This is a genomic window from Fannyhessea sp., from assembly GCF_986145555.1.
In genome coordinates, this window is the sequence record NZ_CFRCNA010000003.1 from 1 (window position 1) to 85,769 (window position 85,769).

Annotated in this window: 78 protein-coding genes and 3 tRNA genes; 10 read left to right on the top strand and 71 right to left on the bottom strand. The window is 42.7% G+C overall.

The window, feature by feature from the left end:
* The 40 genes from AC5GD6_RS00985 to AC5GD6_RS01180 form a co-directional block, all read right to left on the bottom strand.
* Positions 1–1,678 (bottom strand): VgrG-related protein (locus AC5GD6_RS00985; protein WP_491846051.1); only part of this gene is annotated, 1,678 nt, incomplete at its 3' end.
* Positions 1,679–1,860: 182 nt separating this feature from the next.
* Positions 1,861–2,514 carry a DivIVA domain-containing protein gene (locus tag AC5GD6_RS00990; protein ID WP_464361143.1) on the bottom strand — a complete coding sequence of 218 codons (654 nt, stop codon included), beginning with the start codon at positions 2,512–2,514 and terminating at the stop codon, positions 1,861–1,863.
* Between the two features lie 102 nt (positions 2,515–2,616).
* The gene (locus tag AC5GD6_RS00995; RefSeq protein ID WP_464361144.1) at positions 2,617–2,889 is read right to left on the bottom strand and encodes a YggT family protein; all 273 of its coding nucleotides are present in this window, start codon (positions 2,887–2,889) and stop codon (positions 2,617–2,619) included.
* Positions 2,889–3,815 carry a pyrroline-5-carboxylate reductase gene (gene proC / locus AC5GD6_RS01000; protein WP_303871400.1) on the bottom strand — a complete coding sequence of 309 codons (927 nt, stop codon included), beginning with the start codon at positions 3,813–3,815 and terminating at the stop codon, positions 2,889–2,891. Before proC ends, AC5GD6_RS00995 begins: the two co-directional genes overlap by 1 nt.
* Positions 3,816–3,835: 20 nt before the next feature.
* Positions 3,836–4,546: a cell division protein SepF gene (locus tag AC5GD6_RS01005; RefSeq protein WP_491846052.1), complete on the bottom strand. Its 711-nt coding sequence runs from the start codon at positions 4,544–4,546 to the stop codon at positions 3,836–3,838.
* Positions 4,547–4,608: 62 nt separating this feature from the next.
* A complete protein-coding gene (locus AC5GD6_RS01010) occupies positions 4,609–5,388 on the bottom strand; it encodes a YggS family pyridoxal phosphate-dependent enzyme (protein WP_303871398.1) in 780 nt (259 codons plus the stop codon).
* A gap of 18 nt (positions 5,389–5,406) precedes the next feature.
* The gene (locus tag AC5GD6_RS01015; RefSeq protein ID WP_276770051.1) at positions 5,407–6,216 is read right to left on the bottom strand and encodes a purine nucleoside phosphorylase YfiH/LACC1 family protein; all 810 of its coding nucleotides are present in this window, start codon (positions 6,214–6,216) and stop codon (positions 5,407–5,409) included.
* Between the two features lie 15 nt (positions 6,217–6,231).
* Positions 6,232–7,365, bottom strand: a complete 1,134-nt coding sequence (gene ftsZ, locus AC5GD6_RS01020; RefSeq protein ID WP_303871393.1) for a cell division protein FtsZ — start codon at positions 7,363–7,365, stop codon at positions 6,232–6,234.
* Positions 7,366–7,648: 283 nt separating this feature from the next.
* A complete protein-coding gene (locus tag AC5GD6_RS01025) occupies positions 7,649–8,815 on the bottom strand; it encodes a cell division protein FtsQ/DivIB (protein ID WP_303871391.1) in 1,167 nt (388 codons plus the stop codon).
* Between the two features lie 9 nt (positions 8,816–8,824).
* Positions 8,825–10,237 (bottom strand): UDP-N-acetylmuramate--L-alanine ligase, encoded by a 1,413-nt coding sequence (gene murC / locus AC5GD6_RS01030; RefSeq protein ID WP_491846053.1) that lies wholly within the window; start codon positions 10,235–10,237, stop codon positions 8,825–8,827.
* A 125-nt stretch (positions 10,238–10,362) separates the two neighbouring features.
* Complete coding sequence (gene murG / locus AC5GD6_RS01035) at positions 10,363–11,484, bottom strand: undecaprenyldiphospho-muramoylpentapeptide beta-N-acetylglucosaminyltransferase (protein WP_303871388.1); 1,122 nt, start codon at positions 11,482–11,484, stop codon at positions 10,363–10,365.
* The gene (locus AC5GD6_RS01040) at positions 11,474–13,045 is read right to left on the bottom strand and encodes an FtsW/RodA/SpoVE family cell cycle protein (RefSeq protein ID WP_303871385.1); all 1,572 of its coding nucleotides are present in this window, start codon (positions 13,043–13,045) and stop codon (positions 11,474–11,476) included. Before AC5GD6_RS01040 ends, murG begins: the two co-directional genes overlap by 11 nt.
* A gap of 1 nt (position 13,046) precedes the next feature.
* The gene (murD, locus tag AC5GD6_RS01045) at positions 13,047–14,528 is read right to left on the bottom strand and encodes a UDP-N-acetylmuramoyl-L-alanine--D-glutamate ligase (RefSeq protein ID WP_491846054.1); all 1,482 of its coding nucleotides are present in this window, start codon (positions 14,526–14,528) and stop codon (positions 13,047–13,049) included.
* 21 nt (positions 14,529–14,549) lie between these two features.
* Entirely contained in the window at positions 14,550–15,581 is a 1,032-nt protein-coding gene (mraY, locus tag AC5GD6_RS01050; protein ID WP_276770056.1) for a phospho-N-acetylmuramoyl-pentapeptide-transferase, read from the bottom strand.
* The gene (locus AC5GD6_RS01055) at positions 15,575–17,023 is read right to left on the bottom strand and encodes a UDP-N-acetylmuramoyl-tripeptide--D-alanyl-D-alanine ligase (protein ID WP_491846055.1); all 1,449 of its coding nucleotides are present in this window, start codon (positions 17,021–17,023) and stop codon (positions 15,575–15,577) included. Before AC5GD6_RS01055 ends, mraY begins: the two co-directional genes overlap by 7 nt.
* 147 nt (positions 17,024–17,170) lie before the next feature.
* Complete coding sequence (locus AC5GD6_RS01060; protein WP_061102902.1) at positions 17,171–18,922, bottom strand: peptidoglycan D,D-transpeptidase FtsI family protein; 1,752 nt, start codon at positions 18,920–18,922, stop codon at positions 17,171–17,173.
* Positions 18,923–19,054: 132 nt separating this feature from the next.
* Positions 19,055–19,504 carry a cell division protein FtsL gene (locus AC5GD6_RS01065; protein ID WP_311444399.1) on the bottom strand — a complete coding sequence of 150 codons (450 nt, stop codon included), beginning with the start codon at positions 19,502–19,504 and terminating at the stop codon, positions 19,055–19,057.
* 155 nt (positions 19,505–19,659) lie between these two features.
* Positions 19,660–20,619 (bottom strand): 16S rRNA (cytosine(1402)-N(4))-methyltransferase RsmH, encoded by a 960-nt coding sequence (gene rsmH / locus AC5GD6_RS01070; RefSeq protein ID WP_491846078.1) that lies wholly within the window; start codon positions 20,617–20,619, stop codon positions 19,660–19,662.
* Positions 20,620–20,639: 20 nt separating this feature from the next.
* Positions 20,640–21,071 carry a division/cell wall cluster transcriptional repressor MraZ gene (locus tag AC5GD6_RS01075; RefSeq protein WP_061102899.1) on the bottom strand — a complete coding sequence of 144 codons (432 nt, stop codon included), beginning with the start codon at positions 21,069–21,071 and terminating at the stop codon, positions 20,640–20,642.
* 306 nt (positions 21,072–21,377) lie between these two features.
* A complete protein-coding gene (locus tag AC5GD6_RS01080; protein ID WP_416432116.1) occupies positions 21,378–22,337 on the bottom strand; it encodes a tyrosine recombinase in 960 nt (319 codons plus the stop codon).
* Positions 22,338–22,481: 144 nt separating this feature from the next.
* A complete protein-coding gene (pyrG, locus tag AC5GD6_RS01085) occupies positions 22,482–24,137 on the bottom strand; it encodes a CTP synthase (protein ID WP_276770062.1) in 1,656 nt (551 codons plus the stop codon).
* Positions 24,138–24,342: 205 nt separating this feature from the next.
* Positions 24,343–24,828: an N-acetyltransferase gene (locus AC5GD6_RS01090; RefSeq protein WP_276770063.1), complete on the bottom strand. Its 486-nt coding sequence runs from the start codon at positions 24,826–24,828 to the stop codon at positions 24,343–24,345.
* Positions 24,829–24,949: 121 nt separating this feature from the next.
* The gene (gene recN / locus AC5GD6_RS01095; RefSeq protein ID WP_491846056.1) at positions 24,950–26,587 is read right to left on the bottom strand and encodes a DNA repair protein RecN; all 1,638 of its coding nucleotides are present in this window, start codon (positions 26,585–26,587) and stop codon (positions 24,950–24,952) included.
* Positions 26,580–27,437: an NAD(+)/NADH kinase gene (locus tag AC5GD6_RS01100; protein ID WP_491846057.1), complete on the bottom strand. Its 858-nt coding sequence runs from the start codon at positions 27,435–27,437 to the stop codon at positions 26,580–26,582. The genes recN and AC5GD6_RS01100 overlap by 8 nt, the downstream gene beginning before the upstream one ends.
* A gap of 53 nt (positions 27,438–27,490) precedes the next feature.
* Positions 27,491–28,345, bottom strand: a complete 855-nt coding sequence (locus AC5GD6_RS01105) for a TlyA family RNA methyltransferase (protein WP_061102896.1) — start codon at positions 28,343–28,345, stop codon at positions 27,491–27,493.
* A gap of 18 nt (positions 28,346–28,363) precedes the next feature.
* Positions 28,364–28,744 carry an exodeoxyribonuclease VII small subunit gene (locus tag AC5GD6_RS01110; protein ID WP_491846058.1) on the bottom strand — a complete coding sequence of 127 codons (381 nt, stop codon included), beginning with the start codon at positions 28,742–28,744 and terminating at the stop codon, positions 28,364–28,366.
* Positions 28,745–28,753: 9 nt separating this feature from the next.
* Positions 28,754–29,464, bottom strand: a complete 711-nt coding sequence (gene nusB / locus AC5GD6_RS01115) for a transcription antitermination factor NusB (protein WP_311444407.1) — start codon at positions 29,462–29,464, stop codon at positions 28,754–28,756.
* 8 nt (positions 29,465–29,472) lie between these two features.
* On the bottom strand, positions 29,473–29,835 hold the full coding sequence (locus tag AC5GD6_RS01120) for an Asp23/Gls24 family envelope stress response protein (protein ID WP_061102893.1): 363 nt from the start codon (positions 29,833–29,835) through the stop codon (positions 29,473–29,475).
* Between the two features lie 252 nt (positions 29,836–30,087).
* Complete coding sequence (gene efp, locus AC5GD6_RS01125) at positions 30,088–30,651, bottom strand: elongation factor P (RefSeq protein ID WP_048596925.1); 564 nt, start codon at positions 30,649–30,651, stop codon at positions 30,088–30,090.
* 262 nt (positions 30,652–30,913) lie between these two features.
* Complete coding sequence (locus AC5GD6_RS01130; RefSeq protein ID WP_061102892.1) at positions 30,914–31,306, bottom strand: DUF956 family protein; 393 nt, start codon at positions 31,304–31,306, stop codon at positions 30,914–30,916.
* Between the two features lie 90 nt (positions 31,307–31,396).
* Entirely contained in the window at positions 31,397–32,314 is a 918-nt protein-coding gene (locus AC5GD6_RS01135) for a PTS system mannose/fructose/sorbose family transporter subunit IID (RefSeq protein ID WP_048596926.1), read from the bottom strand.
* Between the two features lie 19 nt (positions 32,315–32,333).
* Entirely contained in the window at positions 32,334–33,149 is an 816-nt protein-coding gene (locus AC5GD6_RS01140; protein WP_416432123.1) for a PTS mannose/fructose/sorbose transporter subunit IIC, read from the bottom strand.
* 11 nt (positions 33,150–33,160) lie between these two features.
* Positions 33,161–34,135 carry a PTS sugar transporter subunit IIB gene (locus AC5GD6_RS01145; protein WP_416432124.1) on the bottom strand — a complete coding sequence of 325 codons (975 nt, stop codon included), beginning with the start codon at positions 34,133–34,135 and terminating at the stop codon, positions 33,161–33,163.
* 380 nt (positions 34,136–34,515) lie between these two features.
* A complete protein-coding gene (locus AC5GD6_RS01150) occupies positions 34,516–35,184 on the bottom strand; it encodes a fructose-6-phosphate aldolase (protein WP_061102889.1) in 669 nt (222 codons plus the stop codon).
* Positions 35,185–35,199: 15 nt separating this feature from the next.
* Entirely contained in the window at positions 35,200–37,656 is a 2,457-nt protein-coding gene (locus AC5GD6_RS01155; RefSeq protein WP_464362297.1) for a glycyl radical protein, read from the bottom strand.
* 269 nt (positions 37,657–37,925) lie between these two features.
* Positions 37,926–39,233 carry a PTS sugar transporter subunit IIC gene (locus tag AC5GD6_RS01160; protein ID WP_010241004.1) on the bottom strand — a complete coding sequence of 436 codons (1,308 nt, stop codon included), beginning with the start codon at positions 39,231–39,233 and terminating at the stop codon, positions 37,926–37,928.
* A 32-nt stretch (positions 39,234–39,265) separates the two neighbouring features.
* Positions 39,266–39,574 (bottom strand): PTS sugar transporter subunit IIB, encoded by a 309-nt coding sequence (locus tag AC5GD6_RS01165; RefSeq protein WP_303871338.1) that lies wholly within the window; start codon positions 39,572–39,574, stop codon positions 39,266–39,268.
* Positions 39,575–39,632: 58 nt separating this feature from the next.
* A complete protein-coding gene (locus tag AC5GD6_RS01170; RefSeq protein WP_006302593.1) occupies positions 39,633–39,959 on the bottom strand; it encodes a PTS lactose/cellobiose transporter subunit IIA in 327 nt (108 codons plus the stop codon).
* Between the two features lie 308 nt (positions 39,960–40,267).
* A complete protein-coding gene (locus AC5GD6_RS01175) occupies positions 40,268–41,248 on the bottom strand; it encodes a sugar-binding transcriptional regulator (RefSeq protein ID WP_276776901.1) in 981 nt (326 codons plus the stop codon).
* A gap of 11 nt (positions 41,249–41,259) precedes the next feature.
* Positions 41,260–42,006 (bottom strand): DeoR/GlpR family DNA-binding transcription regulator, encoded by a 747-nt coding sequence (locus AC5GD6_RS01180; RefSeq protein WP_303871335.1) that lies wholly within the window; start codon positions 42,004–42,006, stop codon positions 41,260–41,262.
* Between the two features lie 128 nt (positions 42,007–42,134).
* Between AC5GD6_RS01180 and AC5GD6_RS01185 the strand changes: the two genes are divergently transcribed.
* On the top strand, positions 42,135–42,908 hold the full coding sequence (locus tag AC5GD6_RS01185) for a glycyl-radical enzyme activating protein (protein WP_048596934.1): 774 nt from the start codon (positions 42,135–42,137) through the stop codon (positions 42,906–42,908).
* Positions 42,909–43,109: 201 nt separating this feature from the next.
* On the opposite strand, the gene AC5GD6_RS01190 is transcribed toward AC5GD6_RS01185, so the two are convergent.
* From AC5GD6_RS01190 to AC5GD6_RS01210, 5 genes are all read right to left on the bottom strand, one after another.
* Positions 43,110–44,243, bottom strand: coding sequence for a M24 family metallopeptidase (locus tag AC5GD6_RS01190; protein ID WP_491846059.1), 1,134 nt, complete (start codon positions 44,241–44,243; stop codon positions 43,110–43,112).
* Positions 44,244–44,635: 392 nt separating this feature from the next.
* Complete coding sequence (locus AC5GD6_RS01195; RefSeq protein ID WP_006302583.1) at positions 44,636–45,439, bottom strand: PTS system mannose/fructose/sorbose family transporter subunit IID; 804 nt, start codon at positions 45,437–45,439, stop codon at positions 44,636–44,638.
* Positions 45,432–46,220, bottom strand: coding sequence for a PTS mannose/fructose/sorbose/N-acetylgalactosamine transporter subunit IIC (locus AC5GD6_RS01200; RefSeq protein ID WP_311431074.1), 789 nt, complete (start codon positions 46,218–46,220; stop codon positions 45,432–45,434). The genes AC5GD6_RS01195 and AC5GD6_RS01200 overlap by 8 nt, the downstream gene beginning before the upstream one ends.
* Positions 46,221–46,231: 11 nt before the next feature.
* Entirely contained in the window at positions 46,232–46,711 is a 480-nt protein-coding gene (locus AC5GD6_RS01205) for a PTS sugar transporter subunit IIB (protein ID WP_473225553.1), read from the bottom strand.
* A 58-nt stretch (positions 46,712–46,769) separates the two neighbouring features.
* The gene (locus AC5GD6_RS01210) at positions 46,770–47,810 is read right to left on the bottom strand and encodes an SIS domain-containing protein (RefSeq protein ID WP_491846060.1); all 1,041 of its coding nucleotides are present in this window, start codon (positions 47,808–47,810) and stop codon (positions 46,770–46,772) included.
* A 163-nt stretch (positions 47,811–47,973) separates the two neighbouring features.
* Here AC5GD6_RS01210 and AC5GD6_RS01215 point away from each other — a divergent pair, with 163 nt between their 5' ends.
* Complete coding sequence (locus tag AC5GD6_RS01215; protein ID WP_473225551.1) at positions 47,974–48,699, top strand: GntR family transcriptional regulator; 726 nt, start codon at positions 47,974–47,976, stop codon at positions 48,697–48,699.
* 368 nt (positions 48,700–49,067) lie between these two features.
* On the opposite strand, the gene AC5GD6_RS01220 is transcribed toward AC5GD6_RS01215, so the two are convergent.
* The 13 genes from AC5GD6_RS01220 to gdhA form a co-directional block, all read right to left on the bottom strand.
* Positions 49,068–50,957, bottom strand: coding sequence for an InlB B-repeat-containing protein (locus tag AC5GD6_RS01220; protein ID WP_491846061.1), 1,890 nt, complete (start codon positions 50,955–50,957; stop codon positions 49,068–49,070).
* 84 nt (positions 50,958–51,041) lie between these two features.
* On the bottom strand, positions 51,042–52,256 hold the full coding sequence (locus AC5GD6_RS01225) for a 3-dehydroquinate synthase (RefSeq protein ID WP_491846062.1): 1,215 nt from the start codon (positions 52,254–52,256) through the stop codon (positions 51,042–51,044).
* A gap of 4 nt (positions 52,257–52,260) precedes the next feature.
* Positions 52,261–52,761: a YqeG family HAD IIIA-type phosphatase gene (locus tag AC5GD6_RS01230; protein WP_491846063.1), complete on the bottom strand. Its 501-nt coding sequence runs from the start codon at positions 52,759–52,761 to the stop codon at positions 52,261–52,263.
* A complete protein-coding gene (mltG, locus tag AC5GD6_RS01235) occupies positions 52,762–54,042 on the bottom strand; it encodes an endolytic transglycosylase MltG (protein ID WP_491846064.1) in 1,281 nt (426 codons plus the stop codon).
* Positions 54,033–54,458, bottom strand: a complete 426-nt coding sequence (gene ruvX / locus AC5GD6_RS01240) for a Holliday junction resolvase RuvX (protein ID WP_311431082.1) — start codon at positions 54,456–54,458, stop codon at positions 54,033–54,035. Before ruvX ends, mltG begins: the two co-directional genes overlap by 10 nt.
* A gap of 5 nt (positions 54,459–54,463) precedes the next feature.
* Positions 54,464–57,112: an alanine--tRNA ligase gene (alaS, locus tag AC5GD6_RS01245; RefSeq protein WP_491846065.1), complete on the bottom strand. Its 2,649-nt coding sequence runs from the start codon at positions 57,110–57,112 to the stop codon at positions 54,464–54,466.
* 220 nt (positions 57,113–57,332) lie between these two features.
* Entirely contained in the window at positions 57,333–58,193 is an 861-nt protein-coding gene (locus AC5GD6_RS01250; protein WP_491846066.1) for a SigB/SigF/SigG family RNA polymerase sigma factor, read from the bottom strand.
* Entirely contained in the window at positions 58,183–58,560 is a 378-nt protein-coding gene (locus AC5GD6_RS01255; RefSeq protein WP_303871315.1) for a hypothetical protein, read from the bottom strand. Before AC5GD6_RS01255 ends, AC5GD6_RS01250 begins: the two co-directional genes overlap by 11 nt.
* Positions 58,561–58,662: 102 nt before the next feature.
* The gene (locus AC5GD6_RS01260; RefSeq protein ID WP_303871313.1) at positions 58,663–59,391 is read right to left on the bottom strand and encodes a hypothetical protein; all 729 of its coding nucleotides are present in this window, start codon (positions 59,389–59,391) and stop codon (positions 58,663–58,665) included.
* A 68-nt stretch (positions 59,392–59,459) separates the two neighbouring features.
* A complete protein-coding gene (locus AC5GD6_RS01265; RefSeq protein ID WP_491846067.1) occupies positions 59,460–60,890 on the bottom strand; it encodes a replication-associated recombination protein A in 1,431 nt (476 codons plus the stop codon).
* 29 nt (positions 60,891–60,919) lie between these two features.
* Positions 60,920–62,158, bottom strand: a complete 1,239-nt coding sequence (locus AC5GD6_RS01270; RefSeq protein WP_491846068.1) for a deoxyguanosinetriphosphate triphosphohydrolase family protein — start codon at positions 62,156–62,158, stop codon at positions 60,920–60,922.
* Positions 62,118–64,115 (bottom strand): GNAT family N-acetyltransferase, encoded by a 1,998-nt coding sequence (locus tag AC5GD6_RS01275; protein WP_491846069.1) that lies wholly within the window; start codon positions 64,113–64,115, stop codon positions 62,118–62,120. The genes AC5GD6_RS01270 and AC5GD6_RS01275 overlap by 41 nt, the downstream gene beginning before the upstream one ends.
* A 91-nt stretch (positions 64,116–64,206) precedes the next feature.
* Positions 64,207–65,538: an NADP-specific glutamate dehydrogenase gene (gene gdhA, locus AC5GD6_RS01280; RefSeq protein WP_311444520.1), complete on the bottom strand. Its 1,332-nt coding sequence runs from the start codon at positions 65,536–65,538 to the stop codon at positions 64,207–64,209.
* 233 nt (positions 65,539–65,771) lie between these two features.
* On the opposite strand from gdhA, the gene AC5GD6_RS01285 reads away from it, so the two are divergent.
* From AC5GD6_RS01285 to add, 4 genes are all read left to right on the top strand, one after another.
* A tRNA-Pro gene (locus tag AC5GD6_RS01285) sits at positions 65,772–65,848 on the top strand.
* A 7-nt stretch (positions 65,849–65,855) separates the two neighbouring features.
* A tRNA-Gly gene (locus AC5GD6_RS01290) sits at positions 65,856–65,931 on the top strand.
* A gap of 285 nt (positions 65,932–66,216) precedes the next feature.
* Positions 66,217–67,176 (top strand): diacylglycerol/lipid kinase family protein, encoded by a 960-nt coding sequence (locus AC5GD6_RS01295; RefSeq protein ID WP_276770418.1) that lies wholly within the window; start codon positions 66,217–66,219, stop codon positions 67,174–67,176.
* 142 nt (positions 67,177–67,318) lie between these two features.
* Positions 67,319–68,350 (top strand): adenosine deaminase, encoded by a 1,032-nt coding sequence (gene add / locus AC5GD6_RS01300; RefSeq protein ID WP_491846070.1) that lies wholly within the window; start codon positions 67,319–67,321, stop codon positions 68,348–68,350.
* Positions 68,351–68,500: 150 nt separating this feature from the next.
* Here add and ptsP read toward each other — a convergent pair whose 3' ends face one another.
* The 6 genes from ptsP to AC5GD6_RS01330 all read right to left on the bottom strand — a co-directional run bounded on the left by ptsP (position 68,501) and on the right by AC5GD6_RS01330 (position 74,880).
* Complete coding sequence (gene ptsP, locus AC5GD6_RS01305; protein ID WP_061102871.1) at positions 68,501–70,204, bottom strand: phosphoenolpyruvate--protein phosphotransferase; 1,704 nt, start codon at positions 70,202–70,204, stop codon at positions 68,501–68,503.
* A 73-nt stretch (positions 70,205–70,277) separates the two neighbouring features.
* The gene (gene pfkB / locus AC5GD6_RS01310) at positions 70,278–71,201 is read right to left on the bottom strand and encodes a 1-phosphofructokinase (protein WP_006302559.1); all 924 of its coding nucleotides are present in this window, start codon (positions 71,199–71,201) and stop codon (positions 70,278–70,280) included.
* A 128-nt stretch (positions 71,202–71,329) separates the two neighbouring features.
* A tRNA-Arg gene (locus tag AC5GD6_RS01315) sits at positions 71,330–71,406 on the bottom strand.
* 60 nt (positions 71,407–71,466) lie between these two features.
* The gene (locus AC5GD6_RS01320; RefSeq protein ID WP_491846071.1) at positions 71,467–72,456 is read right to left on the bottom strand and encodes a type I phosphomannose isomerase catalytic subunit; all 990 of its coding nucleotides are present in this window, start codon (positions 72,454–72,456) and stop codon (positions 71,467–71,469) included.
* 252 nt (positions 72,457–72,708) lie between these two features.
* Positions 72,709–73,164 carry a fructose PTS transporter subunit IIA gene (locus AC5GD6_RS01325; protein ID WP_276770427.1) on the bottom strand — a complete coding sequence of 152 codons (456 nt, stop codon included), beginning with the start codon at positions 73,162–73,164 and terminating at the stop codon, positions 72,709–72,711.
* Between the two features lie 195 nt (positions 73,165–73,359).
* Positions 73,360–74,880 (bottom strand): PTS fructose transporter subunit IIC, encoded by a 1,521-nt coding sequence (locus tag AC5GD6_RS01330; RefSeq protein WP_491846072.1) that lies wholly within the window; start codon positions 74,878–74,880, stop codon positions 73,360–73,362.
* Positions 74,881–75,232: 352 nt separating this feature from the next.
* Between AC5GD6_RS01330 and AC5GD6_RS01335 the strand changes: the two genes are divergently transcribed.
* The 3 genes from AC5GD6_RS01335 (at position 75,233) to mscL (ending at position 77,895) form a co-directional block, all read left to right on the top strand.
* Positions 75,233–76,876: a carboxypeptidase M32 gene (locus AC5GD6_RS01335; protein WP_491846073.1), complete on the top strand. Its 1,644-nt coding sequence runs from the start codon at positions 75,233–75,235 to the stop codon at positions 76,874–76,876.
* 39 nt (positions 76,877–76,915) lie between these two features.
* Positions 76,916–77,374: a D-aminoacyl-tRNA deacylase gene (gene dtd / locus AC5GD6_RS01340; RefSeq protein WP_006302554.1), complete on the top strand. Its 459-nt coding sequence runs from the start codon at positions 76,916–76,918 to the stop codon at positions 77,372–77,374.
* A gap of 74 nt (positions 77,375–77,448) precedes the next feature.
* Positions 77,449–77,895 carry a large conductance mechanosensitive channel protein MscL gene (gene mscL, locus AC5GD6_RS01345; RefSeq protein WP_006302553.1) on the top strand — a complete coding sequence of 149 codons (447 nt, stop codon included), beginning with the start codon at positions 77,449–77,451 and terminating at the stop codon, positions 77,893–77,895.
* A 16-nt stretch (positions 77,896–77,911) separates the two neighbouring features.
* Here the strand turns inward: mscL and AC5GD6_RS01350 are convergent, their stop codons facing one another.
* Positions 77,912–78,202 carry a hypothetical protein gene (locus tag AC5GD6_RS01350; RefSeq protein WP_061102866.1) on the bottom strand — a complete coding sequence of 97 codons (291 nt, stop codon included), beginning with the start codon at positions 78,200–78,202 and terminating at the stop codon, positions 77,912–77,914.
* Positions 78,203–78,507: 305 nt separating this feature from the next.
* Here AC5GD6_RS01350 and AC5GD6_RS01355 point away from each other — a divergent pair, with 305 nt between their 5' ends.
* On the top strand, positions 78,508–79,326 hold the full coding sequence (locus AC5GD6_RS01355) for a PASTA domain-containing protein (protein WP_416432147.1): 819 nt from the start codon (positions 78,508–78,510) through the stop codon (positions 79,324–79,326).
* 111 nt (positions 79,327–79,437) lie between these two features.
* On the opposite strand, the gene AC5GD6_RS01360 is transcribed toward AC5GD6_RS01355, so the two are convergent.
* From AC5GD6_RS01360 to AC5GD6_RS01385, 6 genes are all read right to left on the bottom strand, one after another.
* Complete coding sequence (locus AC5GD6_RS01360) at positions 79,438–80,217, bottom strand: DNA/RNA non-specific endonuclease (protein ID WP_416454022.1); 780 nt, start codon at positions 80,215–80,217, stop codon at positions 79,438–79,440.
* A 263-nt stretch (positions 80,218–80,480) separates the two neighbouring features.
* On the bottom strand, positions 80,481–80,726 hold the full coding sequence (locus AC5GD6_RS01365) for an acyl carrier protein (protein WP_006302549.1): 246 nt from the start codon (positions 80,724–80,726) through the stop codon (positions 80,481–80,483).
* Between the two features lie 24 nt (positions 80,727–80,750).
* A complete protein-coding gene (locus tag AC5GD6_RS01370) occupies positions 80,751–82,082 on the bottom strand; it encodes a diaminopimelate decarboxylase family protein (RefSeq protein ID WP_491846074.1) in 1,332 nt (443 codons plus the stop codon).
* A gap of 9 nt (positions 82,083–82,091) precedes the next feature.
* A complete protein-coding gene (locus AC5GD6_RS01375) occupies positions 82,092–83,669 on the bottom strand; it encodes an amino acid adenylation domain-containing protein (protein WP_491846075.1) in 1,578 nt (525 codons plus the stop codon).
* Positions 83,666–84,925, bottom strand: coding sequence for a hypothetical protein (locus tag AC5GD6_RS01380; RefSeq protein WP_491846076.1), 1,260 nt, complete (start codon positions 84,923–84,925; stop codon positions 83,666–83,668). Before AC5GD6_RS01380 ends, AC5GD6_RS01375 begins: the two co-directional genes overlap by 4 nt.
* A partial coding sequence (locus tag AC5GD6_RS01385; RefSeq protein ID WP_491846077.1) for an MBOAT family O-acyltransferase occupies positions 84,912–85,769 on the bottom strand: 858 nt, incomplete at its 5' end. The genes AC5GD6_RS01385 and AC5GD6_RS01380, both read right to left, overlap by 14 nt.

Genomic DNA, 85,769 nt, shown 5'->3' on the forward strand with positions numbered 1-85,769 from the left:
CATCTAACCAGTAGTCTTTACCTTCGACGCTAACTTTACCTAACGTCATCTTAAAATTGGAATCAAAATAAAAGCACGAACCCGATGAATCCTTATACCAGCCTTTTATCAGACGGCCCAAACCATCAGTACGCATGCGTGTGCCATCTTGATTATCTATCCATGAATTGTATTGCAGACCATAACCAAAATCTATCCAATAATGATATCCACGCACAACACAATCGCCGAAAATAGCATAACCAGTTGATGGGTCCGCGTACCATCGTTTGCCATTTACCGTGTTAAACCAACCCTTCACAGTTCTGCCCGTAGAATCTACATAATAGTATCCATGTGAATCTTGATGCCAAGATCCATTGCTAAGTCCTAGATAATGAGCTTTTTCGTCGGTGTATCGGTTAATCCAACCCTGCCAATATATCTGCTGAGAAGGGTAAATATTTTTTACATTATCTATAACAGCATCACAAATTGCAGCAATCAGCTGCTCGTCATTCATTGAGCCATCGATATTGGCGAGCTTGAAGAACTTATTACAACCCCAATAATTACCTGCACGTAAGCTGTAAATTCCTCCACCTTTTCCAAAAAGGTTAGCCATACCCCAAACTAAGCTCTTAAAGCTATCCGAGCGTTCGTCTGGATTAACACCAAAATATGAAAGGCTTCTTTTTACACCATCAGGGGCTGCATAATAGTTGTAATAGGCATAATAGTCTTGCAAACGAGAAAATACATCTGGTGATGCGGCATATGCACTATGCCATGCTTGATTAAGATCATTTCCAAACTGTGTAAATGTTGAAGTATTTTTATCAAAAACATCGGGCGTTGAAAAATTCCAGTTGTATTTTTCACCTACGGTAGCAAGCATTTTAAACGTTTGAGGATCGTAATTGTATACTTGCTTCATAAACGTTGCGAGACCATAACGACGATCAAACTGATACGCACCAAGCGCATTATACGAATCGCCCGCTCCAAAGCCGTGATCGTAATTGTGACCGCTTTCCCACTTTTGAAAATAAGTCATTTCAGAAGAAAACAATTTATACTGCAGGTTAAAACGCACATCGTAAGGAGCTTGGGCACTACGATCGGCAAAAAGCATCTGATTTTGAGCACGTACATCTTGAGCAAGTTTTGAATCTTGAGTAGATTTTGAATCTTTAGTAGGCTTTGAATCTTTAGAATCTTTAGACCCTACGTTTTGTATAGAGCTTTGACGATCACTGCTTTGCTTTACACTCTTGGTATCTACCTGGACTGCATTGACATCGGACGACGCAAAATGCTTGCCAGAAGGCTTGGAAACAGACTTACCATCTGTAGATACTGGACTTGAAGGCATATGCGCCAACGTGTGTTCAAAACTATCCGCAGAATCTTTTGTAGAAGTATTAAGATGTTTTTGAGCACGGACTTCGGCGGACGCCACAAACGGAAGCTCTTGAGTTATAGAAGGGTGACGCAGATTTGTTTGACTCTGCATGTGCACGCCTTGCTGGCGCGCGGGATTATGGGCAGGCAAAGCATACGCAGTATTGACACCTACAGAAGCGGTAGTTAAACACAGACCTAGGGTAATAACACTACACGTAATCCGCAAAGGAGAGAAAGATTGCATAACAGATTTACGAGAGTTTTGTTCATTTGAAATAAGTTTATTCAACATACGTCCTAACGTTACCCACAATTCAACTACCGAATACGCAAACCTTTTATATAAGAGACTACGCCTGCGTTGCAAAGCATGAGGTTGCACTCAATATTATTAAGCATAGTTATACATAAGAGTAAAGCAAAATGACTTCGCTTTACTCTTATAACATAACATATATAACGGACATAAGATTTCTAATCCAAGTCGGCAAAGTCTCCTGAGAGCGCAACTGGGGATTTAGAAGCATCTTGGTTTAAGGACGAAGCCGCTTGCGCGCTTTTATCCAGTGCATTTAAAGCGTCTTCAGTAGTGGCATCTTTCTGTGGAAACACAGAATCAGCATCGTCGATAAAGTGCTGCAACATCTTCTTATACGCACCGCGGAAGCTTTCGCGAGATTGTTTAAGTCGATCAATCTCATCAAGTTCAGTTTGCTTTTCTGCCAATGCCTGACGAATAACTTCGCGCGCTTTTTGATCGGCTTCGTTGCGAATAGCGTCTGCATTGGCACGAGCCTCTGCCAAAAGTTTGTCGGCGCTTTGTTGAGCAACAATAAGAACTTGTGAAATTTGTTTTTCCGAAGCAGACAGAGTAGGTGACTCTGGAGCAACAGGTGCCTCTACGTGGGTAGATTGCTGTTGCTTAAGGCTTGCAAGTTGTGCTTGGCTTGCAGCAAGCTGCTGCTCGGTGTTAGTAAGACGACCTTTAAGATCGGCAATTTTCTTAAGCATTGCGTCTACTTCAACAGAAAGCTGATCTAGGAAGTTATCAACCTCGTCAGTATTGTAGCCGTGTTTTTTGTCTTCCGAGAATGTCATGTGTTCTATATCAGCTGGAGTAATGGCCATCTTTGTTCCCTTTCGACTAAGCTGATGATGTTCAAAGATAAAATCATCATATCAGGTATTATGCTATATATCTACGCTTTTTAGTATAACCTAACTATAAATTTACAGAATTAAATCTTTAATAATTTGTAAAACTAAAAGTGCAACAACAGGCGAAAAATCTATACCACCAAGTGGAGGCATAAATTTACGAAAGAGGCTTAAGTACGGCTCAGTAATTTTATGTAAAACTTCGCTTATATCCGAAACAAGCGAATTTTGACCGCCTGAAATATTTGGAACCCACGATAAAAGCGCCGAAACAATAATAAGCCACGAATATACTTCTATAAGTTGCGTAAGTATATATGCAATTTTTAAAGACAAAGTTGGCATTAGTGCTCCTTGAGCTGGTATGTTTTCTTCATTGCAGCATCAACTCCACACGAAACAGCATCCATAAGGCCGCCCTCCATAAAGCGCAGTCCTTGAGCCGTGGTACCTGCTGGCGATGTAACGCGTTCCATAAATTGACGAGGATGAACATGCTCGTCTAACAGTTGACGTGCGGTACCCTGCATCGTGTAAAGCGCTAAATCGCGACACACATGAGCTGGAATACCCCACTCAACACCGCTACGAACAACAGCGTCTATCATAAGTGCAAAAAATGCCGGTCCACATCCCGAAATAACGCCTGCGACGTCGAGTTGTTGCTCGTTCATAAGGTAAGCACAACCAAATGCAGAAAACATGTTGTGCACCAAAGCTGCATCTTCGTGCGTAGCCGAATCGTCAGGACATACCGCGCACGCTCCGCTTAAAGACTTAACGCAAATATTAGGCATAACGCGTACCAAACGGGCTTGCGGCAAAAGCTTTGAGAGCGTGTCAAGCGATACGCCAGCAGCAATGCTCACCACAAGTTTTTGAGCAAGCGCGGACGCAAGCGGGCTTATAACCTGCGTTAATACTTGAGGCTTTATTGCTACAATAACGCAATCATAAGAAGACTTGAGCATATCAGCCGCGTTTGTATAAACGTGCGCACCTCGTTGTTTCAATACATTAAGCGCAGACGCATTTATATCGGCAATTGCTAAATTTTGGGGTTGTATAACTTGACTGTCAAGCAGCGCAGAAGCTATAGAAGAACCCATAGCACCCGCACCAATAAGCGCAACAGAGCAAGGACAAGGTCGTACGACTTTTTGATTGTCAGACGAAGCCACACACTGCCCGTGTTCAGCTTTTACTGTTGCTGCACTGGTATGAACTTTGTTATCAGAGCAGTTACAAGCATGAATATTTTGATCTATCAATGAATATACCCACTATTCTTTTATCGCGCCATCGTGCTTTGTGAAATCAACTTAAGAATCTCATCTTTTGAAATTTCCACACCTTGAGGAAGCACCACAAACACACGATCTGATACTTCGTCAACACGGCCTGAAATACCGCAGGTGAGTCCTAAACAAAAATCGAGAATACGCTTAGCGGTTTCGATATTGGTGTTCTTAAATACCAAAACAACTGGTTGATTCGTGCGAACACGACGTACAACCATTTGAACATCGTCATACGAGGCAGGCTTTAAAATATAAGGAGGAAGCTGTCCTGAGGTTTGGGCACGAGGAATTGAACGAAGACCTAAATCACCAGGTGTTTTCCCACCTGTTGTATTACCAAGCACCGAATGAGCCGTTTGAGCATAGGTGTGTGTTTGGGGAATCTGCGTTGTTTGATCAGCAGGATAATACCTATCTTGTCCTGTATACGCAGAAGTATTGCTAGCATAGCTTTCCTGAGCAGGACGCATTCTTTGACCGTTATAATAATCGGTACGTGGAGCTTGCGAAAGCGGTCTGCCCGAACGGGTAAAAACGTTTACGCTTTCGGCCTCCGGACGACGCGTGTTACCCAACACGCCCGATGAATTTTCACGACGAGCAGCCTCCGCCTCATCGTCGTAATAATCATCCATGTTACCCATGTCACGACCACCACGGATAGTTCTTATTCTATCTTTTAATTCGTCAAATAAACTCATGGTATATCCACCTTTCTCCACTAAGGGAGCATACCTTTGCTATACATACAAGGCTACATAATCTATGCAGTAACCTTGTAGTTTGTATCAAACACGATCCTACCTAATCTAATAAGTGTTGAACCTTCTTCAAGCGCAATTTCAAAATCATCGCTCATGCCACATGAAAGCGTAGAAAGCTCAAGCCCTGTTTGCGCTCTCAATGCTTCGCGCAGCTCATAGAGCCCAGAAAATGAACGACGAGCAGTATCGGGGTCATTGCGAGGAGCCATATTCATTAAGCCCTCAATATGAATGTGCTCCATGCTCATAAGCTCATCAAGACATTCGTATAAGGCTTTGCTGGAAAAGCCCGATTTAGAAAGCTCACCCACCACATTGATCTCAAGCAAGCAAGAAACACGTAAGCCCTTTGTACCTGCATGTTTATTAAGCGCGCGCGCAAGCTCTAATGATGAAACCGATTGTATGCGACAACAATTATCTAAAACCATATTGATCTTGTTAAGTTGCAAATTGCCAATCATATCAAAACGCAGCGTGCCTTGTTGGATAGCTGATGTAAGTGCAGATACTTTATCGCGAAGCGCTTGAGGCCTATTTTCACCAAAAAGCGTATAGCCAGCGCGCGATGCTGCTAAAATTTCAGGCACATCAACCGTTTTTGAAACAGCACAAAGCTGTATGTCATCTAAACTACGGCCAGATTTTTGCACAGCATTTGTTATGCGTTCGCTCAAATATGCTTTTCGCTCACGCAAAAAATCGGTATACGCATCTTCTGCCAAAACGTCTTGTGCACGGCTGTGAGTTGTTTGTTGTTCACAATTATCATGCGTCATGATTGAAACTTGCCTCGTTCACTTGGGTTGTTCTAAATAGGCGCACGCTGCATGTCTGCCGCATTTTCCATGCTCTTTACGATACGAGAAAAAACGATCAACATGAGAATAGGTGGAAACACCAGCATTACATATATGCTCAGGCGCAACACCATCTTCTAAAAGCGTAGCTCTTATAGCTGCATACATATTAAGATTGCGCGTACCAGTTTTAACCTGATCACCAAACTCGGTTACAAAATCTGCAATGAGCTCTGAAGATACTTCGTAATCTGCAGCTGCAATATGTGGGCCAACATACACCAAAACGTCTTGAGGCCCGCAATGCGCCTGTTCGCAGAGTTTATGAAGAACAACGCGCGCAATGCGTGCACGCGTACCGCGCCAACCTGAATGGGCAACAGCAAAAGCAGTACGCGCAACAAAAATTAAAGGAACGCAATCAGCAAAAGCCAGCATAACAGCAACGTCTGGAACGCTACAGATAATTGCATCGCAACCCTGCGCAATATCACGTCTAATACGCGCACTTTCTTGTTCGCTCCACGAACGCACACATACAACAGACGTACCGTGCACTTGATGAGGAACCAAAAGACGCGAACACATCTGCTCAGCACCCATGGCTTTAAGAACACGAAGACGATTTTCGCTGACATGAGCCATATCGTCGCCCGTTCTACTGCCTAAATTCAGCGACTCATACCAACCCTTAGAGCATCCACCTGTTCTTTCGGTAAAAGCAAGGTGGACACCATAAGGGTGGTTTTGATCCTCAAGCAGCGTAACGCCTTGGGAAGTATGACGTACCAGCTGAGCTAATGCCATAAACGCTTCCCCTTTTTATAAACGGGAGTGTTTTAAGAATTCGGGAATGTCAAATTCTTTGTCGTTATTAGAAGCGTTGCGTGACGACGCAGGAGCCGGCGCAGACGTACGAGTAGAAGCAGCAGGCTTTTGACGTGAAGAGGCCTGCGTACGAGAACCCATGGTAAGCGTAGGCATAGTTTGAGCCGAGTTAACATCTTTAAAACCAGTTGCAATAACGGTAACACGAACTTGGTCGCCCAAAGATTCATCAACAACGGTACCAAAGATAATGTTTGCTTCGGGATCAACCGCGTTAGCTACAAAATCGGCAGCATCGTTAATCTCTTGAATGCCCAAGTCTTTATTACCTGCAATTGAAAGCAAAACGCGTGTTGCGCCGTCGATAGAACTTTCAAGCAAACGAGAAGAAATTGCCTCTTCCGCAGCGTCAACAGCACGATTATCGCCTGACGCCAAGCCAACACCCATAGTTGCTGTACCAGCACCGCGCATGGTGGTGCAAACGTCGGCAAAGTCGAGGTTAATAAGTCCAGGTACGGTAATAAGATCGGTGATACCTTGCGTACCTTGGCATAAAACGTCATCTGCCATACGGAACGCGTCAATAAATGAGGTCTTTTTCTCGGAAACGTCTAACAAACGATCGTTAGGAATTACAATAAGTGCGTCAACGTTATCTGAAAGTGCTTGAATACCATCGACAGCGCGATTTGCACGAGGACGACCCTCAAAGGTAAAGGGCTTGGTTACAACACCAACGGTTAGAGCACCAATATCATTTTTTGCAATATCAGCAACAACAGGAGCTGCGCCTGTACCAGTTCCGCCGCCTTCGCCTGCGGTAATAAATACCATATCGGCACCTGCTAATGCCTGTTTAATTTCATCGTGAGAGTCCTCAGCAGCCTCGGCTCCTACTTCGGGGTTTGCGCCTGCACCAAGGCCACGCGTAATATCTTGGCCAATGTGAACTTTGATGTCGGCATCAGAAATTGCCAAAGCCTGTGCATCGGTATTAACGGCTACAAACTCTACTCCACGAATGCCTTCTTCGATCATACGGTTAACTGCATTTGTACCGCCACCGCCAACGCCTACAACCTTAATAACAGCAAGGTAGTTACTTGAAATATCAGTGTCTTGCATGGTTCCTCCTTGTTATTGCCATGAGTTAAACATAGACAAGTTAGTGCGTGACATAACGTATGCTGCATACTAAAGTCTAAACCTCTGGTTAACATACAGTGTTTATATCAAGCGCGTTATAATTGCACACTTAAAATCGCTTTGTCAACATATATGTGCGTTAAGTGAATTCCGCAGGTACATGCATGATAAATAAAATTTGTTACTCACCTATGTTTACTTGAGAGTTGAGGGTTTGAGATACCATTTGTACATATTGTCTACAACTCGCCCTCACGCACATTTACGAATTAACGCCTCTACCCTGTTTTACGCTATCAGATTGCACCATGCGATAAGATGGCTTTGACGGAACACGAACATTTATGTAAGTAAGCTTCCCCTCATATTTATCTAAGATTTCACGAATAATGCGCTCTTTAGTTGGTATCTGTGTTGCACTTCCAACCGATACTTCAACGCCTGTGGTAAGCGTTAAGGTAATACTATCAGGCGTGGGAGCACTATACCCAACCACCATCTGAGAAAACTCGGATGAAAATTGTCTACGGTACGATTGAATCATGGCAATAGTTTCATCGGTTGCAGCTGCACCTGGTTGCGGATTTACACTTGTAGGTAAATCACAGAATGCAACAGCACCCATTTCGTGCGCTTTAGTAAGGGTTTTTTCTTTAACTGAAACATTGTCATCACTTTTAGCAAGCGATATTGGCTCAATCCAAACATTATCATTACCAAGCGTCCACACTACATTACTTGAACCAATTAAAACATAGGCATCTATTACTTTTTCATCAACGCTGATATCCAACGAGTTAGGAAACTTTCGCGTAAAATGGACTTGCGATACCCAAGGATTTTTCTTTATCCTATCCGATATTTTCTTTTCATCAAGATTGAAAAGCGTTGTGTTATCTTCTATTTGTGCCAGTTGAGCTATATCTTGTGCAGTAACATGATCAGAATCATGCGCCACAACTGAAGTTATCGTACATACAGGTAGATGCAAAAGTATGACATAACCTATACACACAAAGAACGCAACAATACCTGTAGTGGCTACCAAACGAATAACGTTTTGGATGCTTAGAGCACGAAACCACATTAACAAGTTGAAAGAGTTGGACATTGATGAGGAGTTCCGTCCCTGCGTGCGTGCGCCTGCAGAGGTTTTTGTACGTGCCGAAGGTGTAGAGCTTAAAAAAGCGGGAACGGATGAACCGTCTTTTGTGGGTGTTTGTAAACTTCCTGTTGTACGTTTCGCGCGTTTAAAAAGCCCAGCTGTAAGACGTGCAAAAAAGGATTCACGAGATACTCTGCGTGTGCTTGGAAAAGCAGCACCTCTTGCACGCGAAGACACGGCGCCAACAGCACGCCCAGACGGACGAGCGCCTGCCCGCGGCTTCTTTGCACGTGGCGTTGGTTTTCTTTGCACCTTATCAGACACGTATCTCAACTACTTTCCGCATGTGTCTTGTTCTTGTTTTGCTTGTAGGAATGCCGGTCCTATCATCGTAACGTCACCAGCACCTTGGGTAATGATTAAATCATGAGGACGTGCAATAGAAAGTAAATGAGCAACAACATCTTTCTTTTGAGATACAAATGTTACATCACAATGCTTTGTTGAAGCCTGAATTTTTTCAGCGAGCATCATCCCATTCACACCAGGAATAGGCGTTTCACCTGCCGAGAAAACCTCTGTCACAATCAAAACATCTGCATCATCAAACGCATGAGCAAATTCGTCTTGTAGGTTTTGTGTACGGCTGTAACGATGCGGCTGAAACACACAGACAATACGATTAAATTCAAGATTTTTAGCAGCTGCAAGTGTTGCTTTGATTTCGGTTGGATGATGACCATAATCATCAACCACACATATATCATCAATATCACCTACATGCGTAAAACGACGATGAGCACCCTTAAAATTACTTAATGCGTGTGCGGCATCTTGTAAATTAACACCTAAAACATCTGCTACCGCCATGGTTGCCGTAGCATTTAAGACATTATGTTTTCCAGGATTAGCAGGTAAACTAATGGATAGGCACGAGCCATCAGGGGTGCACACAACAAAATTATTACGGATTTTATGGCTTTGAACAGTTTGTTTACATACGTAATCACATGTTTCATCAAAACCGTATGTAACAACATGACGATTTGTTGAGCGAGCCAACTCTACACAATGGGGATTTTCACCACATACCACAATGGTACCAGCATCGCCTACCAAATCCATGAATTCGCAGAATGTATGTTCGAGGTTATCCATAGTTTTATAGTGATCTAAGTGATCAGCTTCAATATTGGTAATAACAACTACATCAGGGTTAAGGTATAAAAACGAACCGTCTGATTCATCTGCCTCGCATACAAAATAGCCACCGTTACCATTTTTACCATTGGTCTTGTACTCTTCAACAATGCCGCCAATTAAAAATGAAGGGTCTTTACCTACATGATCAAGCATGGTTGCAACCATTGATGAGGTAGTTGTTTTACCATGAGTGCCTGCAACAGCAACAGTTATTGCATGATGAGATAAATACGAGAGCATTTTTGCACGAGGCCACACGGCAATGTTGAGCTCACGCGCACGCACAACTTCTGGATTTGTAGGAGGAATAGCCGATGAAATAACTACAACATCTGGCGCAACCTCATCTACGGTTTGTGCATGATGACCAATATGCACATCAATTCCTGCATCTTGCAAACCACGAACATACGACGACATTTTAAGATCTGAACCGCTTACAAAACACCCCCGTTCGTGCAAAACAAGCGCTATTCCGCTCATGCCTGCACCGCCAATGCCTACAAAGTGTGCACGTTTAATTGATGAACCTGGTGTTATCATACGTTTTCTTCCTTTATTACTTCATATGTTCACGTAAGTTTTGTCGTATAGCAAAGCCATACTAACAAGATAAGACTTTTATATATGATATATCATCTATAGACAATTCAAAGACTGCCTTAAAGTTACATAACCGCTGCATGCTCCACTTGATCAGCAAGGGCACACGCAGCTTTATCCTGAGCTAGGCCTCTGGCAGCAGCCGTTAGTGACTCGCGTAATTCGGCGCTTTCGAGCAAAGAATTAAGACGCTCGGTAAAGTAGGTACTTTCCAAATCTTTATCACAAATCATAAAAGCAGCTCCTGCATCAACCAAACCGCGAGCATTGGTTGTTTGATGATCGGCAGTTGCCAAAGGATACGGAACCAAAATTGAAGGCTTAGCTAACGCAGCAAGCTCGGCAATAGAAGACGCGCCTGCACGAGAAACAACAACATCACAAGCAGCAAGAACTTCGCCCATATCGTTAATATAATCAAGCACATGCCAGCGTTTTTTTTCGTCCTCACTTAAGTTGAGCGCGGCACAAGTTTGCTGATAGTCGGCTTTTCCTGTAGCTTGAATAATATAAAGCTTGTCATGGGACAAAAGTTCGGTTTTGCGCGCCACAATTTGTTCATTGAGATGTTTTGCGCCAAGCGATCCACCAAAAACCACCAAAAGCAGTGCGTCATCGGGAATATGATAGGTTTGACGTGCAGCTTTACGGTCAGCTTGCAAGACACTTAAACGAACAGGATTTCCCGTTACTACAAGTTGCGTATCTGCACCAACTTTTCCCTTGAACGCTTCAAGAGCAGCGGGAAATGAAACGCAGACACTTTTTGCAGAGCGCGCAGAGAGCTTATTAGCAAGGCCAGCAATGCTGTTTTGCTCGTGAATAATTAACGGAACTGCATGTTTTTTGCACCACGAAACAAGTGCAAGCTCTACATATGCACCAAACCCGACACAAACATCAGGCGTATCATGCTTAAAATACGTAGCCAACACATGCTCTGCTCGATAAATATGCCAAAGCGCGCTTGCAAGCGTCCAGGGCTGACGTCGATTAAATCCATTTACGCGAATAGGAATAAAATCAAAACCAGCAGCTGGAACTAAGGTAGCCTCAAGTCGTGTAGGTTGCCCAACAAATACAACGCGGTGTCCGCGCATGCGTAGCTCTTCGGCAAGAGCAAGAGCAGGATTGATATGTCCTGCAGTACCGCCCGCGGCAAGAGCAACATATAATTTATCTGCCACGTCTATCACTCCTTCGTGATGAATCATTTCTTAGGCGTTCACGCGCGCTTGGTGCAACACTAATGCGCCTGAACCCCCGAGCATTAGTAGTTATATGCATATGTTCGTCGTGCGTATTTTTGTGACCAAATTTTTGTCGGTAAGGTAATTGTTGCGCACGTTGTTGTTCTCCTGAAGCATCTTGCGCCCCTGCAACCAAGAAATTGGGAGCAAGGCTAAGATCAGCACGAGCGCGATCGTGAGCAGTGGTTGGAAGATGCGACGCTCTTGAAACAGAAAGTACGAGCCCTACCAGCATAAAACTAGAAATAATGGATGAACCACCATAAGAAACAAACGGAATTGGCTTACCAGAAAGCGGGAATAAGCCTAGGACGCCTGTAATATTAAGAAGCGTTTGTATAGCAAACAAAAATGTGCAGGCAATAACAATAAGTTGTCCATGTAAGTCGGGTGCATGCTCGGCAATTTTCAGACCAGCATACATAATAAGTCCAAAACAACACAAAACAACAAGCGCACCTACAAGGCCTAATTCCTCACCGATAACAGAAAAAATGAAGTCGTTATATGCCATGGGCAAATAGCCGTATTTTTGTTTTCCCATACCAACGCCTACACCAAACAGGCCACCGTGCGCAAAGGCATAAAAGCCTTGAATAAGTTGGTATCCAAATTTATCAGGACTTTTCCACGGATCGAGCATACCCAAAAGACGCAGCCTAGAGTATTCATCCTTAAGGGATAAACCAATAAAAGCCAAAAGACCACCAATTATAAGCATAAGACACGAACGTCCCGAAATACCTGCATATAATGCAGTGATAATAAATGTACAGCACAAAACAAGTGTGGTGCCTTTGTCGGGCTGAACAAGGATAAAAAGCATAGGAATACCTATACATGCAACTAATTGTTTAACGTAGAAGTGAACATTATATTTTTTGTAAGCATAATCAACAGTAAGTCGTGCAAAAATCAGAATGAGAACAAATTTTGCAAATTCGGAGGGCTGTAACGTAAAACCAGCAATTGAAATCCATCGCGATGCACCACCCGAACCGTGACCGATAGCGGGAATAAAAATCATCAAAAGCAAACCGAAGACAATACAAGAAATTGCCGGCAAAAATTGAAACAGCAAAAGGTGATAGTCTACACGCGAAATTATCCATGCAAGCAGAATTGCAATTGCCAAAAAAATCAACTGACGCAGCAGATAAAACGCAGGATTATTGCCCTGGACACTATTAGTGAGTGCAACAATAGAAGAAGCGGAAAACACCATGAGAATACCCACAGCCGTTAAAATAGTAACCGCAGTTACAAATAAAATACGCGGCTGCATAAACCGTGCAGGAACACTTCTGAGTTTATCGACAAAGCTCAAGTGGGCATTACGTGCTTGACCTTTCGCTGATGTAACGTTGGCTTGCGTGCTGTGATCAACACGCGCACGCAGGGTTTGTGGGCGCTGTTGAGACTGAAATCGGTCTGCTGCTGCACCTCTTTTAGTGTATGCACGTTTGCGACGCTGAGCGGATTCGTTTTGTCTTTGCACCTTAACTCAATTTCTCGTCATCAGATGTCGCACGCAGTTCGTGGACAAGGTTTTTGAAATAGGTACCACGCTCCTCCATATTGTGAAATTCATCAAATGAAGAACACGCAGGAGAAAGCAAAACCGTTGTGTGCGGCTTGGCATGCGTAACAGCACAGTCAAATGCGTCTCGTAGATGAGGAACGCACGTCACAAATGATAACGGAGCCGAAGCCACAGCGTTATAACACTTGTCACATGCACCTGCATCATCTGAAGCTTGCGCATTTTGTACCGAAACAAGCTCATGATAGATACGCTGCCCTGCTTCTCCAAAGCATATGGCACCCCTACATTTTCGCACAACTTGATGAACAAGTGAGCTTAAATCGGTTTGTTTATCGTGACCACCTAATAAAACGATGGTTGATCCACTTGGAAATGCAGTAAGAGCCTTTTCAACCGAATCGGTATTGGTGGCTTTGGAATCGTTTACAAATGAAACACCATGTATCGTTGCCACATATTCAAGACGATGTTCAAGTGTAGTAAACGTTTGTAAAACCTGACGTATTGCATCAACTGATACACCAATAAATAAGGCAAGCGCAGAGGCTGCAAGCATATTTTGTATATTATGCATACCTTTAAGAGCCGCTTCTGACGCTTTAATAAGAGGCGTGGTAGTGCCATTTAAGCGAACGTAAAGCATCGAATCACTACAGTATGCCGCCTGCAAAGTTTTAGGGTCTTGTGAGGTATCTACACATACAGGACTCAGTCCTCGCTCAACAAGACGACTGTAAATAGCTTTACAATACAGATCATCACGAGAGATTATAGCTAAATCGTCTGTGGTAAGATTTGCAAATATGCGCTCTTTAGCTGCAGCATATGCCTGCATCGATCCATGCCATTCAATGTGATCAGGCGTAATATTAAGTAAAATTGCTGCATGTGGATGAAGCAGTTTTGTTTCGGCAAGCTGAAAGCTTGATAATTCTGCTACAAACCACGTATCAGCTAGATGATGATCCACTTCGCCCAAACACGCGCGGCCAATATTACCAACCGCACAAGCTTGCTTATGGTCTGCGCGAATCATATGTTCAATAAGGGTTGTGGTGGTAGTTTTACCATTTGTTCCAGTAATTGCTACCCACTTTTGTGGGCGGCAACGCCACGCGAACTCAGGCTCACCAATAACCTCACGACAATGCTTGCACGCTGAACTATATAAAGGAGAATAGGGCGGAATCCCCGGTGATGCAATACAAATATCATAGTCTTCTGTTAGATGATCAGACTCAATAATAGTGAGGCCTTGCTGGGCAAGCAGAGCAAGATCTGGAGATACAGACGACTTAGGGTTACCTGTATACAACGTAAGTTTTGAAACACGGTCAAAATGTGCGCATAAATATCTTGCAACCACCAAGCCAGTTTTCCCTGCGCCAAGAATACATACAGAGCCCAATGGCTCAGTTTGTTTGGCATCTAACATGGTTTTTATCCCCTTTGAGTATTAACGAAGCTGAAAATACAGTGCAAATCCTAGCGCGGCAAATGCAGATGAAACGATCCAAAAACGTATAACAACCTTAGTTTCTCCCCAACCTTTTTTTTCAAAATGGTGATGGAGCGGCGCCATAAGGAAGACGCGTTTTTTGAAAAAATGGAAACTGATAACCTGAATAATAACCGAAATTGCTTCAATAACAAACAGACCACCCATTATAAGAGAAATAACTTCGGTTTTGGTAAGAACTGCCAAAGCTGCAAATGCGCCGCCCAATGCAAGCGAGCCCGTATCGCCCATAAAAATGGAAGCGGGATAACAGTTATGCCATAAAAATCCAATGCAAGCACCTGCAATTGACGCAGAAAAAATGGCCAGATCAATCTCGTTATATAAAAACGCGACCATAGCCATACAAAGCATAACCACAAGAGAGCATCCACCTGCCAGTCCGTCAAGGCCATCGGTTAAGTTTGTGGCATTTGACATACCAGCCATAAGTAAAAAGACAAATATCAGATAAAGCCACGGAACACTTACAAGCATACCTTGAATAGTAAACACCGTAGAAAGCACACCCAAATCAAGTGAAAAGTGGCCTGGGAATGAAATAGTAGGTGAAACACCACACAAATTAACTGCGGCAAGACAAAATACAATACAAATTAACACAAGACCGAGCATTTTTTGTGACGCTGTAAGACCAAGTGAGCGTTTATGAGAAACAGACTCAATATCGTCCAAAAAACCTAAAAGACCCGTAGCAAACATTGCAAGCATGGCAAGAGAGGCACGCATTGACCAACCGGAAAGTAAAACCGATGTTATGAGAATGGCGCATAACATTACGACACCGCCCATCGTGGGAGTGCCCTGCTTAATTAAATGACGCTTTGGACCATCAGCCCTGATTTGCTGCCCAAAACCTTCCATACGCATAAGACGTATGAACAAAGGCATGAGACCCGCCGCAATACATGCAGCAATTCCTACTGCCAAAAAAACTTGATAGGTAGGATACATAGGATTTCCTAGCATGAAGCGCTCATCCCCTTTACAAACTTGTCTAACTGCGCACTCCTTGAAGCTTTTACTAAAATAACATCGTCTGAAGTTAAGAGTGGTTTAACTTGTTTAAGTGCCTCGTCGACATCATGAACATACATTATACGATCAGAAGGATACCCCATAGTAGAGGCCGCTTCCATCATTTCTTGTGCGTGTTCACTTCCAACAAATACCACCATATCTAGGTTACATGCCGCAACATAAGCTCCAATATAGCCGTGTAGTCGATGTGCATGAGCTCCTAACTCACCCACTTCTCCTAACATAGCAATACGTCTACCTGTACATTTGCATTGTTGAAGCACTTGTAGAGCCTGAGCTATGCTTGCAGGAGCTGCATTATAACTGTCGTCAATAATAAGAGGTAAATGAGGTTTTTTGATCTCTTCCATACGCATATGAACTTGCTTCATATGAGCAAGCGCACCGCATGCTTTATCGTAAGATACACCCAATATTTCACAAACGCGAAGTGCAAAACAAGCGTCAATTACACACGCTTTTCCTGCCTCAGATAGGCTCACTTTTCGCATAAGCCCATCTGAGCAAACAACATGCGCACATGCCTTACCAAGCTCGTTAAGATCTATCTTTGTCACGTGAATAGACGAGGACGATTTCTCGCCTACACAAGAAACTAAAACATCTGCTGGTTGTGCGTATGCCTCGGTAATAAAGGTTGTAAAATCGTCTGAATCATGCAAAATAAGCTCTGGTTTAAGCTTACGCGATTGCTGAGAACACATAGGAGCGATAATCTCGGCCTTTGCTTGCGCAATTGCTTTACGTGAACCCAAAAGACCTAGATGACTGGTACCTATATTAGTAATAACAGCAATGGTGGGCTTTGCAACTAAAGCCATACGCGAAATTTCGCCTTCATGATTCATGCCCATTTCGGCAACAATTACCTCGGCGTCAGAAGGAGTATTAAGGATAGTGAGCGGAAGTCCAATCAAGTTATTATGATTAGCCTTAGTTCCATAGGTGCGAAATGTTGTTGAGAGCGTGGCTATAAGCATATCTTTTGTGGTGGTTTTCCCACACGAGCCCGTAACACCCACAACTGTCCACGAAGGATTTTTCTCTCGCCAAAAAGAGGCGAGCTGCAGCAAAAATTCTTGTGCGTCATCATGAGCCGCGCGCAAAAGTAAACAGTTATGTTCATGAGCTACCTGTATAAGATCTTGTGATGCTTCGCATGTGAGCACAACACAAGAAGCACCTGCACCAATTGCAGAATCAGCATATAAATTGCCGTCTGTTCTCTCGCCACGAAAAGCAACAAACATGCCTTGAGACACTACATTTCTAGAATCGATCGTAGTGCTACTTATACTTGTAATATCCGCGTGATTACATACATACGCACGCGTAGCTTGTACAATTTCTTCTGTCGTACACGTTAGCATAGTACCTTCTTTAAATGAGACGCACATGAATATGCTTAGTGTTCACCTGCATTTTTACTCTCTACGTTAGTTAATGCAAACATTCCAATGTGCTTACGTAAACCATTTAGTTGTAAGTAAACCCTCTTATATACTAATCAAGTGTTGCTACTTTTGTTCCGAAATATTCAAATCGGTGAGTGCTTCCCTCATAATTTCAGAAAACAGGTATGCCGAAGAAGTGGCAGCCAAATGAGGCGTACCATCTAATCCCACATATAACAGAATCTTTGCAGATTTAGCTGGCGCAAATCCGATAAGAGAACTCGTATAGCTGCCTCGTATGTAACCACCAGTAGGCGATGCTTGTTCACCTGTACCTGTTTTACCCGCAACACTATACCCTGGTACTTGAGCCTTTTTTGCCGTACCTTCGCTCACAACCGTTTGTAGATAATCAATCATAAGATCCGATGTTTCTTTTTTAATAGATGTACCTTTTGCTGGCCAATTTGCTTCCTCACCGGCTGTGCTCATCAAAAAGTGAGGCGTATACAACGTGCCTCCATTTGCAACAGATCCTACCGCTTGAGCCATCTGCACCTGTGGAAATGCAAGCGCCTGACCAAATGCCATAGTTCCAAGCGATGCGCCATCGTACTCTACACGCTTCTTTACAAGTCCGCCCACTTCGCCAGGATAATCTATACCAGTTTTTTGACCAATCAAAAAGTTATCTAATCCAGCAGCAAAGGTATCAGCTCCTATATAATGTTGAGCCACATAAGACGATCCAACATTAGAAGAGCGCCGTAAAATTTCACGAATATCCATATCGGCTGCTACTCGGCGATTATCTTCATCGGTAATGGTATCGGCACCCGATTTTATGGTTGCCGGAATATCAAATACTTGCTGAGGAGATATTTTTTGAGCGTCTAAGCCAATAGACATAGTAAGGATCTTAAAAATGGAACCAGGCTCATAGGTAGATGAAACTGGTTTTAGATTAAGCGAGCCTTCGGCAATATCTTCGGCGTTGGTAGGATTAAATAAAGGAGTAGAACACATAGCTAATATTTCGCCATTTTGAGGATCAGTTGCAATCACAGAACCTGATTTTGCGTGATAATCTTTGACTCCTTGCGCTATGATGTCTTCGGCTTTTTTCTGGATATTAATATCTATTGAAATAACAATATCGTTACCGTGTTGAGCAGGTACTACATGAGGATGGTCCCCTGCAATAGGTGTTCCTTGAACACCTGCTTCAAAAATCATCTCACCATCAGTTCCTTTAAGTTTGTCATTATAATAAAGCTCAAGACCAGACAACCCGTCGCCATCATTACCAACCAAACCTAAAATCTGTCCACCAACATTACCGTAAGGGTATTCTCGTTTAATATCTGGAAGTAAAAAGACACCCCCAATTTTTGCATCAGCAAGGCGTGTTTTAATAGTTTTGGCATCTTCATTACTTATTCTTTTTACCACATAAGAAAAGGTTGTGTTGCCATTAAGCGAGTCAATGTAATCGTCAGCAGAGCCGCCCAAAACATCGGCAATAATGTGCGCAGCTCCGCTTGGATCTTTAACTTGTTGAGGATTACAATAAAGTGTTTTACATTCGCGGCTAATGGCAAGCACATTACCGTTACGATCATAAATGGTACCGCGACGCGCAAAAAGTTTTACCACATTTGTGCGCTGTGTCTGTGCCATATGAGTTAATTTTTGAGCGTCAACTACTTGCAACCAAACAAGACGAGCAACAACACAACAGGTGAAAAAAGCAAAAATTGCAATCAGCTTAAAGGTTGTTCTTGAAAAATAAGCGTAACTATAGGTAGAAGTAGACGCAGAAGAGCGTCTTTCGTCATACGATGCACCTCGTACAAAATCGCGTCCGGATCTCATAACATACCTTACATACTAGAAATTAGCCATACTAATCTTATCTATATATTCCAACAAAGAAATACACATAAGAGCAAATTCTATGATACAAGATTGTCTGCAAACACACATAATTCATGGCGAATATTTTGACTATTGTTGAGAACTCTCACTTGCATCTGAAGAGGGTTCGGCAATGTTTATGGTATCTACTTTCTCGGGTAACACCATACCGTAGCTTTGCGTTGCAATTCTTCCAATACGATTGGAATTAGCCAAAATAGAATGCTCCACTTTGAGTTCACTGTTATGCATTTGCGCTTGTTCAATAGTTGAGGTAAGCACTTTATTATGTTGAAGTGTAGCAACAGAGGCGCTCAAAAGGGCAACGCGTACAAAGCCAATTGCCACAAGAAGCATCACAATACTTAATACAACTTTTATGTTAAAGAGGAATTGCAGACTTACGCCACGACGAACGGAAGCGTCAAGACCCCCACCTTCTACAACTCCAAATGACGGACGGAGCCTAGGCGCCACACGAGCTTGTCGCTCGGGGCTTAAAGCCTCATAATCAAGTGCGACATTGTCTCGGTACCCCATGAAAACCCCTTCTAAATTGTGCTGCACGTAGTGCGTGAGTAGTTCGTTTTTTGTTTGTAGTTCGTTTACTGCTTCGTTTTAAGTTCCTGCAGCACATACCGTAAAGGTCATCTGCATATGCGCATACGTTTTCGCGTGCGCGTGCAATCACCTACTTACAGATATGTTGTGCGACGTGCCGCGCGCAAAAGCGCACTGCGAGCACGAGGATTGCACTCAACCTCAGAAGGTGTTGCAACAAGCGGTTTTTTCGTAAGAATATCTAATACCGGCTTACGTCCACATACACACACGGGAAAATCGACAGGACACACACAACCTTGTGCGTATTCGCTCAAAATGTGTTTTACCAACTTATCTTCAAGCGAATGATAAGCAATAATGCAAATTCTTCCGCCTGGATTAAGCCAGCGAATTGCCTGCTTAAGTCCTGTTTCTAGCACGTCAAGCTCATGGTTTACTTCAATACGAAGCGCCTGAAACGTTTTACGTGCTGGATGTTTTCCATGACGTCGTGCCGCGGCAGGAATCGCGCGCTTGATAACCTCAACCAATTCTAAGGTTGTTTGAATGGGTGAAAGTTTGCGCTGCTCTACAATGACGCGAGCAATACGCGCGGCAAACCTTTCATCACCATAGCTTCGTAAAATCCGAGTGAGGTCGGCTTCGTTATAGGTTTGTATGACCTCTGCTGCAGTTAAAGTGTTATTCCTCGGATCCATACGCATATCAAGCGGAGCATCTTCGTGATACGAAAAGCCCCTTTCGGCTACGTCGAGTTGTGGTGACGAAACGCCAAGATCGAACAAAAAAGCATCAACGCCTATTACCTGCGCTTGCACTAATAAGTTATCGAGCTGAGAAAAATTTCCCTTCAAAAACTTATACGTTACGCAAGGCGCAAGACGATCCATGCGCTCGGACGCAGCTTTAAGAGCCGCGTCGTCTTGGTCTATACCAAGTGATAAACCATCAGGTGCAACGTGTTGTGCCAAAGCTACCGTGTGACCAGCACCGCCAAGAGTGCAATCACAGACAACATCGCCAGGTTTAAGCGATAACGTCTGTTCTACCTCGGTGAGCATCACGGGAACATGCCGATATTCAGATGTCAAACTGCTCATATCCTTACAACCTAGTCTTCAAACATCAAGCTCTCAAGATTGTCATCAAATGCTTTTGTCTGATCCTCAAATTTGGAAGCGTTCCAAATTTCAAAATGATCATCAACACCTACGATGGCAACCTCGCGCTCGATATTGCATGCACTAAGACGGCTTGCATCAAGCTTACCCAATGCAAGACGACCTGCACCGTCTAATTCGACCGTGAGTGTACGCGATAAAAGACCTGCACGTAGAGCGACGTCTTTTCTGTTACGAGGATTGATTCCTCCGGGGAAAAAACTCTCTATCCACGCGCGATGGCTTTCAGGAGTAAAACCGTAAATGCAATCGTTAAGAGGAACAAGACAAACAGTCTCGCCTAGTTGTTTTCTAAAAGCAGAAGGAAGCATAATGCGTGACTTGGCATCAAGCGTATGTTTGTAGGTACCAGTCAAATACATTTGATCCTCCTTTCAACCTTTAGAGATAACTCTCCCGCGGATTACGCTTTCAACTATACGCACTTCCTTAACACTTCGCAACACTTTGTTACATTTTTTGACACACAATTTGATTTTTATGACAAAAACCGATTAAGCCCATCTAAAAGGTGAAGCATTTTTGGATATATAGGGGGTACACATGTTTGTGCACACAATCATTTGCAGATTATGAGAAATCTTGTACTATTTACTATGAATTTTATATGTGTTTTTTATGAACCCACAGCTCAGAGGTGTAAACGCTGAGGCATGAGAGTTTTTTGACTATTTTATCCGCGCGCGCGGATGAGCCGCCATATATTCACTACGAATATGCGTTAAATCAATATGTGTATAGAGCTGCGTTGTAGAAATAGATGCATGTCCCAAGAGTTCTTGTACAATACGCAAATTCATGCCACCTTCGAGCATATGCGTGGCATAACTGTGGCGTAAGGTATGAGGATGTAAACCCTTAATGCCAACGTAACTACCATAGCGCTCTACCAGTGCAAACACCGCCTGACGAGAAATACGGGTACCACGCACACTTAAAAAAACTGCGTCTGTTGTTTTAGTGCCGCATGCCAAAAGAGCACGCCACTTGGCGCAATAATTTTTATAGCTTTCAAGCGCCGTTCCTAAGCATGGAACCAAGCGCTCTTTGGAGCCCTTTCCAAACACGCGCACCAGCTCATCTGAAACCAAAACATCGCCTTGATTAAGACCGCACAGTTCCGAAACGCGAAGACCACAGCCATAAAGCATTTCTAATATTGCTTTATCGCGATAAAAACATGCTTGTGGTTTCAGCGAAAGTGCTTTTCGAGCTGTAAGTTTTGGGGCTGGCAAAAGAGTCGGCTTAAACGGATCGTCTAACAGATGGATAATTTGATCTTGAGTGAGCACATCGGGCAAATGAAACGATTTTTTGGGAAGTTTTAAATTGGTGGTTGGATGATTTTCGCAAATTTGCTCAACAACCATAAATTTATGAAAACCTTTAATTGATGAAACAGCACGTTGAACCGTAGAAGAGGACATTCCTTCATGGAAAAGATGCGCAATATACGCTTCTATGATTTCGCGCGTAACATATGCTGGCTCCTTAATGCCATGAGATCGAAGAAAAGCAAGATACAACGTTAAATCGTGATTATACGAATGTAGTGTATGCACCGAATAGCCGCGCTCAATAAGCACGTAGTTAAGATATTCTTCTTTAATGGTGTCAAAAGTATCCATAGGTATCAGCTCACACACAAAAGCACGGCAATAAAAAGGTATGGCACAAAGCACAAGGCACGAGGAACAAAGCACAAAACATAAAAACGAAAACATGTGCGCGGTGCAAAAAAGCTCAAGTGCAGATGCACTTGAGCTTTTCGTTTAATTCATGTCGCGAGGAGCTACCACACTTGTACGCTCAACACCTTCGTGACGAGCAATAGAGGCGCGAACAAACTCTCTAAACAACGGCGCAGGATTAGTTGGACGGCTCTTAAACTCTGGATGTGCCTGACTCGCAACAAACCATGGGTGAAGATTTTCGGGCAATTCAACCATTTCTACCAAACGGTCATCAGGCGAAAGACCAGCAATAATAAGGCCAGCATCTACCAGTTGCTTACGATATGCGTTGTTGACTTCATAGCGATGACGGTGACGCTCGTATACAAGCTCTTGACCGTATGCCTCACGTGCCAAAGGACCTAATACCTTGCAAGGATAGGTACCTAAACGCATAGTACCACCCTTATCGGTAACTTCTTCTTGTGATGCCATAAGGTCGATAACAGGATGTGAGGTTTGAGGATTAAATTCAGACGAATTTGCATCTTCAAGATGGCAAACGTGGCGAGCGAACTCAGAAACAGCAACTTGTAATCCTAAACAAACTCCCAAATACGGAATCTTACGTTCGCGTGCAAGTTGAGCAGAAAGAATCTTTCCTTCTACACCACGGCGTCCAAATCCACCAGGAACCAAAATACCATCTGCATCTTCAAAAACTTCGTCGAGATTAGAAGCATCAAGCTCTTCTCCATCGATAAGCGTGATATTAACATGGCGACCAAAATACACGCCCGAATGGTGCAATGCCTCGATAACCGAAAGATATGCATCGGGGAGTTGCGTGTATTTTCCAACTACCTTAATTTCGGTTGTATCTTTATGGGCATTTGCCTTTTCCATGGCACGGGTAAAGTCGTTCCACGCTTCCATATGGCTTTCGCGAACTTCAAGACCTAATTTTTCGCATACTTTTTCGTCAAAGTGTTGTTTTGCTAAATGCATAGGAACTTGATAAATAGACGGACAATCGGAATTTTCAAAAACGCAATCCTCGTCAACGTCACAAAAATGCGCAATCTTAGCACGAATAGCAGCGTTTATCTCGTGATCTCCACGACATACAATTAAATCGGGTTGTACACCCATGGAGCGAAGCTCTTTAACCGAGTGTTGAGTAGGCTTAGTTTTAACCTCGTGAGCAGCGGAAATATAAGGAACCAAACTTACATGAATAACAAGTGTTTGACCTGGTCCTTTTTCTTTTCTAAATTGGCGAATAGCTTCAACAAAAGACTGCCCTTCTATATCACCTATTGTTCCTCCAAGCTCAGTGATAACAACATCAGCCTGAGTTTGCTCTTCGATGCGCTTAAAACGTTCTTTAATCTCGTTAGTAACGTGAGGAATAACCTGAACCGTTCCTCCCAAAAAGTCACCAGCGCGTTCGCGTGATATAAGTGACTGATAAATAACGCCAGTTGTAAAATTGGAATTAGCGGTAAGGTTTTCATCAATGAAACGCTCATAATGCCCGAGGTCAAGGTCAGTTTCTTTGCCGTCTTCGGTAACAAAAACTTCACCGTGCTGAAATGGGCTCATAGTTCCAGGGTCTACATTTAAATACGGATCTGCTTTTTGCATCATCACTTTATAACCGCGTGACTTCAAAAGTCTTCCCAAGGAAGCAGCAGTAATGCCTTTTCCTAATGATGAAACCACACCACCGGTTACAAATATATGCTTTGTCATAATGATTTTTGCCTTCCCGTATCCTGAAATTTACGAATATTATTTCCTACGGGACTTCATATTACAACACACGTAGCATGTAATACACGACATATTTCGTTATACACCGAAGGACTACATTTACTAAGCTATATCTATAGATAGTTTACACCTTTTAACTAGTATGACTTAAAAAGAATAATCATTCATAATACGTACATATGTTCTAGTTTACGCAACGCTGATATGCCAGACGAGCAGAGCCATCGGCCACGTACACGGTCCCACAATGTATAAAGCCATGTTTGGCAATTAAATGCTGCATAACAAGATTTTGCGCATGTGTATCAATGCGCAAGTTGTGATAGCGTTGCTCGCAATACTCAACAATTGCATCAAAAACACCATGCACGCGACCATCACTTGCTACACGATGAATAGTAAGATAGGGATCGCTGTTAAGCCATTGCCCGTCGATATGCGCATATACAGATTCGGGTTCCTTTTGAATAGAAAATGCGCCACAAATCATCCCACCTTCTTGCACCACGTGCGCATGATCGAGCTTCATATCAGCCAAAATGAGATCACGTGTTGGATACCTGCGCGCCCATTGCGAAGGATTGCCGTGAGCAATCATAAAATCCTGAGCAGCAGCATACACGCGCATAATTTCATCAAGCATCATAGGGGTTGATTTTATAATTTCCATATCTTCACCTCTTATTCAAGTCATACGATGTATAGAAGAGCACTACCATACAAAAAAACAATACGGTGGGTTTACACATACCAAACACTTTAAAGCTTTGATCTTTGCCAGCAAAAACGTTTTAATCTTTGTCGTTAGAAGCGTCTTTAATCATTTGACGTGCGTGTTCACACGAAATATCAGACACATCACCAGAAAGCATGCGTGCAATTTCCAGGACACGCGCCTCGTCTTTTACTTCAGTTATGAGCGTTTGTGGGCAATCTGTTCCTTCTTTTGATACCACATAATGCTTATCGGCATACACCGCGAGCTGAGCTAAGTGAGTAACCACAATAATTTGATGAACACGCGAAAGCTTTTTAATAAGTCGCGCTAAAGATTGCGCGGTACTTCCTCCAACACCTGCGTCAACCTCGTCAAATACTAAGGTTGATGTATGTTCGCTCTCTTGCAAAACAACTTTACAAGCAAGCATAACACGAGAAATCTCTCCGCCCGAGGCAATTTTTTTAAGGGGGTGCGCCGTCAAGGATTTTCCGCTTTGATACAAAAATTCAACAGAAGTAGCGCTTATATCATTCCAGAATTTTTCGTCAAGCAACTTAACACGTACCGTAATTTTTGACGAAGCCATAGCAAGTGTAGCAAGTATGTCATTCATGCGTTGCGCAAGCTGAGGCGCACTTGTCTTTTGCGCATTAAAAAGCTCTTGGGCTGCGAGAACAAGACGCTCATGAGCAGATTGCACCTTACGTTTAAGTTCGCGAATGTGCTCATCTCCCCTATCGTGGGCAGCAAGGTAGGCGCGTGCATCGTCAACTTTTTGAAAAACATCTTCCATACGCGGGCCATACGAGCGCATAATCTGCTGAAAATTGCGCAGACGCTGTTGCATATCATCAAGGACTTCGGGGTTACACTCAACGCCATCAAGATGATGACGAATTTCGTCCGCGACATCTTCCATCTCTGCAACGCAGGCGGCAAGCCTATCTGCAAGTGGTGCAAGCGTTTCGTCGTACGCACATGCGCTCGTAAGAGCGTCTTGAGCCGTTGAAGCACTGTCGCGCGCTTTGTCTTCATCGATAAGCTCGCTTCGAGCCGTGTAGAGCGCTTCCATAAGATCTTGAGCATGTTCTGCGCGTGCACAATCTTGTTGAAGCTGCTCATATTCACCACGCTGCGGATTAAGCTCGGCTACGCGTGCAAGCATAAATTGCAGCGCGTCAAGTTTTTCTTGTATCTCGCTGGTTTGATTGGTTAACTCGGCTAATTGGTTTGCAAGCATACTATATTGAATATACGCCTCGCGATAGTGCTGTTGCGCAGGCAAAATGTTAGAACTTGCCCATTCGTTGAGGATTTGGGCTTGATAGTGAGATTGTAAGAGCTTTTGATGTTCGTGCTGATTGCATATATCAATTGATGGCGCAACGCTCTTAGCTAATCCTGCAAGAGAAACCATATGGTCATTCAGGGTAATTCGACTTCTGCCCGATGTGTCAAGCGTACGAACAATAACGATGTCATCATCGGCATTGTCGTCAAAAATTAAACGCGCTTCTACACGTAAATCGGTGCTTCCTTCGCGAATTGAAGCAAAATTTGCACGCTCGCCTGTTATGAGCTTAACTGCGGACAAAAGTGCCGTTTTACCTGCTCCTGTTTCTCCGGTAAGGACGGTAAGACCACAAGCTGGACGAAGACGTACATCTTTAATTAATGCAAGATTTTGAATATGGAGTTCATCAATCATGGGATGCCTGTCCGTAAAAAACACGAGAAACCGATTGATAAAAACTTGAAGGCGATGCTTCGAGCAATAAAATATCACCTTGACCACGTGTTATTTTTGCAGAAAGTGGAGTCATCTGCGCCCCTAAGGGCTGGCCGTCTGCAAAAAAGAGACGCTCCACGTTGCGCTCGGTTGAAATGGAAATTTCTACAACATCAGAAGATGCGGTAAGAAATGCACGAGCTAGAATAGTATGAGGCGCAACAGGAACACACAGCATGCCTGTAAACGTAGGCGTTACGATAGGACCTCCAGCGGCAAGCGCATAGCCGGTAGATCCCGTTGCAGTTGCCACCACAAAGCCATCTCCACGAAGCGTATCAATATGATGACCTGATACGTCAACATTAAAAACGATCATGTCGCCTTTACTACCATGACTCAGCGAACAATCGTTAAGCGCAAAATTATGCAGCTCAATTTCTTGTCCACGCTCATCCAAAAATAGCGAGGTAATTTGCAGCGTTGCACGTCGCGAAACATGAAGCTCGCCTGCAAGCGCACGCTGAACCATTGTTTGCAGCTCATCTGGACCTGCACTGGTTAAAAAACCTAAATGTCCATATGAAAGACCTAAAATAGGAATTTCACGATAACCCGTAATTTGTGCTGCGCGCAAAAGCGTGCCGTCGCCGCCTAACGATATAACTAAATCGGTATCATCAACATTAAGAGGAATAACATTGGTTTTCTTCTTATCGGGCGCCCACACAACTTCAATAGATTGTTTTTCAAGAAATTCTGTAAGACGAGAAGCATCTAAAACAGCTTCTTGGCGTGAATAATTAGGGACAATTGCCACCTTAACCATCGCGCGCCCTCCTCCCTGATAACGTGATTTATACTGTATAGCCTGTTGCTATTTTACTCTAACCATGTCGATAATGGATATAGACGCGCAGAAACTTCTGCAGAATCAACAACAGATGAAACATCTAAAGAAGAGGATGCGTCAATTAATGACACACCAGAAGAAGGTGAAGATTGACGTGCGTCTTTACCAGCGGCAAGTAAAAATTCGCGGTTACCTTTATGGCCATAAATAGGACTTGGACATAAAGCTAAAGGAACAAGACCCACCGATGTGCATGCATGCAAAGCACGCCCAATGGCCTTTATATGCAGGCGCTTAGAGCGAACAATGCCACCTGATCCAACTTCTGCTTTATCAACCTCAAATTGTGGCTTAACAAGCGTAACAAAGAGCGAGCGCGGCTTCATAAGCGCATTCACAGCAGCGATAATCGTTTGTATGGAAGTAAACGAAACATCACTTACTACCACATCAAAGAGATGATCAGGTGTTTGAAGCGAAGGAGCACATATATTGGTTTTTTCGATGAGTTCGACCTTGGGATTATTACGCAATTCCCAGCTAAATTGAGCATAGCCTACATCAACTGCAGTAACGCAAGCAGCGCCGTTCTGTAACAGACAGTCGGTAAATCCACCCGTTGAAGCGCCTACATCCAAACATTTTTTGCCTCGAACATCTATACCAAACGCTTCCAAAGCACGAACAAGCTTAAAACCGCCTCGGCTTACGAATGGAATATGACTTTTAACGTGGAGATATATGCCAGCTGGCACTTGTTTTCCTGGATGAGTAAGGCGTTCGTGTTCTGATGAAACTTCCCCTGCTAAAACAGCAGCATATGCTTCCTTTTTCGTTGCAAAAAAACCCTGCTGAACAAGCTCTGTGTCAAGACGCTGCTTCATATACTGCTCTTTTTGAAACTAGTGCTCAGACGTAGCAGACGCTTGGTTGCCATCATGTTGAGAAGATTCATCCTCAGATGAGTGGGGCTGCACCTTTGAAGATGTATCAGTTTCAGAAGCGCTGTTTTCAGCATCGTTTTCAGCACTGTTTTCAGTATCGGTTGTGGAGGTATTTTTATGAGGCAAAGCGTCAGCATCCGTAGCTAAAAGCTCACTATCATCCAAATCCACCGCGTCAACCATATCTACCGCGCGCGAACCAAGCTTAATTGCCTCATCAAACAAATCAAGTGAGTTTTCCAAAGAAACTCCCTTGTCTTTAACCGAGGTAATAATCTGTTCAAGACGTGCTTTTATATCGGTAAAGCTTGTATAATCTTGTGATGAAAGCTGTGCCATATACATACCTTAGAGTTTTAAGACGTTATCTTTGTGCGATAAGAACTCATCAACAGCGCTGCGTACACATGCGCGAACATCAGAATCACTTGTTATATCAGCGTCAGTAAGCTGTGTTTTATGAGATGCGTTTGCATCGTGTGCACAAGCAGCATCACTATCAGCATCTTCTGCTGGTACATCTTCTGTAGTTGGCGTGGATACAGGATCATCAACAGTGTTCTGAGCAGCGCTTGAATCTCTATCAGAAGACATGGACACAGACTCATCAGGTGTAGAAACATCTTCTAATACATCGCGCCCGTTTTCCATCATGCGCGCAACTTGTCCTAAAACACCATTGACAAAATGTGAGGATTCATCGGTGCCATAAGCTTTCGCTAAATTAACTGATTCGTTAATAGTTACTGCAATATCCACGTCGTCTACTTTTATCATTTCGTAGAGTGCAAGACGTAAAATGTTGCGATCAACACTAAGCAAGCGATTAAGATTCCAGTTGGTAATTACACGAGAAATGAGCGCATCAAGCTTGTCACGCAGCTCATCAGCGCCAAGAGCTAAGCGTTTCCCAAAGTCATCAAGGGGACCTTCGGACAACAAATAGTTTGTAGCAAGAACATCACAAACTTGCATGTTCCTTGATTCAGCCTGAAACATCAATTGAAGCGCTTGGCTGCGAGCAAGAGTTCTTCCTGCAAATTGTACCTTTTTTGGCACGTTATTCACTACTCCTTGGGAAATACTAAACTGTCAATATATACGTCGATAGCACCAATTTCGCAAGAAAGCTGTTCTTGCAAAGCTGTTGCAACAGATGAACGAATTTCTTGTGCAAGACCCACAAAAGGATATCCATAAAAAACGGCAACATGGACATCTACAAAAAGTTTATCATCTTCGACACGAGCCTCAACAGCTTTATCTTCTGGCAAAGACTTGGTCGTAAACACCGAAATAAGGCTAGACGTAATATCGTTGCCGCCTACCTGCGCAACGCCTTCGATGTGGCTTACTGCTTTTACAACTATTGCACGGAGAACATTTTGTGAAATACCCAAGCCGGAAATAAAAAGCTCATGTGTACTCATAGGATATCCCTTCAATACGTTTTGATTGATATTTCTGATAGGTGCGCCAACAAGTCTTTGTGCAATATCTGTTACACGCAATGATAAATACTACCAACATAGCATGCACCAAGCACAAGTGCGGCTGCCTCTACAGAAATCAAACCTCTACTATCAAGTATAGTAGAGAATAGCTCTAAACAAAAGCGCGACAAAAAATTCCGTGAAATGATACAACATTCCACGGAATTAAAAGTTTCAAACGTAATCAACCTATACGCGAGCTACAAATTTACCAACACGTGTGTCAACGCGAACCTTTTCGCCCTGATTAAGGTACATAGGAACAGCAATAACAGCGCCAGTTTCGATAGTTGCAGGCTTGGTTCCTCCTTGTACGGTATCACCTTTGAAGCCAGGGTCGGTTTCGGTAATTTCTACCTCAATAAACATAGGAGGATTAACACCTAAAAGCTCGGTATCAGCATACAAGAGCTGGCAGTTATCGTTTTCTTTTAACCATTTTTTATTTTCGCCAATGAAATCTGCCGAAACAGGAATTTGTTCGTATGTTTCGTTGTCCATAAAATAGAACGAATCGCCATCGTTATAAAGATATTGCATTTCACGCGTGATAAGCTGAACGCTTTCAAACTTAGAACCTGCATTACATGTTTGATCGATAACGCGACCGCTTTTAAGGTCTTTGATCTTATAGCGAACAAAAGCACCCCCCTTACCAGGCTTTACATGCTGAAACTCAACAATGGTGTAGTATTTGTTATTAATCTTAAGACCCATTCCGTTACGGAAGTCTGCAGTTGAAATTGCTGCCACGATGCACTCACTTTCTGTTAAAACTTGCACCAAGAAGCAAGTAGAAAAGATTTTGTATAACTAAATTAGGTTACCATGTAATTCTACATTTTGCACGAGACTACGTTGAGAAAAACACATCGTATTCAAATCATGGACGTGCCACATAGCCATACTTTGCAATAACACACAAAACAGGTGTCTACAAAAACGCGCAGCATAAAGTGCGCCATGTACGCACCATATACTGCGCTGTAAGTACAATCTTGCCTACCAAACACAATTATTTTTTGAATGGTGAAGCTATCATTTTACAAATTCTTGTAATTCCTAGTTTAACTACATCCAAAAAAGAGAGCGAGCGATACATGCGATCTGGTGAAATGTAGGTACGTATAGCACGCAAAGTCTTTTTATTGTCCTTAGTAGAAAAAGAAAACTTTCCCGTTTTTTTAGTTTGAATCATAAAGCGAGGAATAATTTTGCCCTTAAACAGCACCGAAGCGGCTACCGAATCGATTTCTTCCCAAGGTATTTGAATAAAGTCAGCAGGATTTTTTTCGTTATAAAACTCAAAGGCTTTATCACCAATCATAACGTGGCCGTAAGTGGTAAGTCCTAAAAACGATGCTGCCTTAATAGTAAGATCAACTTTTGTATTTTGAGAAGAAACCATTTTCCCTCTTTCATTTTGTAGTAAAAGCGCGCACACGTAGCATACTACATGCGCGCGCTATTTCAAACACTCAGTTATTGCTAAAACGCATTACATAACGTGAGCTAAACGAGCCACAATACCAACCAAGAACAGTGCAAGGATGATAACGATAGGAGAAACTTTCTTCTTCAACAACCAGCAGCATAAAAGCGTAAGGCATACAGCTGCAAGACCAGGAATAAGCTGGTCGAGGTTTTGTTGAAGGGTTGTAACCTTAACTTGGTCAAGGCCGTTTACACCTAAAGCGTTGTATTGAGTAATAGCGCTCTTGATACCGTCTGCAGTCGGCTCGATCTTGGACCAGTCAATGAATGCACCAGGAGCCTGGTTGATCTTAGAGACAACCGGAGTAAAGCTGATGGAAACCCAACGCTGAACCAAAGAACCAATAATAAACATACCAAGGATCGAAGCACCTTCGGTGATTTTGCTCAAAAGACCACCAGAAACGTCCTTAACAATAGAGGTACCAAGTTTGTAACCAAACTCTTGCGTGTACCAAAGGAATGCCATACGGATAACGTTCCAAGCAATAAAGAAGAGCAAAGGACCAACAAGGTTTCCACTTAATGCCAAAGAAGCACCTAAAGCACCTAAGATAGGACGAAGGGTAAACCAGAATACTGGGTCGCCAACGCCGGCGAGAGGACCCATCATACCAACCTTTACACCTTGGATAGCTGCGTCGTCAACGGGATTTCCGTTAGCACGCTCTTCCTCAAGTGCAAGAGTAACACCCATTACAGGAGCTGATACATAAGGGTGCGTGTTGTAGAACTCCATGTGGCGCTTTAAAGCAGCAACCTGATCCTGTTTTGCAGGATAGAGCTTTTTAATGGCGGGGATGATGGAGTAGCACCAACCACCGTTTTGCATACGCTCGAAGTTCCATGAACCTTGAAGGAACTGATGGCGCCACGCAACAGCCATACGGTCTGACTTAGAAAGTTTAATTTGATCTGCCATTATGTTTTCGCTCCTTTCGTTATTCATAGTCGTTAATAATGTCGCCTAAAGGATCTTGCGAGCCTGCACTACCAGAGCCGTGAGAAGCAACTTCTTTGAGGCCAAGGTAAATGATTGCAAGAGAAACACCAATTGCACCAAGTGCAATAAGGGTGAGGCCTTTAAGCGCGGCAATAACAAAACCAAGAATGAAGAAAGGCCAAACTTCTTTAGAAGCCATCATGTTGATAACCATAGCGTAACCAACGGCAGCTACCATTCCGCCGCCGACGCCCATACCACCTGCAAGCCATGCAGGCATTTGGTCAAGTACTGCCTTAACAGCTTCGGAAGGAACAAAGCACAAAGCAGCTGCAGGGATAGCAATACGAAGACCTTGCATAGCAATTGCAATAACCTGCCATGCTTCCATAGCTGCAATGTTGCCCTTATCGGCGGCTGCGTCCATCGCGTGAACGATAGGAATAGCAATGGTACGAGCAATCATGGTAAGGAACAAACCAGCTACTGACAGAGGGATTGCCAAAGCAATAGAGGTATTGATAGCGGTTTGAGTATCTTGTGCACCACCGTTAAGTGCAAGAACCATGATGATAGCAGAAGCAACAGAAGCAAGAGCTGCGTCAGGAGCAACTGCAGCACCGATGTTTGCCCAACCAAGAGCGATCATCTGTAATGAACCGCCCAAAATAATACCTTCGGTGGGGTGACCAGTTACGATACCAATTAAGGTGCAGGCAACAAGTGGTTGATGGAATTGGAACTCGTCCAAAATACCTTCCATACCTGCAAAAAAGGCAACGATCACCACCAAAATCAAACTAATGATAGGCATGAAATCCTCCTTTATGCCAACTCAGACTTTGCTTTTTGGAGCAAAGCATTAAAGTTTTCAGGTGCGTCAGCAGGAACTTTACGAACATCAAACTCGACACCCAATGAAACGAGTTTCTCGAGGGCTTCGACGTCGTCTTTACCCATTGCAATTGCATTGTTAACGACAACTTTTCCTACTGAGTGAGCAATAGATCCCAAGTTAGCTTTTTTGATTTCAACGCCAGCCTCAACAGCTTGAAGCATGTCGGCAGGAGATTCAAAAAGAAGCATGGTGCGTGTGGCACCAAAACGAGGATCTTTGGTGAGCTCTACCATTTTTGAAACAGGAATAACATGAGCGCGAACTCCAGAGGGAGCAGCTTCGATAATCATTTGTTTACGCAGGCTGTCTTTGCAAACCTTATCAGAAACAACAATGATACGATCGGGCTTAACTTCCTTTGTCCAAGAGGTAGCAACCTGACCATGAAGCAGACGCGTATCGATACGAGCAAGACCAATCTTAATGTGGCCATCACCCAAAACGGTACCAGGCGCAATAGCTCCGTGGACTTGCTGCTTAGCTACTTTAGGCTTAGGCATAACGTCTTCGGGCTTAGCCTTAATACCTGCAGCTGCCTCGCTGATTGCCTCAGCAGCAACAGCTTTTGCGGTATCAGCACCCATACGAGCGCCATATGCAGCAACAAGCATAGGAAGACTTAAACCTGCAACTGCAGTCCACTCAGGATGCTCGTTTGAATCAAGTAACAGCGAAACCTGATTCCAAGGAGTACCACCTTGAAGATCGACCAGGAACAAAACTTCCTTTTGATCTTCGAAAGACGATACGGCAGCAAGCAACTGAGCTTTAAGGTCGTCAGGACCCATATCGGGGTTTAAACAAACGGCCTTTACATTTTCTTGAGGTCCGAAAATCATTTGACCTGATTGCATAATGCCCTCGGCTAAACCGCCATGACTGGTTAACACAATACTAACCACTGCCTTACCTCACTTTCTTATGTCCCGTGAAAAAGCTCAAGGGGAGTTCTCGCAAAAACGTTTCACATGTGCACAAGACACATAACGTAAGCTAAACGAAAGATCCTATGAACTTCATCGTTTATACATAACAACTCTGACTATGATACGTCATAAACTATTCACAAACAACAATTTTATTTCTACCGCTGTTATTCTACCGTTTACCGAATTTATTTTGATTATTTCTTTTTACCTATTGACATAGGTATTGCCTGAAAAAGGCTCTTATAACCTGAAAGAGAAATTAAACGAAATGAGCTAAAAAAGCATGCACCACAAACTCATACGTTCACGGTGCATGCTTTGAGTAGTCTAAGAACACTCCTATGATTTCGTACCTAAATGGTAGTGCGACCTTGCGTACTTTGCCAGTCTGCAGCAAAATCATCCACTGCTTTTTGAATAGAGGGATTTGCAAAACCTGCCGCATAGATATCCGCACCAGCGGTAACAGCCTGCGCGCCTGCGGCTAATGCATTGGTAACCTGCGATACATTCTTAAAACTGGCTGCCAAAATCTTGGTGTGCGCACCCGAATTGCTACATGCCAAGGCAAGCTGGCCTATAACTTCTATAGGATCGGTTCCTAAATTTTCCATGCGATTGTAGTACGGTGCTAAATAATCGGCCCCTGCTTCAATTGCCAAAAGACCTTGGAAAATGGTGTAAATTGCCGTTGCGGTAATACGAAAACCTTCTTTTTTGAGCTGTTTAATAGCCGTAAGACCGTTGGGCGACACAGGAACTTTTACATAAAAATTTCCACCGATATTTTCGCGAAGCGTACGAGCATCTTGTAAAATGCCTTCAACACTGGTTGCAACAACTTGAGCGTGTAAACTGGGTTCTTCACCTATAATGGAACGCACTTTTTTTACTTGAGCAAAGAAATCGATATTCCCTTCTTTTTTTACAATAGAGGGATTAGACGTTATTCCAGCTAAAGGCAAAACACGTGCCCAGTCTTCGATATCGTGTAAATTTAAAGTATCCAGCATAAATTCCATGAGTGCTTCTTTCTTTTAAAGCGCGTGTTCGGTACGCGCAATAATGTCGTCTTGCGTTGCTTTAGATAATACATTAAAGAAGGCCGAATATCCCGCAACGCGCACAATAAGATCACGATGTTTTTCGGGGTGCTTTTGTGCGTCAATTAGAGTCTCGCGCGAAACCACATTATATTGAATATGATATCCGTGCAAACGGTTAAAGAACGTACGCAACAACGCGATAAGCTTTTGTTTATCCTCTTCTTTTGCAAGCGTCTGAGGGTTAACTTTTTGGTTGAGCAATACGCCGCCAACAATTTCATCGGTAGGTAACTTTGATACCGATTTAAGTACACTGGTAGGACCATGCTTATCCATGTTGTGAGCAGGTGAGCATCCTTCGGCCAAAGGCGTACCTGCATGACGGCCATCAGGGGTTGCAAGAGTTCCACGACCTTGACCTACATTTGCCGAGATAGAAGATGTTCCCGAGTAGCGAATACCACCAATGGGGCCACGACCATAGCGCGTATTGGGATATTTTGCAATTTCGTCGACATACACATCGTAACAATCGCGTACCAATTTGTCGGCATAGTCATCATCGTTACCGTATTTTGGAGCATCGTTGATGAGCATCTGACGAATTTCTTCGCCACGCTCGCCTGCGTAGTCGCTTTGAAGCGCACTCCATAATTCAGAGGTTGATATACGCTTTTCTTCAAATACAAGCTTCTTTACAGCGGCAAGAGAGTCTGAGAGGTTAGCAATACCTACTTGCAAACCAGAAATGTAGTCATATACCGCTCCACCCTCTTTAAGGTGCTTTCCACGACCAATACAGTCATCGGTAAGCGCCGAGCACAAAATATCGGGAACTTCGCGCTCAAGACTTAAGTCGATAGAATTTTCTACAATAACGCTCATACGCGTAAGATAACGAAGCGTTTTATCCCATGCAGTTTTAAGATCATCATAGGATTGCATGTCGACAAAGCGTCCATACGCTGGTGCAAAGCGTTTACCCGAAGACGGATCGATTCCATCGTTCATAGCAATAAGCAAAACTTTGGGGAAGTTCATGTAACTCATACCAGTACAACGATAACCCCATTTACCAGGCACGGCAGTCTCAACACATCCAATTGCCGAATAATCGTATGCATCCTGCTCTTTTACGCCCTTCTCAATGAAAGAAGGAATAATAATTTCGTCGTTATTAAACGCTGGCATACCAAAACCAAGCTTCATAACTTCGATTGCTTCGTTCATAAAGTCTGGATTAAGACCTGCGTGATAGCGAACGGTAAGGTTAGGTTGAGGAAGATGCGCTTGTGCAACCGACTTAAGCACCAGGTACGACAAGGGGTTAACCGCATCTTTTTTATCGCGCGTTTGGCCACCAATAGTCACATTTTGATACAAAGGAGACCCTGCCGAAGAAAACGTGTGAGCTTGGCTACGAACCTTATTGATGGTAAGCGTTTTAATCCACAGGTTGGTTAAGCGCTCAACGATAGAATCTTGGGTTTCGCGTTCTGATTCTAGATCGGCCTTGGCGTAAGGATACATGTATTGGTCAAAACGGCCATACGACAGAGAGTGACCATTGGACTCAATTTGCAAAATACACTGAATAAACCATACCGATTGCACTGCTTCAGCAAATGTACGCGCAGGATAATAAGGAACGCGCTCGCAAATATCGGCAATCTCAAGCAACTCACGACGACGCGTTTCGTTTGCGGTTTCTGCCATGCTGCGTGCAAGTTCCACAAAACGATGTGCATACGTTTTAACAGCATCAATGGTAATTAGAATGGAATCATAGAAGTGATATTTATCAATGCTTGAAGGCTCGGTAAGATCGAGCTTGGCTTTTGCCTCGCGCGTACGCTGCTCAAAGCCTTGCAAACCAAATTCCAGAACCTTTTGGTAATTGACTGCCAAGTGAGCATCACCGGAGTTCATTTTACCTTCCATGCCAAAAAATCCAGTTTCCATATATACCTGAACTTCTTTTGGCAACATAGCGCCAGCATGAGCGCGCAAGTTGTTGTTCTCCCAGAAAGGAGCAATTTTGCGCAATTGATCTTTAGTTTCTTCGGTAATATAAAAGACGTCACCATCGCGCTTTTCAAAGGTGTCAAGCTCGTTCAACACAAACTCAAGCGTGTATTCAGGGAAAATAGGAGCGTCTTTATCGCCTGATGCCTGATTACCAACGATAAGCGTTTCGTCGTCGATGTATAACGACATATGTTCCAAAATATTTTTGAGCATGTATGCACGTTTGAGCACAACAGGTTCTGCCTGATACTTTTTATATGCCTGCGTTGCCAGAATTGCACGCTGCGCATCAATATAGGGTTTTTTATCAAGAACTCTATCACGATACCTATACATACGCTCTGTTAAGTACCCAAAATGCTGCTGAGAACCTTTTTGCACATCGTTGGAGTACTGCTGTGTTAAACGCGGAACTTCCATTTCTCCCCCTTACGTTCGTAAAGCGCATATTTTCTTTCGTAACTATAATATCATTGTTTCAAACGAAATACAACAAGTTTTGTACTAAATGCTTGTACATTTTTTATGAGGCGATTTTGCGCGTGAAAACAAAGCATTTTCGCTGTCTACTCATACAATCGTTGCAGGTACTTTGCATAATCGCCCGAACATTTAACCGTCAAAGCTATAAAAAATGAGTTTAGCGTATGTAATATACGCTAAACTCATCTACACCGCTCAGCACACGTCTATTTGGTCTTTGCTGCTTGATTTTCTGCATCGCAGGCAATTTTATCCTGAATCTTAAAGAATGGGAAATAAATTAGGGTCGAAAGTGCAAGGATTATGACCTGAACAAGTGCTCCTTGCCATCCGGCAACCATAAATCCCGAGATAATAGCTGGCGTACTCCATGGAAGCGTGACGCCTGAGAATGGCTGCATAAATCCAATTGCAATAGAGGCATACACCACAACTGCCGCAACGATAGGAACAAGTACAAATGGTAAAAACATAAGTGGATTCATAACAACAGGAAATCCAAATACAACAGGCTCATTTACATTAAAAAGTGCGGGGAATGCTGCAACTTTACCCAGTGCCTTATATTGCTTAGATTTTGCAGCAAAAAGCATAGCTACAACTACACCAAAGGTAATACCCGAACCCGAAATAAGTAAAAAGCTGTCGAGGAACTGCTGTGTTACAATATGTGCTCCGTTTTCTAACGAAAGATTACCTGCAGCAAGCAGGGCTTTGTTGGCGTCAAGATTTGAAAGCAGCAGCGCGGTTACAATACCGTTGACCACTGATTGTCCATGAACGCCAAACCACCACAAGAACGAAATGAAAAACGCAATGCCTATAGCGCCCCATAATGTTCCAGTAAGGCCTTGTAAAGGAATTTGAATAACACGATAGATAAGCTCGATAAATGTTGAGCCACCCGTAAGAATTTGTGCCAAAATGTATACACACATCGAAAGCAAAAAGATAACGAATGCAGGAATCATTGCTTCAAATTGCTTTGCAATTGCTTGAGGAACCTGCTCGGGCATTTTAATAACGATATGCCTTTTAATAAAGAAACTATATATAGCTCCAACGGTAAGTCCAATAATAATTGCACCGATAATACCTTGTCCGCCAAACCATACTTTTGCGATTGCATCAGGAATAGCTTCTCCTTTTGCTGGAACATAGGAAGACTTCAGCAAAATAAAGAAAGACGATACCGAAAGAACACCAGCTGGCAGAGGATCTACTCCGCTGTGTTTTGCATAGGAAAAACCAATAGCAAAACACGATATAAGACCCATAATTGCAAATGTACCAGAATAGACCTGCATAAATGGTTCGGTCCATGTTTTACCAAACACCGATGCAATTGCCTGATTGAGAGCCTCAAACGGCAACTGGCCAATAATAAGAAAAATACTACCCACAACGGTAAGAGGCAAAATTGCAAGCATACCGTCTTTAAGTGCAATAATACCTTGCATGTTAACAAACTTCATGATTGGCGTAATAATTTTTTGAGGATCAAACTTTGCCATTTTCAGTCCTTTCATTAAGGTGCTTATAAAAATTAGCTGCTGTGTAAACTAAGTGCTAGATCCAAAACTTTTTCACCATCGAGCATGCCGTAATCGGCCATAGGAATCACTGCAATAGGAACGTTATGCTCTTTGCAGATTGCTTCAGATTTATCCAAGGTGTATGCAACCTGTGGTCCAAGCAAAACCACATCTAAACCCTCTACATGGTTTTCTAGACTTACCTGGCCATACGCATCAATTTCGGCCTCAATATTTCTTTTTTCTGCAGCGGCTTTCATATTCTTAACCAACATTCCCGTTGAAAATCCTGCCGCGCAAAAAAGTCCAATCTTTACCATGATCGACTCCTTACCTGCTTAAACTTTGTACTTTTGAATATTTAACCTTTTAGAACGTTTAACCTTTTAGAACGTTTAACTCTTTGTGAACTTCAATAAGCTCTTTAATAAGGTTTATTTCTGTAAGGGTTGTCATCAAATGATCCTGAGAGTGCACAAATAAAGCCGTGATTTGCATTTGATTCCCTTGTGCTTCCTGCGTCAAAAACTTAGTTTGTAAGTTGTGCGCTTCCAAAAGAGCGGTATCGGCTTGCTTCATTTCGATATCAGCATCATCGTATTTGCCAGCCTTTGCCAAATGTAACGCCTGATAGCTATGCTGTTTAGCATCTCCTGCATTAATGATGAGACCCATGATGATTTGCTCTGGTTCGAGTAATTCCATACATGCTCCTTTCCTTTTGAATTGTGCTTACCAACTGCCACGCATATAAAAATTATCAAGGTACTTTTGTTCGAAAGTATTTTTGTTTCTCTCGCTATCACGATTATATGGTCTCCTGGAGTTCTTTTCAATACATTATTGCTTGTTTTATGATAGTTGCACTTTTGTGCATTTTGTTCATCATTCTGAAATAAAAATATGGTATGGAGCACATTCATGCGCCATACCACAAGACATTAAACATATGTGTCTTCTTTTGAGGTGATTCTTATATTTTTATAAACGAACTCATGCGTTTATACGTATTTTTAACATAACAAGTCTGCAACGTTTTCGTCATTATCGAGCTCTAGGACTTTAAGAATGGTTGTTTTATCGGTTACCAGATGATTGATATATTTTTTTCTTAAAATAGCCAGAATAGCTGGCGCTTTATTTTCACCACAGGCAACAGCCACTGTTTTTGGAATTCGAGCAAACTCATCAAGGCGCACACCTATAGTACGATCCTGCAGATTTTGACATACAGCTTCACCGTCTGCATTAAAGAATCTGCAGCATACCTCCCCTATTGCATGGGCTTTGTCCAAAGCAGCAAAGTCATCTTGTGTGAGCAAATCGCGCCATTGACTATCGTGTATCTGATTGGGTTCATCACCTACACCTACAATTGCAACGTTAAGACGATTCCAAACATTTGAGATGGTTCTAAAGTACTTTGACTTGCATATTCCCTGAACAATATCTGCATTTTCCTGCAAAACCATTGCATTAATAAACGTCCCTCGTCCATGAAATGCACGGGCAATCCGATACACCAAGGTATTTACATGATAGGAAAGATTTACGTGACTAGGTCCTCCTGTAAGCGGACAAAACTCTACGTTTTCCAATGTTTTTGTACCAATATTATCAACAAGTTTACTAAGCGTTGAGCCCCAAGAAATTCCCACCACATCTTTGTCTTTAATAACATTTTTTACTAATTCAGCTGCTGCGCGTGCAACATTCTCCATGCGTGTCTGCTTTGAATCTCCAACTTGATCGGCAATGATTTCGATCTTTTTTAAATTATATTTCGTACGCACATATTCTTCTAATGCAAAGAGAGCAGGATCAAAATCCTTTATATCTATATGCACAATCCCTTCGGTTCGCGCTCGATTAATTAAGCGACTTACCGTTGTACGATAAATATCTAGCTCAGTAGAAATTTCTGCCTGATTTTTTCCTTCAATGTAATAAAGATATGCAATTTTTGCAAGAAGACGACGTTTTTCGTTGTTCATGTACGCCTCGATCAATCAATACACGTAACGGAAATACCATGAGAGGATAAAAGTTTTTGCTGCTCAACCGTTAAATTTGAATCGGTAATAACTTGTGAAACTTGATTAAATGAAAACTGGTGCACTAAACTTTGTTTGCTAAATTTGCCCGAATCGGTAAGCACTACCAGGTGATCAGCCGAATCACACATGTATTGGACAACCTCGCAACGCATCATATCAACGCCCATAAAGCCCAAGGTTTCGTCAAAGCCGTCTGTACCTGCAAAAAGCGTTTTGACATGAAAAAGCTTAATCATTTCTTTAAGCAAAGGTCCAACCGTTACCTCGGAATTTTGCTGGTAGATACCTCCAAGCAAAATAACCTGACAAGACGAATACTTGCGCGTGAAGTTTGCAATAAAACATGAATTAGTAATAATGCGCACGTTGTGACGATGCCGACAAATAGCCTCCGCCAGCAGTGCACAGGTAGAACCCGATTCGATCATAATTGTTTCGTTGTCTTTTACAAGTTTTACCGCTTCGGCGGCAATACGTTTTTTAATGTTGTAATTATAAGAAAGCCTAATATTTAAGTCATCACCGCTATTGAGCACAGCAAAACCGTGTTCACGATGAAGCAGGCCTTTATGCTCTAACTTGTTAAGATCTTTTCTAATGGTAACTTTTGAAACGTTTAGTTTTTCGGATAACGTATTTACATCTATCTTTTTTTCTTGCGAAACCAGGCTAATTATTTGGTCTAATCTATCCATGTTTATCACCTCGTAAGTTATTTTATCAGATTAAAAGGAAAACAAAAGGAAATAGAATAATTGCACTCGTAATTGATTTTGTTTCGTTTTATGCTAGAGTGGTATTACGTAGGAAGGCGGTGCGCATAATGCAAGAAAAAGGCTATATTTTTAATATACAACATTTTTCGATTCACGACGGACCTGGCATTCGCACGACCGTTTTTCTCAAAGGTTGCCCCCTGCGCTGTCCGTGGTGTTCTAATCCAGAATCGCAAAGGTTTAAGCCAGAGCCCATGCTTGATCCCGAAACTAAAAAGCCTTCGTGCGTTGGTGAAGAAAAAAGTGTGGACGAAATTATAGAAGACGTTGTAAAAGACATAGATTTTTACGAAGAATCAGGCGGTGGCCTTACGCTTTCGGGTGGAGAACCGCTTGCGCAATTTGGTTTTGCGCGCGCAATTTTGAAGCGCGCAAAGCAAGAGCATATTCATACGGCGCTTGAAACAACAGCTTATGTTGATCATCAAAAGTTCGTTGAAATCTTAAACTATGTAGACTTCATTTACACCGATCTTAAACATTATGATCCTCAGAAACATCGCAGTATAACCGCTGTGGACAATGAGCTTATCATAAAAAATATTAGCTATGCTTTTACGCATAATACTCATATTGTGTTGCGTATTCCCGTGATTCCCGATTTTAATAATTCATTGGAAGACGCGGCACAATTTGGGCAACTCTTTAAGAAAATGCACGTTAACAAAGTGCAACTTCTTCCTTTTCATCAGTTTGGTGAAAATAAATATAAGCTGCTTAAACGTGTATATCAAATGGGTAAGTACAAGCCGCTTCACCCTGAAGACTTATACGATTATCGCGATGTTTTATGTAAGCAAGGTATTGATTGCTATTTATAGCAGGCGGCCGACTGCGTGAAAACTCTGAGTAAAAACGTTAAAAACGTGGCGCATACCTTACGATATACGCCACATTTGTGTAAGTGTTTATGTAGCACTATGTTTGAGTAAACGCTTGAGTAACGCCACGTTTGTGTAAACGCTTGTGTAAGGGCTTGAGTAAGCGTTTGAACAAGCAAAAGCACTTATAAGCGCATAAGTTTATAAGCACATAAGCTCGTGCGTTGAGCCCGTAAAGAGCTCAAAACCGTGAGCGGTTACCAAACCAAAGTCCTCAATACGAACTCCAAACTTACCTGGAAGGTAAATACCTGGCTCAACCGTTACCACCGAGTTTTCAGGAAGTGGCTTGGTGTATTGTGGACGCAAATAGGGGCGCTCATGAATTTCCAAACCTACACCGTGACCAAGACCGTGCTTAAAGTAGTCACCGTAACCTTGTTCGGCAATAATCGCAAGCGCACGATTGTGCATATCGCTACCCAAATCACCAGGCATAATGCTGTCCTCAACCGTCTTTTGTGCACGACGAACCGTATCGTAGACAAGCTGCTGCTCTTCGCTTGGCGCGCCCATGCAAACCGTACGCGTCATATCGGTGTGGTAATCATGCCATGCGGCACCAAAGTCCATAACTACCATATCGCCTTGTTGAAGCTTGCGTTCGCTTGGTTGGCCATGAGGGTTTGCACCGTTAGGGCCTGATATAGTGATAGTATCAAACGCAAGGGCGTCCGCACCGTGGCTTAACATGTAATTATCAAGCTCAACTCTAAGCTCAAGCTCGCTCATGCCAACCTTCATAAAATTGAGCATGTGCGTAAAGCCAGCATCGGTAATGCTTTGAGCGTGTTTCATAGCGTCAACTTCGGCCTGATCTTTTACCATACGCAGGTCGGCAATATCACCATGCATACGAGGTATATCAACAGAAATTGAATGCGCGTGAGCAAAGCTTACAAAGCTATCAAAAAACGCAATGTCACAGGTATCTTCAAGCGCAACAATGTGCGAGCGTGTTTGATAGGCGTGTTGAGCAGCCCAATCAGCAGGGTTAATGTCATCCATATCAATAACCCAAGAAGTATTGGGGCCAAGTTTAGTAATAAATGTGTTGTAGTATCTTGAATCGGTGTGAAGCCAAAGCCCGTTTTGCGTGATAAAAGCTGTGTGAGCTATTTCAAAATCAAACGTGCGCTCGGTACCCAAAAGCCAACGTAAGTCGGGGTTATTCCTAAGAATAACACCGTCGTAGCCGCGCTCGTCCATAAGCGCGCGAAAACGCGCGACGCGCGTGCTACACACATCGGCAATTGTTGAATCCATAGTATCCATGTAAACCTCCGCTTGTATGGTAATGTAGGCAATTATGTTATGGTTTTAGGCTATCACATATTTGCAACTGTACACAAATTCTTTGAGGTTAATTGTGTTAGGTGGATGTTTGAAAACAAAGGCAAGCGGCTCTGTCTTTATCGTCAGAGCCGCTTTCCTCATCAATGCAGTAATACTAAGATGCAAACAAGTTACAAAAAGATACACTATACGAACGAGTAGGTGAAAGAAGTTAGGACAACGTCTGATGTAGTCGCCCACTCTATACACTTACTCACGCGCCACACAAGCCATATAATTCGCGTTTTCACAAGAACACCTATGAACGCATATATACATAGCAAAAAATTGAGGCAATAGCACAAGAGCTAACACGCATATTATGTTAACTGTTAAAACGCCTTTATAAACGTACCTACAAACGCAAATACAATAGTAAAGAGGAGCAAAAACGTGGCGCTTTTCTTCTTTTGCAAGAAATAAAACATGAGCATCGTATAACCAAGTGCCAAAATGCCAGGAAAGATTTGATCAAGATATTTTTGTATCTCAAACGCTTGTTCGCTAATAGTAAAGCTAAAAGCTGTCTTTAAATCAACCATTGAAGCAGTCATGGCACCAACTACCGCCAAACCAACAATATTTGCTGCTTTTGATATCTTTTGCATGATATTCATATCACCGGCATTAGATATCATCGAAACACCAAACTTATACCCCCAAGCAGTTCCAAAATAACGAATAATAAGATGTGGCACATTAAACAAAACAAGAAATACTATCGGCGCTAAAATATTACCTTGTTGTGCCATAGACAACGCAATACCTGTTGCAATAACCCTGATTGTGCCCCAGAAAAACGAATCTCCTATACCTGCAAGAGGACCCATCAGGCCAACCTTAACGTTGTTTATAATGGAGTAATCAAAGTTCTTTGTTTCACTCGCTTTCTTTTCAATAGCTGCAGTAACACCCATGATAAAAGAAACCAAGTGTGGCGTTGTGTTGAAAATTTCCATGTGACGCACTAATGCTTGAGCTTGAGCTTCTTTAGTTTTATAAAATCGCTTAATAGCAGGCCACATAGCAACAGCATAACCCAATGCTTGCTGGCGTTCGTAATTGTAACAATTCTCAAGTATAAAGGAGCTAAAAAACATTTCTTTAAAGAGTTTATTTTCTTCTTGTTTATTCATCGAACAAACCTCCCCAAGAATCATCACTTGCAATTTCCTTTTGTTCTACAGCATGTGTTTCGGAATTTTTTTCAAAAACAACAATATAAGCAATGCCAACTGCAAATAAAGTAATTGCCATAATCGGTAGCTTAAGATACGTCACTGCAATAAATCCCAAGATGAAATAAATGACGTTTTTCTTATCCATCATAGGCTGAAGCAATAATGCAAAACCAACGGCTGGTAAGATTTTTCCACAAAGCTCAAGAGAAGTCATGACCAAAGGAGGTATTGCTGCAACAAATACCTGAACTGCTTCAGAACCAAATACAATTGCTATAAAGCCTACTGCAAAATACATTGCGCTTTGTAAAATTAAACCTAACCAATTCAAGAGCTTCATTTTGACGATATCGTCATTTTTAGCAAATATAACAGCTAGATTCATAAACTGGCTTCGTACAATAAATAAAACAACTTTGATTGATTGAGCTAAAATCGCAATAGGCAGCGCAAGAGTTAAAGCAATTTCAGGTCCACTACCCGTAATGAGAGCAAATGCAGTTCCCAAACCAGCGCCTACAAGCACATCAGGCGGTACTGAGCCACCAATTTGAATAGCACCCATGAACACTAATTCAAGCGTTGCGCCAATTAAGACTCCATTAAGAGGGTCACCTAGACCAAGACCTATACAAAACGAAACAACAAGAGGTCTGATAACCATTGGAGTTCCAAGGGCTTTTTCAAAAAACCATAGTAGAAATAATATACTACCAACAATCAATGCATTTATCATGTTTCCTCCTATTAAAACTTTGACCTGAGTGTCTTATAATCTTGTGCTTGTTCTGCAGGAGTTTGACGTACATCTATATCTACATTCTCTTTGTATAAAAGATCTAAAAAGTTAACTTCTTCTGGTGTTAAATACACAGCTTTGCTAAATTCTTTTGCCCCCTCTTTATGCATAGAACCACCCAAGTTTAATACCGGCTTTGTTTCCAAAAGCTTGTACAACTCATAAGCTGACTTTGCAGATGACACCACAACAAATACCTTTATATCTGCCAACTTAGGATTCTGCAAAAGAATAGCTGCATCAGAAATTGATTTAATAGCAACTTTGACACCTTGAGGAGCTGCCATTTTAATTACCGGTTTTCGAAATGTATCGTTACACACATCATCATCTGCGATAACAATAGCTTGATACTTAAGAAAAGCTTTCCAGCTATATGCAACTTGCCCGTGTACCAGACGATCATCTATTCGTACCATTTGTATCATATATACCCTCCGTTTTCGTTAACGTTTCTTTACCTAATACTCCATACGCACCCCTTTCTTAAAGTGTTTTTGAAATATAAGAATTTATATTGGAATAAATAGGTTGCGTTAAATCCCTTTTGTTAAGTTCAGCGAACCAATAAGATATGTATTGAGCAAAACAGGCTACTTCAAGAAAGTAAAAAAACTTATCACAACAATTAAGCTCAACAGAAGGTGTTGTTGATGGACCAATAATAACAACGTTATTGCTAATCTCAGTTGCTATAAATTTAGAGATTTTTCCCACTTTATCTGTATCTTGACCACTTGATAAGATGAAAAAGCACGTATCATTATCAAAAGAATTTTGCGGCCCATGAATAACTTCTTCAAGCTCATATGATGATGAGGCTTTAGGAATCATCTCCAAAAATTTTAGATTTATCTCCTTGGACAGCGGATATAAAATTCCATCACCGATTACGACAAATTTGCTGTTTGCTAGAAAACGTGCACCATTAAGCTCAAACCAATCAGACGCAATACGTTTAATTCTATCCAAATTAGAAATGACAGCATGGGCATCTGCAAAATAGGGCTGTATATGAGCTTTATCGGAGTAACTTAAAGTTAATCCAAGCATACATAAAATCAAAGATGTACAGCTATAGCCAATAGTTCGATAAATAAATTCTTCATGTCCCGTATACATATCTATACAAAAATCAGCCGATGTGGCAATTGGTCCATCCATGTTCTCGGTAAGCGCAAGTGTTGTATAGCCCTTTTGTTTGGCAAGAAGAAGATTTTCATATACTAATTTAGTTGAACCCCCTTGCGAAACGAAAATAAAAAGATCATCAGCTGAAAAATTATAATAATTAAAATTATGCTTAAACTCATTGGGTAAGAAAACATCACATGGGATACAGGCTTGTGTGGCAAGAAAATACTGCGCAACTAAGCCTGCGTTATATGACGTACCAGAGCCGATTATATGCATTTTTTTATAGTTCTGTTTAAAAAGTTCCTCACATAAAGTTTCGGGATTCTCATAGACAGAAAGTATCGATGATAGGCATGTAGGTATTCTATCTATGCAATCAATCAGTTTCATAAAACCTCCTAATTTGTATGTATCTATAAACTAGCATACCTTTTTTGTATATACAAGTATTATTTTTAATTGATGAAATCTATTTTGCATACGGTAGATTTGTATACTTAAATGTACTTTTTCTTATGAATTGGTTACAATAAAACCAATCTAAGGAGGCACTATGGCAAAGATTGCGCGGTATCAACAAATCATAAATGATCTGGCACACCAAATTGCTATTGGAAAATATCGTGTTAATGACAAGCTACCAACCGAAGCTCAATTAGCACTTGATTATTGCGTCAGTAGAATGACTGTAAATAAAGCCTTATCCCAGATGGAAAACAAAGATCTTATATATAAAGTTCAAGGAAGCGGTACGTTTGTAAAAGAGAGTACTATTCATAAGCAATTTGGATCTTCTGTAAGCTTTTCGAGTGATGTAAACCTCAAAGGTGAGAAACCGGGTTCTTTGTTATTGCAATATAGATTACTTGATCCGCAATCCTTTCCTGCTATTGCTTCAAAATTATGTATCCCTATGGATAATGAGATTATATATTTTGAAAGATTGCGGACGGCAGATGATACGCGCGTGGCAATTAGTCATACCTATATTGCAACTAATGTGGTTCCCTCTATAGCTCTAGATGAACTAAATAGATCGTTTTATGCGTTTCTAGAAAAAAAGTACGACATTAAACCCCAGTGTACAAACTATGAAGTAGCGGCAACAATTCCCACAAAAGAGCAGGCAAAACTTCTAGAGATTAGCAATGAGGCACTTTTGAAGGTTTCACATACCAGTTTTACTCAGAATGAAATTCCCTTTGAATATAATGAGACTTATTATCTGGGTAGTAAATTTACATACACAACAAAGAATGATTGTATTAAACTGCGATAATGATATATCACGCTCAACATACGGAGGTGTTACCAATTCTTGAAACAAAAGAGCTTATAGAAATTGACAGTCTTTTTGATGGAAGAAACATTGAAAGTACTTACTTTTAAAACAACCTCAGTATTAATCAAATGTATAGCTTTTGTAAGAAAGTCATTGACAAAATACAGTAATAAACACAGAATAGGTTTAAGGATTGAAAACGAAAGTTTTGCAGGTGATGCATTTATGCGTCACCTGATTTTTTATCATTAGTTTTAGATTCATTATCCACTCAAGAAATCATGCTTAAAAACAAAAGCAAGCGGCTCTGGCTTTAGCACCAAAGCCGTTCTTCTTATTACAGCATTAACTGCATGCACGCAAAATTATTTATGCTTTTGAATCAACTTTTTGCCTAATGTGCCCAAAATTGCACAGGACGCACCCAATACAGCAGCCAACATACCTAAAGAACTTACATCGCCTGTTTTGGGAAGGAAATGTTGAGGTGCATGTTTACTCTGATGTTGCAAACCAGGTTGAGAATTTGGCTGAGGTGTAGGAGGAGTAGGTACTGGTGCTGGTTTTTTATTAACGGTTACGGTAGCTGTTTTTGAAACGCGTGCATTGCCCTTATCAGTTACCTGAAATACAATCTTATAGCTGCCGGGCTTAGTGTTGGAATATCCATCTTGATCGGTAATGACTACCTTGTCTTTAAGATCACCATCTTCTGCATCACTTGCGGACACAATAAGAGACCTTAGATCAAGAGGATCTCCCTCGGTAATGGTTTTATCCCGCACGATAAGCGACGGAGCAGCATTAAGTACCGCTGGTGCAGGTGTATACATAGCATAAACTGTTATGTCGCCTGTTACTGGTGTGCCAGCACTAAATTCCTTGGTTTTATCTTTACCAGTTTTGTCCGTGCTCCAACCTCTAAATGTATAACCCACCTTAGAAGGATTAGCCGGCATAACCTGATTCAAAACACTCTTGTCGTTTATGGATTTATTCTCTTTTACCTGCACCTTTGCATAGTTTTGATTGGCTTCATTCACAAATGTTACGGTATAAATCTTAGGTTTGGGAACGATTTTGTAGGTAAAGTGCGAAATGCCAATTATCCTAAACTGCCCATTAATCGTATCGTAAAACATACACTGACCGTCAAGCGTTCCAGTTTTTACTGCTATATATTTGCCATCAGCGTTTTTCTTAAAGTACGAAGATTGAGCAATAAGTGTAGGAGTTCCATTCTCAGCAAAGCCCTCCATAACACTGATTGTGTGACCCGCACTTTCTTGCGTAAATTTAATAGGTCGCTTGTATTCCTGTCCAACTTCAATAGTGAAAGGTCCTGGATTCTGGTTATCGAATACAGAATCGCTTTTTTGTGGATTATTAGATGGGTATAATTTATACTGTCCTAAATTACTTTTTACGACGATTTCAGAAATTTTGTTCCCTTGAAAGGCAACACTACCAATTCCAGCAAGATAATACGGGTCAGCATCTGTATCGTGCTCTTTGCCCTTACCATCAAGCACGCCTTCAAACACTACTTTTTCAATTTCATTAGCTATAAAAGCTCCATTATGTATTGAAATGACATTTTTCGGAATAGTAACAGTTCCCTTAATTTTATTCCAACCGAACGCACCATATTCTATTATCCTCAGTGATTGTGGAAGCGTTACGCCTTCAATATAGGTTTCGCCGTCAATATGTTCATGCTTATTTCCAACTTGTTTTGCATGTCCAGTAAAAGCGCATTCATGAATAACTTCGATACCTTCAGGAATAACAATGTGATGATTTTTCTTAAGCTTTTCCTTGCCTTTAGCACTTAGGCCGTCTACATATTCATTTACCGTTTGATTTGTCTCTGGATGATAAACATTTTTCCTGCCACCAATAGTTTTACCATCGTCGGAAATGTTAAAGTCTTCGCGCGACCAAACCGAATCAGAATTAGTGCCAGTTTGAGTTGGCGCGGAATCGCTGGATGCTGCACGAGTAGCATTATTAGATGTGGCTGTTTTTTCGTTATTTGAAGCGGTGTTGGCTGCGTGATTGGATTGAACCTGACTACGAGCACCACGATTAGTATCATTGCTATTTGCTGGCAGCGTAGACTGGGTATTTACACTATTTGCATACGCAACCGTAGGTATACTAGTTACTATACCCCCCCCCAATGAAACTACGCATACACCTGCACTTAACATGGCAGGTAAAAGTGAACTTGATTTTTTCTTACTATGTTTCATACTATCGCCTCTATCACAGTTAATAGTGTATACAAAGCAGTTTATCACGACACACACAACAAAAGATTTCTCATTCCCACGGCTTTACTCTTTATGAGCCATGCACCATGCGTCAATATGCTCGTGCAAAAGCTCATCGGTTACCGAGGTCATACGCACGCGGCCCAACGCTTGTGGCAAAGGTAGCTGTGCTTTATGCGAGCGTAAAAACAATTCGTCTTTGAGTGCACAAAATAGTTGTTGAGGATCAATATCTTCGCACACCGATCCACACTCAAAACGATCTAAAAGCTCGTCCTGCGCAAGTACATCGTCGATTTCTAAATGCTCCAGTGCACATGCAAGACGCGCACAAAAACGCAGCGACTCGGCAAAACACGCCGTATACGTGGCATGACTTACCTTTTGCAACGCACGTGCAAAACTTACCCCATAACTTGCTGCATTACGCACCGCAAGTGCAGACGAAGAAATAATACGTCCGCGAATTTTAAGCGTTTCAAGCAACTGTGCAGAAAACGTTTCAAAGTTTGTATCCATAAGGTCATACGATGCATCCCACAGCTTAGAAAAAGCCTGCGATGATTCGGCCATACACGTTGCAATCATCATCAAGCGCGTATATTGAGCGTCTTGGTCATGCAAATCAAAATGAATGAGTGAAGTATCACACACAACCTGATCATAGTGAGCCGACAGCGAAAGCATTGCAGGAACCTTGTTAAGGGTAAGCATCTGGGGTAAGGTAGCAGCGTCAATAAGGGCGTGGAACGAAAGCGGTACTGCACATACAGGCGTTCCCTGACACCACACGCGCGCGGCTGCTCCCACAAGCGCAATAAGTGTTACATCTCCCACAACGCAGATATAATCATCAGAAGTTAAGCCCATATCTAAAAACGACGTGCAAAGCGTTTCAACCAACGACAAAGAAGGCTCATCTGCGTCTTGAAGCTGCACACACGTAACTCTAAAGCCTTGCGAGGTAAGGTTGCGTTGTATCTCTTCAAACACTTCATCAGAGACGCAAGAATCACGAACAAGCGCAAGTTTATATGGCACACCAACTGCAGTACGCAAAATTGCACCAAGTTGATCTATTGCATGCTGGCCATAACGCACATCACAAGAACCATCTTTAAGAGCAATCCATTGACGAATAAGCGGCTGGGGCTGCTCGCTGGCGTCTTTGGGCGTTGAAGTTTGCTCTTGTGTTTGGGGTGCTGTTTGGGGTGCTGCTTCTTGTGCCGTTTCTTGTGCTGCTTGGGGCGTTGTTTCTGATGTTGTTTGTGTTGCCATAACTTTATCCTTTGAAGTTCTTATTTCTTACGATAAAAAATTCAAGTACACGTAAAAAATAGGTATACCATAAATCCCGTCTGGACTGAGGTCTAACTAAAATACTTTGAGTTTGAGCTAATTTACCAGCAACGATATCAGTAAAAATCTGATCGCCAATCATAAGCGCATTCTGCGGCTTTATATTAAGCTTACGCAAAAGCGCTGTAAGCACACGCGGCGAGGGCTTCATCGCATGCGAGAGTGCCTCGCATCCAAGTTCGCGAGCCGATTTTTGCACCTGACGGACATGTACATTATTAGAAACAACATAGATAGGGATATGCAGTTCGTGCTGTACATGATTAAACCACGCTAAAATTTCGGGGGGAACACGTTTAGTTGTACGAGGAACGCAGGTGTTATCTCGATCTATTAATATACAGCGAACATCATGCTCAAGCAGATACTCAAAGGGAATGCAATCAACACGTTTATAATAATCATCCGGGATAAACAGGCTCACTTACTTCTCCTTTGCCTCTTTTATTGCCTGCAAATGTTCATCATAGGTCTTTGAGAACTTATGTTCGTCTTTGGTAATCCAAAAATAATAATTATCCGTTGTTGCAGGCAGCATCGCCGCAGAAAGAGACGCAATTCCAGGAGAGCATATTGGAGTGGGCGGAAATCCTTTTTTGTACTGCGTGTTATATGGACTATCCGACTTCAAATCTTGAGGCGTGACCTTGCCCTTGGTTACATATCCCATAGTTGCGTCCGATTGCAACGGCATATCGGCTTTGAGACGATTAAACATAACCGAGGCAATAAGTGGCCTATCCTCATCTATCAGAGCTTCTTTTTCGATAATTGACGCGAGCTTAATAAAATCATAGCGGCTCATAGTAATACCGTACTGCTGTTTGATATTTTGCTGAGCGCCCTCAAAGTCAAGATTTGCGGTTTCGGTTTTATATTGGGCAAGCATCAGTTTAATAATGGCGTCACTTGTAGGCGTAGTCGAGGAAAAATCATAGGTTTTAGGCCACAAAAATCCTTCGAGCGAATCATTTTGCGCATCTTTTAAAAATGGAAATTCGTCCACGTAGTTAGAGGCTTTTGCTTGCGCGAGAAAATCGTCACGCGAAATACCAAATTGCTGACTTACTAAATCGGCTAGTTTATCTACGGTAAATCCTTCGGGAACAACCAAGGCATTTTCCGACGAATTTGGCCCTTGAATGAGTCGATCTATAAGCTGCTGATAATCACTTCCTGCTACCAGATCGTATGTTCCACTTTTAATTTTTGAAGCAACGTCTTGTTTTTGAATTGCCGACAAAAACGCTTTACCATCTGAAATTACACGTTCTTGCACCAAAAGCTGTGCAATGCGAGCAGCATTGGCGCCTGAAGGGATAGTTACCTTTATGTGTTCACCTGCCGTTATGCTTGAGGTCTGCGCAGTATCTTGTGAGCGAGAATTAAGGTATGCCATAACCGTGGCAATTACAACAAGAAGCGCAACCACGGCAAGAGCTGCCATAACGTAGGGTTTAACCCGCCTGTTTTCAGGCCTTTTTGCAGATAACCCGCGAGATGAATGCGTGGATTTGAGCCTGGTATGATTGCGCACACGCTTTACATGTGGAGTAAATCCAGTTGCAGATGCACTCGCTGTTTTGTGCGCCCCACCTTGTGAATTATGCTTTTGAGCACTTGGAGTTGCATCGTTTCCTGCAGAAGAAGGATGTACATGTTTTGCAAAATGTTTTGAAGAAGATCCAAAAGAATCTAGTGGCATGAGCGTCCCCGCCTCTCGTCCAGCCATGCTTGTAAAAAAAGAGAGGCGGCAATCATATCAATATGCCCCCTCATTTGTTTTTCGCTATAACCTTGTTCGCGCAAAATACGCTTTGCCTGTGCAGAAGACAGACGTTCATCAACAAACGTCACGTCCAAATTGCAAGCACGCGCAATTGTTTGTGCCTGTTCCATAAGTTTTTGAGCCTGCGCGCCCACTTCGCCTGCAAGCGTTCGAGGAAGACCGCAGACCAAAAGATCGGGTTCATAGTCTTCCAACACACGACGAAACGTGCGCGCGTGCGTATATACCTCTTGAAAGGGCAAAACCTTCACCGGCATAGCAAGCGTTTCCGAGGCATCGCTTACCGCAATGCCTACACGAACCTCTCCGATATCAAGCGCTAAAACTCTCATAGAAATTACTTGGTTGTAAGCAGTTGCTTTGCCAAAGCAAGTGCGTCGTTAATACCTTCAACGCGGTTTCCTCCAGCTTGGGCCATTACAGGACGACCGCCACCGCGTCCATCAACACAAGGTGCGATGTTTTTGATAAGGGCTCCAGCGTTAAATCCAGCGTCTACAGCCGCTTGAGTTGCTGCTGCTAAAAGCTGAACTTTATCTGCAGTTGCAGAAAGAAGGACACACGCGCTTTTCTCGCCTAAGCGCTGATGAATACCATCCCACACACTTCGTAAGTCTTTTCCGCTTACGCCGTCAAGGTGAGCAAGAACAACCTTATAATCACCTAAGTCAAGCGCGTTTTCGAGCGCAGAAGAAACCTTTTGCGAAGACGAACCCGTAAGCGCTTCCTTAACTTTTTTCGCAAACGCATTCTTTTCGTCTTTAAGTGCTTCCACACGACTTACAACATCTTGTGGACGACATTTAAGCAGGCACGCAATTTGCGAAAGCTCATCTTCACGCGTTTTCATGTAGTCAATATAGCCAAGAGAGGTAAGTGCCTCAAGACGACGAACATTAGAACCTACTGAAGTTTCGGAGATAATCTTAAAGCAGCCAATATCAGCCGTATTACGTGCATGAGTACCACCACAAAGCTCGCGAGAATATGGATGATCAGACGTGCCCGTAGAAACCACGCGGACATCGTCGCCATACATATCTTCAAACAGTTGAATGGCACCCGAATTTTTTGCCTCTTCGCGTGACATAATGCGAGTTACCATAGGCTCCGCCGCAAATATTTCGTCATTTACCAGCTGCTCTACCTGAGCAATTTGTGCAGGCGTGAGTGCTTCAAAATGCGTGAAGTCAAAACGCAGACGATCGGGAGCAACCAATGAGCCTGCTTGGCTTACGTGGTCACCCAATACTTTAATAAGTGCTGCATCCAAAAGGTGCGTTGCGGTATGATTGCGGCGAATACACTCGCGACGATGCACGTCAATAGCGCAATTAAGCGTATCTCCCACTGCAAGCGTGCCTTCTTCAAGCACGCACTCATGCGAGAGAAGCTCACCTTCGCGGTGAAGCGTATTTTCAACACGAAGCTTAACGCGCTCATTAGAAAGATACCCGGTATCTCCTACCTGACCTCCACGTTCACCATAAAACGGTGTGGCGTCCAAAACAACTTCTACGCGTGTGTTTGCTTGTACCTTATCTACAGATGCACCGTCAACTACCAGCGCAACTACATGAGCTCCGTCAAGTGTATTGTGATCATATCCAACAAAGGTAGTCATTTCGTGTGAGTCAGAAAGCTTTGCCCACACGCTGTTAGATGTTCCCCATGCGTCGCGTGTTGCCTGAGCACGAGCGCGGCTGCGTTGGTCTTCCATCAGCTTTTCAAAAGTATCCATATCAACATCGTGGCCGAGCCCAAGTGCAATTTCGCGCGTTAAGTCGATAGGAAAACCGTAGGTGTCATGAAGCTTAAATGCAACTTCACCCGGTAATACACTTCCTGCGTCCAAATGCGCAAGTTCATCTTTGAGCGCTTGCTCACCAGCATCAAGTGTTGCAGTAAAGCGCTGCTCTTCGGCAGAAATAATGCCTTCAATAAGCGCCTTATTTTGCAAGAGTTGAGGATATACTTGTGCCATAAGACGCATAACTTCGGCGGAATACTTGGTAAGGAATGAACCTTCAATTCCCATAAGGCGTCCATGGTAAATTGCACGTCGTAACAAACGACGAAGCACGTAGCCCCTGCCTTCGTTACCAGGCAAAATACCGTCACCAATCATAAAGGTTACTGCACGAGCATGATCGGCTAAAATACGCAGTGATGTATCAACGCGTTCAGAAGTGTGATACGTTTTATGAGAAAGCTCCTCGCCAACGCCTATAAGGCTGCGCAATACATCTCCCTCATAATTTGAGCCTTCGTGCTGCATAATGGCTGCCATACGTTCAAGACCCATACCCGTATCAATGTTGCGGTGTGGAAGCTCGGGCATAGAACCGTCTTCTTGGCGATCAAACTGAGTAAAGACCAAATTCCAAAATTCAAGGTAACGATCACCATCGTCACCAGGCTTTTCGCCTTCAAAGCTTGGACCTTGATCAAAATAGATCTCTGAACACGGACCACATGGACCTGTAGGGCCTGCTGCCCAGAAGTTGTCCTCTTCGCCCAAGCGCGAAATGTGGTCAAGTGCAACGCCTTGTTGTTGCCACAACTCACACGCTTCATCATCATCGGTGAATACTGTTACATACAAACGATCTTGCGGCAATCCTAAATGAGCAGGCGAGGTAATAAACTCCCATGCCCAAGCTATTGCCTGCGCTTTGGTATATCCACCAAACGAAAAGTTACCAAGCATTTCAAAAAATGAAAGATGGCGCGCGTCTCCAATATTTTCGATATCGTTGGTACGAAGACATTTTTGGCACGATGTAGCACCAATTTCGCGCATGGTCTTAGTGCCTTGGTAGTATTCCTTAAACTGATTCATACCGGCGTTTGCCAATAAAAGCGAAGGATCTTCAGGGATAAGAGAAGATGATTCATAACGCTTACAACCTTTTGACTCAAAAAATGACAAAAAGTCTTCGCGGATTTCTGCTGTTGTCATTGTTTTATATTCGCCGGTTGCCATAATTCTCCTTGGTTACTAGTAACGTTTGCTATAAACGTACCGAGGTACGAGTTTTTATTACTTGCTATAAACATACACTCTATGTATGATACGTTGATATTGCATTTAAGGCAGGCTCTTTTTAAAACGTCTACCGTTTTAGCAAACTTCTTATACAAAATAACAATATTCATATGGTATATGAGATCTTGTATCAAAAGCGCAAGCGCGTGCCAAACACTTAACTACTCTGCGAATCTGCATGCTCCATCACATGATTTGGATCAAGCTTTTCTTGAAACTTTTGCAGCGTTTTACGCAAGAGACGCGATACCTGAACTTGAGAAATCTGCAACTTCTGCGCAATCTCAACCTGCGTAAAGCCTTCCAAAAAGCGCATACGAATAATCTGTTGTTCACGTTCTGAAAAGTCTTTAATTGCCTGCTCCAAAACAATACGATCATCAGATGATTCAAGGTCTTCATCAACCAAAGCATATTTATCAATAACGGTACTCGATTGTGTACCATCATCATCGTCACCTTGAGGAACATCCAAAGAAACCGAAGTGTATGCATGAGCCGATTCCATAGCTTCAAGAACTTCATCAACACTTACACCCAAGGCTTGCGCGATCTCATCGACTGAAGGACTACGCTGGAGTTTTTCGGTAAGTTTATCGCTTACTTGAGTGACTTTTGCCGAAAGCTCTTGCAAACGACGCGGCACACGAACCGACCACCCCTTATCACGAAAATGACGCTTGATCTCCCCCATGATAGTTGGTGTTGCAAAAGTGGTAAATTCCAAACCGCGACTTATATCAAACCTATCTATAGCTTTAATAAGACCAATCGTAGCAACTTGGACCAAATCGTCCAATGACTCGCCGCGATTCTTAAACTTTGAAGCCAAAAAACGCGCAAGATTCAGATGTGCTAAAACAAGCTGTTCACGTGCTTGTTCGTCGCCTGTTTCTTTGTATCGCTTAAAAAGTTCTTTTGTTTTTTGCTTGTCTCGTATGCTGCGCTTAGATTTTTTTAGAGGAAGTTGCGTACGCAGACGTGAGGAAGCCGACGGTGATTGCTCATTATTCGACATGGACACCACCAAATGACTTTTCCAAATGTAGCGTATGTTCATCGGTTTCGTAGCACGCATCGCACACTGCGTTAAGCATTAAATTCACCAGTTCGAAGTCTTGCTGTGATGTATCTTCCTTAAAATCACCAGTTCCTAGACAAAAATCTATAGACATGCAATGGGGTTCAAGCGTAAAGGTAATGTCACAAGTTTGCGGACGTGTGGCGCAAGTGTATACAAAACCTTCTTCGGCTGCCATACGAACATCTTCTACATCGTCTACGCTCATATGACAAACTACTGCTAAATTAGCTGCCATCATGCGCACACTGCGCGCAAACTCTGGCAAGGCGGGTACGGTTACGTTAACTTGTGTTGTGGGCATGAAAAGTTCCCCTTACTTTCTTTTTTTCATACAACAACTTATATTCGTTGTAGACGTATAGTTTCAAAACCTTACTTAATTGAATGCACTCATCTAACAGCTTTAAGACTGCGATGCTTGTGAATTGGCAAGTTCATCTATATCATCAAGTGCAACTGCTTCAGAATTACCTAAGGTAGCCTGCGTTTGCGCAGCTGACGTGCTCGTAGAATCAGACGCCGTGTTAGAAGTAGATGATACGTCCTTTTCGTGTGAGGCTTGTTCATCAGCTTTTGAAACTGCAGCGTAAGAAATATATGACGTTGTTGCATGCGACGAAGAAGCCGGCTCTTGGTGAGTTAGCAGCGGACGATCTGGCGTTTCGTCGTCAGATGGCGAGGCAAGACCTTTTTCGATGGCATTTTTTGCAGATGTATAGCCCTGCAAAAAATTGCTTGCAACCGAAGACGTTGCTTTTGCAATGCCTGATATCGCGGTTTTTGCGGCTTGATCAAGCGTAGTTGAAACGCCTGCAGCCTGCGCAGAAATTTTTGAAACATCACTGAGAATATCCTCGGTTGCTTCAAGCTGGCGGTTAATAGTATCAAGCGTTTGGCTTGATTTAAGTGCAAGTGGCTCAAGCTGAACAATCGTTGGATGCAAATCATCAAGTGCAGCATCAAGCTTTTGAACAACAGGCTGAACCTGCTCGCACGTTTCGCACGTAGTATCAACAAGGCGACCTATATCACTTCTCATACGACGAAGGGTTAAAATTGCCTCGATAAGCGCAAGTACTAAGACAAGCACGCATACGCATATCGCCACTATAATCAGTATATTTGTATCCATAGTGCATCCGTTCGATCAAAGGTACAGCCACATCAAATTTGGCATGTTTACTATGTTTATTGTACCAATTATTTGTCACGTGAGCCGCGCGCATTCTTTTTAATACGTTTAAGCTCGTTATCTCTCCATGCTTCCCACCCACGCGCGGACGGCGCATAAAAAGCCCCTTCGTGCAAACCTTCAGGCAAATATGTTTGCTTCACCCAACCATCAGGATAATTATGAGGATAAAGATACTCGCCGTAGGTTTGTGAACCCACGCGGTGACGATCACGCAGGTATGAAGGCACTTCTCGATAGGGGCCTTTTTTTACCTCGGCAAGAGCCGCATCAATACCTGCCTCAGCAGCGTGAGATTTAGGCGCCAGTGCACAATAAAGAGCTGCCTGCGCAAGGTTTATGCGACATTCGGGGTAACCTATGGTACGAGCTGCGTCCATAGCGGCAGCTGCCACGCAAATTGCTCCAGCATCGGCATTGCCAATATCTTCTGACGCGCAAATCAAAATACGGCGCGCAATAAAAATAGGATCTTCGCCTGCGTCAATCATGCGTGCAAGCCAATACAGCACTGCATCAGGATCTGAGCCGCGCATCGACTTAATAAATGCCGAAATAATATCGTAGTGCATATCCTGCTGCTTATCATAAGGTAAGCCGCGCGCTGGATTAGCCAGCTTAACGTGCTCTAACGTAATAAGAATAGGTTTTGACCCGTCTTGCGCATGAATATCTGATGCATTGGGGCGCGCTACTTGAGAAGCAAGTTCAAGCGAGGTAAGCGCTGCGCGCGCATCTCCTGCCGCCATATAAATCAGAGCCTGTAATGCACGCGCATCAAGCGTAAAACAATTATTCAAACCGCGCGAATCCACCAGGGCGCGCTTAATAATGCAGGCAATGTCATCATCGCTTAGGCGCGTAAGTTCAATAATTTTGCTTCTGCTGATAAGTGCCGAATTCACTTCAAAATAAGGATTTTCGGTTGTTGCACCAATTAAAATAACGTCGCGATTTTCTACGCCCTTAAGCAAACTATCCTGTTGCGAACGAGAAAAACGATGTATCTCATCGATGAACATAATTGTTTTTACATTTGTGGTGAGAAGGCGACTGCGCGCTTGTGCAAGCTCTTCGCGGACGTCCTTTACGCGCGCAAGCAGCGCTGACAAGTCTACAAAATGCGCCGAACTTGTATGAGCAATAATTTGAGCAAGTGTGGTTTTACCAGTTCCAGGAGGCCCATATAAAATGATGGATGATAAAATATCGCGCTCAATTGCCAGTCGTAACCACGAATCTTTACCGATACACGCTTTTTGACCCACAAACTCATCAAGCGTGCGCGGTCGCATGCGCACAGCAAGTGGAGCATTGCCGTTACAAGACATAACCTGTGGCTTGCACGCAGATGCACTCACATCCGCTGGTTTATGCGCGCAAGTTGCGCTCTGCGATGAGTTATTTGAATCGTTCATTAAATCAAAAAGCGTTTGCATAACCTAAGCCCTAACCGTAAAGGTAGTTGTTAGTATTCAAAACGGTGAAAACGAGGATACGAGGGAAATATATCCTGCGAATCTGGCAACAAATGCCTGCATAAATCTATAAAATACGAATCTGTCATCGACGCAATAAAGTCGGTAACCGTTTGTATAGGATTCTTTTGCCATGCATACACATATCCATAATGGGAAAGATGCTGCGAAACAGGCTCAATATGGTGACGATAAATAATTGAGTGTGTATCATTGTGCTCAACAGCGTCCAATTCGTGGTCAAATACCTGTTGAAACAGTTGCTGTATGTGTTGGCCAAATTTGCCGTCAACCTCGGCTGTCATGTAAATCTTGTCATAGTTTTCTTTTTTTGCGCGAGCAAGCTCACAAAACGCCTCATCAGAAAGCTCAATGTGATCTTTTCCTAAACTATGCTCAACACAATCGGCAACAAAAGCACTGAGCGCCCATGAGTTATATGTTCCGCCAAGACCATCGGAAAAACTATGCTCGTCACAAAGACCAGCTAAAATAGCATCTTGGCGATCTTTTCCTACATAAGCAATAATGTCGCACAGGCGCACTACACAACCTTCAAGCGTCATCGGACGAAGCGTGTTAATATATGCCTCGCCTTCGTGCCATGCACGCGCTACCATGTGGTCATACTCATCAAATGTTGAAAGATCACTGGTTTTTATAACCTGCTGCTCAAATTCTCCGTTATGACAAATAATACCGTCTAATACCTGCAAAGAAAGATTGCGCTTGTAAAGCGTGTCAAGCGAGCGAACACTTTGTACGTTGTGAAAGAAATAACCGCCTGTATATGCATGATAAATGGAGCTTACATAACGCTCTCCAATATGACCAAACGGGGTGTGACCAATATCGTGACCCAACCCAATTGCTTCAATTAAATCGAGGTTAAGGCCAAGCGCACGTCCAATGTCGCGTGCAACACGGGCTACCAGCTGCACATGAAGATTGCGACGCGTTAAATCGTCGTTAGAGCGAAACGAAAAAACCTGCGTTTTACCTGCAAGACGATTATATGCAGGAGTATGAATGATTTTTTCAACATCACGAACAAAAGCTGGCCGCAATATGCTTTCGTGATCCTCATCAACGTCGCGACGAATAACCGCCGTATCAGGTGTTGCATATGCACTCACACGATGGTTTTTGTGCATATCCTTAATTTGATCAGCGCAAGCGCGGGTAAGCTCACCTGTTAGATGAGGTGCATACGGGTTTGTTTGTATCACGATAGAACTCCTTATTACTGTCTTGATCTTTTAATTCTATCCAAACTTCCAAAGCATCATCGCAAACTTCTACGCCAAGGCTTCTTTGCAGCGCAATACTTTCTGTATTTCCCTGGTTGATCTCAAGCCAAGCTATATCGCCACGATCTAAAAATTGGTTGATTTTGTACGATTCTAACGCCTTTCCCCAACCTTTTCGTCTAAAGGGCTCAAACACTTCTAGCATACCAATTGCACCATATTCATGCTCGCCAATGTAGCCAACTAGCATATCATGATCAAACGCGCCCACAATACAGCCACGGCGTAAAAGTTGAATATACTGCTCATCAGTATACGAATCGGCATAGCTATACGTTTTCTTAATGGTATCAAGATAACTTTCGTCTAAAGGTTTTATCACGCGATGGGCACTAATACGTCGCTTTTTTGAAGAGGTATACACGCCAATATAATAAACGTTTGAACTCTCATATGAATCAAGCGAAGAAAGCTCTTCTAACAGATGATAATTTGTTAAGCAGACAGCTCGTGTAGAGCCAATCACCTGCATAAGCAAGCATGCACGCTGGGCGTTACTTGACCACAACATATCGCAGCCATTAGAGAGACCCAATAAAATGGAGTCGTCGTCAACATATTTTAAGACACCTAAGCCACGCCTGAGCGCTTCGCGCAGGCCTAGAACCCCATGCGCGACGTGCGTACGGTCTTTTTTATTTGTTGTATCTGCACAAACTTCATCTAACAGAGTAAGGGCGCGCGAACGCGCAGACGCTTGTGCGTAAGGCGTGTGGCTCAGCTCATACGAGGCATACACCAAAGAAAAGCGCTCACAAAGCTCACGAGAACCATGCACACCGGGGTGACCATAATAATCGGCCATCATTGTATTGTTATGAGAAAGCAGGCGCAAACCATCAACAAACACCAGATTGTCATAGCACCTACACTGTGCCTGTATCCAGGACGAAACTTGATTAAAGCAGCTCAACTTATGCGGAGGATACATATCGGGTGTATGCCACACAGGCGAAAGCACAAAGATCGGAACCTGCGGAAATACATGAGTGAGCTCAACAAAATACGCGTGAATATCTTTATGAACCAAACGCGCTAAACACGGCTCATAGCGATAGTTGGCGCCCAACTCAACAATAATAACCTGCGGATTTATAAACTGAGATAAACCGTAGAGTAAGCCCGGCTGAAACACCTGACCACCAATAGACTGATTAACAACTTCTAAGTTGTGAGTTTGTGCAAATGTATGTACCCACACACGTGCCGGATCACCAGTAATAAAACCTTGCGAAATGGAATCGCCTAATACTAAAAGTTCCGGCTTGTGTTCAACCGGGCGCACGAACGTTCCGTTTGCATATATCGAACGAATAATACAACCACGAAGCGCAGGTAAGTGGATACAAACTTTGTGTACACCACCAAAGCCTGGAAGCTGCACGCTCCCAACAAGTGGCATATCCTGCGGATCTTCAAGTAATAGATTGATGTAGCTATTGTCAGCAACATTCACAGGTGGAATATGGCGTCCATCAATATCAACAGATACGCCATCATATACAGCATGCGAACTTTGCGTTGAGATGATCTCATCACATTTGTGAACTTGTTGCATACGCTTAGCAATGTCGAGCATTGCTCGCGTACCTGATGGTTCCTCATCCAAACGCAGCTCAACAAAGATTTCTGACGAGTCGGTTTCAAACTGTAAGGTAATGCCTGCACATGTACGTGCCATTTGTCGAAACAAACCAGGGTGCCATGCGCGACAAGAGCCCAACGCGCGAAATTGCTCATGCGTAAAACGCCACGGACGAAACCATGACTTTAATTCTGGCGCAACACGCACGGCACCACAGACAAAATCCTTTGCAGCAACGCAGAGGGGCTGTGCCCCCAATCTCCCTTGTTTTATGCGCTCGTCTAACGTCATACCTTTGAATATCTTTCATACAAATAGTAACTATTACCTGATTGAAGCGCGCAAGCGCATAGGAGCCCAATTTATGCGAAGCGAATGTAACTTAGCAAATACCTTGAGCCATCATAGCTGCGGCAACTTTATTAAATCCGGCAATATTTGCACCTTGCACAAGATTGTCTTCTTGGCCAACTTCGGCAGCTGCTGTAGTTGCAGCTACAAATATATCATGCATAATATCGTGTAATTTGGCGTCAACTTCCTCAAACGTCCAAGAAAGGTGCTCGTGGTTTTGGCTCATTTCCAAGCCCGAAACCGAAACTCCACCTGCGTTTGCAGCTTTACCTGGCGCAAAATATACACCATTTTGCATAAGGTAAGTTGTTGCCTCCAAGGTTGTTGGCATATTTGCGCCTTCAACAACAAACTTTGTACCATGTGCTACCAGCTGTTTTGCATCGTCTAAGCCCAGCTCGTTTTGCGTTGCACAAGGAAGCGCAATATCACAAGTTTCTCCCCAAGGACGCATGCCTGCATGATAGCTTGCATGGGGGCGAGCTTTAACGTACTCACTTATACGTGCGCGACGTACCTGCTTTATGTCTTTCAGCAAGTCAACATCAATACCTTGCGGATCCATAACATAGCCCGAAGAATCCGAAACCGTAATAACATGCGCGCCAAGCTGCGTTGCTTTCTCAACGGCATAGGTTGCAACATTGCCAGCACCCGAAATTGCTACCGTTTTACCAGCAAGTTGCGTATTTTTGTGGTTAAGCATTTCGTTAAGGAAATAAATGGCACCATAACCTGTTGCTTCGGTACGCGCCAGCGATCCACCAAACGATAAACCTTTTCCTGTAAGCACACCTGACCACGTGTTAGTAAGACGTTTATATTGGCCAAACAAATAACCAATTTCGCGGCCGCCAACACCAATATCACCAGCTGGCACATCGGTATCTGGGCCTACATGTTTAACGAGCTCGCACATAAAGGATTGACAAAAACGCATGACCTCGGCATCGGACTTACCTTTAGGATCGAAGTCTGCGCCACCTTTACCACCACCCATAGGAAGTGTGGTAAGACTATTTTTAAAGGTTTGCTCAAAACCTAAAAACTTAAGAATGCTCAAATTAACCGAAGGATGAAAACGCAGACCACCTTTGTATGGTCCTATTGCCGAGTTAAACTGGACTCGATACCCGCGGTTAACTTGTACCTTACCGCTGTCATCTACCCACGGAACACGAAACATAATAATGCGTTCAGGCTCTACCAGGCGTTCAAGCAGCGATTGCTCTTGATATTCGGGATGTTTATCAAGAACGGGTTGTAATCCCGTAAGAATTTCGGTTGCAGCTTGGATGAACTCGGGTTGTGTGCTGTAGCGGTTTTTGAGATCGGTAAGAACCTTTTGAGAATAATTCATGGTTGAACAGCTCATATATCTCCCATCAATTGATTGTTAGTCTATAATTTTATAAAACTAACGTTGTAAAACTAAAGCTGATATACCCTTTTACATAAAGAATAATTCAGACCTTTTTATTATAAGACGTAACAAGGCGTTGTGAAAAGATGTACCAATTTTGAAGGATGATTTTCTCACGAAAAAGATACTTGCCTCAAAGAACAATCTATTTTATACTAGTCAAGCGGTTGCGGGGTGTAGCGCAGCTTGGTAGCGCATCTGCTTTGGGAGCAGAGGGTCGCTGGTTCGAATCCAGTCACCCCGACCAGTTTTTTGCGGCGGTAGTTCAATTGGTAGAGCATCAGCCTTCCAAGCTGATTGTTGCGGGTTCGAGTCCCGTCCGCCGCTCCATATTTGGAGTTTTTTGTAATCTTTTTTAACCTTTTCTCATTTTTGCCATTTTACGTAATGAGTAAACTTTTGTAAAAGCCTTTTCATGTGTGATTAGCGCGGTTTAATTTGTAATTTTTTTCGATCTTTTTGATACAGGTAACACATAAGCGTGCCTCTTGGATTCTTTTCAGCATAAAAATTGTTCACAATTGTTCACAATTGTTCACAAAAATAGAAAACTCATGATTCATACCTATAAAAGTCGGCTAAAATAAAAGGTAAAGCAAACAACAAGGGAGAGTTATGCCTAATCTTAATCTGGGACGAACACTCGTTATTGCAAACCCCGCTTCACACAGTGGAAGGGGCCGCATGGCGGCAATGCGCGCGCAGAGATTTTTTAATTCGTACTCTTCCATCTCAACTTCTTTTGAAATGTTGCTTACCAAAGGTCCAAAGGATGCCACGCTGATGGCAGAAGACGCGTGCGACTACGACACGGTTATTGCTCTGGGCGGCGATGGTGTTATCCATGAAACTATAAACGGTCTCATGAACATTCCTCGCGATAAGCGCCCTACACTCGCGGTTATTCCTATGGGTTCGGGCAACGATTTTGCTCGTACCTTAAACGCAACTTATAACGCTCCTGATACCTCGCTGGCCGAAATTTTTTCTGGACATCACCGCAACTTTGATTTGGGAAAAATTACTAATGAGCAGGGAGAATCTACCTATTTTATGGAAACCCTCTCCTTTGGTTTAGATGCTGCCGTATCTGTTGATACTACAATTCGCCGTGCTGACCATGCAAAACAAGAAGGTTCTGCATTATTTGCCACGTCAGGCCTCAAAATTATGGCGCGCGGACATAAAGGGTATCAAGCGCATCTTAGTTTAAGCACCAATCAAAGCTATGACTTGCCTTGCATTGTACTGGTAGCAAATATTGGTCCAACCTATGGCGGCGGCTTTATGATTTGCCCTGACGCCAAGCCTAACGATGGTTTGTTGAGCATGTGTTTTAATACTAAACGTCCTTCGATTCCCCATTTACTGGCGCTTTTTGGACTTGCGCGAACAGGTTTACACACGCATTCAAGCATTATCACCACTGCCGAAGTTACCTCATTTGAAGTAAGTTTTAGTGACCCGCTGGTACCTTGTCAAACAGATGGCGAAGTATTCCAAGGCCAAAGCTACAAAGTTAGCATTTGCCCACATGAGCTTGATGTTATTGTGCCCGCTCAATGCCGTTGGTAAGGAAGTAAATACGCTCCAGTTTGCTATGTTATAGCGACTTCTGCACTTAAAACGCATTAAAACACATGCAAGCTATTCACTCTATCCATTAAAATATAGTACATGGTAACCAAAGTCATTACCCATAAACTCGGAGGTTTATATGGCACACGAAATTTCGCGTCAATTCATCCAAGGCCTGCCTAAGGCAGAGCTTCATCTGCATGTAGAAGGAACGCTTGAACCTGAGCTTAAACTTAAGCTTGCACAGCGTAACCACATTGATATTGGATTTGATGATGTTGAGTCAATTAGAAATACCTATAATTTTTCTGATCTTCCTTCATTTTTAGATGTGTACTATGAAGGCATGAAAACACTGGTAACCGAGCAAGATTTTTATGACCTTGCATGGGAATACCTGCTCAAAGCGCAGGAAAACAGCGTGCGCCATGTTGAGATGTTTTTTGACCCACAAGCACATGCCTCACGTGGAGTTGATATTCAAGATGTATTATACGGCTTACTGCGTGCGTGTAGCGATGCACGCGCGTTAGGCGTAGACGCAGAACTTATCATGTGCTTCCTGCGCGATTTTAGTGCCGAAAGTGCACGTCTTACCATGGAAGCTTTTAAAGACTTTGCCGATCATCTCATAGGTGTTGGCCTTGATTCTGACGAGCACAATAATCCCCCACTTAAACTCTTTAACCAATTTGCATCCGCACGAGAACTAGGGCTTCATGTTACTGCTCATGCCGATATAGACCAAAAAGATTCTATAGAGCATATTAAGCAGCTCCTAGAGGTAATTGATGTAGAACGTATTGATCATGGAACCAATATTGTTGAAGATCCTGATTTGGTTGAATTAGCCGCAAAGCGCGGTGTTGGTCTTACATCATGTCCTATTTCTAATACCTTCTGTGGCAACGACACTAAGCAAAACGAAGTTAAGGATTTGTTGAATCGCGGTGTACAAATATGCATTAACTCTGATGACCCCGCATATTTTGGTGGCTACATCTGCGATAACTACGAAGTTCTTGCACAAAGTGGGGTGTTTTCGCGCGAAGATATTATTGAGTTTGCTAAAAATAGCTTTAGAATGAGCTGGATTTCCAACGAGCGAAAAGCTTTATACCTACAAGAAATTGACGCCTATGTTGCGCATTGGGATGAAACACACGCCTAAAAGCAACCGCATATAAGCGCGTGTCTACGCGCTCATAGCGAAAAATAAACCCCTAAGAACAAATATTCTTAGGGGTTTTATATCTTACAAACCCGACACTATATGTGATCGGGACTTATACGCGCGCAAAATCTGCACGCTGCAAAGAGCTTAACGAGCAGCAGCTTGAAGTGCAGCTTTAACTTCGGCTGCGGTCTTAAGACACATAACTTTCTCGGTAAGGGCATCGGCCTCTGCTTTTGTCCACGCAGAAATAATACGACGAGTACGAAGAATTGAAGGAGGATTAACCGAGAACTCATTTAAGCCAAACGAAATAAGTACCGGAATAAGCAGTGGATCTGCAGCAGCTTCACCACACATACCAACCATAATACCTTTTTCGTTACCAGCAGAAATAATACGCTTAAGCGAACGCAGGACTGCCGGTTGATATACGTCATACAGATATGCAACACGATCATTTCCACGGTCAGCGCACATAGTATAACCAATTAAGTCGTTCGTACCAATAGAGAAGAAGTCACACTCCTCTGCCAGATTGTCGGCAATAAGAGATGCGGCAGGAGTCTCGATCATGGTACCAATTTCGATATCTTTGTTATAGGCAATACCGCGTTGATCAAGGTCTTCCATGCATTCTGCAACGAGCGCACGAGCTTGACGAACCTCGTCAAGGCAGGTAACAAGCGGCAACATAATTTTAATATCACCAAAAGCAGACGCACGCAACAAAGCTGTAAGCTGAACCTTGTACTGGTCGGCATTGTTTAAGCAATAACGAACGGCGCGGAATCCCATAAATGGATTATCTTCTTTTTGCAAGTGCAAATAAGGAATATTTTTATCGCCGCCCACGTCAAGCGTACGAATGATAACAGGCTGATTCTTCATACGAAGTGCTACTTTTTGATACGCAGCAAACTGTTGATCTTCACTTGGGAGCTCGGGAGCGTCCATGAAAAGAAATTCGGAACGGAAAAGACCAACGCCTTCGGCATCATGTTCAACAGCAGCGTTGGCGTCATCGGGATTACCAATATTGGCAACCAGGAGAACCTTATCACCATCACCTGTAACCGTATCTTTACCGCGATACGATTCCAACGCAGCTTTTTCGCTTGCAAACACTGCAGCTTTAGTACGATATTTTGTGAGTTCAGCATCGCTTGGATCATCAATAACGCGACCACGAGACCCATCAACGATTACCATATCACCTGTTTTAATGGTTTTTGTAACATCTTTGACCGAAAGAACTGCAGGGATTTCCAAAGCACGCGCAATAATTGCGGAGTGAGAAGTACGGCCGCCTGTTTCGGTAATGATACCTGCTACGTTTTTCTTATCGATATCTGCTGTCATAGACGGCGTAAGCTCGTGCACAACTACAATAGAGTGCTCGGGCAAGCTGGACAAATCAACGACCTCTTTACCAAGCAAGTCTGCCAAAATACCAGTTTTAACATCGGCAACATCGGCTGCGCGCTCGCGGAACAGCTCGTCTTCCATATTTGAAAACATATTAAAATACATATCATATGCTTCGCTTACTGCTTGCTCTGCACACATGCCCGAATCAATAGAAGAATTGATAGCTTCTTTAATTCCATCATCTTCTGCAAATTCAATGTGAGCACCCATAATAGCTGCAGATTCTTTACCAACCGTACGCGTCATACGCTCGATTTGCGCGTTTGTTTGATCGATAAATTTTTGTAACGCCTGTGCGTAACGCTCTTTCTCTGCCGCTAAATCTGTTGGTGCGGTAGGGGTAAACGATAAATCGGGAGCAACTGCAACTTGTGCAACTCCAATACCATAACCGTCAGATGCGTTAATTCCTTCAAACATGCAAATCCTCCTTGTGGCCGGCACATATGAATAACCTAGAACAATACCAATTTATTAAAAATAAATTACTCTATTATTTATTCGCAATAAGTGCATCAAGTTCTGCACTAATGCGATCGATCGTTGCGCGATTTGCAATGCCCTTGCTTGCTGCAGTAGCGGTACCACATGCAGACGCAAAGCGCAATGCTTCGTCGTAAGAAGCTCCTGCTTGAGTCTTTGCAACAAAACCAGCAACCATTGAATCTCCAGCACCCGTTGCGTTCTCAAGCTTAATTTTTACCGTTGGGCAAATATGAATTTCGTTATGTTCATCAATAAGCAGCGATCCATGACCACCACAAGAAACGATAACATTTTGCGCGCCTTGATCGTGGAGCTTTTGCGCATAGGGAATACAATCCTCGGGTGTTTCAGGCGAGGCGTCAAAAATACGACCAACTTCGTGATTATTGGGTTTGATAAGGAATGGATGCGCAGGAAGTGATTTTAAGAGCAATGCACCGGGTGCATCCACAACAAAGCGTACGCCTCTATTTTCGAGACGTTTCATGATAATGTCGTACATGTCTTCAGGGAGTGATTTTGGAATGGAGCCCGTAAGAATAAGTGTATCACCTTGTGCAATGCATTCTAGACGCTCAAGAAGCTCGTCTACTTTATCGGGAGTAATGACAGGGCCCATACCATTACACATAGTCATAACAATGCCGTTGAGCTTTACATTAATACGTGTAAAACCTTCTTTAAGACGAACAAAATTAGCAGAGACGCCATTATCTTGCAGCGTTTTAATGAGATAGTCGCCCGTAAATCCGGCGGCAATACCAAAGGCGACGTTAACAACTTTGAGTTCGTTTAAAAGCGTTGATATGTTAATACCATTACCACCGCAATAAACTTCTTCGCTTGAAGATCTATTAGTAAATCCCATGTCCAAACTAACAGGGTGCATAACATAGTCAATCGCAGGATTGAGGGTAACTGTATAAATCAACGCAAACTCCTTCCATTACACATTCGTATTTTATTATGACTCATAATATACATAATGTAACGAGAAACTCCTAAAAAATATGGACTTATGCATATAACAAACAAATGCATAAGTCCATGCTTAAAGTCTGGTGCTCCCTAGGCGATTCGAACGCCTGACCTGCGGTTTAGAAGACCGATGCTCTATCCAACTGAGCTAAGGAAGCTAATAACACTACCATACTAACATGTATTATTTAAATTAGGAACACCAATATAAAGTTTTTTTAGATATGTGACGCAATAAGCGTCATATCCCCTTCCAATTGCAGCGTTGAGCACAATGCCGTCACGATGACGTGAGATCCACGTTTAACAGAAAGACCTGCGATACTTCCTTTACCCTCAACAACGCTGACACATAAAAATGGCGCCGATTGAGTAAGCGTATGTGTTCCATGTACTCGTATGCGTAAAATTGTATAACGAGGACAAACACACAGTGTGGTGACTCCATCATGCTCGGGAGCATGCACGGCACCCGAAGACAATAACGGTGCATGGTAGTTGATAACGTCTAAACTTTTTTCCATATGAAGCTCACGAAGGCTTCCATCTTTTTGGCGACGATCATAATCATAGACACGATAAGTAATATCGCTTGATTGTTGAGTTTCTAATACCATGGTTCCAGCTTTTATAGCGTGAACACATCCTGGATCGATTTGGAAAAAGTCGCCTTCATGAATTGGTACTTCGTTAAGCACCTCTTTCCATGCACCCTGCTTTACCAATTGAGCAAATTCCTCGCGTGAATGCGCTTTTTGACCCACAATAATGGTTGCGTCCGGCTTGGCGTGTAACACATACCAACATTCACTTTTACCTAAAGAATTGTGCTCATGGACACGTGCATAAGCATCGTCTGGATGCACCTGTATGGATAAATCGTCTTCGGCATCAAGAATTTTAATGAGCAGAGGAAATCTATCAGAGGCTATATTGCCAAACAGCTCAGGATGCGAATCCCATACCTGCGAAAGCGTATTTCCTGCAAGAGGACCTGCCGAAAGTTTGCAATCCCCATGAGGGTGTGCAGAAATGGCCCAGCACTCCCCTATACGACCATCAGGTATAGCGTAATTAAACTCGGTTTCAAGGTGACGTCCACCCCAAATTTTTTGGTGAAATTCTGGGTTTAAGCAAAGAAGCTCAAGATTTGCAACTGCAGAACACGTCGACTGATCTTTCGATGCATCACATTCACTCGAATTCATAAGCAACCTGACCTTTTATAGCAACGTATAGTATCTTTGGTGATAAAACTCTTTCACCTCTATTACAAGCTCAACACAAGCTCAACGCGTAAAGAGCTTTTCCTTTAGTATACACATGCCTTTACCATGGTTAATGGTTTACTCAAATGCTCGATAAAAGTGCACAAACTAAAAAAGATAGCTACAAAAAAGCGCATGTACACCACGGTACATGCGCAATAACTTACTATAGACCAATGCAGTAAAGCTCTGTTATGCCTCAAGTCCTTTGTTGATGATCGCAGCAATTGCAGCTGGATCTTCGCTCTCCAAAACAGAAGCACGGAATTTTTCGTCCATGAGCAAAACAGCAACTTTAGAAAGAAGTTGTAAATGAGTAGTGCCTGCCTCTTTGGAAGGAACAAACAGCGCAATAGCAGCACGAACAGGCTTTTGATCCATGCTTTCCCATGCTACATTGCCACTAAATTTAACAACAAGCACGGTTGCTTGCTTGATAGCATCACATTTTGCATGAGGAATTGCAAAACCATCCATCATGCCTGTGGTACCCTCTGCCTCGCGCGCTTTAAATGCATCAAGAACACCTTGTTCATCATCAGCAACGCCAAGCTCACAGGATTTCTTTGCAAGAAATGCCAAAACTTCATCAACGCTTGTTGAAGAATTTTGCAGAAAGACATGTGAAGATTGTACAAAATCGCCCATATTTATGCCCCTTATCTTATAAGCGGTGTGTATACACATAAGACTATACAAGACTTGCACATCTTTTTGTATGACACACAAAACGTAGCCACTTTTTATATTTCCTACAAATTATAGCAAATACTTATAAGCTCTTGAGCCTTAATGGTACGAATTATAAGACACCACAAAAGCTTTACGCACAAGACACAACACCTATGAAAGTACCTTGTTACCGTTGTTTTTGTACTCGTAAGCTTTAAAGATTACATAAAGTATACCGCCTACAACTGCTCCAACAACAATAGAAAGTACCCACCAAAGACCACCATCAACTACGGGCAATACCAAAAATCCACCGTGAGGCGCTGGGTCGTGCACTGCAAACAACAAAGAACCTATAGCACCAATAGAAGAACCAAGCATCATAATGGGCATAACCGGCCAAATGTTTTTAGTCATAAAAGGAATTGCACCTTCGGTAATGTGCGTACAACCCAAGATAAAGTTAACAAGTCCAGCATCGTGATCGGACTGTGAAAAATACTTCTTGCCTACCACAACGGCAAAGGTGGTAATTAACGGAGGAACAATGCACGCAGCCGAAACTGCAGCCATAAAGTTTGTTCCAAATGCATAGGTATCAGTACCAATACCTGCAGCAAGAGCTTCGCCTAAGAAGAACGTACCCGTAACGTAAGCAGCTTTATTAACAGGGCCACCCATATCAAAAGCGCACATGCAACCAATAGCCAAGCCCAACACAATAGGACCAGATGTTGACAGGCTTTTAAGCATGTTCATCATTGCAATATTGATAGCAGACATAGGCCCAGAAATTCCGAGCATAACTAATCCAACAATGAAGGTAGAAAGCAAGGGATATAAAAAGATAGCTTTAAGCCCATTGAGATTTTGCGGCAGACCCGAAAGCAGTTTTTCGAGGCCTAAAATAACATAACCAGCAAGAAAACCGCCGATAATACCACCTAAGAATCCAAAGCCAACACCATGGCCGCCTGCGTCAATTAAACCTTCTGGACTTACAGGCAAACCTTGAATAGCAATCATACCTGCTACAAAGCCTGGTACCAATGCAGGACGTTTACCAATAGATTCTGCAATATAGGCTGATAAAACAGGAACCATTAAGCCCATCGAAATACCGCCGATATACTTAAGCATAGCGGCAAAGCTATTATAATCGGGAGCTGTTGAACTAAATGATGTAATTCCCCATAAGAATGAAACAGCAGTTAAAACACCACCAGCTACTACAAAAACAAGCATGTGGCTCACACCATTCATCAAATGCTTGTAAATGATGTGTCCAATAGACTCTTTTTCTTCAAAAGTGTCTGCAGGTGCAGCTGTGGCAGCTTGAGCTGAAGCAGCATCTTCATGTACAACCCTTGGCTGAGCAGATAACGCACGATCAATCAACGCTTGGGCTGCATCAACATCTAAACATTTTGAAACACCTACCGAAACGCATGGTTTGTGAGCAAAACGCTCTTCTTGAACGTCTTTATCAGCAGCAATAACAACAGCTTTTGCCGATGCAATCTCTTGAGCGGTTAAGCCGTTTTCGACTCCTATCTGTCCATGAGTTTCGACCTTTATGGTGAGGCCTTTTGCAGCTGCTGCATCTTCAAGTGCCTTTTTAGCCATATAGGTATGAGCAATACCGCTAGGGCAACCTGTAGCAGCAACTATGTCAAAGCTTTGCTCCGCCATACAATCACTTCCTAACAAACGTGGGATATGTAATATCTATAGTATGTTGGCAAACATTAAAATCCGAGCACATGAGCCCCTAGATTTTTTACCAACAACTACATACCTTAGATTTTGATAGTAACATATTTTCCGAAACATATTTACCTGTGCACGTCAGAGAAAATCTCATACCGTTCACGTTAAAATATGCAGGTAAATAGCTTACATCTGCTCAAAGTGAAAACAAGTTTTTCGTGCATGAAAGCGTTCGGGCTCCTCTTGAGAATAACACTACGATATAATACAAACAGGTCTTAATGAATTACGTTTAATCGGACTGATGCATGAGCATGCAAACAAAGGAAACATCATGGACAATGCAAATGAAACACAACAATTAAGTACAACTATAGCAACTGACCAGTCAGCCAAAGATTTGAACACCGCGTCTGCCGATCCCAAAACAAAGGATACGTCTGTAGATTTAGGCGCTGCGCTTACCAATCCTAAAGCCGACGCAGAAGAGCTTAACCAGCTTGAGCAAAATCTTTTTGTAACACGTTACTGTTCTGCAGAAATTGCAGGGTTTGGTATGTCCATAGATCCACAAGGAGCTGCTCAAACTCGTTCAAAAGTGTTAAGTTTGCTTGAAAACAGACGTCACGACCTACTGTGTTCACAAAAAACAGCAGACCTGCTGGCACGACTTAGTTGTCCAAGCGCTGTTTTGACGCAAACGCAAAAAGCGCAGGTTGCCATTTTGCAGCATGACCGCCAAAAACTTGTGGACGTTCCACGTGAGCTTGCACAAAAATTTGCAGAACTTACGTGCATAGCCGATGACGCATGGCACAAGGCAAAAGCACAAAATTCATGGGAAATGTTTGCTCCTTATTTGAAGCAAATTATTGACATGATGAAAGAAATTGCACAGGCACGCGATAGTAAAAAAGACCCCTATGACGTGTGGCTCGATGAATATGAACACGGAACAACTCACGCGTTTTTGGACACATTTTTTGAAGAAGTAAAATCGGGAATTGCACCTTTGCTCCACGATGTTTTGATCAAACAAAATAAAGGTTTTAGGCCAAATACCTCACTTTTTGCAGGTAAATTTGATATTATGCGACAGCGTCTGCTTGCGCATGACATTATTAATCTTATGGGTCTCGATAAAAACCATGTGGTCATCGTAGATACCGAGCACCCCTACTCAGATGCTCCTTCAATTAATTACGGCATTATTGCAACTCATCTCCATGAGCATGATGTGCTCTCAAATGTCTTTTCGATGTTTCACGAAGGTGGGCACACACTCTACGAAACAGGTGTTAATCCCGCCTATGACTGCACATCGCTTAAAGGCGGCACATCCTATGGTATTCATGAATCTCAATCGAGATTCTTTGAAAATTACATTGCGCGCGACCGCAACTTTGCACCACACATTTTGCGCTTAATGGCGCATCATTTTCAAGGTCAGCTTGGACGCGTTACACCGCAACAGTTTTGGCAAGTCTCTAACGCGGTAAAGCCAGGGCTTATTCGTATGGATGCCGATGAACTAACGTATCCATTTCATATTATGATTCGCTACGAAATTGAAAAGCAGCTGTTTGCAGGTGATTTAGATGTTGAAGACGTAGCTGCTGCCTGGAATAAACTCTACAAAGAGTATCTTGGCGTAGAGGTAAACGATCCTGCTCATGGAGCGCTTCAAGACATGCACTGGTCAAGTGGATATTTAGGCTATTTCCCAGGCTATGCGGTAGGTGACGCCATTGGCGCACAGCTTAAGCACGCTATGATCGCTTCTGGTATTGCATGGGACGACGTGCTTGCCTCGGGTGATTTAGCTCCTATTCGCCTGTGGCTTAAAGACCATATTTGGAGCTATGGTCGTAGTCGCACGCCACATGAGCTCATCGAACAAGCCAGCGGTGAAGCGCTTACCACTACGTACTACCTAGACTATCTTACGCAAAAATTTACCGCACTTTACAACTTATAATTTGAGGGTATAGCTTAGTAATATAGACATGAGGTTAATATGCGATTGGTGCTTCAACGCGTGCAAGAAGCTCGCGTAGAAATCGACAATAAAATAGTGGGTCAATGCGCACAAGGTCTTATGATTTTGGTAGGAATTGGATCAGATGATACGCGTGCAAGCGTTGAAGCTCTTTGCGATAAAGCGCTGGGTCTGCGGATTTTTGACGACGGTAACGGAAAAATGAATCTCTCGATTAAAGACATTGACGGTGAAATTTTAGCTGTAAGCCAATTTACACTGTATGCCAACTGTCGCCACGGAAGGCGCCCCTCATTTACCAACGCAGCAGCATTTGAGCAGGGACGCAGCTTGTACGAGCATTTTTGTGCGTGCATACAAGCACATCATATCCGCTGTCAAACAGGCGTGTATGGTGCAGATATGCAGGTACATCTTATAAATGATGGCCCTGTTACCATCTGTTTGGATAGCGATATTGATTGCAGACACGTTTAATACTCACTGAATTAGCAGAAACTGGTCAGACCCTATAATGTCTGCGTGCATAAACAACGTGAAAGGTTGATGACGTGAAAAAATTTATACAAGAATTCAAAGACTTTATTATGCGAGGCAATGTCGTAGACATGGCTGTTGGTGTCATTGTCGGAAGCGCTTTAACCTCAATTGTCAATTCTTTGGTAAATAACATCATCAACCCCTTCATAGTTTTTCTTACAGGAGGACAAACCACTATTTCAGGTCTGGTAGTTCCGGGCACACATATAGATTTTGGTGCATTTTTAAGTTCAATTATCAATTTCCTTATTGTGGCGTTTATCGTATTTTTGCTGGTAAAAGGCATCAATACCTTAAAGAAAGCAGGAGGGGAACTTATAGGAATTTCACTTGACGAAAAACCCGAAACAATTGTACGTTGTCCTTTGTGCTACGAAAAAATTGACCAAAAGGCACTACGTTGTCCTCATTGCACGCAAGACATCAAAGATAGAGAAAAAATTATCGAGACAAAATAAGTGAAAGTGCGCACACTTAACGCTTACCGTGTAAGCGCATAACATCCCAAAAATGGTGGGAAGGCTCAGCGTCCATAGGTCGCTGAAACTGCGCACATGTTGCATGTGTTCTAAAGTATTGTTGGCCAAAAGGGTCGGTTACAGGAACAAATACACGCGGCGTAGGTGCATAGTATTTTTGGGGAACGCGCATATCATGAGGATTAGCAAGCGTATAACCCTTTGAACAGACCGCATGATACAAGCCCGTTTGCTCATCGCGCGAACAATTGCAAAAAATGCAATCACAACATGCAAAGCCCGACATCGCTACCCCCTATCCTGCAAAATACCTCTGAACGTACACCAAACATTGTGAATCATGGTCTTATATCATAACCTGTAACACCTAGATTGCGTGGTCATCTATCAAAGATTATACGGGTCATACCTATAAGAGGCAAGTTTACGCGCGGGCTCGTATGTATATAGACCATCAAGGTATTCATCTAATATTTCTAGATCACTTCACATACCTTATAGAATAACTTGCATAGTTTTATAATTATTCGTATGATATGTAAGGTGTTTTATGCAACACACGGTATCTGTAGGGCTCATAAGGGAACATCATTGCCGAGCAATTCTAAAAAACATATGCTAAAAAATCTTCCGCATATGCATATGCCATCTCACAGCCACACCATTGTTGATTTAAGCAATGCGCATGAATCTAAAAAATCTATGAGCGAAAATTTTACCCATGATTTACATGCCTTATTTGAAATTGGAAACGACAATCTATTTACCAGAAAGCATATAAAAGATACTCCCGAAGTTCCAACTCACGAATATACCGATGCACAGATACCCGAAAGTGATTTATACGTTCCTGCTACTTATCAAGACATGACAACTATGCAAAAATCTGCAGTTCAAAAGCTTAAAGACTTGCCATTTCTTCTTAAAGCAATTGCAATTGCACTTGTCTGCTCGATCCTTATTTCATCTACCATTCTTACCCAATGCTTTGGAATCCTCAAAGGTCAAACCATGGATAACTATGTAGGTGTTTCAGTAGATGAAGCAACAGCAGAGCTACAAAGCAAAAATCTTAACGTTAAAGTGGAAGAACAGACAACTACCCTTAACGACCAAATTGGAAAGGTTATTGCAACAACACCAAGTTCAGGCGAAAACGTTATGCGTGGAAGTACCGTAATCCTCAAAGTTGGAAAATTGAGCCAAGACTCACGCGAAGTACCGTCGTTTATAGGACTTACCGAGCAAGACGCACTTAAAGCAATTGCTGACACCTCATTTTTTGTTAAAGACCGCATTGAATACGAAGAGAATTCCCAAGCTGCAAAAGGTACCGTCATTGCCCAAGACCCTGCACCAGGAACTTTAAAGACAAAAGGAGCTTCTATCAAGCTCTATGTTGCGCAATAGTGCTACAAACCACAGCGGACACAGCATACACAGCGTATACGGCACACGCACAACAAAGCTCGTAAGCCGCAAAATAGCAACACTCAACCTATCACGTAGATAATATCTGTATCATTCGGATTTTTGCTTAAATGTGCCGTCACTATAATTTATTTCGTATCCTAAAGCCGTGTTATAAACTTCCACTTCTTCATTGATTGTGTGGTCGCTTGAAAGCATATCAACCACCACGCTCCGTGGAACTAGTTCATCAGCTCTATAAAGTGCTGTGACAATATAGTACACATATCCATCTGGATGTGATTTAAGCCACAGTCGAGTTTTTGCCTCACAATAATCCATCCCTCCTTTATCGTCGTGAGCACCCACATTTTGCATACGCGTGCCACATACAAGATTCTCAAGCTTTTCCTCACCACCCAATGATTTTGCAAGCATATGGCTTCTATTCCAAAACCAGCCATGATACACACGACCCTGCGGCAACTTTATGGCAACCTTTTTGTTATATCCCCAACCACTAGGATTAGGGAGCTCTTCTCGTTGACGCTTACTGCCGTGCTGCATCATGTCATACGTTACGCAACCCTCAACTTTTACGGCTCTACCATACGCATCAAGCGGACTGTACACAACAGCACCCACAGGCACATCGCTATCAATATATGCACCCGAAACAACGCGCACATAATCGGGATAATGCTCGCCAGACCACTGCGTAGGCTGAGAAAGGCGCACTTGTGGAGCGCGGCGCATATATGCTGGTTGCATCTGCGCAGGTAGAACATACGACAACGGTGTTGTAGTAAATCCATACCACGCAAACACAAGAGCTAATGCCATACCTATAAACGCACGAGGTAGTGATACATAAACCCTATGATGTCTCATACGAAAAGCTCCCTCACACAAAAAACCTCCCAAAGTCACACAAAGGCTTTGGGAGGTTTTATCATACATATGATAGCGTGCTTAAAACTCACGCGTAACTTGCACAAAACTTGCCAACTAGCACAAGCACAACCAATTTAGCGCACCGCATAACTACAACAGAGATGAGCTTTCAATCATGCGTATCGTGCACGCATAATTTTGTTGTAATGCGCATACAATTTATTCGTTCATGATTGGCTATTGAGCGGCCATGCTCAAGTCTATTCGCTATCAGCTAAACGAACAATCATTTCGTAAATGTCTTGCGCACTATTAAAGTTTTCTGGGACGATCTCTTTTGCAGGAACAGAAACATCAAACTCATCATCAATTGCGGAGATAACAGAGAGGATGTCAAAAGAATCCAATATTCTATTGTCTACCAACTTGTCCTCGGTAGAAAAATCAACCTCATCATTGATATCAGAAAGCATTGCAATTACTGCATCAAGTGTAATGTCATCCATGACGTGCTCCTTTGAGATAGATCACTATTTATCCGCATTTTGCGGACAATTATATACATTTGTTGGTATAAAATCACGTGCCAATTCGTAAACACCATGCGCTTTACGAATGACAATGCGAGGCATGTCTCTACTTAAGAACAGATACATTGCCTCGGTGATAGAATACGCACCTATATGTTGAAAAGCAAGTATATCATTTAAACCAAGCGAAGATTCATATTCTCTTACCAAAACATCCGAAGTAGTGCACAAGCTCCCGCATAACGTCCATGAACTGGTAAAACGTCCGCCTTTGCTCTCATCAGTCTGTGCAAAAGGCTGCGGCTCTTCAGGCGTAGATTGCGATTGCGTAGATAAAGCCGATTTTGACTTCGCCTCATCCTCGCACGTAGACGCATCAAGACACGTTGCTTGTTGCTGGCTCACATTGATGATAGACGGACATTTTAACCCCATCATTTGACCTAGATAAGACACATGATTAATGCCGCCATCAATAAATGCATAGTTTGTTTTTGTGTCCTGACCATGCTTAATATCAACAATACGCGTAAGGTAGGTTCCACATGCGCTTGCAAAAAAACGCCCCATTTCAACCGTCAGTGGTACACGATTTGCTATTCGTTGCAAGGCAGGTGCAAGCTCTTTTGCAGGCAAAAGCGTATCAGAGGCATCTTGATCGATAAAATAGGGATATGCAAGGCCAGGGCCGTATTCCAAACGCTGGCATTTCCAATTGTATTTGCTTTCAAGTTCATCGATAAGCGCTTCTAAACGAACTAATTCTTTTTCTTGGTGCGTAAGTTTTTTGCGCTGAGTTCCTACAAAATAATGAATACCCACAAACGAACAATGCATAAATTGAGCGCGATTATTTATAAGGTGCTCCAAATCGTCTTGGCACATACCAAACTGACTACCTGCATTAAGACGCAATAAAACGCGTACAGGTGATTTTGAAAGCAGGCCTTGCTTGTCTAACTTTGCCGCTTCGCGTTCAATAAGCAATGCTTGCAAAACCGATTCGGCTGTACAAACGCCCACACCGTAACGCAGCGCAGCTTGTATATCATCCGTTTGTTTGCAAACACCTGAATACACAATGGCTTTTGGATCTACATGCAAACGTTTACAGATTTCCAATTCGCCAGGACTGCAAACCTCCAGTTGAAAGCCACATGCTTGTGCAGCTTTTGAAAGAAAAGGATTGGCCTTAATGGAATAACACAAATCAATTGAAGTACCCATAATCTTTTTAACATGCTCAAGACGTTGCTTAAAAGCCTGTTCATCAAGGATATAGGTGGGCGTGGCATATGTTTGTGCAATTGTTGCAAGTTCTTGTATATCCATATCGTTTCCTTATTTTTTCATTAAAGCTTGACGATCAACCTTACCGTTTTTAGTAAGGGGCAACTTCTCAAGCGCCTCAAGTGTATTAGGGATCATAAATTGAGGTAAATTGTGGTGAAGTGCATCTGCAACATCTGAGTGCAAAGCCGTACCCATATAAAACAGGTGCAAGCGATGACGCTTACTATCATAGGTACAAACCGCCTGCTCTACCCCATCGATATTCATGGCAGCAGCCTCAATGTCACCAAGCTCAATGCGGTGACCAAGATGCTTAATTTGATGATCTTTGCGCGACGTATATACAAGATTTCCGCAAGAATCAAAATAGCCCATGTCACCCGTACGATATAAAGGCTCTAACCAGCTGTTTTGTAACGGATTTTGTACAAACGCAGCAGCGGTCTTTTGAGGCTCATTGAGATAGCCCAAACCAAGTGCCGTTCCGCTCACACAAATTTCGCCTTCTACACCTGCTTTGGTAACTTGATATTCACGAGTATCACCGCTGTTAAGAGCGTCTTCATCCGCAACCGCACACGCTTTATCCTCGTTTTCGTCACGCGAAGCAATCAAAAACACACGCTCATTATCAAATGGCTTGCCAATAGGAATAACTTCGCCCTTTTGATACGGACGATCAACCACAAAATAGGTGCAATTACAGGTGATTTCTGTAGGCCCATATAAATTAACATAGGTAACATCAGGAAGATATTTACGCCACTTTGCAAGCTGTTTTATCGGCATAACTTCGCCCGAAAACAGCACACGCTTAATGGTGGTAGGAACTTTATAATCAAAGCCATTCATAATTGATACAAAACACAAGGCACTTACCGCCCAAACAAGCGTAGTTACCTTGTTCTCTACCAGATAGTCCATAAGTTTGGTAGGAACACTAAAATACTCACGAGGAATAATTTGAAGCGTTGCACCCAAGTAGAGCGCAGAATAAATATCTTTTACCGACACATCAAAATCAAAGGGAGCTTGATTGGCAAAAATATCATCGCTATCCATATGAAACGTAGAGGTAAATATTGGAATAAAATCAATAACCGAACGATGAGAAACAACAACGCCTTTGGGCTTTCCCGTAGATCCACTGGTAAAATTAACATACAAGGGATCGATATCGCACAGCGCACGCTGACATGCAGCTAAAACGTCAGTATTTATTGCGGTATCCAATATTTCGGATAAACGAACAACCTTATAACGCGTTGTATCTATGTGTGCTAAAGCCTGCTCATAAAACTCATCGTCAGTAACAACTACCTGTGGATTAAGCGTTTGGCATATCTCGTGAATACGAACAACAGGCTGTCGTGTATCAAGAACCGAATAATAATCTCCTGCATACACCGCTCCAAGCATAGCAGCAAGCGCGTACGAGCTTTTTTCGAGATAAAAAGCAATAGATTGGCGCGCAGCAGCATGATCTGCTGTTGCAAAATACGTACCAAAACTTTGTGCTGCGTGTAAGAGCTCTTCATAGGTAAGAGACAGATGTGGATCACTTACCGCACAATGGTGCGGCCTTTGTGCAGCAGATTGCTCCAACCAAGTTAAAACGCACTTCATGAGTTACCCTTCGTTGCCTTGTACTGTTTCATCCAAGTATCCCATTCGTCATACGAAATGAAATCCTGCGAAACATCTTCGTGCATATCTATACGATATATAAGTTTAGCCAAGTAACGCGAAAAATGTTGGGCACCAGCTGTATTTAAGTGTTCAAAGTCGGCAAACTCCGAACGCGAAAATGAAAGAACACCCTCTTTACACATATTACAATCAAGATATACACCATTGGCACCCTCAACAATATCACGTACGCGCTGCATGGTTTTTGGATAAAATGAACCAAATGCCGCAATATCAAACGCTGGATGAGGTGTGGCTATACAGATGAACGAAACACCACGATCTTGGCAAAGACGGGCAATTTGTTCTAGATATTCAAAGCTCTTTTGATTAAGACGAGGCCAACCATATACTTGAGCTGACGTATCATAATTTCCATCTTCCAAAGCCCAGTTATAATTACCATAACCTCGTCCGCCATACGTCCAATCTTTCGTTACCTTTTGAGCTGCTAAGCCATAAGGTTCGTGAGTCAAACGAGACATCACGTTATAATAAAGCGCCTGTGGCGTGCGCGCAGGTGTAAATACCCAAGGAAAATAAACATTCAGTGAGTCCTTTGCACCAAATGTTTCTTTTCGCAGCGCAAGTGACCCCAATTTTTGAGCAAGCGTGATGGGATCATGTTGATAACGTGCATAAAGATAGGGTACTTCGGCACGAACGTTATATGGATTATCAAGAGAATATAAACCAATACCCAAGATAACGCGTTTAACATGCTTATGTTCAATAGCCTCAAGCACCGTATCGTAGGTGGAAGATAAAACCTGACCAGGCGTTGCAAGATTATAAGTAGAAGGATTTTGCTCGCCTGAAAGTTCTGTGCGCGCATCATCATACACAAGAGGATTTATACCGCGCTGTGCATACGAAGATCCCACAATAACCGTATCGCACGTGGGAGCTTCTCTAAAATCATTCCAGCTTACTTGCGCCAAAGGAGCATATAACGAAAAGATATGCGCATAACAAACTGCAATAATACCAAGCAGAACACAAGATAAGATTGCAATCTTGATTTTACGTATAAAGAAGCGCTTATGTTTTGTGTCTTTATTGTTGTTTAATGCTGATGATGCATGTTGCACTTGTGAGCACGAAGGCGTGCTCGCGGACGAAGACTCTTTCACGGTTTTAGGCGTGCTTGTAGACTCTGGCGTATGTTGTGAGGATTTATTAGTAATTTGCATACATGAACCCTCCTCCCACATTAAAGATGCATGCCAAGGTAATCAAAAGACCAAAGAGTGCAAACAATAGGATACGAACAATATACGATTGTTTCGATAAAAACGTAAATATATCGTGGCCTTGCTCTTGATAGAAACTTACTGCAAAAACGATACACCACATCACAAAAGAAAGGCACAGCGCACTTATCTTATCCTGATGAATTCCTATAGTGCGCAAGGTTGTAATAAAGTCTTGTGCGCGAAACGAGAACACCGTGTTGTAGAGGCAGATAAACGAGGTTTGTGCATCAAAGATACGGTCGAAGTACCAGCCAATGTTTACCACGATAAAGCAGCGAATAACCGAGAATACATGGTAGCTGCGGGTTTTTTGGTTAATGTGCAAAAGATGTGCTAAGCCTTGGGTAAGAGGTTTTGCAATATCTGATGTGGCAATTACAAGACCGTTATAGAGTCCCCACCAAATAAAGTGTGCATCAGCACCATGCCAAACTCCTACGAGTAAGAATACAAAGATATTGGCAAGGGCTGCAGGAAGGGTTTTCCCTAAGTGAGAAGAGATGTGCGTTTTTACACACTTGCCTAAAGCTTTCATGGGACGGGTAAGTGCTAAAGGATAAAATACGTAGTCTTTCATCCAAAGACCTAAAGAGATATGCCAGCGTCTCCAGAAATCGGCCAGTGAAATAGAAAAATACGGGCGACGGAAGTTTGCTTGCATAGGAATACCTAAAAACTCAGAAGTGGCTTCTACCATATCGATACCACCTGAGAAGTCGGCATATTGTTGAGCAGAATAAAGCAAAATACCAAAGACGATAACAGAGCCTGGAAGAGAGGC

Coding starts and splice junctions, on each gene's coding strand:
- AC5GD6_RS00990 (WP_464361143.1), bottom strand. CDS start 2,514: ATGGCCATTACTCCAGCTGATATAGAACACATGACATTCTCGGAAGAC.
- AC5GD6_RS00995 (WP_464361144.1), bottom strand. CDS start 2,889: ATGCCAACTTTGTCTTTAAAAATTGCATATATACTTACGCAACTTATA.
- AC5GD6_RS01005 (WP_491846052.1), bottom strand. CDS start 4,546: ATGAGTTTATTTGACGAATTAAAAGATAGAATAAGAACTATCCGTGGT.
- AC5GD6_RS01010 (WP_303871398.1), bottom strand. CDS start 5,388: ATGACGCATGATAATTGTGAACAACAAACAACTCACAGCCGTGCACAA.
- AC5GD6_RS01015 (WP_276770051.1), bottom strand. CDS start 6,216: ATGGCATTAGCTCAGCTGGTACGTCATACTTCCCAAGGCGTTACGCTG.
- ftsZ (WP_303871393.1), bottom strand. CDS start 7,365: ATGCAAGACACTGATATTTCAAGTAACTACCTTGCTGTTATTAAGGTT.
- murC (WP_491846053.1), bottom strand. CDS start 10,237: ATGATAACACCAGGTTCATCAATTAAACGTGCACACTTTGTAGGCATT.
- murD (WP_491846054.1), bottom strand. CDS start 14,528: ATGTTAGATGCCAAACAAACTGAGCCATTGGGCTCTGTATGTATTCTT.
- mraY (WP_276770056.1), bottom strand. CDS start 15,581: ATGCTAGGAAATCCTATGTATCCTACCTATCAAGTTTTTTTGGCAGTA.
- AC5GD6_RS01055 (WP_491846055.1), bottom strand. CDS start 17,023: ATGCTAACGTGTACGACAGAAGAAATTGTACAAGCTACGCGTGCGTAT.
- AC5GD6_RS01060 (WP_061102902.1), bottom strand. CDS start 18,922: ATGAGATCCGGACGCGATTTTGTACGAGGTGCATCGTATGACGAAAGA.
- AC5GD6_RS01065 (WP_311444399.1), bottom strand. CDS start 19,504: ATGGGGTACCGAGACAATGTCGCACTTGATTATGAGGCTTTAAGCCCC.
- AC5GD6_RS01075 (WP_061102899.1), bottom strand. CDS start 21,071: ATGTATTTGACTGGTACCTACAAACATACGCTTGATGCCAAGTCACGC.
- AC5GD6_RS01080 (WP_416432116.1), bottom strand. CDS start 22,337: ATGGATACTTTTGACACCATTAAAGAAGAATATCTTAACTACGTGCTT.
- pyrG (WP_276770062.1), bottom strand. CDS start 24,137: ATGACAAAGCATATATTTGTAACCGGTGGTGTGGTTTCATCATTAGGA.
- AC5GD6_RS01090 (WP_276770063.1), bottom strand. CDS start 24,828: ATGGAAATTATAAAATCAACCCCTATGATGCTTGATGAAATTATGCGC.
- recN (WP_491846056.1), bottom strand. CDS start 26,587: ATGATTGATGAACTCCATATTCAAAATCTTGCATTAATTAAAGATGTA.
- AC5GD6_RS01100 (WP_491846057.1), bottom strand. CDS start 27,437: ATGGTTAAGGTGGCAATTGTCCCTAATTATTCACGCCAAGAAGCTGTT.
- AC5GD6_RS01105 (WP_061102896.1), bottom strand. CDS start 28,345: ATGAAGCAGCGTCTTGACACAGAGCTTGTTCAGCAGGGTTTTTTTGCA.
- AC5GD6_RS01110 (WP_491846058.1), bottom strand. CDS start 28,744: ATGGCACAGCTTTCATCACAAGATTATACAAGCTTTACCGATATAAAA.
- AC5GD6_RS01120 (WP_061102893.1), bottom strand. CDS start 29,835: ATGAGTACACATGAGCTTTTTATTTCCGGCTTGGGTATTTCACAAAAT.
- AC5GD6_RS01130 (WP_061102892.1), bottom strand. CDS start 31,306: ATGGTTTCTTCTCAAAATACAAAAGTTGATCTTACTATTAAGGCAGCA.
- AC5GD6_RS01135 (WP_048596926.1), bottom strand. CDS start 32,314: ATGGCAGATCAAATTAAACTTTCTAAGTCAGACCGTATGGCTGTTGCG.
- AC5GD6_RS01140 (WP_416432123.1), bottom strand. CDS start 33,149: ATGCCTATCATTAGTTTGATTTTGGTGGTGATCGTTGCCTTTTTTGCA.
- AC5GD6_RS01150 (WP_061102889.1), bottom strand. CDS start 35,184: ATGGAATTTATGCTGGATACTTTAAATTTACACGATATCGAAGACTGG.
- AC5GD6_RS01155 (WP_464362297.1), bottom strand. CDS start 37,656: ATGGAAGTTCCGCGTTTAACACAGCAGTACTCCAACGATGTGCAAAAA.
- AC5GD6_RS01160 (WP_010241004.1), bottom strand. CDS start 39,233: ATGGCAAAGTTTGATCCTCAAAAAATTATTACGCCAATCATGAAGTTT.
- AC5GD6_RS01165 (WP_303871338.1), bottom strand. CDS start 39,574: ATGGTAAAGATTGGACTTTTTTGCGCGGCAGGATTTTCAACGGGAATG.
- AC5GD6_RS01170 (WP_006302593.1), bottom strand. CDS start 39,959: ATGGAATTACTCGAACCAGAGCAAATCATCATGGGTCTCATCATTAAT.
- AC5GD6_RS01175 (WP_276776901.1), bottom strand. CDS start 41,248: ATGAACAACGAAAAACGTCGTCTTCTTGCAAAAATTGCATATCTTTAT.
- AC5GD6_RS01180 (WP_303871335.1), bottom strand. CDS start 42,006: ATGGATAGATTAGACCAAATAATTAGCCTGGTTTCGCAAGAAAAAAAG.
- AC5GD6_RS01185 (WP_048596934.1), top strand. CDS start 42,135: ATGCAAGAAAAAGGCTATATTTTTAATATACAACATTTTTCGATTCAC.
- AC5GD6_RS01190 (WP_491846059.1), bottom strand. CDS start 44,243: ATGGATACTATGGATTCAACAATTGCCGATGTGTGTAGCACGCGCGTC.
- AC5GD6_RS01195 (WP_006302583.1), bottom strand. CDS start 45,439: ATGAATAAACAAGAAGAAAATAAACTCTTTAAAGAAATGTTTTTTAGC.
- AC5GD6_RS01200 (WP_311431074.1), bottom strand. CDS start 46,220: ATGATAAATGCATTGATTGTTGGTAGTATATTATTTCTACTATGGTTT.
- AC5GD6_RS01205 (WP_473225553.1), bottom strand. CDS start 46,711: ATGATACAAATGGTACGAATAGATGATCGTCTGGTACACGGGCAAGTT.
- AC5GD6_RS01210 (WP_491846060.1), bottom strand. CDS start 47,810: ATGAAACTGATTGATTGCATAGATAGAATACCTACATGCCTATCATCG.
- AC5GD6_RS01215 (WP_473225551.1), top strand. CDS start 47,974: ATGGCAAAGATTGCGCGGTATCAACAAATCATAAATGATCTGGCACAC.
- AC5GD6_RS01220 (WP_491846061.1), bottom strand. CDS start 50,957: ATGAAACATAGTAAGAAAAAATCAAGTTCACTTTTACCTGCCATGTTA.
- AC5GD6_RS01225 (WP_491846062.1), bottom strand. CDS start 52,256: ATGGCAACACAAACAACATCAGAAACAACGCCCCAAGCAGCACAAGAA.
- mltG (WP_491846064.1), bottom strand. CDS start 54,042: ATGCCACTAGATTCTTTTGGATCTTCTTCAAAACATTTTGCAAAACAT.
- ruvX (WP_311431082.1), bottom strand. CDS start 54,458: ATGAGAGTTTTAGCGCTTGATATCGGAGAGGTTCGTGTAGGCATTGCG.
- alaS (WP_491846065.1), bottom strand. CDS start 57,112: ATGGCAACCGGCGAATATAAAACAATGACAACAGCAGAAATCCGCGAA.
- AC5GD6_RS01250 (WP_491846066.1), bottom strand. CDS start 58,193: ATGTCGAATAATGAGCAATCACCGTCGGCTTCCTCACGTCTGCGTACG.
- AC5GD6_RS01255 (WP_303871315.1), bottom strand. CDS start 58,560: ATGCCCACAACACAAGTTAACGTAACCGTACCCGCCTTGCCAGAGTTT.
- AC5GD6_RS01260 (WP_303871313.1), bottom strand. CDS start 59,391: ATGGATACAAATATACTGATTATAGTGGCGATATGCGTATGCGTGCTT.
- AC5GD6_RS01265 (WP_491846067.1), bottom strand. CDS start 60,890: ATGCAAACGCTTTTTGATTTAATGAACGATTCAAATAACTCATCGCAG.
- AC5GD6_RS01275 (WP_491846069.1), bottom strand. CDS start 64,115: ATGACGTTAGACGAGCGCATAAAACAAGGGAGATTGGGGGCACAGCCC.
- gdhA (WP_311444520.1), bottom strand. CDS start 65,538: ATGAATTATTCTCAAAAGGTTCTTACCGATCTCAAAAACCGCTACAGC.
- AC5GD6_RS01295 (WP_276770418.1), top strand. CDS start 66,217: ATGCCTAATCTTAATCTGGGACGAACACTCGTTATTGCAAACCCCGCT.
- add (WP_491846070.1), top strand. CDS start 67,319: ATGGCACACGAAATTTCGCGTCAATTCATCCAAGGCCTGCCTAAGGCA.
- ptsP (WP_061102871.1), bottom strand. CDS start 70,204: ATGTTTGAAGGAATTAACGCATCTGACGGTTATGGTATTGGAGTTGCA.
- AC5GD6_RS01320 (WP_491846071.1), bottom strand. CDS start 72,456: ATGAATTCGAGTGAATGTGATGCATCGAAAGATCAGTCGACGTGTTCT.
- AC5GD6_RS01325 (WP_276770427.1), bottom strand. CDS start 73,164: ATGGGCGATTTTGTACAATCTTCACATGTCTTTCTGCAAAATTCTTCA.
- AC5GD6_RS01330 (WP_491846072.1), bottom strand. CDS start 74,880: ATGGCGGAGCAAAGCTTTGACATAGTTGCTGCTACAGGTTGCCCTAGC.
- AC5GD6_RS01335 (WP_491846073.1), top strand. CDS start 75,233: ATGGACAATGCAAATGAAACACAACAATTAAGTACAACTATAGCAACT.
- dtd (WP_006302554.1), top strand. CDS start 76,916: ATGCGATTGGTGCTTCAACGCGTGCAAGAAGCTCGCGTAGAAATCGAC.
- AC5GD6_RS01350 (WP_061102866.1), bottom strand. CDS start 78,202: ATGTCGGGCTTTGCATGTTGTGATTGCATTTTTTGCAATTGTTCGCGC.
- AC5GD6_RS01360 (WP_416454022.1), bottom strand. CDS start 80,217: ATGAGACATCATAGGGTTTATGTATCACTACCTCGTGCGTTTATAGGT.
- AC5GD6_RS01365 (WP_006302549.1), bottom strand. CDS start 80,726: ATGGATGACATTACACTTGATGCAGTAATTGCAATGCTTTCTGATATC.
- AC5GD6_RS01370 (WP_491846074.1), bottom strand. CDS start 82,082: ATGGATATACAAGAACTTGCAACAATTGCACAAACATATGCCACGCCC.
- AC5GD6_RS01375 (WP_491846075.1), bottom strand. CDS start 83,669: ATGAAGTGCGTTTTAACTTGGTTGGAGCAATCTGCTGCACAAAGGCCG.
- AC5GD6_RS01380 (WP_491846076.1), bottom strand. CDS start 84,925: ATGCAAATTACTAATAAATCCTCACAACATACGCCAGAGTCTACAAGC.